At 58.9% G+C, this 99,360-nt stretch carries 82 protein-coding genes, 3 tRNA genes, 1 rRNA gene, 1 other RNA gene and 2 pseudogenes; 27 read left to right on the forward strand and 62 right to left on the reverse strand.

Features of this window, described 5'->3' with window-relative positions:
* Positions 1-479, forward strand: a 479-nt coding sequence (locus tag KGB25_RS14755) for an S-type pyocin domain-containing protein (RefSeq protein WP_223435466.1), incomplete at its 5' end; no start/stop codon positions are given.
* A 7-nt stretch (positions 480-486) separates the two neighbouring features.
* The gene (locus tag KGB25_RS14760) at positions 487-762 is read left to right on the forward strand and encodes a bacteriocin immunity protein (protein ID WP_008036245.1); all 276 of its coding nucleotides are present in this window, start codon (positions 487-489) and stop codon (positions 760-762) included.
* A 230-nt stretch (positions 763-992) separates the two neighbouring features.
* On the opposite strand, the gene KGB25_RS14765 is transcribed toward KGB25_RS14760, so the two are convergent.
* Genes KGB25_RS14765 through ptsP form a run of 3 tightly spaced genes read right to left on the reverse strand, consistent with a single transcriptional unit; the run spans position 993 to position 6,546 of the window.
* Entirely contained in the window at positions 993-2,732 is a 1,740-nt protein-coding gene (locus KGB25_RS14765) for a PTS fructose-like transporter subunit IIB (RefSeq protein WP_223435468.1), read from the reverse strand.
* A gap of 11 nt (positions 2,733-2,743) precedes the next feature.
* Positions 2,744-3,685 (reverse strand): 1-phosphofructokinase, encoded by a 942-nt coding sequence (gene pfkB / locus KGB25_RS14770; RefSeq protein WP_207285292.1) that lies wholly within the window; start codon positions 3,683-3,685, stop codon positions 2,744-2,746.
* Entirely contained in the window at positions 3,685-6,546 is a 2,862-nt protein-coding gene (gene ptsP / locus KGB25_RS14775) for a phosphoenolpyruvate--protein phosphotransferase (protein WP_223435470.1), read from the reverse strand. Before ptsP ends, pfkB begins: the two co-directional genes overlap by 1 nt.
* 282 nt (positions 6,547-6,828) lie before the next feature.
* Here ptsP and cra point away from each other — a divergent pair, with 282 nt between their 5' ends.
* Both cra and KGB25_RS14785 read left to right on the forward strand, forming a co-directional pair.
* Positions 6,829-7,824, forward strand: coding sequence for a catabolite repressor/activator (gene cra / locus KGB25_RS14780; protein ID WP_008036238.1), 996 nt, complete (start codon positions 6,829-6,831; stop codon positions 7,822-7,824).
* 3 nt (positions 7,825-7,827) lie between these two features.
* Complete coding sequence (locus KGB25_RS14785) at positions 7,828-8,604, forward strand: TatD family hydrolase (protein WP_223435473.1); 777 nt, start codon at positions 7,828-7,830, stop codon at positions 8,602-8,604.
* Here the strand turns inward: KGB25_RS14785 and KGB25_RS14790 are convergent, their stop codons facing one another.
* The 5 genes from KGB25_RS14790 to KGB25_RS14810 all read right to left on the reverse strand — a co-directional run bounded on the left by KGB25_RS14790 (position 8,605) and on the right by KGB25_RS14810 (position 15,171).
* Positions 8,605-8,994, reverse strand: coding sequence for a hypothetical protein (locus KGB25_RS14790; RefSeq protein WP_192227700.1), 390 nt, complete (start codon positions 8,992-8,994; stop codon positions 8,605-8,607). It lies immediately after the preceding gene.
* 236 nt (positions 8,995-9,230) lie between these two features.
* Entirely contained in the window at positions 9,231-11,261 is a 2,031-nt protein-coding gene (locus KGB25_RS14795) for a methyl-accepting chemotaxis protein (protein ID WP_223435475.1), read from the reverse strand.
* Between the two features lie 241 nt (positions 11,262-11,502).
* The gene (ampE, locus tag KGB25_RS14800; protein WP_008036227.1) at positions 11,503-12,339 is read right to left on the reverse strand and encodes a regulatory signaling modulator protein AmpE; all 837 of its coding nucleotides are present in this window, start codon (positions 12,337-12,339) and stop codon (positions 11,503-11,505) included.
* Positions 12,336-12,896 carry a 1,6-anhydro-N-acetylmuramyl-L-alanine amidase AmpD gene (ampD, locus tag KGB25_RS14805; protein WP_008024447.1) on the reverse strand — a complete coding sequence of 187 codons (561 nt, stop codon included), beginning with the start codon at positions 12,894-12,896 and terminating at the stop codon, positions 12,336-12,338. The genes ampE and ampD overlap by 4 nt, the downstream gene beginning before the upstream one ends.
* Before the next feature lie 64 nt (positions 12,897-12,960).
* Positions 12,961-15,171, reverse strand: a complete 2,211-nt coding sequence (locus KGB25_RS14810) for a DUF1631 domain-containing protein (RefSeq protein ID WP_223435476.1) — start codon at positions 15,169-15,171, stop codon at positions 12,961-12,963.
* A 360-nt stretch (positions 15,172-15,531) separates the two neighbouring features.
* On the opposite strand from KGB25_RS14810, the gene nadC reads away from it, so the two are divergent.
* Positions 15,532-16,380, forward strand: coding sequence for a carboxylating nicotinate-nucleotide diphosphorylase (nadC, locus tag KGB25_RS14815; RefSeq protein ID WP_008024450.1), 849 nt, complete (start codon positions 15,532-15,534; stop codon positions 16,378-16,380).
* A 105-nt stretch (positions 16,381-16,485) separates the two neighbouring features.
* Here the strand turns inward: nadC and KGB25_RS14820 are convergent, their stop codons facing one another.
* Positions 16,486-16,791: a DUF6388 family protein gene (locus KGB25_RS14820; protein WP_008024451.1), complete on the reverse strand. Its 306-nt coding sequence runs from the start codon at positions 16,789-16,791 to the stop codon at positions 16,486-16,488.
* A 316-nt stretch (positions 16,792-17,107) separates the two neighbouring features.
* Here KGB25_RS14820 and KGB25_RS14825 point away from each other — a divergent pair, with 316 nt between their 5' ends.
* Positions 17,108-18,148: a hypothetical protein gene (locus KGB25_RS14825; protein WP_207285297.1), complete on the forward strand. Its 1,041-nt coding sequence runs from the start codon at positions 17,108-17,110 to the stop codon at positions 18,146-18,148.
* 7 nt (positions 18,149-18,155) lie between these two features.
* On the opposite strand, the gene KGB25_RS14830 is transcribed toward KGB25_RS14825, so the two are convergent.
* From KGB25_RS14830 to rlmE, 16 genes are all read right to left on the reverse strand, one after another.
* Positions 18,156-18,231: transfer RNA gene (locus KGB25_RS14830), tRNA-Thr, on the reverse strand.
* Positions 18,232-18,370: 139 nt separating this feature from the next.
* Complete coding sequence (gene pnp, locus KGB25_RS14835) at positions 18,371-20,476, reverse strand: polyribonucleotide nucleotidyltransferase (RefSeq protein WP_008024453.1); 2,106 nt, start codon at positions 20,474-20,476, stop codon at positions 18,371-18,373.
* A 196-nt stretch (positions 20,477-20,672) separates the two neighbouring features.
* Complete coding sequence (rpsO, locus tag KGB25_RS14840; protein ID WP_003177875.1) at positions 20,673-20,942, reverse strand: 30S ribosomal protein S15; 270 nt, start codon at positions 20,940-20,942, stop codon at positions 20,673-20,675.
* 117 nt (positions 20,943-21,059) lie between these two features.
* On the reverse strand, positions 21,060-21,977 hold the full coding sequence (truB, locus tag KGB25_RS14845; protein ID WP_008024455.1) for a tRNA pseudouridine(55) synthase TruB: 918 nt from the start codon (positions 21,975-21,977) through the stop codon (positions 21,060-21,062).
* Positions 21,978-21,980: 3 nt separating this feature from the next.
* Positions 21,981-22,382, reverse strand: coding sequence for a 30S ribosome-binding factor RbfA (gene rbfA / locus KGB25_RS14850; RefSeq protein WP_008024456.1), 402 nt, complete (start codon positions 22,380-22,382; stop codon positions 21,981-21,983).
* 159 nt (positions 22,383-22,541) lie between these two features.
* A complete protein-coding gene (infB, locus tag KGB25_RS14855; RefSeq protein WP_008024457.1) occupies positions 22,542-25,070 on the reverse strand; it encodes a translation initiation factor IF-2 in 2,529 nt (842 codons plus the stop codon).
* A 27-nt stretch (positions 25,071-25,097) separates the two neighbouring features.
* Complete coding sequence (nusA, locus tag KGB25_RS14860; protein WP_008024459.1) at positions 25,098-26,579, reverse strand: transcription termination factor NusA; 1,482 nt, start codon at positions 26,577-26,579, stop codon at positions 25,098-25,100.
* 47 nt (positions 26,580-26,626) lie between these two features.
* Positions 26,627-27,085 carry a ribosome maturation factor RimP gene (gene rimP / locus KGB25_RS14865; protein WP_032828556.1) on the reverse strand — a complete coding sequence of 153 codons (459 nt, stop codon included), beginning with the start codon at positions 27,083-27,085 and terminating at the stop codon, positions 26,627-26,629.
* A 138-nt stretch (positions 27,086-27,223) separates the two neighbouring features.
* Positions 27,224-27,300: transfer RNA gene (locus KGB25_RS14870), tRNA-Met, on the reverse strand.
* Between the two features lie 96 nt (positions 27,301-27,396).
* Positions 27,397-27,482 (reverse strand) — tRNA-Leu (locus KGB25_RS14875).
* 22 nt (positions 27,483-27,504) lie between these two features.
* A complete protein-coding gene (gene secG / locus KGB25_RS14880; protein ID WP_017336473.1) occupies positions 27,505-27,888 on the reverse strand; it encodes a preprotein translocase subunit SecG in 384 nt (127 codons plus the stop codon).
* A 4-nt stretch (positions 27,889-27,892) separates the two neighbouring features.
* The gene (gene tpiA / locus KGB25_RS14885) at positions 27,893-28,645 is read right to left on the reverse strand and encodes a triose-phosphate isomerase (RefSeq protein WP_008024463.1); all 753 of its coding nucleotides are present in this window, start codon (positions 28,643-28,645) and stop codon (positions 27,893-27,895) included.
* A 66-nt stretch (positions 28,646-28,711) separates the two neighbouring features.
* Positions 28,712-30,049 (reverse strand): phosphoglucosamine mutase, encoded by a 1,338-nt coding sequence (glmM, locus tag KGB25_RS14890; protein ID WP_223435477.1) that lies wholly within the window; start codon positions 30,047-30,049, stop codon positions 28,712-28,714.
* Positions 30,050-30,065: 16 nt separating this feature from the next.
* Positions 30,066-30,917, reverse strand: coding sequence for a dihydropteroate synthase (gene folP, locus KGB25_RS14895; protein WP_223435478.1), 852 nt, complete (start codon positions 30,915-30,917; stop codon positions 30,066-30,068).
* Positions 30,918-30,925: 8 nt separating this feature from the next.
* A complete protein-coding gene (gene ftsH / locus KGB25_RS14900) occupies positions 30,926-32,836 on the reverse strand; it encodes an ATP-dependent zinc metalloprotease FtsH (protein WP_032828773.1) in 1,911 nt (636 codons plus the stop codon).
* Between the two features lie 202 nt (positions 32,837-33,038).
* On the reverse strand, positions 33,039-33,668 hold the full coding sequence (gene rlmE, locus KGB25_RS14905; protein ID WP_192227691.1) for a 23S rRNA (uridine(2552)-2'-O)-methyltransferase RlmE: 630 nt from the start codon (positions 33,666-33,668) through the stop codon (positions 33,039-33,041).
* Between the two features lie 101 nt (positions 33,669-33,769).
* Here rlmE and KGB25_RS14910 point away from each other — a divergent pair, with 101 nt between their 5' ends.
* Positions 33,770-34,078 (forward strand): YhbY family RNA-binding protein, encoded by a 309-nt coding sequence (locus KGB25_RS14910; protein ID WP_007942889.1) that lies wholly within the window; start codon positions 33,770-33,772, stop codon positions 34,076-34,078.
* 9 nt (positions 34,079-34,087) lie between these two features.
* Here KGB25_RS14910 and KGB25_RS14915 read toward each other — a convergent pair whose 3' ends face one another.
* From KGB25_RS14915 to grpE, 8 genes are all read right to left on the reverse strand, one after another.
* A complete protein-coding gene (locus tag KGB25_RS14915) occupies positions 34,088-34,492 on the reverse strand; it encodes an MFS transporter (RefSeq protein WP_223435479.1) in 405 nt (134 codons plus the stop codon).
* A 28-nt stretch (positions 34,493-34,520) separates the two neighbouring features.
* On the reverse strand, positions 34,521-34,997 hold the full coding sequence (greA, locus tag KGB25_RS14920; protein ID WP_008029775.1) for a transcription elongation factor GreA: 477 nt from the start codon (positions 34,995-34,997) through the stop codon (positions 34,521-34,523).
* Positions 34,994-38,215 (reverse strand): carbamoyl-phosphate synthase large subunit, encoded by a 3,222-nt coding sequence (carB, locus tag KGB25_RS14925; RefSeq protein ID WP_008029777.1) that lies wholly within the window; start codon positions 38,213-38,215, stop codon positions 34,994-34,996. The genes greA and carB overlap by 4 nt, the downstream gene beginning before the upstream one ends.
* Positions 38,216-38,333: 118 nt before the next feature.
* Complete coding sequence (gene carA, locus KGB25_RS14930; RefSeq protein WP_008029779.1) at positions 38,334-39,470, reverse strand: glutamine-hydrolyzing carbamoyl-phosphate synthase small subunit; 1,137 nt, start codon at positions 39,468-39,470, stop codon at positions 38,334-38,336.
* Positions 39,471-39,729: 259 nt separating this feature from the next.
* On the reverse strand, positions 39,730-40,536 hold the full coding sequence (gene dapB, locus KGB25_RS14935; protein ID WP_008036522.1) for a 4-hydroxy-tetrahydrodipicolinate reductase: 807 nt from the start codon (positions 40,534-40,536) through the stop codon (positions 39,730-39,732).
* A 9-nt stretch (positions 40,537-40,545) separates the two neighbouring features.
* Positions 40,546-41,670 (reverse strand): molecular chaperone DnaJ, encoded by a 1,125-nt coding sequence (gene dnaJ / locus KGB25_RS14940; RefSeq protein WP_008029785.1) that lies wholly within the window; start codon positions 41,668-41,670, stop codon positions 40,546-40,548.
* Between the two features lie 296 nt (positions 41,671-41,966).
* The gene (dnaK, locus tag KGB25_RS14945; protein WP_008029786.1) at positions 41,967-43,883 is read right to left on the reverse strand and encodes a molecular chaperone DnaK; all 1,917 of its coding nucleotides are present in this window, start codon (positions 43,881-43,883) and stop codon (positions 41,967-41,969) included.
* Positions 43,884-43,985: 102 nt separating this feature from the next.
* A complete protein-coding gene (gene grpE, locus KGB25_RS14950) occupies positions 43,986-44,552 on the reverse strand; it encodes a nucleotide exchange factor GrpE (protein WP_008029789.1) in 567 nt (188 codons plus the stop codon).
* 241 nt (positions 44,553-44,793) lie between these two features.
* Between grpE and recN the strand changes: the two genes are divergently transcribed.
* Positions 44,794-46,467, forward strand: coding sequence for a DNA repair protein RecN (gene recN, locus KGB25_RS14955; protein WP_007942901.1), 1,674 nt, complete (start codon positions 44,794-44,796; stop codon positions 46,465-46,467).
* 75 nt (positions 46,468-46,542) lie between these two features.
* Here recN and fur read toward each other — a convergent pair whose 3' ends face one another.
* Positions 46,543-46,947 carry a ferric iron uptake transcriptional regulator gene (fur, locus tag KGB25_RS14960; protein ID WP_003197684.1) on the reverse strand — a complete coding sequence of 135 codons (405 nt, stop codon included), beginning with the start codon at positions 46,945-46,947 and terminating at the stop codon, positions 46,543-46,545.
* Positions 46,948-47,044: 97 nt separating this feature from the next.
* Here fur and KGB25_RS14965 point away from each other — a divergent pair, with 97 nt between their 5' ends.
* Entirely contained in the window at positions 47,045-47,572 is a 528-nt protein-coding gene (locus KGB25_RS14965) for an outer membrane protein assembly factor BamE (RefSeq protein WP_008029791.1), read from the forward strand.
* A 61-nt stretch (positions 47,573-47,633) separates the two neighbouring features.
* On the opposite strand, the gene KGB25_RS14970 is transcribed toward KGB25_RS14965, so the two are convergent.
* Genes KGB25_RS14970 through KGB25_RS14980 form a run of 3 tightly spaced genes read right to left on the reverse strand, consistent with a single transcriptional unit; the run spans position 47,634 to position 49,786 of the window.
* On the reverse strand, positions 47,634-47,948 hold the full coding sequence (locus KGB25_RS14970) for an RnfH family protein (RefSeq protein ID WP_008036537.1): 315 nt from the start codon (positions 47,946-47,948) through the stop codon (positions 47,634-47,636).
* Positions 47,941-48,375 carry a type II toxin-antitoxin system RatA family toxin gene (locus KGB25_RS14975; RefSeq protein WP_008029796.1) on the reverse strand — a complete coding sequence of 145 codons (435 nt, stop codon included), beginning with the start codon at positions 48,373-48,375 and terminating at the stop codon, positions 47,941-47,943. The genes KGB25_RS14970 and KGB25_RS14975 overlap by 8 nt, the downstream gene beginning before the upstream one ends.
* Positions 48,376-48,382: 7 nt before the next feature.
* Entirely contained in the window at positions 48,383-49,786 is a 1,404-nt protein-coding gene (locus KGB25_RS14980) for a sodium-dependent transporter (RefSeq protein ID WP_008029797.1), read from the reverse strand.
* A gap of 118 nt (positions 49,787-49,904) precedes the next feature.
* Between KGB25_RS14980 and smpB the strand changes: the two genes are divergently transcribed.
* Positions 49,905-50,387, forward strand: coding sequence for an SsrA-binding protein SmpB (gene smpB, locus KGB25_RS14985; RefSeq protein ID WP_008029800.1), 483 nt, complete (start codon positions 49,905-49,907; stop codon positions 50,385-50,387).
* A 110-nt stretch (positions 50,388-50,497) separates the two neighbouring features.
* Here smpB and KGB25_RS14990 read toward each other — a convergent pair whose 3' ends face one another.
* Positions 50,498-51,265, reverse strand: a complete 768-nt coding sequence (locus KGB25_RS14990; protein ID WP_008029801.1) for a GntR family transcriptional regulator — start codon at positions 51,263-51,265, stop codon at positions 50,498-50,500.
* Positions 51,266-51,527: 262 nt separating this feature from the next.
* Between KGB25_RS14990 and KGB25_RS14995 the strand changes: the two genes are divergently transcribed.
* From KGB25_RS14995 to ssrA, 8 genes are all read left to right on the forward strand, one after another.
* Positions 51,528-53,222 carry a lactate permease LctP family transporter gene (locus KGB25_RS14995; RefSeq protein ID WP_223435482.1) on the forward strand — a complete coding sequence of 565 codons (1,695 nt, stop codon included), beginning with the start codon at positions 51,528-51,530 and terminating at the stop codon, positions 53,220-53,222.
* 151 nt (positions 53,223-53,373) lie between these two features.
* Complete coding sequence (locus KGB25_RS15000; RefSeq protein ID WP_223435484.1) at positions 53,374-54,198, forward strand: (Fe-S)-binding protein; 825 nt, start codon at positions 53,374-53,376, stop codon at positions 54,196-54,198.
* Positions 54,195-55,649 carry a LutB/LldF family L-lactate oxidation iron-sulfur protein gene (locus KGB25_RS15005; RefSeq protein ID WP_192227686.1) on the forward strand — a complete coding sequence of 485 codons (1,455 nt, stop codon included), beginning with the start codon at positions 54,195-54,197 and terminating at the stop codon, positions 55,647-55,649. The genes KGB25_RS15000 and KGB25_RS15005 overlap by 4 nt, the downstream gene beginning before the upstream one ends.
* A complete protein-coding gene (locus tag KGB25_RS15010) occupies positions 55,649-56,320 on the forward strand; it encodes a lactate utilization protein C (protein ID WP_008036540.1) in 672 nt (223 codons plus the stop codon). The genes KGB25_RS15005 and KGB25_RS15010 overlap by 1 nt, the downstream gene beginning before the upstream one ends.
* Positions 56,317-59,127, forward strand: a complete 2,811-nt coding sequence (locus KGB25_RS15015) for an FAD-binding and (Fe-S)-binding domain-containing protein (RefSeq protein ID WP_223435487.1) — start codon at positions 56,317-56,319, stop codon at positions 59,125-59,127. The genes KGB25_RS15010 and KGB25_RS15015 overlap by 4 nt, the downstream gene beginning before the upstream one ends.
* A gap of 130 nt (positions 59,128-59,257) precedes the next feature.
* Positions 59,258-59,530, forward strand: a complete 273-nt coding sequence (locus tag KGB25_RS15020; RefSeq protein WP_008036547.1) for a hypothetical protein — start codon at positions 59,258-59,260, stop codon at positions 59,528-59,530.
* A 331-nt stretch (positions 59,531-59,861) separates the two neighbouring features.
* Entirely contained in the window at positions 59,862-60,116 is a 255-nt protein-coding gene (locus KGB25_RS15025; RefSeq protein ID WP_008036550.1) for a hypothetical protein, read from the forward strand.
* 113 nt (positions 60,117-60,229) lie between these two features.
* Positions 60,230-60,623: a transfer-messenger RNA gene (gene ssrA / locus KGB25_RS15030) on the forward strand.
* A gap of 365 nt (positions 60,624-60,988) precedes the next feature.
* Here the strand turns inward: ssrA and KGB25_RS15035 are convergent.
* Both KGB25_RS15035 and KGB25_RS15040 read right to left on the reverse strand, forming a co-directional pair.
* On the reverse strand, positions 60,989-62,599 hold the full coding sequence (locus tag KGB25_RS15035) for a hypothetical protein (protein ID WP_223435489.1): 1,611 nt from the start codon (positions 62,597-62,599) through the stop codon (positions 60,989-60,991).
* Positions 62,600-63,038: 439 nt separating this feature from the next.
* Positions 63,039-63,146, reverse strand: a pseudogene (locus tag KGB25_RS15040) (transcriptional regulator); the annotation flags it as partial.
* Positions 63,147-63,229: 83 nt separating this feature from the next.
* On the opposite strand from KGB25_RS15040, the gene KGB25_RS15045 reads away from it, so the two are divergent.
* Positions 63,230-64,636: a DUF2252 domain-containing protein gene (locus tag KGB25_RS15045; RefSeq protein WP_223435490.1), complete on the forward strand. Its 1,407-nt coding sequence runs from the start codon at positions 63,230-63,232 to the stop codon at positions 64,634-64,636.
* Between the two features lie 634 nt (positions 64,637-65,270).
* Positions 65,271-65,531, forward strand: coding sequence for a DUF6124 family protein (locus KGB25_RS15055; protein ID WP_008029850.1), 261 nt, complete (start codon positions 65,271-65,273; stop codon positions 65,529-65,531).
* Positions 65,532-65,551: 20 nt separating this feature from the next.
* Here KGB25_RS15055 and KGB25_RS15060 read toward each other — a convergent pair whose 3' ends face one another.
* Complete coding sequence (locus tag KGB25_RS15060; RefSeq protein WP_008029852.1) at positions 65,552-66,415, reverse strand: phosphatase PAP2 family protein; 864 nt, start codon at positions 66,413-66,415, stop codon at positions 65,552-65,554.
* A gap of 8 nt (positions 66,416-66,423) precedes the next feature.
* A complete protein-coding gene (locus KGB25_RS15065) occupies positions 66,424-67,095 on the reverse strand; it encodes a histidine phosphatase family protein (RefSeq protein WP_223435491.1) in 672 nt (223 codons plus the stop codon).
* Positions 67,096-67,488: 393 nt separating this feature from the next.
* Between KGB25_RS15065 and KGB25_RS30600 the strand changes: the two are divergent.
* A pseudogene (locus KGB25_RS30600) lies at positions 67,489-68,367 on the forward strand (methyl-accepting chemotaxis protein); the annotation flags it as partial.
* A 201-nt stretch (positions 68,368-68,568) separates the two neighbouring features.
* Complete coding sequence (locus tag KGB25_RS30605; protein WP_404943245.1) at positions 68,569-69,273, forward strand: methyl-accepting chemotaxis protein; 705 nt, start codon at positions 68,569-68,571, stop codon at positions 69,271-69,273.
* Positions 69,274-69,450: 177 nt separating this feature from the next.
* On the opposite strand, the gene KGB25_RS15075 is transcribed toward KGB25_RS30605, so the two are convergent.
* The 9 genes from KGB25_RS15075 to KGB25_RS15115 all read right to left on the reverse strand — a co-directional run bounded on the left by KGB25_RS15075 (position 69,451) and on the right by KGB25_RS15115 (position 78,551).
* Positions 69,451-69,663 carry a FitA-like ribbon-helix-helix domain-containing protein gene (locus tag KGB25_RS15075; RefSeq protein WP_223415918.1) on the reverse strand — a complete coding sequence of 71 codons (213 nt, stop codon included), beginning with the start codon at positions 69,661-69,663 and terminating at the stop codon, positions 69,451-69,453.
* A gap of 68 nt (positions 69,664-69,731) precedes the next feature.
* Positions 69,732-70,100, reverse strand: a complete 369-nt coding sequence (locus KGB25_RS15080; RefSeq protein ID WP_008036566.1) for a glyoxalase superfamily protein — start codon at positions 70,098-70,100, stop codon at positions 69,732-69,734.
* Between the two features lie 156 nt (positions 70,101-70,256).
* Positions 70,257-71,732: an N-acyl-D-amino-acid deacylase family protein gene (locus KGB25_RS15085; RefSeq protein WP_223435492.1), complete on the reverse strand. Its 1,476-nt coding sequence runs from the start codon at positions 71,730-71,732 to the stop codon at positions 70,257-70,259.
* Between the two features lies 1 nt (position 71,733).
* Positions 71,734-72,594, reverse strand: coding sequence for a MurR/RpiR family transcriptional regulator (locus tag KGB25_RS15090; RefSeq protein ID WP_223435496.1), 861 nt, complete (start codon positions 72,592-72,594; stop codon positions 71,734-71,736).
* Positions 72,595-72,609: 15 nt separating this feature from the next.
* The gene (locus tag KGB25_RS15095) at positions 72,610-73,959 is read right to left on the reverse strand and encodes a gluconate:H+ symporter (protein WP_192227665.1); all 1,350 of its coding nucleotides are present in this window, start codon (positions 73,957-73,959) and stop codon (positions 72,610-72,612) included.
* A gap of 306 nt (positions 73,960-74,265) precedes the next feature.
* Positions 74,266-75,711, reverse strand: coding sequence for a SulP family inorganic anion transporter (locus tag KGB25_RS15100; RefSeq protein WP_008040823.1), 1,446 nt, complete (start codon positions 75,709-75,711; stop codon positions 74,266-74,268).
* A 220-nt stretch (positions 75,712-75,931) separates the two neighbouring features.
* Positions 75,932-76,825, reverse strand: coding sequence for an NAD-dependent epimerase/dehydratase family protein (locus KGB25_RS15105; RefSeq protein WP_223435498.1), 894 nt, complete (start codon positions 76,823-76,825; stop codon positions 75,932-75,934).
* A 103-nt stretch (positions 76,826-76,928) separates the two neighbouring features.
* Positions 76,929-77,840, reverse strand: a complete 912-nt coding sequence (locus KGB25_RS15110; RefSeq protein WP_008024659.1) for a LysR family transcriptional regulator — start codon at positions 77,838-77,840, stop codon at positions 76,929-76,931.
* A gap of 120 nt (positions 77,841-77,960) precedes the next feature.
* Complete coding sequence (locus KGB25_RS15115) at positions 77,961-78,551, reverse strand: NAD(P)H-dependent oxidoreductase (RefSeq protein WP_223435500.1); 591 nt, start codon at positions 78,549-78,551, stop codon at positions 77,961-77,963.
* A 162-nt stretch (positions 78,552-78,713) separates the two neighbouring features.
* On the opposite strand from KGB25_RS15115, the gene KGB25_RS15120 reads away from it, so the two are divergent.
* Positions 78,714-79,028 (forward strand): putative quinol monooxygenase, encoded by a 315-nt coding sequence (locus tag KGB25_RS15120; protein WP_008024657.1) that lies wholly within the window; start codon positions 78,714-78,716, stop codon positions 79,026-79,028.
* Here the strand turns inward: KGB25_RS15120 and KGB25_RS15125 are convergent.
* Positions 79,018-79,782 (reverse strand): sulfite exporter TauE/SafE family protein, encoded by a 765-nt coding sequence (locus KGB25_RS15125; protein WP_223435501.1) that lies wholly within the window; start codon positions 79,780-79,782, stop codon positions 79,018-79,020. The two genes, KGB25_RS15120 and KGB25_RS15125, sit on opposite strands and share 11 nt — an antisense overlap.
* 208 nt (positions 79,783-79,990) lie before the next feature.
* Between KGB25_RS15125 and KGB25_RS15130 the strand changes: the two genes are divergently transcribed.
* The 3 genes from KGB25_RS15130 to KGB25_RS15140 all read left to right on the forward strand — a co-directional run bounded on the left by KGB25_RS15130 (position 79,991) and on the right by KGB25_RS15140 (position 82,911).
* On the forward strand, positions 79,991-80,893 hold the full coding sequence (locus tag KGB25_RS15130; RefSeq protein WP_223435503.1) for a LysR substrate-binding domain-containing protein: 903 nt from the start codon (positions 79,991-79,993) through the stop codon (positions 80,891-80,893).
* A gap of 103 nt (positions 80,894-80,996) precedes the next feature.
* Positions 80,997-82,400 (forward strand): amino acid permease, encoded by a 1,404-nt coding sequence (locus tag KGB25_RS15135; protein WP_008024654.1) that lies wholly within the window; start codon positions 80,997-80,999, stop codon positions 82,398-82,400.
* A gap of 166 nt (positions 82,401-82,566) precedes the next feature.
* Positions 82,567-82,911, forward strand: coding sequence for a cupin domain-containing protein (locus tag KGB25_RS15140; protein ID WP_008024653.1), 345 nt, complete (start codon positions 82,567-82,569; stop codon positions 82,909-82,911).
* A 160-nt stretch (positions 82,912-83,071) separates the two neighbouring features.
* Here KGB25_RS15140 and mmsB read toward each other — a convergent pair whose 3' ends face one another.
* Positions 83,072-83,959: a 3-hydroxyisobutyrate dehydrogenase gene (gene mmsB, locus KGB25_RS15145; protein ID WP_223415912.1), complete on the reverse strand. Its 888-nt coding sequence runs from the start codon at positions 83,957-83,959 to the stop codon at positions 83,072-83,074.
* A 10-nt stretch (positions 83,960-83,969) separates the two neighbouring features.
* Complete coding sequence (locus KGB25_RS15150) at positions 83,970-85,496, reverse strand: CoA-acylating methylmalonate-semialdehyde dehydrogenase (protein WP_008024085.1); 1,527 nt, start codon at positions 85,494-85,496, stop codon at positions 83,970-83,972.
* A 149-nt stretch (positions 85,497-85,645) separates the two neighbouring features.
* Between KGB25_RS15150 and KGB25_RS15155 the strand changes: the two genes are divergently transcribed.
* The gene (locus tag KGB25_RS15155) at positions 85,646-86,593 is read left to right on the forward strand and encodes a LysR family transcriptional regulator (RefSeq protein WP_008040813.1); all 948 of its coding nucleotides are present in this window, start codon (positions 85,646-85,648) and stop codon (positions 86,591-86,593) included.
* Here KGB25_RS15155 and KGB25_RS15160 read toward each other — a convergent pair.
* From KGB25_RS15160 to rrf, 8 genes are all read right to left on the reverse strand, one after another.
* On the reverse strand, positions 86,532-87,323 hold the full coding sequence (locus KGB25_RS15160) for a CatB-related O-acetyltransferase (RefSeq protein ID WP_192227648.1): 792 nt from the start codon (positions 87,321-87,323) through the stop codon (positions 86,532-86,534). The two genes, KGB25_RS15155 and KGB25_RS15160, sit on opposite strands and share 62 nt — an antisense overlap.
* A 78-nt stretch (positions 87,324-87,401) precedes the next feature.
* Positions 87,402-87,902: an OmpA family protein gene (locus KGB25_RS15165; RefSeq protein ID WP_192227647.1), complete on the reverse strand. Its 501-nt coding sequence runs from the start codon at positions 87,900-87,902 to the stop codon at positions 87,402-87,404.
* Positions 87,902-89,170: a diguanylate cyclase domain-containing protein gene (locus KGB25_RS15170; RefSeq protein WP_223435506.1), complete on the reverse strand. Its 1,269-nt coding sequence runs from the start codon at positions 89,168-89,170 to the stop codon at positions 87,902-87,904. Before KGB25_RS15170 ends, KGB25_RS15165 begins: the two co-directional genes overlap by 1 nt.
* On the reverse strand, positions 89,167-89,742 hold the full coding sequence (locus KGB25_RS15175) for a YfiR family protein (protein WP_192417458.1): 576 nt from the start codon (positions 89,740-89,742) through the stop codon (positions 89,167-89,169). The genes KGB25_RS15170 and KGB25_RS15175 overlap by 4 nt, the downstream gene beginning before the upstream one ends.
* Positions 89,743-89,862: 120 nt before the next feature.
* Positions 89,863-91,971, reverse strand: a complete 2,109-nt coding sequence (gene recD / locus KGB25_RS15180) for an exodeoxyribonuclease V subunit alpha (protein WP_223435508.1) — start codon at positions 91,969-91,971, stop codon at positions 89,863-89,865.
* Complete coding sequence (gene recB, locus KGB25_RS15185) at positions 91,968-95,660, reverse strand: exodeoxyribonuclease V subunit beta (RefSeq protein ID WP_223435514.1); 3,693 nt, start codon at positions 95,658-95,660, stop codon at positions 91,968-91,970. Before recB ends, recD begins: the two co-directional genes overlap by 4 nt.
* Positions 95,657-99,109: an exodeoxyribonuclease V subunit gamma gene (gene recC / locus KGB25_RS15190; RefSeq protein WP_223435515.1), complete on the reverse strand. Its 3,453-nt coding sequence runs from the start codon at positions 99,107-99,109 to the stop codon at positions 95,657-95,659. Before recC ends, recB begins: the two co-directional genes overlap by 4 nt.
* 154 nt (positions 99,110-99,263) lie before the next feature.
* Positions 99,264-99,360: ribosomal RNA gene (gene rrf / locus KGB25_RS15195) — 5S ribosomal RNA — on the reverse strand; the annotation flags it as partial.

Below are 99,360 nucleotides of genomic sequence, written 5' to 3' on the forward strand. Positions count from 1 at the left end.
ACCCGCAGCATCCGCCCGAATATCAGGATGCGATTATCTGGTTTCCGGCGGATGCCGGGCTTGAGCCAATCTACCTTGTGCTCAACGCTCGGTATGAGCCGGGTGGTGTTACGGGGGTGGGTGAAGATGTTGCGGGTATTTGGCTGGCGGGGGCAAATTCCGGCGTGGGGGCGCCGATCCCCACAGAAATTGCTGATGCATTAAGAGGCCGTAACTTCAAAAGTTTCGATAAATTCAGATCAGCATTTTGGGAGTCGATTTCAAAGTCGATGGTTGCTGATCAGTTCATCAAACAGAATGTGAGTCGGATGAAAGCAGGCCGGGCTCCACGGGTTAGAAAGGCCGATAGAGTTGGCGGTAGGCTGTCTTATGAACTGCACCATCTCGATTCTGTGTCGAAAGGTGGAGAGGTGTATGACGTCGACAACTTGCGAGTTAACACTCCAAGAAACCACATTGACATTCACCGGAACGAATAGGCGAGCCATGACAGACACACTTCTGAAAGATAGTTTTTCGCAGTACACAGAAGCAGAATTCATCGGGCTGCTAAAAGAATTGGCCAAGGAAGATGCAGAAGCCGAAACAGACGATCGTGCTGATCTGCTACTGCTGCATTTCGAGAAAATAAGTGAGCACCCTGACGGCTCGGACTTAATCTACTTCCCAGAAGAGGGGGCGGACAATTCCCCGGAGGGCATTACTCGGACGGTAAAAGAGTGGCGAGCAGCTCAAGGCCTGCCCGGATTCAAGGAGAAATGAGGCATGGCCATCCTGACTCCGAAAACAATCCAGCCCCACTGTGGGAGCGAGAGCGGTTTAGCACTCAGGAACTATGTTGGCTGGGAAACTGCTATCGCGAGCAAGCTTGCTCCTACAGGTCCGTGTCGTTCACGCGTTTTGTGATCGACTCTCACCTGTAGGAGCCGGCTTGCTGGCGATGGCGATTTCAAAACCGATATCGCCAGCAAGCTGGCTCCTACAAGGGTGGATTATGCGTTGACGGGTTCTATTGCCAACTCGACAACCTCAGGCCGCTTGACCACCGCATAAACCACCGCCGTCAGCAAACTCCCGGCCACAATCGCCAGCAAATACAACAACGCATGGTTGATCGCATTCGGGATCGCCAGCACGAACAATCCACCGTGCGGCGCCATCAGTTTGCAGCCGAAATACATCGACAGCGCACCGGTCAGCGCACCACCGGCAATGCTTGCCGGGATCACCCGCAGCGGGTCCTTGGCGGCAAACGGAATCGCGCCTTCGGAGATGAAGCACAGCCCCAGCACCAACGCTGCTTTACCCGCCTCGCGTTCAGTCTGGGCAAACTTGCGCCGGGCAATGAACGTGGCAATGCCCAGGCCAATCGGCGGCACCATCCCGGCGGCCATGGTCGCGGCCATCGGCGCATAGCTCTGGGACGCCAATAGCCCCACAGAGAAGGCATAAGCTGCCTTGTTGATCGGCCCGCCCAGGTCGACGCACATCATCCCGCCCAACAACACGCCGAGCAGAATCGCGTTGGTGGTGCCCATGCTGTCGAGGAAATGCGTGAGCCCGGTGAGCATCCCGGCCACCGGTTTGCCAACCACGTAGATCATCACCAACCCGGTGAACAGACTCGCCAGCAACGGGATGATCAGGATCGGTTTCAACGCTTCAAGGCTTTGCGGCAAACGCGCGTAACGGTTGATCGCCTGCGCCGCGTAACCGGCGATGAAACCGGCAATGATCCCGCCGATGAAACCGGCACCCAACGTGCTCGCCAGCAAGCCGCCAATCATCCCCGGCGCCAGGCCCGGACGGTCGGCAATCGAGTAGGCGATGTAGCCCGCCAGCAGCGGCACCATCAGCTTGAACGCGGTCTCGCCGCCGATCTGCATCAGCGCGGCGGCGAGTGTGCCTTCTTCCTTGAACGCGGTGATGCCGAACACGAACGACAAGGCAATCATCAGACCGCCCGCCACCACCATCGGCAGCATGAACGACACGCCCGTCAGCAGGTGTTTGTAGATGCCGGTCTTCTCTTGTTTGGCCGGGCCTTTGGCCCCGGTCGCGGCACTTTCCTGCTTGCCTTCGGCCAGTGCTTTGTTCAGCGTCGCTTCGGCTTGCTTCAAGGCGATGCCCGTGCCGCAACGGTAGATTTTCTTGCCGGCAAAACGCTCGGTCGCGACTTCGATATCGCAGGCCAGCAGCACCACGTCCGCGTCGGCAATCGCTGCCGCGCTCAACGGATTGCGCGCACCGACCGAGCCCTGGGTTTCGATTTGCAGGTCATAGCCCAATCGCTTGGCCGCTTGCTGCAAGGCTTCAGCGGCCATGAAAGTATGAGCAACGCCGGTCGGACACGCGGTGATCGCGACCAGTCGCGGAGCGCTTTTGGTAACGGCTGCAGGTTCGACGGTGACTTCAGCTGCGACGTAAACCTGCGCTTCTTCGGCACCGCGTCGCAGCACCGCTTCGACATCTTGCAGGGCGTGTGCCGGAGTGCTTTGGAACACACGCTTGCCGACGAATCGCGACATATCCACCGGCGCGCTGGTGACCAGCAACACCCACTCGGCGGCCTCGATCGTGGCCGCCGACAACTGGCGTTCCGGGTGCGCCACATCCACCACTTCGACACTGGTGCTCCAGCCCTGACGCTGCGCCGCGGCATCGAGCAAGCGGGCGCACAGCACGCTGGTGACCATGCCGTTGGGGCAAGCCGTAACGATGGCTAACTTCATGACAAACCCTCTTATTGTTCTGTCAGGGGGCGCACGCGCACACCCTGTTCGAGCCGCGCCAACTGCGCCGCATCGCCGATACCGAAACCGATCTGCGTGACCGCCATCGCCGCAATCGCCGTGGCGGTGCGCAGGGTCTGTTCCGGCGTATCGGGCTTAAGCAAACCGTGAAGCATGCCGGCCAGCAACGAATCCCCTGCGCCCACGGTGCTGGCGACGCTGACCTTGGGCGGCGTGGCGTGCAGCGCCGAACCGACACTGAACCAGTTCACACCGTCGGCACCGTGGGAAATCACCACGTGCTCGATGCCTTGGGCATGCAAACGGCTCGCGGCTTCGGCTTGAGCCGCAACCGAAACAACCTCGCAGCCGAGCACTTCGGCCAGCTCTTCGGTGTTCGGTTTGATCAGCCACGGACCGGCCTTGAGCGCCGCCCGCAATGCTTCGCCACTGGTATCGAGCGCGACGTTCAAGCCGAGGTTTTTCAAGCGCAGTACCAATGCCTGCAACCATTCAGGACTGACGCCTTGGGGCAGACTGCCGGCCACGACCACCGCGTCATGCCCCGGGGCAATCTGATCCAGTCGATCGAGCAACGCCTGCTGCGCCGCTTCACTGACCTTGGGTCCGGGACCGTTGATGTCGGTGATGCGCCCGTCGCTTTCCGCCAGTTTGAGGTTGCTGCGGGTCTCACCGGGAACGCGGATAAACGCGTCGACAAAACCGCGTTTGGCGAACAGGGTTTCGAACGCCTGAAGGTTGTCCTCGCCGAGAAAGCCGCTGACGGTGAGCGAATGCCCGAGGTCCGCCAGCACCTGCGCCACGTTCACGCCTTTACCGGCGGCGTGAGTGTGCATCTCGTCGCTGCGATTGACCTGGCCGGGCTCAAGGCGCGGCAACTGCACCGTCAGGTCCAGCGCCGGGTTGAGTGTCAGGGTCAGGATCTTGGCCATTACAGGGCCTCCACTAATGCGCGCACTTCATTGGCGCTGCCCACGGCCAGCGCCTGTCGGGCAAGGGTTTGAGTCTGGGTCAGGCTGAGTTCGCGGATGCGCGCCTTGACCTCGGCAATGCTGCGGCCCGACACGCTCAACTCGTCTACACCGAGGCCGACCAGCACCGGCACCGCCAGCGGATCGGCAGCCAGTTCGCCGCACACACCGACCCATTTGCCATGGGCATGGGCCGCGCGCACGGTGATGTCGATCAGTTGCAGCACCGCCGGGTGCAAGCCGTCAGCCTGGGCCGACAAGGTCGGATGACCACGGTCGATGGCCAAGGTGTATTGCGTGAGATCGTTGGTGCCGACGCTGAAAAAATCGACCTCTTTGGCCAGCACCGGCGCCAGCAGTGCGGCCGATGGCACTTCGATCATGATCCCCAGTTGCAGGTCCGCCACGGGGATTTCCAGACGCAGGCGCTCGGTCATGTCCCGCGCCTGACGCCACTCGTCAATGCTGCCGACCATCGGGAACATGATGCGCAGCGGGCGGTTGTCAGCGGCCCGCAGCAAGGCGCGCAATTGCGCTTCCATGATGTGCGGACGCTGCAAGGTCAGGCGAATGCCGCGCACACCAAGGAACGGGTTTTCTTCTTTCGCGATCGGCCAATACGGCAACGGCTTGTCGCCGCCAACGTCGAGGGTGCGGACCACCAGTGGCCGACCGGCGAGGCCATCGAGCACGCGCCGGTATTCGACTTCCTGAGTCGCTTCGTCCGGCGCTTGCGAGTGGGCCATGAAAATCAGTTCGGTGCGCAGCAGGCCAATGCCTTCGGCACCCTGCTCCACCGCGCTGGTGACGCCCGCGCTTTCGCCGATGTTGGCGAACACTTCGACCGCATGGCCGTCGGTAGTCAGCGCCGGTTGATGACGTTGTTCGGCCGCCGCTTTCAAGCGTTGCTCGCGGGTGTCGCGCTCTTCGGTGGCGCGCTGCAAGGTCGCCGCATCGGCGTCCACGTGCAGGCGACCGCGCTGGCCATCGAGCAGCAACGGCGTGCCCGGCGCCAGCAGCAACACCGCGGCACCTGCGCCGACCAATGCCGGAATGCCCAGCGCACGGGCGACGATGGCACTGTGCGCGGTGGCGCCGCCACGGGCGGTGAGAATGCCGGCGACACGGGTCGGATCGAGACGTGCCACGTCGGAAGGACCGACTTCGTCCATCACCAGAATGTACGGTTGATCGGGTTCGCTCGGGGTTTCGACGCCGCTCAGTTGCGCCAACACGCGACGGCCGATATCGCGCAAGTCCGCCGCACGCTCGGCAAGCAATGCGTCCTGCAGCGATTCCTGTTGTTTCGCCGCCGCTTCGATCACCGCCATCCACGCCGCTTCGGCGCTTTCGCCCTGCTTGAGGCGCGTCTCGACCTCATCGGTCAGTTCCGGGTCGTCGAGCATTTCCTGGTGGGTGATGAAGATTTCGCGAATGGCTTTGGATTTGCTGCGCTCGATCAAGCCTTCGATGTCGCGACGCACGTGCGCCAGCGCTTGTTTGAGACGCTCGCGTTCAATGGCGGCGGACTCACCGCGCAGCGGGTATTCGATGGTTTGCAGCACTTGAATATGCGCCGGACCGATGGCGATGCCCGGTGCGGCGGGGATGGCCTGAACCAGGCTGCCGGACGCCGGGGCGAACAGCACTTCGGCCACCTCGGTGATCACTTCGCGCTGCGGGCTCACGGCAGGCAAAGGCTCGACCTCTTCACCCAGCCCCTCTTCGATTGCCGCCAACAACGCTGGCAGGGCATCGGCGGCGATGCTCGGCTCGGCGATGAATTCCAGCACCTGACCGCGACGGGCGCCGAGGCTGAGCAGTTTGCTCAAGCTTTTCACCGACACCGCGCTGTCTTGGCCATCGACGATGCGCACACGAATTTCGCCTTCAAAACTCTTCGCCAGTTGCGCGAGGATCTTCGCCGGGCGCGCATGCAAACCGTGGGCATTGGCCAGCGCAATGCGTGCGCTCGGCCAGTCCGCCGGCAGTTCACCGCCGAGCACTTCGAGGACTTTTCGGCTGCTGGTGGCGCGTCCCAGTTCATGGCCACGGCCTTCGATCAGCAACGCGCAAAGGCGTTCGAGCAACGCCTGGTGCGCCTCGCCCAAGCTGGCCAGACAGAACAGACCGCTGAGCGGCTGGCCGAGGTAGCGCATCGGTTTGTCCGGCGTGACAAACGCCAGGCCCGGACGCTTCACCGTTTGCTCGCTGTGCAACCACCACAAACCGTCGCCCAGCGGCAACGCGTCGACTTGCTGCAAAACCGCAGAAAAACCATTGCTCACACAATCCGCCTGACGCAGCAAACGGGCACCGCGCCAGACCAGTTCTTCGAAGTCATCAGCCGACACCCCGAGGCCGATCATCTGCGCATCCAGCGCCAGTTCCTGCGGCGCGCCTTGCAGCAGTTTCAGCAACGCTTCGGCAGAACTGGCGCGACGCAGGGCCTGGCCCAGATCGGTTTCGCCAAGGGCGCGGGTCAGCAATTGCAACAGGCGCAAATGTTCATCGGATTTGGCCGCAATGCCGATCGCCAGGTAGACGATCTGACCATCGCCCCAATCCACGCCTTCGGGAAACTGCATCAGCCGCACGCCAGTGGAAAACACCTGATCGCGGGTTTGCGGCGTACCGTGGGGGATGGCAATACCTTGACCGAGAAAGGTCGAGCCCTGGGCTTCGCGCGCCTGCAAACCGGCGAGATAACCTTCGGCGACCAGGCCGTCGTTGACCAGATGCTGCGCCAACAAATGCAGTGCTGCGGACTTGTCCACGGCCGACTGGCCCATGGAAATCTGCTCTAGAGTGAGCTCGAGCATGCTTTCTCCTTTTTGGCACCTTGAGGTGCCAGGTATTGTTTTGAATGAGTCAGCTTAGGCGCTTAATCATCACTTTTGGCGGTTTCGCGGCAGAACCGGCCAAATGCACCTGATGCGTAGAAAATACGCTTGCTGAAACGTTTAATCTAGAATGATTGGCACGTTACTCGATAATGTCCCATCCTTGAAGTCCAACTTGTCGGATATGTTGCGACAATAGTCCCCTGCCTGAATCGGGTAGGATTGGCGAAAGTATCGGCCGAAAAACAAGGAAATCCCGAGTTGAAACTCAGTGATATCGCCCAACTGGCCGGTGTGTCCGTGACCACCGCCAGTTATGTCATCAACGGCAAGGCGGAACAGCAACGCATCAGCAGTGCCACCGTCGAGCGCGTGCGCGCGGTTGTTGAAGAACATGGCTTTACGCCCAATCCGCAAGCGGCCGGGCTGCGCAGTCGGCACACCCGCACGCTGGGTTTCATTCTGCCGGACCTGGAAAACCCCAGTTACGCACGTATCGCCAAGCTGCTGGAGCAAGGTGCCCGGGCCCGCGGTTATCAGTTGCTGATCGCCAGTTCCGACGATGCGCCGGACAGCGAACGGCAACTGCTGCAATTGTTCCGCGCCCGGCGCTGCGACGCGTTGATCGTCGCCAGTTGCCTGCCGTCCGGCGACGACAGTTACCGCCAGTTGCAAGCCAAAGGCATTCCGATCATCGCCATCGACCGGGTCATGGAGCCCGAGCATTTCTGCTCGGTGATCAGTGATGATCGTGAAGCCAGCCTGCAACTGACGCGCAGCCTGCTCGATCCATTGCCCAAGCAGATCGCCCTGATCGGCGCGCGCCCCGAACTGAGCATCAGTCAGGAACGGGCCGCCGGTTTCAAGGAAGCGCTGGCCGGGTTCAAAGGCGAGATCCTGATCGAACACGGCGAATCGTTCAGCCGTGAGTACGGCAAGCAACTGATGGAAGAAATGCTTCAGCGCCTGGGGCATTTGCCGGACGCGCTGGTGACCACTTCCTACGTGCTGCTCCAGGGTGTGTTCGACGCCTTGCACGACTTCCCGTTGAAAAACCGTCCGCTGCGCCTCGGCACATTCGGCGACACGCAGTTGCTGGACTTTCTGCCGCTGCCGGTCAACGCCATGGCCCAGCAACACCAGTTGATCGCCGACAAAGCACTGGAACTGGCCCTCGCCGCCATCGAGCAGTCCGATTACCAGCCCGGTGTGCAAGCCATTGCGCGGACCTTCAAGCAGCGTATTCGCCAGGACTGAACCGTGGAGCTGATCGACAGCCACACTCATCTGGATTTTCCGGACTTCGACGAGGATCGTCAGGCGCTGCTCGCCGAGAGCCGCGCCCTCGGCGTGCGGCGGATGGTGGTGCTGGGGGTTTATCAGGCCAATTGGCAGCGGGTCTTGGATCTGGTGCAAAGCGATCCCGATCTGTACGCGGCGTTCGGTTTGCACCCGGTGTATCTGGACGAGCATCGGCCTGAGGACCTACGCGAACTCGCCGAGTGGCTGACCCGCCTGGCCGGTCACCGACAGCTGTGCGCGGTGGGCGAGATTGGCCTGGATTACTTCATCGAAACCCTCGACCGCGAACGCCAGCAGACGTTGTTCGACGCGCAACTGCAACTGGCGGCGGACTTCAATCTGCCGGCTTTGATTCACGTGCGACGCAGCCATGCGGCGGTGATTGCCACGCTCAAGCGCTTCAAGTTGAAACGCGCGGGGATTATTCACGCCTTCGCCGGCAGCAAGGAAGAGGCCCGCGAGTACATCAGGCTCGGCTTCAAACTGGGCCTGGGCGGCGCGGCGACCTGGCCGCAGGCGTTGCGCATGCACCGGGTGCTCGCCGAGTTGCCGTTGGAGTCTGTGGTGCTGGAAACCGACTCACCGGACATGGCCCCCGCCATGTTTCCCGGTCAACGCAACAGCCCGGCGCATTTGCCGGCGATCTGCTCGGCGCTGGCCGCGATCATGGCGATCAGCCCTGAACGGCTGGCGGCTGTCAGCACAGCCAATGCGTGTGAGTTGTTCAACTGGTAATCAGTCGGCGTGAGCCTTGGCAGCTTCCAGAATCAGCGTCATGTGTTGTCGGTGACGGGCGAACCGGATAACCGCGAAGTAGACCAGAATCGCGATCAACGAAAAATTCAGCTGCTCGACCACGCTGAGCATCCCCACCCATTCCATCACCAACGCCACCAGCAACGCGGTGCAGACCATCACCAACGTACTCGCACGTAGCATCGCAAGCGAGTCGAGGGATTTGATGCGCCTGATCTGTTTCGGGTCGCTCAGTTGCAAGGCTTTGTGACAGTGGGAACAGGCGAAGGCTTCATGGATGGCAATGGCGTTGAGTTGCCAGGGTTCGAGCAGGAGTGTGCATCCGCAATGAGCACAATGGCCCTGGATTCCAGTTGTAGCGAAGGACATAACCGAGCCTCCTCAGAGTAGGTCAGGGTTGTGGATCATCCCTCATTGAAGACCAAAAACCAGACTCTGGAGGGAAATCGGATACCGCCTACTTGTGGAAGAAACAAGTACTACAGACAACGCACAAAACTGTAGGAGCAAGCTTGCTCGCGATAGCGGTCTGGTAAACACCCTGTAGGGTGAATGTACCTACGCCATCGCGAGCAGGCTCACTCCTACAGGGGTTATGCGATTCTTCAGACCCGGAACGCGCTGATCAACTGCTTGAGCTCCACCACCTGCGCCGACAACGCCCGGCTGGCGTCCTCGGTCTGGTGCGCACCTTCGGCAGTACGTTCGCCAGCCCGGTTGATCTCGACGATGTTCTGGTCAATGTCGTGGGCCACGGCGGTCTGCTGCTCTACGGCGGCCGCAATCTGCTGGTTCTGATCGACGATCATGCCGACAGCGCCAAGGATGTTTTCCAGCGCCTGCTGGACCTTTTCCGACTGCCCTACCGTGCCGTTGGCCATTTGATGACTGGTGCCCATAGCCTTCACCGCGGCACCGACACCGCTGTGCAGTTTGGCGATCATCTGTTCGATTTCTTCGGTCGATTGCTGGGTGCGTTTGGCCAGGGTCCGGACCTCGTCCGCCACCACCGCAAAACCACGCCCCTGCTCGCCTGCCCTCGCTGCTTCGATAGCGGCGTTGAGCGCCAGCAGGTTGGTCTGTTCGGCGATGCTTTTGATCACTTCCAGCACACGGCTGATGGACTGGCTGTCGCTGGCCAGTTGATTGATCACCAGCACCGACTGATCGATCTCGCTGGCCAGCGCAGCGATGCTGCCCTGCTGAGACTCCACCAACCCGCGACCGCTGATGGTTTCGTCGTTGACGCTGTGGGCGCTGCTGACCGCGGCGGCAGCGCTGCGGGCCACCTCCAGTGAGGTGGCCGACATTTGGTTCATCGCCGTGGCGACTTGCTCGATCTGCGTGCGTTGCCCCGCGACAGCCTGGTTGCTCTGGGCGGACACGTTCTCGACCTGACCGGCCTGACGCTCGACTTCCCCGACCGTTTGACCGACACGCTCGATCAAGTCATGGATTTTCTTCACCGTGCCGTTGAACACCTCGCCCAACTCGCCCAGTTCATCACGGCTGTTGGCGTTGAAAGTCACGGTCATGTCGCCGGCCGCGACCTTGTCCATCATCGCGCCAAGGCGCTTGAGGGTAGTGCGGGTCGAGGCGTAGAAGCCGCCGTAGAGATAAAAAATCAACACAAACACCACCGACAGCGCCACGGCCTGCAAGACCATGTGCGTGCGGTTCTGGCTCAGTCGTTGTTGCAATTGGGTGTCGAGGAATTTCAGGGTGGCTTCGTTGAGTTGGTAAGTCTGATCCATCAGGCCGCTGACCTGATCGTAGAAGGCCAGCCACGGCGCATCGAGGGTGTCGGCCATCACCACCTGCTCTTCGAACAGTTCACTGGCCTTTTTCAGCGACGCCTTGCTGCTCTCGGCCTGCGCCGCCAGGGTTTCACGTGCCGCCTTGCTCGACCCCAGCGCATCCTGCAACTTCAGACCGTACTCGGCTTGCAGCTTTTCAATCTGCACCAGCAATTCATCGAAGCGGGTGCTCGAAGAGGAATTGAGAAACCCTTGACCCAGCGAGTAGGAGCCCATGGCGCGACCATCGCCCAACGTCTGGGTGACGGGCGGCGTGACATTGGTGATGAGTTCGGTGAGCTGACGCATGTCGCTCTGATTGTCACGGCTCAAACCCGCCTGGCTGGCGATGATCTGGCTGAAAATCTGTGCATTGCCAAGCAACTTGCCAATCAGCGCACTTTTGCTTTGCAGGGAGTTTTCCGTTTGCTGGGCCTTGAACGCGCTGATCATTTCGTCGCGTTTGCCATCGAAAACGGTGATCAGTTCTGGATCGGTGGTCATCGCTGTCAGCCCTTGCAGGCGGGCCAGAACGTTTTGCTCCAGGGATGTGATCTGGGATTCGAGATTACCGGCCTTGCCGGACTGGCCAAGGATGACGTTGATCTGCACCAGGTTGTTCAGGGTTTCCAGGTCGCGTCGAAGCGACAGGCTGCTGCCCAGCAGGTCGAGGCTCTGCAGTTCCACCCGGGTGCCCTGGAATTCGCGATAGGAATCACGCACCAGATAAAAGTTGGTCACCAGCATGGGCACCAGGAACAGAACGCTGATCAGGCTGAACTTCATGCCGAAGCTCAGGCGATTCATTAGCGCGACGGCGGGATAGAGCAAGCTCTTCACTGGAAGTCTCCCTTGGGTTTCTTATTTTTATTGGCAGGCACAGACAAGCAGCAGATAGCCACTATTGAGTGCTATCTCTGTATAGCTTAAATCGACGGGAGGTTTTGTAACTTAAGGTTAACGGCAACCTCGGATCCTGTAGGAGCGAAGCTTGCTCGCGAAAGCGGTGGGTCAGGCGTATTCAATGTGAATGACACACCGCTTTCGCGAGCAAGCTTCGCTCCTACAGAGAGGATTGTGTTTAGGGGAAGACTGTCCACAGCGCGAAACCGGCGTACCAGAGCACTGCCGCACGCAGCAGCAGCTCCCAGATCCGGTCGAGGCTGTTGATGCCATCGGGCCCGACCACCGGCGCAGGAATTTCACCGGCCACCAGCCCGACCTTCTCGATCAATTGGGCGGCACTGATGTTCCAGTTCAGCAGTTCGCTCAGCATCACCCGACTGACGGCAACAAAGTTGCCGACCAGCGCGAAACTCGCCGCCAGCAGACGCACCGGCACCCAATCGAACGCGTGACGCAGTTGTGCGGCGCGCTCGACGACGGCCGGGTTCTGCCCGTGTTCTTCGGCGAGGGCCAGCAGTCGGTAGCTCAGCGCCGCCACCGGGCCCAGCAGGAAATACCAGAAAATCACCGCAAAAAAACTCTGGTACGCCTCCCAGAGCAGATGCCCCTCAACCCGTTCCAGTAGTTGCTCGCCGTTTTCGGCACAAATGTCCAGGTCACGTTTCGCTACATGAGCGGCAGCTTGCAGGTCTTCCCGGCGCCAGGCATCGCGAAACGGTCCGAGATCGGCCAGCAGATCACCGCGCCCCAGGCTATAAATCACCACCAGCAAATGCACCGGCAGCGCCAACAGACCGTAAGCGACCGGCTCCAGCACCACCAGCAACAACCCCAACAGCGCCACCGGCAGCAGCACCAGAATCAGCAAAATCAACCACGGGCGATTGACCATACGCGGGTTGGCTTCAAGCTTGTGCAACTCGGCCACCCAACCGCCATCACGTTGAACCCGATGGCGCAGGGCAGAGAACTTCTCGATCCAGACCGCCAACAGCAACACCAGAAAACTCATTGTGGTTCCTCTTTAGCCAGGGCCGCGCGATAACGCGCCCAGTCGAACGCAGGTCCGGGATCCGTCTTGCGCCCCGGCGCGATGTCGCTATGCCCGCAGATGCGCTGCGCGGTGATGCCCGTAAAAGCGCTTTGCAGTTGCAAGGTCAGGGCCGTCAACGCGTCATATTGAGCATCGGTGAACGGCAGATCATCCGTGCCTTCAAGCTCGATGCCCACGGAAAAATCGTTACAGGTTTCCCGGCCGTCGAAACACGACACACCGGCATGCCAGGCGCGTTCAAGACAAGAGACAAACTGAGTGACGGTGCCGTCACGCTCAATCAGAAAATGCGCAGACACCCGTAGGTCAGCGATCCCTTCAAAGTAGGGATGCTCTGTGACATCCAGCCGGTTCTGGAAAAATTCCTGCACCTTGCCGGTGGCAAACTGCGCCGGCGGCAGACTGATGTTGTGGATCACCAGCAGGGAAATTTCGCCCGTGGGGCGCGCATTGAAGTTGGGTGAAGGGCATACGTTCACGCCCTGACACCAACCGCTCGCGGGGTCCAACTGCATACAGGTTCCTTCAACGACGACTGTGTTGGTGCCCAGTATGCCGCGATAGACCCTCGGCGCGCGATCACTTGCCGCGATTGAGCCGCCGCAGGTTGCCGACCACCGACTCCAGGGCCCGATCGAACAGCAAGGTGTCGTCGAGGGTGCGCACCGCGCCACGACGAAAATCCAGTGCCAGCCCGGTACGGCTGCGCTCCAGCACTTTCATGCCGGTGCGGTTGACGAAAATGTACTTGCCCGTGGCTTCGATGATCGCGGCGAGCTTGCAGCGCAGGGTGTTTTCCTCATCTTCCTGAAATTCGACCCAGCAGCCCGCGTGCAACTGATCGACCTGAAGCAGGCCCGGATCATCCGCCGGCAAGCGCACCGAGACCGATTCCACCGGCCCTTCGTCGGCGGTGAGCAGCACGATTTCTTCGCGCACTTCAACCATCAGCGGCGCATCGACTGGACGGGTGGCGGCCGGTGCCTGGTCCGCTCGTTCGAACAATTGAACGTGCAAGCCTTCCAGCTCGCTGAAAAACTCTCCGGTGGCGAACGGATCGAACGCCGAACTGCTCAACCCGTCGCGCAGGGACTTGAGCAACCCCGGCACCAGTGCCAACAGGCGCAGGCTTGCGTCAGCGTCGTCATGGCGCTGCACGCTCCAGATCAATTGCTCCATGGTTTGCACATCCGCATGCCACTCGGCGGACTGATCGCCGTGCTTGAGGCAGGTCAGCAGCAGCACCTGGCTCCAGGCGTCCTGAACAAACGCCACCACCCGTTGCGGCAGCACTTTGCCCAACAGCGCCTGATTCAACGCCAGCTCGACACGTTGCCGGGCCAGTTCGGTTTTGGCGCGGCCCTCTTCGGCGTCGCGGGTACGCTGCTCCAACAAATCGCTGCGACGACGCTCGTCGCTGGTGAACGCCAGAAAATCCGCCAGCAATTCGGAGAAGATCGCCGGATCGTCGACAAAGTCGTTCAACAAACGCTGCACCACTTGCTCGATGCGCAGGTACAGGCTGTCGCGCTCATGGTCATCGCACTCGCCCCAGCCCAGGGCCGCGGCGGCGATTTCGTTGAGCAGACGGCGGGCCGGGTGACTGCTGCGGCTGAAGAAACTCTTGTCGATCACCGCCACTTTCAGCATCGGGATCTGCAAGCGCCCGATCAGCGCCTTGAGAGAATCCGGCAGATTGCGGTCATCGAGGATGCATTCGAAGAGCATGGCGATCAGGTTGATCACATCTTCGTCAGCGACGCCGACTACACGCGACTTGCCACTTTTGACGCTGACCCGGGTCAGCAGTTGCTCAAGCTGGTTTCGCAGGTCGAATTCGTCCTGGACCGCCGGAGCCGGCACGTACTGCTGCAAGTGCGAGAGCAGCCGCAGCAGGTCGCGGGTGGATATCGGTTGCGTCTGAGCACTGGTTTCCAGCGTTGGCGCGACACTGCCACGCACGTGGAGCAGCAATTCCTGCAATGCCGCGAACACTTCCTGCACGCTGTCGTCGATTGGCGTGCTGTCCCAACGGTTGCCAGCCTCGTCGGGCTCGGCACGAACACTGGCCTGCGCACGATCAATGGCACGCCGATTCGGGGCCGGCTTCAGGTCGGGCAATATGCCGGTGGCGATCAATATCTGATTGGCTTCGGTGTAGAGCTGATCGGCATCACTGAGCACATAACGCTCGAAAAGCTTGAGGATGATCAACTTGACCTTGATCTCGACCCCCAGGTTGCGCCCGGCCTGCATGAAATACTCACAGAGCATCGCCGGGCCCAGGGGATTGCGCGTAGTCACCAGCTGCTTGCCCAGCAACGTGCTGAGCCGGGCGGTCAATTGATCAAGCGCAAAACCGTCGCGGCTCAGCACTTTATTGACCATGGCCTCGACCGCCACGCGACGTTCCAGCTCATCACCGGACTGTTGCGCCTGAATATCGAGGGTCAATGCCGGCGGCAAGACCGTCTGAATACTGCCTGCGAGACCGACAAACGCTTCGAAGAACTGTTCGAGAAACGCCCGCTCGATATTTTTGCGCTTGAGGCGCAAATCGCGCATGGCTTCAAAAAAGATGTTCTGCTCGACGTCATTGCGGGCCCGGTCAGCCATTTCGAACAGCGTGTCGTCGGCGTTATCGAACAGCTCCTGCAGAGCATGCCGGAGCTGTTGAGCGGCCTTGTCGCGAACCTGAAGCAGAATCACAGGCAGGCGGGCGAGCGGCGAGTGACTCGCCTGATCGGTAGTTGCCTTGTGCAAAGGCACTACATTCCCGTCGTTGTGCATCCTGGCCTCCTGAAACGGTGATGCTTCGGTTCGGTTGGAAAGATCGAGTGCGCCAGCCTCACAGCCGCGCGCAACAGAAGACAATGCCCGCCCGCTGTCATTCAATAATCGGCGAACCAAAGACACGTCAAAGACATGACGTCAAATGCAAGGCGCATTATCTTGCAAAAGATGTCCCGTATGCCAGCAGACTCTGTGTTTCTCTTTGAAATAGACGCCCGCAAAGGACCGCTGCTGAACCTCGCAGGCTCAAGAGATTCGACCAAATGCAGGTTTCAGAACGACCGGAAGGTCTCGCGCGCCTTGGGTTGCCCCGCGCCATGGCCCTATAATCGAGCCACTTTGTTTGTGGAGTCCGTTATGCCGAATCTACGTCTCGCCGATCTGACCGCCGAAATCGAAGCCAACGTACGCCGTGCGTTGCGCGAAGACATCGGCAGCGGCGACATCACCGCGCAGCTGATCCCGGCCGAACGCCTGGCCAAAGCCACCATCATCACGCGCGACGCCGCGGTCATCGCCGGCACCGCTTGGGTTGACGCGGTTTTCCGGCAACTGGACCCACGAGTTGCCGTGCATTGGCAGGTGGCCGATGGCGAACGGGTGAAGCCCAATCAAGTGCTGTTCCACCTTGAAGGCCCTGCCCGCTCGCTGCTCACAGGCGAGCGCAGTGCGCTGAATTTCCTGCAATTGCTCTCCGGCGTGGCCACTCGTGCGCAATACCTGGCGGATTTCGTCGCCGAGACGCAAGTGAAGCTGCTCGACACCCGCAAAACCCTGCCGGGGCTGCGCCTGGCGCAAAAGTACGCCGTGACCTGCGGCGGCTGCCACAACCACCGCATCGGCCTGTACGACGCCTTCCTGATCAAGGAAAACCACATTGCTGCCAGCGGCGGCATCCCTGAAGCGATCAACGCCGCGCACAAGATCGCCCCGGGCAAACCGGTGGAGATCGAAGTGGAAAGCCTGGCGGAGCTGAAGGAAGCGCTTGCGGCGGGTGCCGACATCATCATGCTCGATGAGTTGAGCCTGGATGACATGCGCGAGGCCGTGCGCCTGAATGGCGGCAAGGCAAAACTGGAAGCCAGCGGCGGCATCAACGAAAGCACGCTGCTGCCGATCGCCGAAACCGGGGTGGATTACATTTCGATTGGTGCGATGACCAAGGACGTGAAGGCTGTCGATCTGTCGATGCGTTTAAGCCTCTGAAATTTCCTGAACGACATGAAACTGTAGGAGCCAGCTTGCTGGCGATCCAGGCGACGCGGTTTACCCGTTACGCCGCCTTCGCCAGCAAGCCGGCTCCTACATGGGTCAGACCACCAGATTATTCATCTCGCAGTACTCTTCCCACTCGACGCCCAATACCTCGGCCGCCTCTTTGTGCAGCACCAGTCGCGCCGCTTCAAACTCTTCCGGGCTCGAGGTGTACTTGAGCGTCAGCTCCCACGGCTGCAGGCCCTGGGCTTCTGCTTCATCCTCGAACGCCCATTGAATCTGGTCTTTCTGATCGTCGGCGGGCAAGTCCTTGATCTCTTCCAGCAGTTGGGGCGCGTCCAGCACGTACTTCTTCAGCGCTTCTTCGTGCCTGGCTTCCTGGGTCAATTCTTTAACGGTCATTTCGTTCTCGCTGATCGGGGGAATGGAAGATGGATCTGGATCATCAAGGATCTCTCTGACGCAAAAAACCGTGTGAAGCCCGGTTTGTCTGGCCTTCAGAACCATTCGTGGATCATTTGAAAACTGCAGGGTGATGCTCGTGCAATATCCGAATATAGGACGTTTGGAAGACGATTTATATGGACTTTTACATCAAATCTACAAAAAAAATGCCGAGCGGTTTTTCTGAAAATATTCCCTCGCCACGCAGGAACAACCTTCAAAAAGCAAAGTCATAGCGATGTGCCATCTAGGCACTTCACAAGGAACTCAGGTGATGCGTATTTTCAAGAAGCTTCCGTCTACCCTGTTGGCAACAGGCATGGCCGCCCTTTTTCTTGGCAACATGGCAATGGCCAATACGGCCCAAGCCGGTCTGGAGTTCGCCTCAGACAACCCTTCCTCCACCGACAGCTTCCTCGTCTTTCACAGACTGTATGGTAAAGACGTCATGGTCAGGAGCAATCTCAGTGTCGAGGGTGTGGAAACACTGCAACGCACCGCTAAAACCAACACGGATGACATCAAGGAACTCAAGAATCTCCTCGAAGCGCAGGCTCGTCTCATCGAGGAACTCAAGCGCAACAACGGAACAAGCTCCAGTTCGAGTGCCAGTGAGATAACCAACCTCAAACGCACTGCCACCGAACAGGACAAGGATCTGAAAGAACTCACCAAGCAATTGGAAGAGTTCAAACGCAACAGTGGTTCGAGTTCCAGCTCCAGTTCCAGCGAAGTGGCCAACCTCAAGCGCACGCTCACTGAACAGGAAACCGGCCTGAGAAACCTCGCCAAAGCAGTGGACGAACTCAAGCGCAACAGCAGCTCGAACTCCGGTTCAAGCGCCAGTTCCAGCGAAGTGAGCGACCTCAAGCGCACGGTCAGTGAACAGGACAACGGCCTGAAAAACCTTGCTAAAGCGGTGGACGATCTCAAGCGCAGCAGCAGCAGCTCGAATTCCGGCTCAAGCGCCAGTTCCAGCGAAGTGAGCGACCTCAAGCGCACGGTCAGTGAACAGGACAACAGCCTGAAAAAGCTCGCCAGCCAAATGGACGATCTCAAGCGCAGCAGCGGCTCGAACTCCAGTTCAAGCTCCAGCTCCAGCGAAGTGAGCGACCTCAAGCGCACCGTCAGCGCACAGGACAACGACTTGAAAAGGCTCGCCAGTCAGGTGGAAGACTTGAAACGTAGCGCCGGGTCGAGTTCCAGCGCGAGTTCCAGCGACCTGTCCAGCCTCAAGCGGGACGTCAGCAATCAGGACAGCCAACTGGATCAGCTGAAACGCGCCGTGGATGATCTGAGAAGCAAGGTGAAATAACAGGGGATGGTGCCCGAGACAGGAATCGAACCTGCGACCTTCGCGTTACGAGTGCGCTGCTCTACCGGCTGAGCTACACGGGCGGTGAGCTAAACCTAGCATCGAGATTGGAAGCGGGCAAATCCACAAACCGTTTCCAGTTTTCGCAGACAAAAAAATGCCCCGCAGTTTTCACTGCGGGGCATTTTTTATAACGTTGAAGCGGTCAGGCGTGGGGAGTGATTAAACGCCCGAAGCCTTGGCTGCTGCTACGTCTTTGATGGAGAGCTTGATACGGCCGCGGTTATCCACGTCCAGTACCAGCACTTCCACTTCCTGGCCTTCTTTCAGGATGTCGGTCACTTTCTCAACGCGAGCATCGCTCAGCATCGAGATGTGAACCAGACCGTCCTTGCCCGGCAGGATGTTGACGAATGCGCCGAAATCGACGATGCGCTCAACTTTACCGACGTAGATCTTGCCGATTTCAGCTTCTGCGGTGATGCCCAGAACGCGCTGACGTGCTGCTTCAGCCGCTTCCTTGGTTTCGCCGAAGATCTTGATCGAGCCGTCGTCTTCGATATCGATCGAAGCTTTGGTCTCTTCACAGATCGCACGAATGGTCGCGCCGCCTTTACCGATGACATCACGGATTTTGTCGGTGTCGATTTTCATCGCGATCATGGTCGGAGCGTTTTCCGACAGCTCGGTACGCGACTGGCCAATGATCTGGTTCATCTGACCGAGGATGTTCAGGCGCGCTTCCAGGGCTTGGCCCAGAGCGATCTCCATGATTTCTTCGGTGATGCCTTTGATCTTGATGTCCATCTGCAGCGCGGTAACACCTTTGGCGGTACCAGCTACTTTGAAGTCCATGTCGCCGAGGTGGTCTTCGTCACCCAGGATGTCGGTCAGGACAGCGAATTTCTCGCCTTCTTTAACCAGACCCATCGCGATACCGGCAACCGGTGCCTTCATCGGAACGCCGGCGTCCATCAGGGCCAGGGAAGCGCCGCAGACCGAAGCCATGGAGCTCGAACCGTTGGATTCGGTGATTTCCGATACAACACGGATGGTGTACGGGAACACGTCGGCAGCAGGCAGCATGGCCTGAACCGAACGGCGGGCCAGACGGCCGTGACCGATTTCGCGACGACCAGCGCCACCCATGCGACCACACTCACCTACCGAGAACGGAGGGAAGTTGTAGTGCAGCATGAACGGGTCTTTTTTCTCGCCTTCCAGGGTGTCCAGCAGTTGTGCGTCACGGGCGGTGCCCAGTGTTGCAACGACCAGAGCCTGGGTTTCGCCACGGGTGAACAGAGCCGAACCGTGGGTCTTTGGCAGAACACCGACTTCGATGTTCAAAGGACGTACGGTCTTGGTGTCGCGGCCGTCGATACGTGGCTTGCCGTTTACGATGTTTTCGCGAACGGTGCGGTATTCGATTTCGCCGAAAGCAGCTTTGACTTCGCTGGAAGAAGGCTGGCCTTCTTCACCGGACAGCTTGGCAACTACCTGGTCCTTCAGTTCACCCAGGCGAGCGTAACGGTCGGCCTTGATGGTGATGGTGTAAGCCTGGGAGATCGCGTCGCCGAATTCAGCACGGATAGCGCCCAGCAGAGCAGTGGCTTCTGGCTGTGGAGCCCAGGTCCAGGTCGGCTTGGCAGCTTCGGCGGCCAGTTCCTTGACGGCGTTGATCACCACCTGGAACTCGTCGTGAGCAAACAGTACCGCGCCCAGCATCTGGTCTTCGGTCAGCTCTTTGGCTTCCGATTCAACCATCAGAACGGCTTCCGAAGTACCGGCAACGACCATGTCCAGGCTCGATGCTTTCAGTTGTTCGTAAGTCGGGTTCAGCAGGTAGCCGGTGCTTTCGTGGAACGCAACGCGGGCAGCGCCGATCGGGCCATCGAAAGGAATGCCGGAGATGGCCAGCGCAGCCGAGGTACCGATCATCGCAGCGATGTCCGGATCGGTCTTCTTGCTGGTGGAAACGACGGTGCAGACAACCTGCACTTCGTTCATGAAGCCTTCCGGGAACAGCGGACGGATCGGACGGTCGATCAGTCGGGAAGTCAGGGTTTCTTTCTCGGAAGGACGGCCTTCGCGCTTGAAGAAACCGCCAGGGATCTTACCGGCAGCGTAAGTCTTTTCCTGGTAGTGAACGGACAGAGGGAAGAAGCCCTTGCCTGGATCGGCTTGCTTGGCACCGACTACGGTCACCAATACGCTGACGTCGTCGTCAACGGTGACCAATACTGCGCCGGAGGCCTGACGGGCGATACGGCCAGTCTCAAGGGTAACGGTCGACTGACCGAACTGGAATTTTTTGATTACCGGGTTCACGGTGTCCTACCTTCTTTTGTGGCTCTTGGGGAACTTGTCTTCTTGCGAAATTCTTGGGCAATGTCGGGAATCGGCCCAACGCCTGTCCAGGGTAAAACGGTGTATCCAGATAAAACTTGAGGCTGGGAGCCTGCCATGCACCTGCGGGAAACCCACTGATGCACGGCAGACAACCAACCTCTAGCGCAATCGCTTATTAGCGACGCAGACCCAGGCGACCGATCAGAGTCTGATAACGACCCAGATCCTTGCCTTTCAGGTAGTCCAGCAGCTTACGACGCTGGTTTACCATGCGGATCAGACCACGACGGGAGTGGTGATCTTTACCGTTGGCCTTGAAGTGACCTTGCAGCTTGTTGATGTTGTGGGTCAGCAGTGCAACTTGCACTTCTGGCGAACCAGTGTCACCAACAGCTTGCTGGTAGTCAGCTACGATTTGAGCTTTTTCTTGAACGTCGAGAGCCATGAGGCAATCCTTTTATCAGGAAACTGTTTCAAAGAAACAGTTTCAACAGGCCAGGGACAAATCCCTGTATCTAAAAATGAGTAGTGACCGTGCCTGTTAACAGCCACCCTCGTCCGGTCATTCTGACCGAATCAATCGACGCGGCGCGATGCGCCCGTCTTCGCTCACTTCACCGATACCGATGAAGCGACCATTGTGATCCTGTACCCGTACCATGCCGAACTTCGGAGCATCCGGGGCGCGAACCGGCTGGCCGTTGAGCCAGTAGAACGCGCTCGCTTCCGAGAACTGCAGCAGTGGCCAATCCAGCAGGCCGCTGTCCGATGGCATCAGGAAGCGGTCGACCGCTTCGTTGCCGCCTTCGGCATGTACCGCTTCCAGCTCTTCAAGCGTGACAGTCTGCGCCAGCGTGAAAGGCCCGGCCTGGGTACGTCGCAATTCAGCAACGTAAGCGCCACAACCGAGTTGCTCACCGATATCCTCCACCAGGGTGCGGATATAGGTGCCTTTGCTGCAATCCACCGCAAGCCGCGCAGTATCACCTTCAAAGGCCAGCAATTCCAAGCGCGCAATAGTAACAGAACGCGGTTCGCGCTCCACTACTTCGCCTGCACGTGCCAGCTTGTACAGCGGCTGGCCATCACGCTTGAGCGCCGAGTACATCGGCGGTATCTGACTGATTTGCCCACGAAATTTCGGCAGTACCGCTTCGACATCGGATCGACCAACGGTCACCGGGCGCTCCTGCAAAACTTCACCTTCGGCATCAGCCGTGGTGGTGGTTTTGCCCAGTTGCGCCAGGGTTTCATAACCCTTGTCGGAATCGAGCAGGTATTGCGAGAACTTGGTCGCCTCACCGAAGCACAACGGCAACACGCCGGTGGCCAGCGGATCAAGACTGCCGGTGTGCCCGGCCTTCTCGGCGTTCAGCAACCAGCGAACCTTCTGCAACGCCGCGTTGGAGGTGAACCCCAGCGGTTTGTCGAGCAGGATAATGCCGCTGACGTTACGACGGATACGTTTGACCTGAGCCACCGATTACTCCTTGGTGTCTTCGACTTCTGCCGCAACCGGGTGCTGATTGTCTTCAGCCACCGCACGCTCGATCAGGGCCGACAGGTGCGCACCACGCACGACGCTTTCGTCGTAGTGGAAGTGCAACTGCGGAACGCTGCGCAACTTCATTTCGCGGGCCAACTGCATACGCAGGAAACCGGCGGCGGAGTTGAGCACCTTGATGCTTTGCGCGATATCTTCGGCGCTGTCCTGCCCCATCACGGTGATGAAAATCTTGGCGTGACCGACGTCACGACTGACTTCAACAGCGGTAATGGTGACCAGGCCTACGCGCGGGTCTTTGACTTCACGACGGATCAGCTGTGCCAGCTCACGCTGCATCTGATCGCCGATACGCTGGGTACGGCTATATTCTTTTGCCATGTCTTGTTACCTGTTACTGCCTCACGGTGAAACCCGTGGGGTCTGAAAGCGGCAAACGCCCGGCCTGACAAAAGCCAGACCGGGCGTTGCGTTTAGAGTCCTGACGCTGTGCCGCGCATTTGCATGCAGCGGCCCATCGTGGCCCTTGAAGTGCGCGAGTTAGAGGCTGCGAGCAACCTGAACCTTCTCGAAGACTTCGATCTTGTCACCGACTTTGACGTCGTTGTAGCTCTTCACGCCGATACCGCATTCCATGCCGGCACGTACTTCGGAAGCGTCATCCTTGAAGCGGCGCAGGGATTCCAGCTCGCCTTCGAAGATAACGATGTCTTCACGCAGTACACGGATTGGACGGTTACGGTGAACAACACCTTCGATAACCATGCAACCGGCGATCGCGCCAAACTTCGGCGAACGGAACACGTCACGCACTTCGGCCACACCCAGGATGTTCTCGCGAACATCACTGCCGAGCATACCGGTCAGGGCTTTCTTGACGTCTTCGATGATGTCGTAGATCACGTTGTAGTAACGCATATCCAGACCTTCCTGCTCGACGATCTTGCGAGCGCCGGCATCGGCACGCACGTTGAAGCCGAACAGTACAGCGTTGGAGGCCAGTGCCAGGTTAGCGTCGGACTCGGTGATACCACCGACACCGCCACCGACAACACGCACTTGCACTTCGTCGTTACCCAGGCCATTCAAGGCACCGTTCAACGCTTCCAGCGAACCACGGACGTCGGATTTGAGGACGATGTTGAGCGTCTTCTTCTCTTCCTGACCCATGTTCTCGAAGATGTTTTCAAGCTTGCCGGCGTGAGCACGGGCCAGCTTGACTTCGCGGAACTTGCCTTGACGGAACAGAGCCACTTCACGGGCTTTCTTCTCGTCGGCAACCACGCTCATCTCGTCGCCAGCATCCGGCGTACCGTCCAGGCCGAGGATCTCGACAGGGATGGAAGGACCGGCTTCTTTGATTGGCTTGCCGTTCTCGTCGAGCATGGCACGTACACGGCCATAGTTCGAACCGACCAGGACCATGTCGCCTTGGCGCAGGGTACCGTCTTGAACCAGAACGGTAGCAACCGGGCCACGACCTTTGTCGAGACGCGATTCAACCACAACGCCACGACCCGGAGCCGACGGAGTTGCTTTCAGTTCGAGAACTTCAGCTTGCAGCAGAACAGCTTCGAGCAACTCGTCCACGCCAGTACCGACTTTCGCCGAAACCGATACGAACGGGGTGTCGCCGCCCCACTCTTCCGAAGTCACACCGTGAACCGACAGTTCGCTACGGATGCGATCGAGATCGGCGCCCGGCTTGTCGATTTTGTTCACAGCTACAACCAGCGGAACACCGGCAGCCTTGGCGTGCTGAACGGCTTCAACGGTCTGCGGCATCACGCCGTCGTCCGCTGCAACCACCAGGATCACGATGTCGGTCGCCTTGGCACCACGAGCACGCATGGCGGTAAACGCGGCGTGACCTGGGGTGTCGAGGAAGGTGACCATGCCGCGTTCGGTTTCAACGTGGTACGCGCCGATGTGCTGGGTGATACCGCCGGCTTCGCCAGCAGCAACCTTGGCACGACGGATGTAGTCGAGCAGGGAGGTCTTACCGTGGTCAACGTGGCCCATTACGGTCACGACCGGAGCACGGGAGAACGCTTCACCTTCAAACTTCAGGGACTCGGCCAGGGAATCTTCCAGGGCGGTGTCGCTGACCAGGGTCACTTTGTGGCCCAGCTCTTCGGCAACCAGTTGGGCAGTTTCCTGATCCAGTACCTGGTTGATGGTCGCTGGGGTACCCAGTTTGAACATGAACTTGATGATTTCAGCAGCCTTGACCGACATCTGCTGGGCAAGATCGCCAACAGTGATGGTCTCGCCGATCTTCACTTCGCGCACTACAGGGCCGGTTGGGCTCTGGAAACCGTGAGCGTTGCGTTTCTTCAGCTTGGCCTTGCCGCGACCACCACGACGGAAGCCATCGCTTTCTTCGTCGGTAGTACGTGGCGCAACACGTGGAGCAGGCGCTTTCTCTTTAACCGAAGCACGATGCGGAGCGTTTTTGCGCTCGCCATCGCCACTGCCACGACGATTATTATCGTCGGCACGTGGTTTGTCCGGACGGCGCTGTTCGTTCTGCTTGTTGCGAACATCAGCAGACGGAGCTGGAGCAGCTGCAACCACCGGAGCGCTTTCACGCACTGGCTCGGCAACGGCAACCGGCGCTGCAACAGCGTCGTTGGTAGCGGTTTGCGCAGCAGCAGGCTGGCGACGCGCTTCTTCTTCGGCGCGACGCTTGGCTTCTTCTTCAGCCTTCTGACGAGCAGCATTTTCTACTGCGCGACGTTCATCCAGTTCGCGTTTGCGCTCGGCTTCGATTTCTTCCGGGCTGCGTTGTACGAAAACCTTCTTTTTACGGACTTCAACACTGATGCTTTTGCTGCCAGCAACACGCAGGGTGCTGGTGGTTTTACGCTGCAGTGTGATCTTGCGTGGTTCTTCCACTTTCGCCTTGTGGCTGCTTTTCAAGTGAGTCAGCAAAGATTGCTTCTCACTGTCAGTCACATGTTCTTCGGCGGCGGTGTGCGGCAGACCTGCCTCACGCATCTGCTGCAACAGGCGCTCTACCGGTGTTTTGACCTCATCGGCCAGTTGTTTCACCGTGACTTGCGTCATGCACTTCTCTCCTCAGGCCGCGCCTAATTACTCGAACCAGTGGGCTCGGGCGGCCATGATCAACTTGCCGGCACGATCATCGTCAATGCCGTCGATGTCGAGCAGGTCGTCAATAGACTGCTCGGCCAGGTCTTCGCGGGTAATTACGCCGCGCACCGCCAGTTCCATCGCCAAATCCTTGTCCATACCCTCAAGCGAGAGCAGGTCTTCGGCCGGATGGGCGTCTGCCAGCTTTTCCTCAGTAGCGATGGCTTTGGTCAACAAACGATCCTTGGCACGAGCGCGAAGCTCGTTGACGGTTTCTTCGTCAAAGCCGTCGATGTTGAGCATTTCTTCCAACGGTACGTAGGCAATCTCTTCCAGGCTGGTGAAGCCTTCATCTACCAGCACCTGTGCCAGGTCTTCGTCGACTTCCAGCTCGTCGATGAAGTTGCGCAGGATGTCGCCGGTTTCTGCTTGCTGCTTAGCCTGGATGTCCGATTCGGTCATCACGTTCAGGGTCCAGCCAGTCAACTGGCTAGCCAGACGCACGTTCTGACCACCGCGACCGATGGCCTGAGCCAGATTGTCTGCGCCAACGGCGATGTCCATTGCATGGGCATCTTCGTCAACGATAATTGCCGCAACCTCAGCCGGGGACATGGCGTTGATTACGAACTGAGCCGGGTTGTCGTCCCACAGGACGATATCAACACGCTCACCGCCCAACTCACCCGACACTGCCTGGACGCGCGAACCGCGCATACCGATGCAAGCGCCCTGCGGGTCGATGCGTTTGTCCTTGGAGCGGACCGCGATCTTGGCGCGCGAACCCGGGTCACGGGAGGCAGCCATTACTTCGATCAGGCCTTCAGCGATTTCCGGCACTTCGATGCGGAACAACTCGATCAGCATTTCCGGCGCGGTACGCGACAGGATCAGCTGCGGGCCGCGGTTCTCGGTGCGGATTTCCTTGAGCAGCGCACGCAGACGCACGCCAACCCGGAAGGTTTCGCGAGAGATGATGTCTTCACGAGCCAGCAACGCTTCAGCGTTGTTGCCCAGGTCGACGATCACATTGTCGCGGGTCACTTTCTTCACGGTGCCGGAGATGATTTCCCCCAGGCGCTCGCGATAGGCGTCAACGACTTGAGCGCGCTCGGCTTCGCGAACTTTCTGCACGATGACTTGCTTGGCAGTCTGTGCAGCAATGCGGCCGAACTCGATGGATTCGATTTTTTCTTCGACTACATCACCAACCTGGGCACCAGGATGCGTTTCGGCAACCTTGCTCGGCCAGGTTTCGATGGCCGGATCGTCCAGATCTGCTTCTTCGACAACCGTCCAGCGACGGAAGGTCTCGTAAGCACCGGTGTGGCGATTGATTTCCACACGCAGATCGACTTCGTCCTCGAAACGCTTTTTGGTAGCAGTGGCCAGAGCCAGCTCCAGCGCTTCAAAAATTACGTTTGCCGGTACGCCCTTTTCATTGGATACCGACTCAACAACCAGCAGTACTTCTTTGCTCATCGTACGCCTCGCCTTTCGCAAGCCATTGGATCCGCGGGATCCGCGTCTCAGTCAAAACTGGGAATAATGTTGGCCTTGTCGATCATATCGATCGGCAACAGGAACTCGTGGTCTTCTACCTGCACCACGACATCCTGCTCTTCTACACCGCGCAGAAGGCCCTGAAAGTTGCGTCGCCCTTCAAAAGGCGAGCGCAGCCTGATCTTCACTTGTTCACCGGCAAATTTTGCAAACTGCTCAATAGTGAACAGCGGGCGTTCCATGCCAGGCGAGGAAACTTCAAGGGTGTACTCAACGGCGATTGGATCTTCAACATCCAGGACACCGCTGATCTGACGGCTGACGATGGCGCAATCGTCCACCAGCACGCCGCCTTCTTTATCAATATAAACGCGCAACATTGAGTGGCGACCTTGAGCCGAAAACTCAATACCCCAGCATTCATAGCCTAGGGCCACGACCACCGGGGCCAACAAGGCCTGCAACTCTTCTAGCTTGCTCGACACCTGAACCCCCTCGTGCATGTATGTGCATGCTATGCAAAATAAAAAAATGGGCGAAACGCCCATCCTTGAAACGCCGTCGAACAGCGGCGTAGAAAGTGTCCAGCTAACAAAAAGCCCCTTAAAAGGGGCTCCTTAAACTGGTTGCGGGGGCCGGATTTGAACCGACGACCTTCGGGTTATGAGCCCGACGAGCTACCAGACTGCTCCACCCCGCGACAAAGCTGGGGCGGAAGTATACGACCGATCCCTGACAGGGTCAATGTAACCTTCCACCTACAAGAAAGCCCGCAACAGCGGGCTCTCCTGATAATTGGTACCGAGAAGGGGACTCGAACCCCTACACCCTATGGGCACAACCACCTCAAGGTTGCGTGTCTACCAATTCCACCACCTCGGCAATACTACGTTTGAAACCCTTCTTACTTCTGCTCTTGAGCTGGAGGTACGTCAGTCGCTGGAGTAGCCGACTTTTGCTCTTGAAGCACCGGTACATCATCAGAAGCCGGTTGTTGCTTTGGAACTTCCAACACTGCTGGATTTGGCAAACCTACTTGAGTCAGCTGGTGAGCCTTCTCTTTAGCAAAGTAACCTAACCCTAAGCTGGTTATGAAGAAACCGGCGGCAAGTATAGCAGTAAACTTACTAAGAAAGGTAGAGGAACCTTGGCTTCCGAACACAGTATTTGAAGCACCTGCTCCGAAAGACGCGCCAGCATCCGCACCCTTACCCTGCTGCAGCAATACCAGAGCAACTACGCCCAATGCACCCAGCAGATGAAAAACGACTACGACTGTTTCCAGCATTTTTTCAGTTTCCCGCGGCGCGAATAATCGCACCGAACTCATCTGCATTCAGGGAAGCTCCACCAATGAGCCCCCCATCGATATCCGGCATGCCGAACAGTTCGACCGCATTGGCCGCCTTCACGCTGCCGCCGTATAGAAGCCGCACACCTTGTGCGACCTCAGAATTCTCTGCCGCCAACTGAGCGCGAATGGCTGCGTGCACATCCTGCGCCTGTTGCGGCGAAGCAGTCAGCCCGGTGCCAATGGCCCAGACCGGCTCGTAAGCAATGACTGCATTTGCAAAAGCACCAACACCCAGCTCCTCAATGATACTGCCAAGCTGACGCCCGACAACCTCAAGAGTTTTTCCAGCTTCGCGTTGCTCCAGGGTCTCCCCTATACACAACACTGGAATCAAGCCACATGCCTGTGCCGCTGCGAACTTGCGAATCAGCATTCCGTCCTGCTCGCCCATTTGGCGGCGCTCGGAATGCCCGACAAGTACAAAGGTACAACCTGCATCCACCAACTGACTCGGTGCAACTTCGCCGGTCAAAGCACCTTGCATGGATTCCACTGCAGAGTTCTGCGCGCCGACCGAAATCGACTTGCCTTTCAAACCTTCAATCACTTGATTGATATGCAGGAAAGGCGGGAATACCGCGACATCAACACCGCTCGGCAAGGCCAAATGACTCAGGCCGTTGATCAGCTCAGCGACGCTGGCGCGGGTACCGTGCATCTTCCAGTTACCAGCTACCATAGGGCGACGCATGCTGTACCTCGTCGGTCAAAGTGGGCGCAGATGTTACCCAACACAATCATGGCTGGCAAGCCGAATTCAGGCAGAAACTTCAGTAACCAGTTTTGCCAGCTCTTCGGCGTAGCCGCGAACCTGTGTTTCGTCCTCGCCTTCGACCATGACACGCACCAACGGCTCGGTGCCGGACTTGCGCAACAGCACGCGCCCACGCCCGGCCATGGCCTTGGTAACGCGCTCGCTGGCCTCTTTGACCGACGGATGATCCAGCGGGCTCACACCACCACCGAAACGCACGTTGATCAGCACCTGAGGACACTTGCGCAGCGACTGACGGGCTTGAGCCAGCCCTTCGGAGCGAGTCTGCAATGCCATCAACACCTGCAACGCTGCAATGATCGCATCACCGGTGGTGGTGTGATTGAAGCAGACGATATGACCCGAGTTCTCACCACCGACCAGCCAGTTGCGCTCCAGCAGATCCGCGATCACATAACGGTCGCCGACGTTGGCACGCACAAACGGAATCGACAGATCTGCCAGGGCCAGCTCCAGCCCCAGGTTACTCATCAATGTTCCGACCACACCGCCTTTCAGCAGATCACGCTCATGCAAGTCGCGGGCGATGATGAACAGCAGCTCGTCACCATCGACAACAGCACCCGTGTGATCGACCATCAGGACCCGGTCGCCATCACCATCGAACGCAATACCGAGATCAGCATGTTCGGCAAGAACGGCAGCCTGCAACTGCCCCATATGGGTCGAACCGCAGTTGTCATTGATGTTCAGGCCGTTTGGCTGCGCTGAAAGCACAACAACCTCGGCGCCCAACTCGCGGAACACACTCGGTGCCACTTTGTAGGTCGCACCGTGAGCGCAATCGATCACGATCTTCAGGCCCGTAAAGCTGGTGCCGGTCGGCACGCTGCTCTTGCAGAATTCAATATAACGGCCCGAAGCATCGTTGATTCGCGACACTTTGCCGATCTTGCTCGACTCAACCACGGTCATCGGGGTGTCGAGCAACTCTTCGATCATATGCTCGACTTCATCCGGCAGCTTGGTGCCCTTGCCGGAGAAAAACTTGATGCCGTTGTCATCGTGAGGATTGTGCGAGGCACTGATCACGATGCCTGCTTCGGCATGGAACGTACGCGTCAGGTAGGCGATGGCCGGCGTCGGCATCGGGCCCAGGAGCATCACGTCGGCACCCGCCGAAGTCAGCCCGGCCTCGAGCGCCGATTCGAACATGTATCCCGAGATCCGGGTGTCCTTGCCTACCAACACTTTGCAGGCGCCCATTTTGCGGAACGCCATGCCCGCAGCCCAGCCGAGCTTCAGCATGAATTCAGGGGTAATCGGGTACACGCCGACCCGACCACGAATACCGTCGGTGCCAAAATATTTCTTAGTCATAAGTGCTCCATCATTCTTATTCGGCTGATTCCACTGCGGCGATCATCCGCACCACATCGACGGTTTCGGCCACATCATGGACGCGCAATATACGCGCCCCCTTGAATGAAGCCAGCGCCGCGAGTGCCAAACCGCCATGCAGTCGCTCACCGACCGTGCGATTCAAGGCCTGACCTATCATGCTCTTTCGCGAAACCCCGACCAACAGGGGCCGCCCCAAGGCATGCAGGACTTCCATATGTTTGAACAAGCTCAGGTTGTGCTGCAAGGTTTTGGCGAAGCCGAAACCCGGATCCAGGATGATCCGCTCAGCCGGAATTCCGACTGACGCACACTGCGCCATGCGCTCGACAAGAAACTCGCCGACCTCTCGGGTGACATCCTGATAATGCGGATTGTCCTGCATGTCGCCCGGCTCACCGAGCATATGCATCAGACAGACCGGCAGGCCAGTGGCGGCCGCCGCATCCAGAGCACCCTCTCGACGCAACGAACGAACGTCATTGATCAAACCCGCACCCAGCCGAGCCGCTTCACGCATGACCGCTGGCGTGGAGGTATCGACCGAGATAATCACATCCAGCTCGCGGTTGATGCGCTCGACAATTGGCGCTACGCGCTCCAGCTCTTCGAGCGGCGAAACCGCCCTGGCACCTGGCCGGGTCGATTCGCCACCGACATCAATCAGCGTCGCGCCGGCCAGCACCATGGCTTCAGCGTGGCGCAAGGCCGCATCGAGCTGGCTGTATTGGCCGCCATCGGAAAAGGAATCAGGGGTGACATTGAGAATGCCCATGACATGCGTCTGGGCCAAATCAAGAACCCGGTTGCCGCAAGGCAACCGGGTCGAGGACTGAACAGAAGTCATTTCAAACCTTAAACGTCAGCAGCCGGACCGCCGATCGGTGTTTCCGGGCGCTCATCCTGTACCACCGGAGGCGTTCCGGAGGTACCGGTGCCGCCCGACCAGTCGCGAGGTTCGCGAGGCGTACGACCCGCCATGATGTCGTCGATCTGATCGGCGTCGATCGTTTCGTACTTCATCAGGGCATCAGCCATGGCGTCGAGCTTGTCACGGTTATCCGTGAGGATCTGTTTGGCCGTGCCATAGCACTGGTCAATGATGCTGCGCACTTCGGAGTCGATCAGTTTGGCTGTCTCACCGGAGAAGCTTGCACTCTGACCACCGCCGCCGCGACCGAGGAACACTTCGCCCTCTTCTTCGGCGTACATCAACGGACCGAGTTTCTCCGACAGACCCCACTTGGTCACCATGTTCCGTGCAATCTGACTGGCACGCATGATGTCGTTGGATGCACCGGTGGTGACACCATCAAAGCCCAAAGTCATCTCTTCAGCGATACGGCCGCCGTACAGCGAGCAGATCTGGCTGATCAACGCACGCTTGGACAGGCTGTAGCGATCTTCTTCAGGCAGGAACATGGTCACACCCAGCGCACGACCGCGCGGGATGATCGACACTTTGTAGACCGGGTCATGCTCAGGCACGACGCGACCAACAATGGCATGGCCTGCTTCGTGATAAGCGGTGTTCTGCTTCTCTTTCTCGGACATGACCATGGATTTGCGCTCGGCGCCCATCATGATCTTGTCTTTCGCCAGTTCGAATTCTTTCATCTCGACAATGCGCTTGCCGGTACGGGCAGCGAACAGCGACGCCTCGTTCACCAGGTTGGCAAGGTCGGCACCGGAGAAACCAGGCGTACCACGAGCGATCACGGCCGGAGCGACGTCGTCACCCATTGGCACTTTGCGCATGTGGACCTTGAGAATTTGCTCGCGACCGCGGATATCCGGCAGCCCGACCACAACCTGACGGTCGAAACGGCCCGGACGCAGCAACGCCGGGTCCAGTACGTCCGGACGGTTGGTTGCAGCAATGACGATGATGCCGTCATTCATTTCGAAGCCGTCCATCTCTACCAGCAACTGGTTGAGAGTCTGCTCACGTTCATCGTGACCACCGCCCATGCCGGCGCCACGATGGCGACCGACGGCGTCGATTTCATCGATGAAGATGATGCATGGCGCGTGTTTTTTGGCTTGCTCGAACATGTCGCGAACACGGCTCGCACCGACACCGACGAACATTTCGACAAAGTCGGAACCGGAAATGGTGAAGAACGGCACCTTGGCTTCACCGGCAATTGCCTTGGCCAGCAAGGTTTTACCGGTACCTGGAGGACCGACCATCAGCACGCCGCGAGGAATGCGACCGCCCAGGCGCTGGAACTTGCCCGGATCGCGGAGGAACTCGACCAGCTCGCCGACTTCTTCCTTGGCTTCGTCGCAACCGGCAACGTCAGCCAGGGTAGTTTTCACCTGGTCTTCGGAGAGCAGGCGCGCCTTGCTCTTGCCGAAGCTCATCGGCCCGCCCTTGCCTCCGGCACCGCCCTGCATCTGCCGCATGAAGAACATGAACACGGCGATGATCACCAGGATCGGGAAGCTCGCGACCAGCAGTTGAGTCCAGATGCTTTGCTGTTCAGGCTGCTTGCCTTCGACTACCACATGGTTGTCCACGAGATCGCCGATCAGACCGTTGTCCTGGATCGCAGGACGAATGGTCTTGAAGCTGTCGCCATCGTTGCGCTTACCGGTAATCACATAGCCATCAACGGCTACGCGCTCGACCTTGCCATCCTTGACCTGCTGGATGAAGTCGGAATAGTTGAGGGTCTGCGGCTCGTTAGGGCTGGAGAAGTTGTTCATCACTGTCACCAGGACAGCCGCGATGATCAACCACAGGATCAGATTCTTTGCCATATCGTTCAATTAACTACCCTCTGAAGCAAGCGCCGCTAATGGCGCGCGCTTCGCATGATATTCACCGGCCTAACTTACTACATTACCTACAACACTGGCAGGCGCCGTCTGTAACCCTTTGTGAAACACTTCCTACACAATATTCGCTAATTCCCACAAGGCGAAATACGAAAAACCTATCGCCCCGCAAAAAAACCTCGATTTACTCACTACGACCGCGGTAGCCCCAAGCCAGCATGTATTGCTCGCGGGAACTGCCACGGGAAGAGTCCGGCTTGATCATCTGGACCTTGTCGAATTTCTGACGAGCGTCCTTCACGTAAGCATCAAACCCTTCGCCCTGAAACACCTTGATCACGAAATTACCACCCGGCTTGAGTATCCGGGCAGCCAGATCAAGAGCCAGCTCACATAGAAACATGGCTTTTGGCATGTCCACTTCAGGCGTACCACTCATATTGGGGGCCATATCGGAAATCACAAGGTCCACCTGCGAATTACCGACGGCTTCAAGGATCTGAGCGAGCACTTTGTCCTCGGTGAAGTCACCCTGGATGAAAGTCACGTCCGGAATACTGTCCATTTCCAGGATGTCCGAGGCGATCAGGCGCCCCTGACCACCGATCAGCCGACTGGTGACCTGCGACCAGCCGCCGGGCGCCGCCCCCAGGTCGACAACGCTCATACCCGGACGGATCAGCTTGTATTTCTCCTGGACCTCCAGAAGCTTGTAACTCGCACGCGAGCGGTAACCATCCTTCTGCGCCTGCTTCACATAGGGATCGTTGACATGTCTTTTCAGCCAACCAAGGCTTGTCTTGGAACGCGCCATTGGGCACCTCGATGATAAGGGTCGTGATTAGTTGGGCGGATCCACGAACCCTCGGGTAAAATGGCCGCCATTTTACAGAATCCAGACGAAAGGGTCAGATTATGCCGCTCACTCAAGAGCAGAAGAAACAGTACAAATCCATTGGCCACCATCTGAAACCAGTTTTGATTGTGGCTGACAACGGTTTGACTGAAGGTGTGTTAGCCGAACTTGAACGCGCTTTGGCGGATCACGAGCTGATCAAGATCAAGCTCAACATCCTCGATCGCGAATCGCGCCTGGCGTCCATTGCAGAACTCTGCAAGGTCGGCAAAGCGGATCTGGTTCAAGTCATCGGCAAGATGGCACTGATTTACCGCAAGAACTTCAGCGTCAACAAGCAGCTGTCGAACGTCCATCGCTTCAAGTGATGGCAAGGGTCAAGGGTGTGCTTCGCGCACCCTGCCGCTCCATCCCGGTACCGGCTGCAAGACCAGCACCAGCCCGGAAAAGCCCAGAACAAGATAGCTGAACACCTGCCAACGCACTGCATCCGGCCAGCCAACACGCACCGCGAAAAACATCGCGCACGCATACAGCGCCATCATCAGCAGTTGCCCGCGAATATCGCGCCATAGACTGGCAAGGCCCTCGGCCTGAACCAGCACCAAAGCCTGAAAAACTACACACGCCGAGGCGAAACCCACCATCAGCGCATTCAGCATGCCTGCAATTTCTTCGATCAGCAGCGGTGCCAGGCCAATTTGGCCCAGCACCGGCAGCAGACCGACGTGTAACAGCCACAAGCCGCCGACCCACAACATCTGAGTCAGCTGCCAAAGCATGGCGCCCGCACGCAGCGGGCGCCTTCTTTCAGATGTGGCGGACTTCGACAATCTCGTACTCGATAACGCCACCCGGCGTTTTCACAGCAACCACATCACCCTCTTCCTTGGCAATCAAGGCACGGGCCAATGGCGAACCTACCGAAATCTTGCCGAGTTTGAAGTCAGCCTCGTCCTCACCCACGATGTGGTAAGTGACGCGCTCATCAGTCTCGACGTTGGCGATTTCAACGGTGGTGCCGAAAATCACTTTACCGGTATGAGGAATGCTCGTGACGTCGATGATGACCTGATTCTGAATCCGGCCTTCGATGTCACGAATCCGCGCCTCGACCATACCTTGCTGCTCGCGAGCTGCGTGGTATTCGGCGTTTTCCTTCAAGTCACCCAATTCCCGGGCCGTACCGATGTCCTGGCTGAGCTTCGGACGGACGACCTTGGTCAGGTGAGCGTGTTCTTCTTCCAGGGCTTTCGCGCCCTGGACGGTCATTGGGTACTTGATCATGCCTTCAATCCTGCGTGTAGATCCTGCAAGCGGCGTACGGTCTTCTCGGGACCGAACTTCAGCGCTTCGCAGATGGCTTCGCCAGCAGCAATGGTGGTGGTGCAGTAGATTTTGTGCTGCAAGGCATTACGACGAATGGAGTACGAGTCAGCAATCGACTGGCGACCTTCGGTGGTGTTGATGATCAGGGTGACTTCGTCATTCTTGATCATGTCAACCACGTGCGGACGACCTTCAGTCACCTTGTTCACACGGCGCACTTTCAGGCCTGCGGCTTCGATCAGCTTGGCAGTACCGGCAGTGGCAACCACTTCGAAGCCCAAGTTGATCAGATCACGGGCCACGCCTGCAACCAGTGGCTTGTCGTCGTCACGCACGCTGATGAACGCGGTACCGCCGGTCGGCAGCACTTCGCTGGCGCCCATCTGAGCCTTGGCGAACGCTTCGCCGAAGGTGTCGCCCACGCCCATCACTTCACCGGTGGACTTCATCTCTGGGCCCAGGATCGGGTCCACGCCAGGGAATTTGGCGAACGGGAAGACCGCCTCTTTCACACTGTAGAAGTTCGGGATGATTTCTTTGGTGAAGCCGATTTCTTTCAGGGTTTTACCGGCCATGACGCGTGCCGCGATCATCGCCAGGGAAACACCGATGCACTTGGACACGAACGGTACGGTACGGGAAGCGCGCGGGTTGACCTCGATGACGTAGATGTCTTCGCCTTGCAGCGCCAACTGCACGTTCATCAGGCCGACAACGCCCAGTTCCAGGGCCATTTTCTTGACCTGTTCGCGCATCTCGTCCTGGATGTGCGCAGGCAGCGAGTACGGCGGCAGGGAACACGCGGAGTCACCGGAGTGAACACCGGCCTGCTCGATGTGCTGCATGATCGCGCCGATCACCACGTCGGTGCCGTCGCAAACTGCATCAACGTCCATCTCGATGGCGCAGTTCAGGAAGTGGTCAAGCAGCACCGGGCTGTCGTTGGACACTTTCACTGCGTCACGCAGGTAGCGCTTGAGTTCTTCTTCTTCGTAGACGATTTCCATCGCACGGCCGCCCAGTACGTAGGACGGACGAACCACCAGCGGGTAACCGATCTTGGCCGCGGCACGAATCGCTTCGTCTTCGCTGCGCACGGTGGCGTTTGGCGGCTGACGCAGGTTCAGACGCTCAACCATTTGCTGGAAGCGCTCTCGGTCTTCGGCACGGTCGATGGCGTCAGGGCTGGTGCCGATGATCGGCACGCCGGCTTCTTCCAGGGCGCGAGCCAGTTTCAGTGGAGTCTGGCCGCCGTACTGGACGATTACGCCTTTCGGCTTCTCGACCCGGCAGATTTCCAGCACGTCTTCCAGGGTTACTGGTTCGAAGTACAGGCGATCGGAGGTGTCGTAGTCGGTGGAAACGGTTTCCGGGTTGCAGTTGACCATGATGGTCTCGTAACCGTCTTCGCGCAGGGCCAGTGCCGCGTGTACGCAGCAGTAGTCGAACTCGATGCCCTGGCCGATACGGTTTGGACCGCCGCCGAGGATCATGATCTTGTCGCGGCCCGACGGCGCGGCTTCGCACTCTTCCTCGTAAGTCGAGTACATGTAGGCGGTGTCGGTGGCGAACTCGGCAGCGCAGGTGTCAACGCGCTTGTAGACCGGGAAGATCTCCAGCTTGTGACGGTGGCGACGCAAAGCTTTTTCGGTCACGCCCAGCAGCTTGGCCAGACGCATGTCCGAGAAGCCTTTGCGCTTGAGCTTGAACATCAAGTCGCGGTCGATGCTGGCCAGACCCAGGGTCTTGACCTTCTCTTCTTCCTTGATCAGATCTTCGATCTGTACCAGGAACCACGGGTCGATCATGTTCATGCCGAAGATGTCTTCGACTGACAGGCCGGCGCGGAAGGCGTCAGCCACGTACCAGATGCGCTCGGCGCCCGGCACGGTCAGTTCGCGCTTGAGGATGCTCATGCTTTCCGGGTTGCCCAGGTCGAGCTTCTCGTCCAGGCCGCAAACGCCCACTTCCAGGCCGCGCAGGGCTTTCTGCAGGGATTCCTGGAAGGTCCGGCCGATGGCCATGACTTCACCGACCGACTTCATTTGAGTGGTCAGGCGTGCGTCGGCTTTCGGGAATTTCTCGAAGGCGAAACGTGGCAGCTTGGTGACGACGTAGTCGATCGACGGCTCGAACGACGCCGGAGTAGCGCCACCGGTGATTTCGTTCTGCAGCTCGTCCAGGGTATAGCCGATCGCCAACTTGGCAGCGATACGCGCAATCGGGAAACCGGTGGCTTTCGAGGCCAGGGCCGAGGAACGGGATACCCGCGGGTTCATCTCGATGACGACCATGCGGCCAGTGTCCGGGCAGATGCCGAACTGAACGTTGGAGCCGCCGGTTTCCACGCCGATCTCGCGCAGTACCGCCAGGGAGGCGTTACGCATGATCTGGTATTCCTTGTCCGTCAGGGTCTGTGCCGGCGCAACAGTGATCGAGTCACCGGTGTGCACGCCCATCGGGTCAAAGTTTTCAATGGAGCAGACGATGATGCAGTTGTCCTTCTTATCGCGGACAACCTCCATCTCGTATTCTTTCCAGCCGATCAGGGATTCGTCGATCAGCAGCTCTTTGGTCGGAGACAGGTCCAGACCACGGGCGCAGATTTCTTCGAACTCTTCACGGTTGTAAGCGATACCGCCGCCGGTGCCGCCCATGGTGAAGGACGGACGGATGATGCACGGGAAGCCCAGGCGCTCAAGAACGGCGTTGGCCTCTTCCATGCTGTGGGCGATACCCGAGCGCGGGCAGTCCAGACCGATGGACTTCATTGCCTTGTCGAAACGCGAACGATCTTCAGCCTTGTCGATGGTGTCAGCGTTGGCGCCGATCATCTCTACGCCGAACTTCTCCAGAACGCCTTCGCGCTCCAGGTCCAGTGCGCAGTTCAGAGCGGTCTGGCCGCCCATGGTTGGCAGCAGCGCGTCCGGACGCTCTTTCTCGATGATCTTGGCAACGGTCTGCCATTTGATCGGTTCGATGTAGGTGGCGTCGGCCATGTCCGGGTCGGTCATGATGGTCGCTGGGTTGGAGTTCACCAGGATGACGCGGTAACCCTCTTCGCGCAGGGCTTTGCAGGCCTGGGCGCCGGAGTAGTCGAATTCGCAGGCCTGGCCGATAACGATCGGGCCAGCGCCGAGAATCAGGATGCTTTTAATGTCTGTACGTTTTGGCATGGGTTTGTCACTCAAATCCGCAGGTCAGTCGGCAAGCCGTCTTGTTCAATCTTTGAAGCCTTGAGGGGGCCGCCGATGTCGGGACCGCCCTCAAGCTTTGCTGCATCAAGGCGAGCGATCAGCGTCGCTTGGCCATTTCGTTGATGAAGCGATCGAACAATGGCGCTACGTCGTTCGGGCCAGGGCTGGCTTCCGGGTGACCCTGGAAGCTGAAGGCGCTCTTGTCGGTACGCTCGATGCCTTGCAGGGTGCCGTCGAACAGCGATTTGTGAATCGCACGAACGTTGGCTGGCAGGGTCGCTTCGTCTACGGCAAAACCGTGGTTCTGGCTGGTGATCATCACCACGCCGCTGTCCAGATCCTGGACCGGGTGGTTGGCACCGTGGTGGCCGTGGCCCATTTTCAGGGTCTTGGCGCCGGAGGCCAGGGCCAGCAGTTGGTGACCGAGGCAGATGCCGAATACCGGAATCTCGGTTTCCAGCACGTCCTTGATCGCCTGGATCGCGTAGTCGCAAGGCTCCGGGTCGCCAGGGCCGTTGGACAGGAACACGCCGTCCGGCTTCATCGCCAGCACGTCAGCGGCAGGCGTTTGCGCCGGCACCACGGTCACACGGCAACCGCGCTCGACCAGCATGCGCAGGATGTTGAGCTTGACGCCGTAGTCGTAGGCAACCACGTGGTACGGCAGCTCGGAAGCGTCGATGGTCGCGTGGCTGTCGGTTTTCAACTCCCAGACAGTCGAGCGCCACTCGTAGGTTTCCTTGGTGCTGACGACTTTCGCCAGGTCCATGCCTTTGAGGCCCGGGAAGCCTTGAGCCGCGGCGATGGCCGCTTCTTCGGAAATGTTGTCACCGGCCATGATGCAGCCGTTCTGCGCGCCTTTCTCACGCAGGATGCGCGTCAGGCGGCGGGTGTCGATACCGGCGATTGCCACAACGTTGTTGGCTTTCAGGTAGTCGGACAGGGACATCGTGTTACGCCAGTTGCTCGCAACCAGCGGCAGGTCACGGATGACCAGGCCAGCGGACCAGACGCGATCGGACTCGGCGTCTTCCGGCGTGGTGCCGGTGTTGCCGATGTGCGGGTAAGTCAGGGTAACGATCTGTTGGGCGTAGGAAGGATCGGTAAGGATTTCCTGATAGCCGGTCATTGCGGTGTTAAACACCACCTCACCAACGGTTTGACCGTCGGCTCCAATGGCTTCGCCGCGAAAAATGCTGCCATCAGCAAGGGCGAGTATGGCTGGCTTAGTCAAGAAGACCTCCCGTAAATAAAGCCTGAAAGGGCGATCGCAGGTTGTAAAAAAGCGGAGTGACGTATGGACACGTCACCCCGCTTTTTCACTGAATTATTCTGCGCGCTTTTAGTGGACACACTAAAGCTGTAGCTTACAGAAAAAGGCTTTTTTGGTCTACCGCCAATGAGCCCTAAAGGCCGGAGAATGCGACAGGACGTCGCTTGGCGTAATAAAACCGGGCCCAAACGCAATGTTGGAACCCGGTTTCGGCTGCATCTTAACGCAGGTCGAGCACGTCTTGCATGTCGTAGAGGCCAGGCTCACGACTGTCCAGCCACAACGCCGCACGCACAGCGCCTTTGGCGAAGGTCATGCGACTGGACGCCTTATGCGTGATTTCCAGGCGCTCGCCCTCACAGGCGAACAGCACGGTGTGATCACCGACCACATCACCGCCGCGCACAGTGGCAAAACCGATCGTTTCACGCTCGCGCACACCGGTGTGACCTTCACGCCCGTAGACCGCGACCTTCTGCAGGTCACGATCCAGCGCACTGGCAATTACCTCACCCATACGCAGGGCGGTGCCGGAAGGCGCATCGATCTTGTGCCGATGATGAGCTTCGATGATTTCGATGTCCGCATCATCACCCAGCACGCGCGCAGCCATGTCGAGCAGCTTCAGCGACAGGTTCACGCCAACACTGAAGTTGGCCGCGAACACGATAGGAATGTCCTTGCCCGCCTCGGCCAGCAACTGCTTCTGCGCAGCATCGAGCCCCGTCGTGCCGATGACCATGGCTTTGCCCGCCTTGCGGCAGAACGCCAGGTTTTTCAGCATGACTTCCGGCAGCGTGAAATCGATCAACACATCGAACTCATCCGCGACCGCATCCAGGTTACCGGACAACGGCACACCGATACGCCCCAGCGAAGCCAGCTCGCCAGCATCCACGCCAATCAGCGTGCTGCCAGGACGCACGATGGCGGCTGTCAGACCGGTCAGCGGTGCGCGTTGCTGCACCGCTTCGACCAGGATCTTGCCCATGCGGCCAGCGGCACCCATCACAGCTATACGTCGCATGCTCACTCCTTACAGATCGCCGAAGAAGCGCTTCACGCCTTCGAACCAACCGGTGGTTTTCGGCGAATGGCTGTTGTCGTCTGCCAGGGAGCTACGAAACTCTTCCAGCAATTCGCGCTGACGACGACCCAGATTGACCGGGGTTTCCACCGCAACACGGCACATCAGGTCACCGGCACCGCCGCCACGCACAGGCGCAACGCCTTTGCCGCGAACACGGAACTGCTTGCCGGTCTGAGTCCCCTCAGGGATCTTCAGTTTGACCCGACCATCAAGGGTCGGAATCTCCAGCTCGCCACCCAACGCTGCATCGACGAAACTGATCGGCACTTCGCAGAACAAGTGCTTGCCGTCACGCTGGAAGATCGCGTGCTCGCGCACGTTGATCACCACATACAGATCGCCCGTCGGACCACCCTGAGCGCCCGCCTCGCCTTCGCCGGACAGACGAATGCGGTCACCGGTGTCGACACCGGCCGGTACTTTCACGGAAAGGGTTTTGTACTCTTCAACGCGACCGTCACCGTTGCAGGAGTTGCACGGGTCGGAAATGATCTTGCCCTGGCCATGGCAGCGCGGGCAGGTCTGCTGCACCGAGAAGAAACCTTGCTGCATACGGACCTGACCGATACCGCCGCACGTCGGGCAAGTGACTGGCGAAGAGCCTTTCTTGGCACCCGAGCCATCGCACGGCTTGCAGTTGACCAGTGTCGGAACGCGGATATTCACGGTGGTACCGCGTACCGCTTCTTCCAGATTCAGTTCCAGGGTGTAACGCAGGTCGCTGCCGCGCTGAGCGCCGCCACGAGCACCGCCGCGACCGCCACCGAAGAAGTCACTGAAGACATCGCCAAAGATGTCGGAGAAGTTCTGACCGCCAAACCCGGCACCGCCGCCGCCCATGCTTGGGTCGACACCGGCATGACCGTATTGGTCGTACGCCGCGCGCTTGCTGGAATCGGACAGCACTTCGTAGGCCTCGTTGGCCTCCTTGAACATCTCTTCCGACGCTTTGTCATCGGGATTACGGTCCGGGTGGTGCTTCATCGCCAAGCGACGGTAGGCCTTTTTCAGGTCCGCTTCGCTTGTGCCACGCTCAACACCCAATACTTCGTAATAGTCACGCTTTGCCATAAGTCTTTGCACTCTTAAGGATGTTCGACAAACCTCTCCTGAGCCCTGCCGAACTCGTTGAGCCCCAATACAGGCCCGGACCCAACTCACGTCAATTCAACGATCCTGGTCTTTGATTCATTGCGGTACTTTCGGCTCGAAAAGCAGGAGCATTCCCGGCCATACCGCCAGCACACGAACTTGTCGCATGCTGTAAAAATTCGTGTACTCCAGACACGCCAACGCGGGAGCAGGCTCCCGCGCGGCGACATCCTACCAGTCACCGCCTAAAGGCAGTCAACCGGGCGACCAACAACTTACTTGTGGTCTTTGACTTCTTCAAACTCGGCATCGACAACGTCGTCGGCTTTTTCAGCTTTTTCGTCGTGCGGTGCTGCGCCTTCAGCAGGCTGAGCCTGTTCGGCATACATCTTCTGCGCCACTGGAGCGGAGACTTTCGACAGCTCTTCAACCTTGGCTTCGATTGCAGCTTTGTCGTCGCCTTTGACAGCGGCTTCCAGAGCAACAACAGCAGCTTCGATTGCAGTCTTCTCTTCAGCAGTCACTTTATCGCCTGCCTCAGTGACCATTTTGCGAGTCGAGTGAACCAGTGCATCGCCCTGGTTGCGGGCAGTGGCCAGCTCTTCGAACTTGCGGTCTTCCTCAGAGTTCGCTTCAGCATCGCGAATCATTTTCTCGATCTCTTCATCGGACAAACCGGAGTTTGCCTTGATCACGATCGATTGAGCCTTGCCGGTGGCCTTGTCTTTGGCGCCTACGTGCAGGATGCCGTTGGCGTCGATGTCGAAGGTCACTTCGATTTGTGGCACGCCACGTGGTGCTGGTGGAATCTCGGCCAGGTCGAACTTGCCCAGGGACTTGTTCTGGGCGGCTTGCTTACGCTCGCCTTGCAGCACGTGGATGGTCACGGCGCCCTGGTTGTCGTCGGCAGTCGAGAACACTTGCGATTTCTTGGTAGGAATCGTGGTGTTTTTCTCGATCAGCGCGGTCATCACGCCACCCATGGTTTCGATACCCAGGGTCAGCGGGCTGACGTCCAGCAGCAGAACGTCTTTCACGTCACCGGCCAATACGGCACCCTGGATAGCAGCACCCATGGCAACGGCTTCGTCCGGGTTCACGTCTTTACGTGCTTCTTTACCGAAGAACTCGGTCACCAGCTTCTGAACCAGTGGCATACGGGTCTGACCGCCTACCAGGATCACGTCGTTGATCGAACCAACTTCGATGCCGGAGTCTTTCAGAGCGATGCGGCAAGGTTCGATGGTGCGTTGAACCAGGTCTTCAACCAGCGCTTCCAGCTTGGCGCGGGAAATTTTCACGTTCAAGTGCTTAGGACCGGTGGCGTCTGCAGTGATGTACGGCAGGTTCACGTCGGTCGACATGCTCGAAGACAGTTCGATCTTGGCTTTCTCAGCGGCTTCTTTCAGGCGCTGCATGGCCAGCGGGTCACCTTTGAGGTTCATGCCGCTTTCTTTCTTGAATTCGTCGACGAGGTAGTCGATCAGACGAATGTCAAAGTCTTCACCGCCCAGGAACGTGTCACCGTTGGTGGCCAATACTTCGAACTGGTGCTCGCCATCGACTTCAGCGATTTCGATCACGGAAACGTCGAAAGTACCGCCGCCCAAGTCGTAAACGATCACGGTGTGATCGCCTTTCGCCTTGTCCATACCGTAAGCCAGAGCGGCTGCGGTTGGTTCGTTGATGATACGTTTAACGTCCAGACCCGCGATGCGGCCGGCGTCTTTGGTCGCCTGGCGCTGGCTGTCGTTGAAGTAGGCCGGAACGGTGATCACCGCTTCGGTCACTGGCTCGCCGAGGTAGTCTTCGGCGGTCTTCTTCATTTTCTTCAGAATTTCAGCCGAGATCTGTGGCGGCGACATTTTCTGGCCGTTCACTTCAACCCAAGCGTCGCCGTTGTCAGCCTTGGCGATTTTGTAAGGGACCATCTTGATGTCTTTCTGTACGACTTCTTCGTCGAACTTACGACCGATCAGACGCTTCACCGCATACAGGGTGTTGTGCGGATTGGTCACAGCCTGACGCTTGGCCGACTGACCAACGAGGATTTCGCCGTCGTTGGCGTAAGCGATGATCGACGGCGTGGTACGCGCGCCTTCAGCGTTTTCAATAACTTTGGCTACGCCGTTTTCAAGCACGGAGACGCAGGAGTTGGTAGTCCCCAGGTCGATACCGATAATTTTGCCCATGTTCACTCTCCCGAAACTTTGGATTTGGTTGCCGCAGCAGTGGTGGCTAACTGCGGTAGCACTTAAACGCTTGACTTCTAAATGGGGGCCTTGCGGCTAATTTCAAGCCTGCTCGTCAATCGAAGGCGAAACCGGTGCCGGTGCCTTGCTGACCACGACCATGGCCGGGCGCAGCAGACGACCATTGAGCTGATAGCCCTTCTGGAACACCTTGAGCACGCTGTTCGGCTCGACGTCAGCGCTTTCCTGCATGGCCATTGCCTGATGAAGAACGGCGTTGAACGGTTCGCCATGCGGGTCAATCGCTTCCAGCTGATAACGCTTCAGGGTGTCCTGGAACATTTTCAGGGTCAGCTCGATGCCTTCGCGCATTGGGCGGATGCTTTCATCGTCCGGGTTGGACAACTCCAGACCACGCTCAAGGCTGTCGATGATCGGCAGCAGATCACCGGCAAATTTTTCCAGAGCGAATTTGTGAGCCTTTTCAACATCCTGCTCGGCGCGACGGCGGACGTTCTGCAGATCGGCGGCAACACGCAAAGCCTGATCCTGCGCGCCTGCAAGTTGCTCTTCGAGCACTTGTACACGAGCCGCGAGGTCTTCACCCGAAGCCGCGGAGCCCTGGTTGGCTTCTTGATTTTGCGTATCCACTGTCTGTTCGTCAGCCATAGATTTCTCCTTTCAATATCGTCCGCGAGCTCAACTCGCGCTTCTGCCCAGCTATATGGGGCCGCAAAAATCAGCTTCAAGGGGTTTGTTGTGATTAACCCTACAAAAAACAGCTGCATTGTCATTTCCCGATGCGCTAACGATTTCGTCGGATCAATCAAATCGAGCTAAGAGAGGGCATTGTCAGCCGCAAATAAAACACTGTATAAATAACCAGACCTAAAGCCTGGGAGCGGCCTTTATGCTGGTGCACCTGTCCGTACACAATTACGCCATCGTTGAACATCTCGATCTCGAACTCGATCGCGGGATGAGTGTGATCACAGGGGAAACCGGCGCCGGCAAGTCGATCATGCTCGACGCCCTCGGCCTGACCCTGGGCGATCGCGCCGACAGTGGCGTGGTCCGCCCAGGCGCCGACAAGGCCGACATCCTGGCCACCTTCGACCTGGTCGATATTCCCGAAGCCAGTGCCTGGCTGGCCGAGCGCGACCTTGAAAGCGACGGCCCGTGCATTCTGCGCCGGGTGATCACCGCCGAAGGGCGCTCCCGCGGCTATATCAATGGCACGCCCTGCCCGCTTGGTGATCTCAAGGCCCTGGGTGAGTTGCTGATCGATATCCACAGCCAGCACGAGCACCAATCCCTGCTCAAGACCGATACTCACCGCCGCCTGCTCGACGAATACGCCGGCGCCACCGACCTTGCCCGCCAGGTGCAATTGGCCGCCCAACGCTGGCGCCAGACTCGCCAGGAACTGGAGCGCCTCTCCAACTCCGGCGATGAACAACGCGCCCGCCATCAACTGCTCAGCTATCAACTCGAAGAGCTGGAAAATCTCGGCCTCGGTGACAACGAGCTGGAGCAGTTGGAGCAGGAACACAAGAACCTGACCAACGCCGAAACCCTGCTGGGCATCTGCCGGCAAGTGGTCGAACAATGCAGCGAAAGTGATTCAGGCAATGTCCTGAACGCCCTGACCGCCAGCCTCAACCGCCTGTCGAGCGTGAACAACTCGATCGGCGCACTGGGTGAAGCCAGCAGCTTGCTGACCAGTGCGCAGATCCAGGTTGAAGAGGCCGTGGGCGAACTGAATCGCTTCCTCGATAACTTCGATGCCGACCCGGCGCGCCTGCAGTACCTGGAAGAACGCCTCGATGCGATCTACACCATGGCGCGCAAGCACCGCATCCAGCCGACCGAGGTCGCCGAGATGCAGCAGCGCTTGCTGGATGAAATTGAAACCCTCAATGCCAATGATGAATCCATCGAGCGCCTGAGCGATGAACTGGCCTCTTATGCCCGCCATTATCAAGAAAAGGCTCGCGAACTGAGCGATCTGCGCCACCAGGCCTCCAGCAGCCTGGCCAGCGCCGTAGAGCAGGAAATCCAGCGACTGGGCATGCCCGGCGGCCGCTTCACCATCGAGTTGCGCCCCAACAGCAGCGATGAGCTGCTGCCTAACGGGCTCGAACAGGTAGAACTGCTGGTCAGCGCCAACCCCGGCCAGCCCTTGAAAGCGTTGGCCAAAGTAGCCTCGGGCGGTGAACTGTCGCGGATCAGCCTAGCGATTCAGGTGATCACCGCACAGACTTCACGCGTACCCACCCTGGTATTCGACGAAGTGGACGTAGGCATCGGCGGCCCGACGGCCGAGATTGTCGGCCAGCTACTGCGTCGCCTCGGTGAGCGCGGACAGGTGCTGACAGTGACTCACTTGCCGCAAGTGGCGGCGCAAGGGCATCAGCATCTATTTGTGCACAAGGTGCGTGGCGAAGAGGCGACCCACACGGCCGTCTCCAAACTGAGCAAGAATGATCGCGTTGAAGAAGTCGCGCGGATGCTGGGCGGCATCGACCTCACCAAGGAATCCCTGGCGCACGCGAAAAAAATGGTCGTTACCGCAAAGATTTAAGAACGGCAGACAGCACGAAGGCGACCCTGGGGTCGCCTTCGTTCGTTTCGCGAATGTGAAATTCGCGCGACATGCTTACTTTTTCTTGCGCACGTACAGCACCAGATTGTGATCGACCATCTCGAAACCATACTTGTCGACGATGGCTTTCTGCAGGCGCTCGATTTCTTCGTCGAAGAATTCGATCACTTCGCTGGTTTCGACGTTGACCATATGGTCGTGATGCTTGCCGTCATCCAGCTCGAAGACCGCATGGCCTCCGTCGAAGTTGTGCCGCACCACAAGGCCAGCTGCCTCGAACTGAGTCAGTACACGGTAAACCGTGGCCAGACCGACGTCCTCACCAGCCTCCATCAGCGCCTTGTAAACATCCTCGGCACTCATGTGGCGTTGCTCGGCGGAATCGAGCATTTGCAGAATTTTGACCCGTGGAAGGGTCACTTTGAGACCGGCTTTGCGTAGTTCGCTATTTTCAACCATGGTCAGCTTTCTCGCGATGCTGCTTCGCAGCTTCTCTTAATGCGGGTATGATCGGCGTTTACGTTGTCCCAGCCAAGATAGTGGAAGTCGCCCACCGATGCAAAACACCAAGCTCTTGCTAACCAGTTTCACCTTTGTGGGACTGCTCGCACTCGCCGGTTGTTCATTCCCCGGGGTTTACAAAATCGACATCCAGCAGGGCAATGTCGTCACGCAGGACATGATAAACCAGTTACGCCCGGGAATGACCCGTAAGCAAGTACGGTTTATCATGGGCAACCCCCTGTTGACCGACACGTTCCATGCCGATCGCTGGGATTATCTGTACAGCCTGCAACCCGGTGGCGGTGAACGCCAACAGGAACGCATTAGCGTTATCTTCAACCCAAATGACCAACTTGTCAGCCTCTCTGGTGATTTCATGCCAGGCGTGAGCCGGGACGAAGCCATTCTCGGCAAGGACAGTGGCACTAATGTGACCGCGCCTGTTGAAAACGCCGAGAAGCCGAAACCGGAAAAACCAGTCAAGCCAGGTTCGTTGCTGGATCAGATCCAGAAGGACGTGGACGGCGTAGAAACCGTTCCAGTCCCGACGCCAGAACCGCTGGAAACTTCGCCGCAATAATTTGCGACGCAATAAAAAACCCGGAATGTCCGGGTTTTTTATTGTCTGGCATTTAATCAGGTCACTGATTTCGGGCTTTTGCCTCGGCGGCCTTGGCCGCGCGCAACCGGCGAACCTCTTTCGGATCGGCCAGCAAAGGCCGATAGATCTCGAGACGATCCCCCGCCCGAACCTGGTGTGTGTCCGGATCGGCGATCACCTTGCCGAAAATCCCGACAGGGCATTCGCCCAGATCCAGCTCTGGAAACGCTTCGCCTATTCCCGAATCAAGCAGCGCTGCGCGCACTGTTGTGCCTGCGGGCACCGTCACACAGCGGAGCACCTGACGATCAACGGCGGCATACACCACCTCGATTTCGATCACGGGCTTAACCATGTATCTGTTTGGCGCGCTGGCAGAACGCATCGACCAGCGTATTGGCCGCCTGATTGAACAATGGCCCCAGGGTCGCGCGAACAATCGGCCCGGCGTAATCGAACGACAGGTCCAGGCTGATCTTGCAGGCCTTGTCGGTCAACGCCTTGAACACCCAAATGCCATGCAACTGGGTGAATGGGCCTTCCTCGAGATTCATCTCGATCGATTGCCCGGGGACCAGAGTGTTACGCGTCACGAAATGCTGACTGAGGCCACCCTTGGCCACGCCAACGCTCGCGCGCATGTACTCGGGAGAGTTTTCCAGGACTTCGGCCGACGAGCACCACGGCAAAAACTCCGGGTAACGTGCCACGTCATTGACCAGGTCATACAGCGCTTGTGCCGGGTACGGCAGCAGAGCCGAACGTTGAATGTGTGTCGTCATGTCAGCGTCACTTCCACAGCTGGGCGGCAAACACTACAAGAATGCCGATGGGCGCCACATAGCGCATCAAAAACAGGGACAGATTGAACAGCATGGGGTTGCGGATCGACAACTCGTCGCGCACCGCTTCACGCCCCATCACCCATCCTGCAAACACCACGAAACACAAACCACCGAGTGGCAACATGATCCGCGAGGTAAAGAAATCGATCACGCCAAAGAAATCCAGACCGCCGGCCGCACCCCATTGATAGAGATGGAACATCCCGCCTTCGTTCACGAAAAATTTGGCTTCCTTCCAGATATTGAAGGAAAACACCGTGCCCAGACCGACGAACCAGCAGGTGAACGCCAGCCAGAAAGTCACCCACGCGCGGCTGACTTTAGTGCGTTCAACCAGGTAAGCCACCATCGGTTCGAGCAATGAAATCGCCGAACTCCAGGCTGCAATCGCGACCAGGACGAAGAACACTACCCCCATCAACTGGCCAAACGCTACGTTGCCAAAGGCAAATGGCAGGCTGACGAACATCAGGCCAGGGCCTTCGCTCGGGTTCAGGCCGGCGGCGAACACAATCGGAAACAATGCCAGACCCGCGACCAGCGAAACAAAGGTATCGAGCAGCGCGACACCGACCACGGTGCCGGAGATCGACGAGTGTTTCGGCATGTAGGCGCCATAAATCATGATCGAACCAACGCCCACGCTCAGGGAAAAGAACGCGTGCCCCATGGCCGGCAACAAGCCGTCGAGGACTTTTTCCGGATGGAAGTCGAACATGAAATGCACGCCCTCCATGAAATGGCCGGTGGTCATGCTGTAACCCAGCAGCACCAGAACCATCACGAAGAGCAGCGGCATCATGATGCGCAGGCTGCGCTCAAGGCCGGCGACTACGCCCCTGGCGATGACGACGGCGGACAACAGCATAAAAATCGTATGCCAAAGTGTCAGGCGCCATGGATCGGCGATCACCTTGCCAAAGTACGCACCGACCTGATCCGGCGTTACCCCCTGAAAGTCGCCGCGCCCCATGTCGATGATGTAATCCAGCGACCAACCACCGACGACACTATAGAAAGACAGGATCAGCAACGCCGTGATCATCCCGGCGAATGCGCCCCAGGACCACTTGCCCGAATGCCCGGCCTCCAGCGCCAGCACCTTCAAGGCATTGGCCGGACTTTGCCGGGCGCGGCGACCGATCAGGGTTTCAGCCAGCATGACCGGTACGCCGATCAGTGCGATACAGGCCAGGAACATCAATACAAAGGCACCGCCGCCGTAGACCCCGACCATGTACGGGAACTTCCAGATGCTACCCAGGCCCACGGCCGAACCGGTCGCGGCGAGTATGAAGACCCAGCGGCTAGCCCAACTGCCGTGGACAGAAACCTTGTCTGTCGACATCGTTACCACGTCCAAGCATTGAAAAAAGAGGGCGCATTGTCCGGGATTCAATCAACCTGCTCAAGCACGCAGCATCACCGTAGCCGACTCGCGTGCAACTCCCTATAATGCCGCCCCTATGGCTAAACAGAAGAAACACCCAACAGGGACCATCGCGCAGAATAAAAAGGCGCGACACGATTACTTCATCGAACATCGGTTCGAGGCTGGTCTGGTCCTGGCCGGCTGGGAAGTAAAAAGTCTGCGGGCAAGCAAGCTGCAACTGGTCGACAGTTACGTGCTGCTCAAGGATGGCGAAGCCTGGCTGCTCGGCAGCCACATTACGCCCCTGACGACCGCCAGCACGCACGTCATCGCCGATCCGACGCGCACCCGCAAATTGCTGCTCAACCGCCGCGAGCTGGAAAAGCTGGCCGCCGCCGTGCAGCAAAAGGGTTACGCCTGCGTGTGCCTGTCCTGGTACTGGAGCAAGCACATGGTCAAGTGCGAGATCGCTCTGGGCAAGGGCAAGAAGGAATACGACAAGCGTGATACCGAACGCGAACGCGACGCCGGTCGCGAGTTGCAGCGAGCGGTGCGCAACAAGGGCAAGGAAGAGTAATTTTTCGCCTTGAGGCCCTCTTCGCGGGCAAGCCTCGCTCCTACACGTCACCCTGTAGGAGCGAGGCTTGCCCGCGAATGCAATCGCACGAACGATACAAAACTAACTGACTACATCCCCTTGCGCCGCTCCGCCCGGGCCATGCGCTGCACTTCCTGACGCACCTCTTCCAGCACTTCCTGTACATACAGAATGTGTCGACTGGAAACTTCCCGCGCCTGCTCCGCCCGTCCCTCAATAATCGCCATGTACAACTCCCGATGCTGCGTGATCAGCATGTCGCGGGTTTCCGTGCGCTGTTTGTACATGCCGCCAATGTTGGTCACCACGTTGCGTTTGAGCAGATCGAACAGCCCGCGAATGGTGTGCAGCAACACCGCGTTGTGACTGGCTTCGGCGATTGCCAGGTGAAATTTCGCGTCCGCCGCCCCCTCTTCCGCCCGACTCACTTCATCGTGACGGGTGTAGCAGTCCTGCAATTCATTGAAGGCCGCGGTCAACCGCTCGCGATCGACATCTGTCGCCCGCATCGCTGCGTAATAGGCGCAGGACGCTTCCAGGGTATGGCGAAACTCCAGCAGATCGCGCTGGGCCTCGGGGTTGCTTTCAAGCAGATGAAGCAGCGGATCACTGAAGGTCGTACCCAGCGACTCCACCACATAGTTGCCGCCACCCTGGCGACTGACCAGCAAGCCCTTGGCCGCCAGCTTCTGAATCGCTTCGCGCAACGAAGGGCGTGACACGCCGAACTGCTCGGCCAATGCGCGCTCGGCCGGCAAGCGCTCACCTGCCTTCAGCGTGCCCTCGAGGATCATCCCCTCAAGCTGCTCGACAATATCGTCAGACAAACGGCGCTGACGAATTTGATCAAACCCCATAACTCAATTCTCCACGATCCCGACGGCTCGCCGGGCTCTCTATTCTGGCCTATCGGCGCTTTGCCAGCACCTACCAGACGGCATTTGTACGACCGGCCCAAACAGGCGCCACAGCGCTTGTTCGACAAAAGTTTTAGGGCGGCAAATTGACACGCCGCCTACAAGGCTTTTACCCTAGCGAACAGCGATTGTAAATTGGTATTACCAATTATCCAAGAACGCTGATCAGTGCCTGACCAACAACAATTAGGGGCCACCCCATATGCAAACCTGGCAACAGCTCTATACCCCGCTCGGCAGCCTCGGCTTTTCCGCGCTCGCAGCCGTTATCCCCATCGTGTTTTTCTTCCTGGCGTTGGCCGTGTTCCGACTCAAAGGGCACGTGGCCGGCAGCATCACGCTGGCCTTGTCCATTGCGGTGGCCATCTTCGCGTTCCAGATGCCGGTCGATATGGCATTCGCCGCCGCCGGGTATGGCTTCGCCTACGGCCTGTGGCCGATTGCGTGGATCATCGTCGCCGCCGTGTTCCTCTACAAACTGACGGTCAAGAGTGGTCAGTTCGAGGTGATTCGCAGCTCCGTCCTGTCGATCACCGACGACCAGCGTTTGCAGGTGCTGCTGATCGGTTTCTGCTTCGGTGCATTCCTTGAAGGTGCAGCCGGTTTCGGCGCACCGGTAGCGATTACCGCCGCCCTCCTTGTAGGACTCGGCTTCAACCCGCTGTACGCCGCAGGCCTGTGCCTGATCGCCAACACCGCGCCAGTGGCCTTCGGCGCCTTGGGGATTCCGATCATCGTGGCCGGGCAAGTGACCGGTATCGACGCGTTCAAGATCGGCGCCATGACCGGTCGCCAACTGCCGCTGCTGTCGCTGTTCGTGCCGTTCTGGCTGGTGTTCATGATGGACGGCCTGCGCGGCGTGCGGGAAACCTGGCCAGCAGCACTGGTGGCCGGTTTGAGCTTCGCCATCACCCAATACTTCACGTCGAACTTCATCGGCCCGGAACTGCCGGACATCACCTCGGCCCTGGCCAGCCTGATCTCCCTGACGCTGTTCCTGAAAGTCTGGCAGCCGAAACGCGCCGCAGGCCAACACATCGTCGGTGCCGTTTCGGCCTCCGTTGTGACCGCCAGCGCCGGCGGCTTCGGTCAGCCGCGCACAACCGTGGCCTCGCCTTACAGCCTCGGTGAAATTTTCAAAGCCTGGTCACCGTTCCTGATCCTCACCGTGCTGGTCACCATCTGGACCCTGAAGCCGTTCAAGGCGATGTTCGCCGCCGGCGGCTCGATGTACGGCTGGGTGTTCAACTTCGCCATTCCGCACCTGGACCAAATGGTGATCAAGGTCGCACCAATCGTGACCGCTCCGACCGCCATCCCGGCCGTGTTCAAACTCGATCCGATTTCCGCGACCGGCACGGCGATTTTCTTCTCCGCACTGATCTCGATGCTGGTGTTGAAGATCAACATCAAAACTGGTCTGACCACTTTTAGAGAGACGTTCTACGAGCTGCGCTGGCCGATCCTGTCCATCGGCATGGTGTTGGCGTTTGCCTTCGTCACCAACTACTCGGGCATGTCGTCGACCATGGCGTTGGTATTAGCAGGCACCGGCGCGGCGTTCCCGTTCTTCTCGCCGTTCCTCGGCTGGCTGGGTGTGTTCCTGACCGGTTCCGACACCTCGTCCAACGCGCTGTTCAGCTCGTTGCAAGCGACCACCGCGCACCAGATCGGCGTCAACGACACCTTGTTGGTGGCGGCAAACACCAGCGGCGGCGTGACCGGCAAGATGATCTCGCCACAATCGATCGCCGTGGCCTGCGCCGCGACCGGTCTGGTCGGCAAGGAATCGGACCTGTTCCGTTTCACCCTCAAGCACAGCCTGTTCTTCGCAACCATCGTCGGCCTGATCACCTTGGCTCAGGCCTACTGGTTCACCGGCATGCTGGTGCACTAAGTACTACACGAAAAAACGCAAAAACCGACGCCGGACCACGATTCCGGCGTCAGCTATTCACAACCCGGTCTGTAAGGCTGCTGAAAGAATCTCTCTCTATATTCAGCAGCCTCAGCGGACGGATAACCGGGACCACCCGGAGACACGCCTGATGAGCGAGCTTTTTTACAACGCCGTGCCGAACGCGACCCGCGTCGCCCCGCCACTGCCCAAGCCTCGGCAATATCCCAGCGAAAAACCGGCACGGGTCTACCTGTTCGGGACCTGCGTGGTTGATCTGTTCTACCCGGAAGCCGGGATGGATGCGATTCACCTGCTGGAACGCGAAGGCATTCGTGTCGAGTACCCGCAAGGGCAAAGCTGCTGCGGGCAACCGGCCTACACCTCCGGTTACACCGACCAGGCCCGGACCGTGGCGCGCGCGCAACTGGCGCTGTTCGCCGGAGATTATCCGGTGGTGGTGCCGTCGGGATCGTGCGCCGGCATGCTGCGCGAGCACTATGCCGACTTGTTCAAGGACGAGCCGCAAACGTTGAAACAGATTCAGGCCCTGGCGGCCCGGACGTATGAGTTGGCCGAGTTTCTGTTGTTTGTCTGCAAGGTGCAGCTCAAGGACAGCGGCGAACCGGTCAAAGTGGCATTGCACACATCGTGTTCGGCACGCCGAGAGATGAACACCCACTTGCACGGCCGCGAGTTGTTGGCGCAGTTGGGAAATGTGGAGCGAGTCGAGCACAGCCATGAAAGTGAATGCTGTGGCTTCGGTGGGACTTTCAGCGTCCGTATGCCAGACATTTCCGGCGCGATGGTGGCTGACAAGACCCGGGCGTTGAAGGAATCCGGTGCGCACAAGGTACTCAGTGCCGATTGCGGTTGCCTGATGAACATAAACGGCTCGCTGGAGAAACAGAAGGAAGCGTTGCGCGGCCAACACCTGGCCAGTTTCCTTTGGCAGCGCACCGGAGGTGTTCAATGAACGCTTCCGCGATTATTCCTACGGTTGCCGTAGAAGAAGATTTCCGCACCCGTGCTCACACGGCATTGGGTGACAAGCAACTGCGAAACAACTTTCGCACTGCGATGGACTCTCTGATGACAAAACGGGCAGCGTCCTTCAGCGATGCCCATGAAAGAGAACATTTGCGAGCGCTGGGCAACGCTGTCCGCGCCCGTGCGTTATCGAAGTTGCCCGACCTGCTCGAGCAACTTGAACAGAACCTGACCCGCAACGGTGTGACAGTGCACTGGGCGGAAACGGTGGACGAAGCCAATGGCATCGTCCTCTCGATCATCCGCGCTCACGAGGGGCGGCAAGTGATCAAGGGCAAATCGATGGTCAGCGAAGAAATGGAGATGAACCATTTCCTCGCTGAACGGGGCATTGAATGCCTGGAATCGGACATGGGCGAGTACATCGTCCAGCTCGACCACGAGAAGCCTTCACACATTATTATGCCGGCGATCCACAAGAATGCCGGTCAGGTCGCGTCCTTGTTCCATGACAAACTTGGCGTGGAATACACCAAGGACGTTGACCAACTCATTCAGATCGGTCGCAAAGTCTTGCGGCAGAAATTCTTCGAAGCGGACATCGGCGTCTCAGGCGTCAACTTCGCCGTGGCCGAAACCGGCACCTTGCTGCTGGTGGAGAACGAAGGCAACGGGCGCATGACCACCACGGTGCCGCCGGTACACATCGCGGTCACCGGCATCGAAAAAGTCGTGGAAAACCTGCGTGACGTGGTGCCGCTGGTGTCACTGTTGACCCGCTCGGCCCTCGGCCAGCCGATCACTACCTACGTCAATATGATCTCCGGCCCACGCAAGGCCGATGAACTCGATGGCCCGCAGGAAGTGCACCTTGTGCTGCTGGACAACGGTCGCAGCCAGGCCTTTGCCGACAGTGAATTGCGCCAGACCCTGAACTGCATTCGCTGCGGCGCCTGTATGAATCATTGCCCGGTCTACACTCGAATCGGCGGCCACGCTTATGGGGAGGTTTACCCTGGGCCTATCGGAAAAATCATCACGCCGCACATGGTCGGCCTGGCGAATGTCCCGGATCATCCGAGTGCGTCATCGCTGTGTGGTGCTTGCGGCGAAGTCTGTCCGGTAAAAATTCCTATCCCTTCCCTACTGCGACGCCTGCGGGAAGAGAACGTCAAAGCCCCGGATAGCCCGCATCAAGTGATGCGCGGCCAGGGCAGCAAGTATTCGCGCAAGGAGCGTTTTATCTGGAATGCCTGGGCGAAACTCAACAGCTCACCGACGCTGTATCGACTGTTCGGCTTTGTCGCCACGCGTCTGCGTGCCCTCGCACCGAGCAACGTCGGCCCCTGGACGCAAAACCACAGCGCCCCGAAACCGGCTGCCCGCTCACTGCACGACATGGCCCGCGAGCATCTGGCCAAACAGGGAGATCGCTGATGAGCGCCAAGCAAAACATCCTCGCCAAGTTACGGAAAAGTCTGACCGGCACAACGCCCGTGCCTGACGAGTTCGACGTCGAACTGGTGACAGCGCCGTACACCTACGCACCCGAACAACGCATTCCGCAGCTGCGCAAACTGATGGAAGCGGTGCACACAGAAATCCACCTGACGTCCGGCGAAGCCTGGCCTTCGTTGCTTGCTCAGTTGCTGCAGGATCGTCAGCTGCCCAGCCTGTTGATCGCGCCGACGACGCCGCACGGTCAACGTGTCACTCAGCACTGGGCGAAAAATCCTGGCTTGCCGACGCTCAAGGCCTACGACCGCCCGGTGGAAGAATGGAAAGCCGAGCTGTTCAACGACACACCGGCCAGCCTGACCACCACCCTCGGCGCAATCGCCGCCACAGGTAGTCTGATTCTCTGGCCGACGCGGGAAGAACCGCGCTTGATGAGCCTGGTGCCCCCCGTACATTTCGCCCTGCTCAAGGCCAGTGAAATCCGTGACAACTTCTATCAGGTGCAGCAGGAGTTCAACTGGGCTCACGGCATGCCGACCAACGCGCTGCTGGTGTCCGGCCCGTCGAAAACGGCCGACATCGAACAAGTCCTGGCTTACGGTGCCCACGGCCCGAAAGACCTGGTGGTTTTGATCCTGGAGGACCAATGACTCTACCGGCGACTTTCCTGCGAGATGCGCAGCAACTGATACCTCAAGAACGACGGTTCGACGACCCGCTGTCGACATTGGCGTTCGGCACCGATGCCAGTTTCTACCGGTTGATTCCGCAATTGGTGATCCGCGTCGAGTCTGAAGATGAAGTGGTGGCGCTGCTGAAACTGGCGCAACGGGATCAGGTTCCGGTGACCTTCCGCGCCGCCGGCACCAGCCTGTCCGGCCAGGCCATCAGCGATTCGGTGCTGATCGTGCTTGGGGATAACTGGAACGGACGCGAGATCCGCGGCCACGGCACGCAAATCCGTCTGCAGCCGGGCGTCATCGGCGCGCAGGCCAACGCGTGGCTGGCGCCGTTCGGACGCAAGATCGGTCCCGACCCGGCCTCGATCAACGCCTGCAAAATCGGCGGTATCGTCGCCAATAACGCCAGCGGCATGTGCTGCGGCACGGCGCAAAATACCTATCACACGCTGGCCGGTATTCGCCTGGTGCTCGCCGACGGCAGCCGCCTCGACACCGAAGATGCGGCGAGTGTAGCGGCGTTTCGTGAGAGCCACGCAGCGTTGCTTGAACGTTTAGCGACACTGGGCCGCGAGACCCGCGCCAATTCCGAACTGGCTGCAAAAATACGCCACAAATACCGTCTGAAAAATACCACTGGCCTGTCACTTAACGCCCTGGTGGATTACGACGAGCCTGTGGATATCTTGAGCCACTTGCTGGTGGGTTCCGAAGGCACGCTGGGGTTCATCAGTGCCGTGACCTACGACACGGTGATCGACCACCCGAACAAGGCCTCGGCACTGATCGTATTCCCGGATGTGGAGACCTGCTGCAACGCCGTCACCGTGCTGAAAAGCCAACCGGTGTCGGCCGTGGAACTGCTCGACCGTCGCAGTCTGCGTTCAGTGCAGAACAAACCCGGCATGCCGGATTTCGTACAGCACCTGTCGAACAATGCCTGCGCGCTGCTGATCGAATCCCGCGCCGCGTCGTCGACTTTGCTGCACGAGCAACTGGCGCAAATCATGGCGTCGCTGACTTCGTTCCCAGTGGAAAAACAGGTCGACTTCACCGAAGACCCAATCGAGAACGCCCGCCTCTGGGCCATTCGCAAGGACACCTTCCCCGCCGTCGGCGCGGTGCGCAAAACCGGCACCACGGTGATCATCGAAGACGTGACCTTCCCGGTAGAGCAACTGGCCATCGGCGTGAATCGTCTGATCGAGTTGTTCGACAAGCATCACTACGACGAAGCGATCCTTTTCGGACACGCGCTGGAAGGTAATCTGCACTTCGTCTTCACCCAAGGCTTCAACAACCCGGAAGAAGTCGCACGCTATCAGGCGTTCATGGACGACGTGGCGCAGTTGGTCGCGGTGGAATTCGGCGGTTCGCTGAAGGCCGAGCACGGCACCGGTCGCAACATGGCGCCGTTCGTGGAGCTGGAATGGGGCAGCGATGCCTACCAGTTGATGTGGCAGCTCAAACGCCTGCTCGACCCCAACGGCATTCTCAATCCGGATGTGGTGCTCAGCGACGATCCGCAGATTCACCTCAAACACCTGAAGCCGTTGCCGGCCGCCGACGAGATTGTGGATAAGTGCATCGAGTGCGGTTTTTGTGAGCCGGTCTGCCCGTCGAAAGGCCTGACCCTGAGCCCGCGCCAGCGCATTGTGATCTGGCGAGACATTCAGGCAAAAAAACGTGCCGGTGTGGACACCACGGAACTCGAAGCCGCTTACGAATACCAGGGCATCGACACCTGCGCCGCCACCGGGTTGTGCGCACAGCGTTGCCCTGTAGGAATCAACACTGGCGAACTGGTGAAAAAGCTTCGCAGCCGTAAGGCGACGCATACGAAAACTGCCAACTGGCTGGAAGGCAATTTCGCCACCGCGCTGCAAGGCGCCCGTTTCACCCTGCATGTGGCCAATGGCGCGCGGATGCTGCTGGGGGCGCCACGTCTGGCGAAGCTTTCGGCAACGCTGACGAAGTTGTCCAAAGGCCAGGTCCCACAATGGACCAACGCCATGCCGCAGCCAGAAAAAGCCATTCGCTTCAGCCCGATCGTGTCGGACGAGCGCCCTCGCGTGGTGTACCTGGCTGCTTGTGTCTCGCGGGTCATGGGGCCTGCGGCCGGTGATAAAGAGCAAATGTCGCTGTACGACAAAACCCGTGGCCTGCTGGAAAAAGCCGGTTACCAGGTAGTCTTTCCGGACAATCAGGACAGCCTCTGCTGCGGCCAGCCGTTTGCCTCCAAGGGCTACGCCGAACAGGCCGAACACAAGCGCCAGGAACTGATTGGCGCATTACTGCACGCCAGCCGTGGCGGGCTCGATCCGATCTACTGCGACACCAGCCCCTGTACCTTGCGACTGGTTCAGGACCTGGGAGATGTTCGACTGGATCTGTACGACCCGGTGCGTTTCATCCGTACGCATTTGATGGATCGTCTCGACTTCACGCCGCAGGAAGCGCCCATCGCCGTGCATGTCACGTGCAGCACTCAGCACCTCGGGGAAAGCCAGGCGCTGATTGATCTGGCGCGCAAGTGCAGCAAAAACGTGGTCATTCCCGAAGGCATTCACTGCTGTGGATTTGCCGGCGACAAGGGCTTCACCACGCCGGAGCTGAACGCCCATTCGCTGCGTACGCTCAAGGACGCGGTGCAACAGTGCAGCGAGGGGATTTCGACCAGCCGCACCTGTGAGATCGGTCTGACGCAACATGGCGGAATCGACTACCACGGGCTGGTCTATCTGGTGGATAGGGTCACACAGCCGAGGGGCATCTGAAGAAAAATAGAACCCTGACAAATCGTCGTAGTCCACTGGTTAAGCCCGGACATAGCCGGGCCTTACCCAACCTCGGCAGCCCGTTCTGATGGCCGGTAAACACCTGAGCCCTCAGTTCAAGGAGATACTCATGAAACGTTCTGTACTGTTAGGTCTGTTCGTTACTGTCTCGCTGATGGCATCCCCCTCGTTTGCCGCTGAAGACCTCTGTGCGGTCAACATTAAAACCATCGAAAATGCCAGGGCACAGACTCCTCCAGAAATGTCTGATCAGGTAATGGACAGCGTCAAGCAAGCCAAAGCCGATCAGGCAAAAGGCACCAAGGAAGGGACTGACGATTGCATCGCCGAGACAGAACAAACGATCAAGCAAATCAAGGACGCGAACAAAGGCGGGAAGTAACCCGGCACAATGCAGACCTTCGGGTGGGCTTTCCTGGCGTTCAACTCGCAGGCTTGTTGCTCATCAAGATTCACAGAGCAACAGGCCAGGGAGCGCTCAGGATGGCTCCACCCAATGCGAAACAAACCAAAACCCGCTAACTGCGGGTTTTGTTGCTTCTGGGGCTTGGGCATGCATGGACCTTTTTTCCATAGCCTTTGGGTGAAAAGCGAATTCTTGCGCAGCGTCGTAGTCTTTTAGTTAGGGCCGATCAATCGTGGCTTGTTTTTCGACCTCGGCCGAGCCCCCGTCCCTATGGCAGCACCGAGACTACCCGTACAAGGAAATATCCATGAAACGTACCGCGATCGCTGGTTTGCTCATGTCTGCTGCACTGTTGGCTTCTCCCGTATTTGCAGCGGACAACGACCTGTGTACGAGCAAGCTGCAACAGCTCAAAGCCAAAGTGAATGCACTGCCGGCGAGCCCTGACAACACCACAATGGAGATCAAAAGACTGCTGGCCAGCGCCGAAGCTTCAAAAGCTGCCGGGGACGACAAAAAATGCGTCACCGAGGCCACCCAGGCATTGTCGCTGGCAAACTGAGCAAAGATCCCAACTCATGATCACTCGCGCCAAGCACCGGGTGGCCTTCTGAGCCACGTTGGCGTACACTGCGCAGGCTTGCTGCTCACTTTGATTCACAGAGCAACAGGCACGGGGCCGTTTAGGATTCGACGCCGGTCGCGAAACTTTAGGTGCATGCCGAGTTGGTAACAGAACTCGTAAATCCACTGTTGCAACTTCTTATAGTTGCCAATGACGAAACCTACGGGGAATACGCTCTCGCTGCGTAAGCAGCCTTAGCCCTTCCCTTCTGGTACCTTCGGGTCCAGCAATCATCAGGGGATGTCTGTAAACCCAAAGTGATTGTCATATAGAACAGAATCGCCGTGCAGTACGTTGTGGACGAAGCGGCTAAAACTTACACAACTCGCCCAAAGCACCCTGCCCGTCGGGTCGCTGAGGGTTAACTTAATAGACACGGCTACGCATGTAGTACCGACAGCGGAGTACTGGCGGACGGGGGTTCAAATCCCCCCGGCTCCACCAAACAAGCTAGACAAAAAAGGCACTTGGCGATTATCGCAAGTGCCTTTTTTGTGTCCGCATGGTTGGGCTTCGCTCGTTGATCAGTCGCCAGGCAGCCTGACGAAAGGAGCAGCGTCTCTTCAGGATCGCGCATTCGTTGCAACATCTACCCCCCACATCGCCATCAGTCACAAGGGGTGGCTATAGCAACGCCTTGATCACGCGTTGTCGCTGAAAATAAAGAAAGCCGCAAATCCTCGGAAAATTGAATTTTTACGGCTTTTTTACCTGGGCGCTCTCCATTCGATTCGGCCAACCACCTAAAACGCCACACCTCCATACGCGGTGCGCCATAGCAAACGATTTGATGAGTACATGACCCACGACTACTTCAGGATTTCGCATCGGACCCTATTCAGTACATAAGGACCGAACTGTTGTGTGCTTAAATATTTTAAGACACCGCCATGATGCTCACCGCAATAAATATCAAGATACTCAAGCATCTTTTCACTGGATATCACGGGCACTCCAGTCTTATCCAGAAGTTTATCAACCATCCCTCGACCTCCTGCAGCCTCTGAAAAAGCGACTGAAAAAGGCGCAAGCGTAGAAACGCCAAGACCGTAAAACTGATACTGCATCGCCGTCGTTGCAGCGCCCATTACAGGATAAATAGCTTCAAAGGGTACGCCAACACCCCATACAACTATCGGGTAATCAGGGAAGTCGTGAAAAGATTCACTGGCTGCTACTATTCTATTTTTTGAGCCTTCAACTTCCGGATATAAATTTACCACCGTGATCAACGCAGCCACAAGCGGGATAGCGACACTCAACTTCTTGCGCCACCCCGAAGCCATCACAGTAAAAAACGGAGCAATTAACAGCAAGCCGACAAGTGGAACATATACCCGCAAGATCCCAGGGCGCCCCAACAACCCAAATGCAAACATCGCAGAAACACACAAACCCCAACTTACCGCCAATCGCCAACTTGGCCTGATTAATAGCAACGATAACGCAGCCAATACAGAAACCAAGAGCACAGGATGCCACAAGACCTGGATTCCTAACCAACCGTTACCCAGTGCAATGTCCTGAGTCGGCACGGCGCCCAACTCGTCCAGCATTGCCTGTAATACTTGCGGCTTTGCAACAACTGAATCCACAAAAAACCAGTTTTCTATCAGGCTTACATCATTAGAACTGTAACTATGGTGCGATAGAATATCCTGCCGCTGTTTAAGGTTTTCTGCAGCACCAAAATCCGTAAAAGGGGCGCGCGCTGGGTTAAGCTCACTGAATGCTCCCCATTCGTCGCCCTGATAGGCTCGGTGGTCGATGAAGGCTGCTACTGCCACCGCCAAAGCGAGAACAACAAAAGAAATTTTCGCCTGTCTTAGTAAAAGTATTTTTTTCCAGCGAAGTAGCGGCCATGCAACGAGAAGCACCAGCAAAAACTCATGACTTCTAATCATATAGCTAAAAAAGGCTAGAACACAGCCGTACACCAACATTCGAAAATCACGTTCCCTCTCATACAAATGCCAGCAGACAAAGGCGGCCACCATCAAAAAACCAGAGTTAATGGTGAATTGAGGAAAAAGTGTTGGGCGCGCAAGCAAAAGTACTAATACAGACAAACAACCCAAGTAACTCACGCCAAGCCGGAACAGCCCATTAACAACAAACGCCCCAACTACAACCAGAGTCCCCATGGTAGCAATGGAATAACCTAATACACCATTAACTTCCGGAATAAATCGTACAAAGTACCCCCACAAAACGTTTGAAAACATAAGAGTCGGTGGAGAACCACTGGATGCAATACCGTAACCATGAGCGATCATCGACATTGCAACATCATCATTTGTTTCCCATATCGGAAACAACAATGAACAAAGCAACAATACAAAACAAGTGACCAGAGCGAAAGAGCCGGCTAAAATCAGGCACTTCGAATTCATGACTGGCTTAACTTTAAAATCAATCACAAACTTCCACCATTTCTTCCACAAAGACAACCAGCATGACGACATCCTTTGCTGCAGCACGACCACTGTTATTTTTTTAACAACTATTAAATTAGACGATACTTTACAATAAAGCCCTGCGCTCCACCTATTGTTTTTCTAAAATATTTCGGTATCAGCCGGCTGTTAAAACAGTACCACGATCCGGACGTCTACTCATACTGGTCGTGTTTTTTGTTGAGCTCCCACCACTCTCGGTCGACGTAATGTCCTGGCTCAGAAAAAGGCTCCTGGTGGTTTTCCCAGTGCCTTTTTTTGTGCCAGTAGAATCGCCAACGAGACTACATCAACGTGTCGCACTCCAGGTCTTCCTGCGCCGTGGACAGTCGTTGCACACCAGCAACGACAGCGTGAACCCGTAACCAAAGAAGCCTCGGCCAAGGCGAATTACCGCTCTTCAGTAAGCAAGCATGCTCACCGAAAGAGCGCCCTTCTCCACAGCAATGACTTTGCGCCGCGTCAATCGGGCAAGTTCGGCGAGTTTCGCTTGCGTGAGGCCACGATTCATACGCTTTCTGCGTTTTTTTCTATGAACGAAGTTTCATGGCCCTCCTACACTCAATCCGCACAAGCCCACAACGCAGAGTCGCCATGACCACCCTCAAAGACCGCTTGAAGCAAGGCAAGGACGCTCGAAAAAACTGCCCTCGCAGTGCTCAGGCGGCCACCGGAAAAACCAATCGTGACCCGCTGCCACTGATCAAGCGCTCCAGCGAGGGACGGGTCAATTCTCTGGTCGAGTTGCGCTACGGCCGCATGCTGGTGTCGCCATTCACCTTTTATCGCGGCAACGCGCTGTTGCAGGCTCACGACCTGGCCGGCACGGCGAACATGGGTCTGGTGTTGACGATCTGCGGTGACAGTCACTTGATGAACTTCGGCGGTTTCGCCACGCCAGAGCGCAACCTGCTGTTCAGCGTCAATGACTTCGATGAGGCCCATCCCGGCCCCTGGGAGTGGGATGTCAAACGTCTGGTGGCGAGTTTCATGGTGGCCGCCCGTGACCTGCGCCACGGCGAAACCGTGGAAGAAAACGTCTGCCGCGAAGTGGTCGCCGCGTATCAGCAAACGATGCTCGAATGCGCGGAGCAAAGCGCGTTGGAGACTTGGTACGAGTCCATCAGTTATGACGATCTGCGGCAACAGGCGAGTAAAGCCACGCTGGAGCACGTGGAGCGCGCCATCGCCAAAGCCGAACGCCGCACCCATGCCGAATTGTTGCCGAAAATCAGTGAACGTGACGCCGCAGGCCGTCTGATCATTCGCGATGACCTGCCGGAAATTTTCCATCTGCACAAAAACACCACGCTGCTGGATGCCGACGATGACTGGCTGCGGCTCGCGGACTGGCGACCGCTCTACGAGACGTTCATGAGCGAATATCGGGCGACCCTGCAAGCCGACCGGCGCGGGCTGCTGTCGCGCTTCAATGTTCAGGACCTGGCGTTCAAAGTGGTCGGTGTCGGCAGTGTCGGCACGCGCTGCCTGGTGGCGCTGCTGACTGACGAGCAAGAGTTCCCGTTGTTCCTGCAATTCAAGGAAGCACGGCGGTCGGTGCTCGCCGATTACGTGAAGGCCAAGTCTCGCGTGCGGCACAACGGCCAGCGCGTGGTCGATGGTCAACGGCTGATGCAGTCCGCCAGTGATCTGTTCCTCGGCTGGACCACCGGCCCCAACGGTCGCCATTTTTACGTGCGCCAGTTGCGCGACATGAAAATCTCTGCCGAACTGGAAACCTTCGACGCCGAAGCCTTTGCCGCCTATGGCCGAATCTGCGGCCGCGCCCTCGCCCGTGCACATGCCAAATCGTCCGGGCATGCCGCGCAGATCAGCGGTTATATCGGCAAAAGCGATGCACTGGCCGATGCGCTGTTCAAGTATGCGAAATCCTATACCGAACAGAATGACCAAGACTTCGAACGCTTCCAGCAAGCCTGTCGCAAGGGGCGTTTGCGGGCACGGTCGGAGGCGGACTTTGCGGCCGATCATTTGCCGTAAGCCCCGACTTTGCCGCGGCGCAGATGAATTTTTCTTCACCCCATCGCGCCCCGGCAACCGGTACATTGCGCTCGCTCATTCAAGAAACTACGGTTTGCCCGCCCTCCCGCGGGCTTTTTTTTTGGTTCTTCACGGATTACCGGGAAAGACGCTCTTGGTCTTCATGAAAAAGAATTCGCTGTCCCGGTAACCGTACGCCATCCGCTTGATGACTTTGCTCACGGATTACGCGTACGACCGCAGTCGCCTGTAGGAGCGAGCCTGCTCGCGATGGCGGCTTCACTGTCGATAAAAATGTCGTCGTCATTGCAGGACATCTCCTACCAAAAACGAAGAAAACGCCCACAGATTTTTAAGGTTGTTGCTCGGAAGCGGGCTCTTTAGTCTTTGCTTGTCACTGAAAACTCAGTGATCGGGTGTGAGAACCTGGCAACTTATGGTCATACAGAGCCTGTAACCGCATAATCGCGCCAGCTTATCCGCTGTCCGCAAATGCGTTATGGCGGCTGTGTGCGGGCAGACTTTGGTCTGGCCCGGGTGTCCATAACCGGTTTTCTCACCCCGCACATAGCTGCCACCTCTTAGCCGCGTGAGAAACGGCAAGCGGCGGCTCCAACGCAAAAGGAAAATTTGTATGGACAAATTAATCCCCGATCCCCCGACTACCTCCCCATACCGCCCCAGCCCCTTCTTCACGATCCTTCCCGACATCGGCACTGAAAACCTCCTCGCCCATGCCTGCGAGTCATTGGCATCCGCCAGCGTCATGACCAGCGATTTAGCCACCTACCTCGATGGTTCACAGCGCAACACCGCGCTGGCCATTGCGCAGATCATCATGCTGGCAGAGCTGGCAGTGAACCAGGCACTGGATAACGTTGATCCGCAGGAGTAGGCAGGCATACCGCGTCATCGTTAATCGCGAGCAGGCTCGCTCCCACACTGGACCGCGTTCCCTTGCGGGAGCGAACCTGCTCGCGATGACGGACGGCCAGCCGACAGTGATGTCATCTGATCCACCGGTACATCCAGCCGCGCTCGCCCATAAAACGCCAACGCCGTCAGTAAACACGCCAGCCACACAAAGATCCCGGCCCAGAACGTGTGGGACATGTAGTGCCAGCCTTGCAGGACCCGCGTCGTGCCGTAGACAAAACCGAGCAGCAGCGAGCCGTACATCAGCGCTTTCGAATAGCGCCAGCGATAGCGGCGCGCCACGAAGTACAACGCCAGCATGGTGAACCCGCCCGAAGCATGCCCGCCCGGCCAGCAGCGCCCCTCACCCGCTTCCCTGAACAGTTGGAAGTTTTCGTACCACTCCATGTGGGCAATTTTCCCGCCATACAGGGTCGTTTCAATTGGGCAATACACGCTGGTGTGCGCCTTGAGGAAATGGATCACCCCGGTGCAAATGGCAAACGCGAACACCACAAACAGAAAATCCCGACGATGGTCATAGGCAAACTTCAGCACCGGAGCGGCTTTGCTCCGCTCCAGGAATCGGCCAAGACGCGGACGCTTTTGCGGGTTGATCAGCGGCCAGACAAACGACAGCATCGCGCCGATCAAGGCAATTTCAGCAGTCCAGTTCGGAATGATGCGCGCCCATTTATGGGTGAGTTTTTCAAAGAAGTGAACCTGATCGAGCGGGAAGGTCTGGGTCAGCGGATCAAAAAAAAGATTACTGAACGCGATGTCGATTTTGGTCATGTCGAACATCAGAAAAACGACGGCTGCGCAGGCCAATGGAATACCGAAGTTGAAATAGTAAAAACGCATGGGATTACTCATTGGCTGGTCACCGAGCGCCAGTCGGAAGCTTCGATATAACCAAGCATTCGCGGCGCCTGTAGCGATTCGGCGGAGATAAACAAAGAGGCGCCATAGCCAAGAGTGGCCGTCGGCAACTTGAGGCCTTTCTCGATCTGCGCCATGCATTCACTGTGGGTCACCAGAATCAGATTACGCCCTGGCACTTTGTGCGCCAGCGCGTCACGCAACATAGTGCCCTTGCAATTGATCAACCACTCCTCATGAGTACTCACCTTGTTGAACATGTAGGAGGCCGTCTGCGCGGTCCGCATCATCGGGCTGTTGTAAATGTCAGCCTCGCCCAGGCCGAGCCTTTCGAATTGCGCACCGACACTCACGGCGACGCTGCGCGAACGATCCGTGATGCCGTCATTGCCCGTCAGACACGCGGCCGTCGAGTGATCGCAGCGCTCGACATGGCGCACCAGCACAATCATGTCGCCCTTGGCCCAACCGGATAACAACGCCCGGGCGCCCGAGACATTGCCATGGGCCAGGTCCGGAACGGCGGCAGGCCGCAATAGCCAGACGGTCAACGGGATCACCAACAGCGCCGAGGCGAGTACCACTGCGGTGTTTCGATAGCGGGTAAAACGGCTCAGATCAATCGAGCGTTTGACCCCGAACAGACTCAGTCTCAATTCCACATCAGGCCGCCTCACCGGCATGCATCACTTACATTCGATGCCGCGAGGGTAGAGAGGCTCGCGTCGGCAGCCGGTGAAACCCATGTGAAAAAAAGCTTAAGCCCCCTGCAAAAACTTTTGTTACAGAACCGTCTGACAAAATCCTTTCAGCTCTCGCGATTGCTGCCGATACAGACCTGCTACACACCCTTGGCTACCAAAAACAACAATCTTCCAGCCAACCGACGACCAAAAGCGCAACGTTCCTGGAGGAATTTGATGAATAGCTGGTTCGGCAACATCAGCGTGAACATGAAACTGGGCCTGGGGTTTGGCCTGGTCCTGGCACTGACCTGCGTCCTCGCCCTGACCGGCTGGACGAGCCTGGGCAGCCTGATTGACCGCAGCAACTGGATGAGCGACATCACCCAGCTCAATGCCGGCCTGACCAAACTGCGTGTGGTTCGCTTGCAATACATGCTGACCAACGGCGATGAAACCACCGCGCAGAACGTCCAGACCACCCTGGATGCGTTTGCCGCTCAGCAACAAGCGCTGCTGGTGAAGTTCAAGAGCCCGGAAAACCTCAAGCTGCTCAAAGAGCAAGGTACGCAAATTGACGCGTACAAAACGTCCCTGAACAAAATGCGCAGCGCCTACCGCGCCGGCAACAGCGCGCGCGACGCCATGGGCGCCAACGCGGAAAATGCGAATTCGCTGATCAACGCCATCAGTACCCGCGTACAACAAATGCCGTTGAGCGATCAGCGCTTCGAACAATTCCAGGCCATCACCGCCGCCAAGGAAGCGTTCATGCTGGCCCGCTACGAAGTGCGCGGTTATACCGCGACCACCAACGCCGAGACCGAGCAGAAAGCCGTCGGCCAACTGGACGCGGCCATCGCCAGCCTGAAACAGCTCAATGTGCAATTCGCCGACACTATGCTGGACGAGTTGCGCCAACTGGAAACGGCATTGAGCAATTACCGCAGCGCTTTGCAGGCTTATAAAGCCGCGAGCAACGATGCTGTGCAGGCGCGCAAGGAAATGACCGATCAGGGCGCCGCCATCGTGACCCTGAGTGAGCAGCTGTATCAGATCCAGCTCGACCGTCGTGACGCCGAAAGCGCACAAGCCCGCACCCTGCAACTGATCAGCACCTTGCTGGCGTTGCTGGTCGGGATCATTGCCGCCGTCATCATCACCCGTCAGATCACCCGCCCGCTGCGCGACACGCTGGCAGTGGTCGAGCGCATCGCCGGCGGCGACCTGTCCCAGGACGTCAAAGTGACGCGCCGCGATGAACTCGGCGTGCTGCAACAAGGCATCGCGCGCATGGGCGTGACCCTGCGTGACCTGATCAGCGGTATCCGCGACGGCGTCACCCAGATCGCCAGCGCCGCCGAAGAACTGTCCGCCGTGACCGGGCAGACCAGCGCCGGCGTTAACAGCCAGAAGATCGAGACCGATCAGGTGGCCACCGCCATGCACGAGATGACCGCCACCGTGCAGGAAGTCGCGCGCAATGCCGAGGAAGCTTCACAAGCAGCGGCCGCCGCCGACGGCGAAGCCCGCGAAGGCGACAAAGTGGTCAACGAAGCCATCGCCCAGATCGAGCGCCTGGCCAGCGAAGTGGTGCGTTCCACCGAAGCCATGAGCGTGCTGCAACACGAAAGCGACAAGATCGGCAGCGTCATGGACGTGATCAAGGCCGTGGCCGAACAGACCAACCTGCTGGCGCTCAACGCTGCCATTGAAGCGGCACGTGCCGGTGAAGCCGGTCGCGGTTTTGCCGTGGTGGCCGACGAAGTGCGTGGCCTGGCCCAGCGCACGCAGAAATCCACCGAGGAAATCGAAGGCCTGGTGGCCGGTTTGCAGAACGGTACGCAACAAGTGTCCGCCGTGATGAACAACAGCCGCGCCCTCACCGACAGCAGCGTCGCCCTGACCCGCAAGGCCGGCGTATCACTTGAAAACATCACCCGCACGGTGTCCAACATCCAGTCGATGAACCAGCAGATCGCTGCCGCCGCCGAACAGCAAAGCGCCGTAGCCGAAGAGATCAGCCGCAGCATCATCAACGTACGCGACGTGTCCGAACAGACCGCCGCTGCCAGCGACGAAACCGCTAAATCCAGTGTTGAACTGGCGCGGTTGGGTAATCAGTTGCAGATGATGGTGAGTCACTTCAGGGTTTGACGTTCACTTTGCGGTGAAGCAAAGGCCCATTCGCGGGCAAGCCTCGCTCCTACAGGATTGATGTCGTTCGGAAAATCATCTGAACAACATCAATCCTGTAGGAGCGAGGCTTGCCCGCGAATGCAATCAACAGACAACGGATACCTGGGATCAGCCCTTAGCCTCGCTTTCACCGCCTTAACGCAGAGGCAGATCTAACTCGATACCACCACTCTCTCTGAATCGATTATTGATTCGACTCCCCAAACCGCAGGTACGACCATTCGGGTCGAGCGCTTTCCTCAAGATGAAGAGAGCCTCCTCTTCAACTGAACGGCAATTACTCTCTGCCGCGATTCGCAATTGCTCGTAGATCTGCTGATCAAGATTGCCAATGGTAATGCTGGCCATAAGCGCCTCCTGTGCTCGTCGAAATTGAACGGACGACACTATCACGAGGCGTGATTTTTCCTGCCGCGTTACACACTAATCGCATTGGTAAACACCAACCGATTCCCGAACGGATCGGCGATGGTCATGTCCTGGCTGCCCCACGGCATGGCCTGGATCTGTGGGTGCGAAAACGTGTAGTCCTTGGCCAGCAATTGCTGCTGAAACGCCTCCAGCTCATCGGTCTCGATGCGCAGCGCCGAGCCCGGCGTGCTGTCGCCGTGATGTTCCGACAGGTGCAACACGCATTCGCCCCGGGAGACTTGCAGGTACAGCGGGAAATTCGGCTCGAAACGGTGCTGCCAGTCGATCTTGAAACCGAGGAAGTCGACGTAGAACTCCACGGCTTTGTTTTCGTCGAAAATCCGCAGGATCGGGGTGGTTTTGCCGAAGCTCATCAAGTTGCTCCCAGACTGGTAAGGCCCAGAGTGTAGCCGGGCTAGTGTCAGCGCTTCGGCTTGGCGATGGCTTTCTTTAATTGCAATGTGCCACCACGTGAAGCAGTTCAAAAGATTTGTCGACTGGCTGATCGCTTTCGCCGGCAAGCCTGGCTCCTACAGGGGTTTGTGGAGGCTCTGAAAACCGTCACGCAAATCGCCTTCCCGCGCCAGGAACCGCCCTTCCCGCTTCCCGTTCGCCTGCCCTTCGCTGTAACTCAACACACCGTTGACCCACACCCCGTCGATGCCTTCTGCCGCCCGTTGCGGGTCGTTGAAATCCGCGACATCACGAATCGTTGCAGGATCGAACAACACCAGGTCAGCCCAATGCCCTTCACGGATTTCACCGCGCTCCTTCAAGCCGAATCGCGACGCGGACAACCCGGTCATTTTGTGTACCGCGGTGTGCAGCGGAAACAGCCCGACATCGCGACTGAAATGTCCGAGGACGCGTGGGAAAGCGCCCCACAAACGTGGATGCGGGAATGGGTCTTCCGGCAAGCCGTCGGAGCCGACCATCGACAGCGGATGCGCGAGGATGCTTCGTACGTCTGCCTCGTCCATTCCGTAGTACACCGCGCCAGCCGGTTGCAGCCGGCGAGCGGCTTCCAGCAGCGGAACGTTCCACTCGGCGGCGATATCCATCAGGTCGCGGCCACCGAGTTCCGGGTGCGGCGTGGACCAGGTGATGGTGATGCGGTGCGCATCGGTCACTTGCTTGAGGTCCAGGGTCGAAGAGCTCGCCGCGTAGGGATAACAATCGCAGCCCACCGGGTGGGTTTTCGCGGCCTCTTCAAGTGAGGCCAACAGTTGCGGACTCCGCCCCCAGTTACCGGCGCCGGCACATTTGAGGTGGGAAATGATCACCGGTGATTGCGCATGACGGCCGATCTGGAACGCCTCGTCCATGGCCTCCAGCACGGGCTCGAATTCGCTGCGCAAATGGGTGGTGTACACCGCGCCGAACGCGGTCAGTTCTTCGGTCAGTTGCATCACTTCATCGGTGGACGCCGAGAACGCGCTGGCGTACGCCAGACCAGTGGACAGACCCAACGCGCCGGCTTCAAGGCTTTCGCGCAGTTGCTCACGCATCGCGCTGATTTCATCCGGCGTGGCCGTGCGAAACAGGTCATCAAGGTGATTGCTGCGCAACGCGGTGTGGCCGACCAGAGCGGCGACGTTCAACGTGGTGTTCGCCGCTTCGACCGCCGCACGGTAGTCGCGGAACGTTGGGTAAACAAAGGCCGCCGAGGTGCCGAGCAGGTTCATCGGGTCTGGCGGATCGCCCTTCAAACTCACCGGCGAAGCGCTGATCCCGCAGTTGCCGACGATCACCGTGGTCACGCCCTGGCTGAGCTTGGGCAGCATTTGCGGCTGGCGGATCACCACCGTGTCGTCGTGGGTGTGCACGTCGATGAAACCCGGTGCCAGCACTCGGCCGGCGGCGTCGATTACTTCGCGGGCAGTGGCGTCGTGCAGGTCGCCGATGCGCTCGATGCGGCCATGCAGAATCGCCACGTCGGCGGGGTAACCGGGGGCGTTGCTGCCGTCGATGATCAGGGCGTTGCGAATCAGCGTGTCGTACATCATGTCAGTCTCCCAGCGGCAAGTGATCGTCGCCGCCGCGGTAATCGTCGAGGGCGAGTTTGATCCGCCGCAGACGTTCTTGATTGTCTTCAGGATTGGCCAGCGCCAGCTCGGTTGCGAGCACGTCGATGGCCAGCAGCATGCCGTAGCGCGCCGCCGTGGGTTTGTAGATGAACGAGGTTTCCGCACTTTGCAGCGGCAGCACGATGTCGGCCAGTTGCGCCAACGGCGAGTCGCTGCGTGTGATGGCCAGAATCCTTGCGCCGTAGTTGCGGGCCACTTCCACCGTTTCGAGCAACTCGGGGGTGATGCCGGTCAGCGAGCAGACGATGACCACGTGCTCGGCACTGAGGCTGGCGGCGGTGACCCGCATCATCACCGGGTCGTGGCACACCGAAATCGGGTAGCCGAAGCGCACCAGCCGCACTTGCAGTTCATCGCTGCACAAGGTCGAGCAACCGCCCATGCCGAAGGCATGAATCATCCGCGCCTTGCCCAACAGCTTCACCGCGTCGGCGAAGCGCGACTCGTCGAACGCCGACAGGTGCTGACGCAACGTCGACTCAATATCGCCGACGATCTGCCCGTAGAACGCCGACTGATCGGGCGTGCCCGCCGGGTCGAGAAAACGGCTGCCGACGCCGCTGGCCTGTGCCAGTTGCAGGCGCAGGTCGCGCAAGTCGCGGCAACCCACCGTGCGGGCGAAACGCGACAGCGTGGCGGTGCTGACTTCCGCTCTCAGCGCCAGCTCGTCGAGGCTGGCGGCAGAGGCAAATCCTACGTCGTCGAGCATCAGCCGCGCGATGCGTCCTTCGCCAGCGCTGAAGGAATCCTGACGGGCGCGGATCTGGTAGAGGATGTCCATGGCAGGCGGCTCCGGTTAAATCAGGTAAGAAAGACCCACGGTCAGCGCGAAGGCGACCAGCGAAATAATGGTCTCCAGCACGGTCCAGGTCTTGAACGTCTGGGTAACGCTCATGTTGAAGTATTCCTTGATCAACCAGAAGCCGCCGTCGTTGACGTGGGAAAAGATCACCGACCCGGCGCCCGTCGCCAGCACCAGCAACTCCGGATGCGGATAACCCAGACCAATGGCCACCGGCGCGACAATGCCGGAGGCGGTGGTCATGGCCACGGTGGCGGAACCGGTGGCGATGCGCATCAACGCGGCGAACAGCCAGCCCATCAGCAGCGGCGACAGGTGAAATTCGTGGGCCAGGCTGACGATCTGGTCGGTGACCCCGGCGTCCACCAGAATCCGGTTCAAGCCGCCGCCGGCGCCGACCAGCAAGGTGATGCTGGCCGTCGGCGCCAGGCATTCGTTGGTGAACTTGAGGATCGATTCGCGGTTGAAGCCTTGGGCGAGGCCGAGGGTCCAGAAGCTCAGCAGGGTCGCCAGCAACAGCGCGATCACCGAGTTGCCGATGAACAGCAAAAACTGGTTGAAACCGCTGCCCGGCGTGGAGATCAGGTTGGCCCAGCCGCCGATCAGCATCAACAGCACCGGCAACAAAATGGTCGCCATGGTGATGCCGAAACCCGGCAGGCTGTCGCGCGGTTCGCGCTCGAGGAACTGGCGTTCCAGCGGGTTTTCCGCCGGCAGTTGAATGCGCGGCACGATGAATTTGGCGTACAGCGGACCGGCAATAATCGCCGTCGGAATGCCGATCAAAATCGCATACATCAACGTCTGCCCCACCGACGCCTGATACACCTGCACCGCCAGCATCGCCGCCGGGTGCGGCGGCACCAGCGCATGCACCACCGACAGCCCGGCGACCATCGGCAAACCGACCATCAGGATCGACACACCCACGCGGCGCGCCACGGTAAACGCAATCGGCACCAGCAACACAAAACCGACTTCGAAGAACAACGGCAGCCCGACCAGAAAGGCGATGCACACCATCGCCCAATGCGCGTTCTTCTCGCCGAAACGGTCGATCAAGGTGCGCGCCACCTGCTCGGCGCCGCCGGACTCGGCCATCATCTTGCCGAGCATCGTGCCCAGCGCCACCACCAGCGCAATGTGCCCCAGGGTCTTGCCGACACCGGCCTCGTAGGCGCCGACCACCCCGGACGGCGGCATGCCGGCGAGCAATGCCAGGCCGATGGACACCAGGGTGATGACGATGAAGGGATTAAGCCGGTAACGGGCGATCAGAACGATCAGCGCGATGATGGCGATGGCGGCATACACCAGCAGCCAATAGCCGAAGGACAGGGTCATGCGGTACTCCTCGAAAGGGTCACGTCGAAAGTTTTGTGAAACTCTTAAAACATTTCGAAGCGCTAAACTCAAACGAGGTGAAAGTAATTTTCGTAGAGGGGTAAGGGTTGTCGCGCAGAGATATGCGAGGTCGGTGAATATGAAAATCAGGCACGCAAACTTTCATCCATTCCCCTGTAGGAGCGAGCCTGCTCGCGATGGGCGTCAACGATAACGCGCACTTCCTGAATCAACGCGTTGTCTGAACGTTTTTCGCGAGCAGGCTCGCTCCTACAGGGAATGGCCGCAGCCCAGAGGATTGATAGATCAGTCGTGACTGACCCGGGCACGCTTGAGCAACTTCTTGCAGCGTTCGGACAGATGCAGCACGCGCAGATGCTTGCCCGCCTTGGCGTAACGTTCGCGCAGGGTCTTCAGCGCCGCGATGGCCGAGTAGTCGACGAAGCTCAGGTGACGACAATCAATCGTCACCACCGACGGGTCGTTGGCAGGATCGAACTGGTTGAGAAACGGTGTAGTCGAGGCAAAAAACAGCGTGCCATGCAGCAGGTAAAGCTTGCTGCCGTCGGTTTCGAGGTGACTGTCGGCATACAGCTCGCGGGCCTGCTGCCAGGCAAAGTTGAGCGCTGCAATGATGATCCCGCAAAGCACGGCGGTGGCCAGGTCGGTGAACACCGTGATGACCGTCACGGCGACGATCACCAGCACATCGTTCAGCGGAACCTTGTTGACCACCCGCAGCGAAGCCCAGGCGAAGGTTTGCTGTGACACCACGAACATCACCCCGACCAGTGCGGCCAGCGGAATGCGCTCGATCAGCGGCGACAAAAACAAAATGAACAGCAGAATCAGCACGCCGGCCACCACGCCGGAAAGCCGACCTCGGCCACCGGAGCTGAGGTTGATCACGGTCTGGCCGATCATCGCGCAGCCGCCCATGCCGCCAAACACACCGGAGACCATGTTGGCCGCGCCCAGCGCCACACACTCACGATCCGGGAAGCCACGGCTCTCGGTGATTTCGTCGGTCAGGTTCAGGGTCAACAGGGTTTCCAGCAGGCCGACCAGCGCCATCAATATTGCGTAAGGGGCGATGATGCGCAGGGTGTCCAGCGTCCACGGAATGTCTGGCAAGGCCAGCGTCGGCAAGCCACCGGCGATGTGCGCCATGTCGCCCAGGGTGCGAGTCGGCAAGCCGAGCAGATACACCGCCAGACCGACACCCAGAATCGCCACCAGCGCTGGCGGCACGGCGCGGGTCAGTCGCGGCAGCAGATAGACGATCGCCATCGTCAGCGCCACCAATCCGCTCATCACATAAAGCGGTGAGCCGCTGAGCCAGTTGTCACCACTCTTGAAGTGTTCCAGTTGCGCCAGCGCGATGATGATCGCCAGGCCGTTGACGAAGCCGAGCATCACCGGATGCGGCACCATCCGCACCAGTTTGCCGAGCTTCAGCAACCCGAACGCCAGCATGATCAACCCGCCCAGCAACACCGTCGCGAGCAAGTACTGCACACCGTGCTGCACCACCAGCGCGACGATCACCACGGCCATCGAACCGGCCGCGCCCGACACCATGCCCGGCCGACCACCGAACAGCGCGGTCAGGGTGCAAATGATGAACGCGCCGTACAGGCCCATCAGCGGATTGAGGTGAGCCACCAGCGCGAAGGCGATGCATTCTGGCAATAAGGCGAAAGAGGTGGTGAGCCCGGCCAGGACATCGGCGCGCAGACGGTTTGCTTTCATGGGGAGGACTGGACACAACTGGGGAAGAGGGGGCGGATGGTACGGAATTGAGGGCGGCCCGGCCAGTTGCGGTGCTGTTGAAGACGCCTTCGCGGGCAAGCCTCGCTCCTACAAGGGTTGTGTCGTTCAACAATTTTATGAACGACGCAAAACCTGTAGGAGCGAGCGGTGCGGCGATCCGACTTGCCCGCGAAGAACGATGACGCGGTCTAAAGCGAACTCACACCATCTCGTTAAGAATCCACTCAACCACCGAAGTCCGCTTCGGCACCCAACCCAGCAACTCCCGCGCATGCTTGCCGCGCACCCGGCTGTTGGAACCCAAACCGTAGTTGGCCATTTCATAACCCCACTCGGCTTCGGCCTCTTTCAGCGGCCAGTCTTGCGGCTCAGCGAGATTCAACGCCTGGGCAATCGCCGTGGTCATGTCGACGAACGACGCTTCACCGCTCTCAACGAAATAGAACGTGCCCGGTACGTTTTTGGTCAGCGCCAGCAGATACAGGGACACCACGTCTTCGATGTGCACGTTGGACCAGATGTTCTGGCCGGTGCCGACATGCCGAACCACGCCACTTTTGCGTGCCTGTTTCAGCAGGCGCGGCAGCTGCACACTGTCGCGATTGACGCCCAGGCTGTGGCCATAGATCAGCGTGTTACAGATGACCGCCGAGTTCACCCCGTCGCTCGCCGCGTCGAGGATCAGGTTGTCGATGGCCACGCGGGCCGCCTTGTCGACAGTAGGCTCCGGCAGCGTGTCTTCATAATAAATGGCGTCGCCGAACTGACCGCCCGACGCATCGCCGACGATGCTCGAACCGCTGGTGTGCAGGAACACCTTGTTGGAACCGCGCAAGGCATTGACCAAGGCTTCCACCGCGCCGCGATGGTCGCTGCTGGCGGCGTTGATCACGGCGTCGGCAGCGCGGGCCTGCTCGGCCAATAGTGCGCTGTCGTCAAGAGTGCCGATGACCGCCGTGATGCCCAACGCGCTCAGCTCATTGGCTTGTTCGCTGCTGCGCACCAGGCCGGTGACCTTGTGGCCAGCGCGAACCAGGCCCGTAGCGATGGAGCCGCCGATGAAACCTGCAGCGCCGGTAACGAATACGTTCATGGAGAAACTCCCTGCGTGAATAAGTGATGCAACGAGTATCAAGCAGTCATCACGACTGAAAAATCCCCGTTGACCCAATTCACTCTTGCGTAGGAGTCATGAATCAACCTTCAAAATCCGCATTCGCGTACACCGCCAATTTGCCCTGGATAAAGTCTAGGAAGCATTGAATCCGCAGGGCCAGTTGCGAGTTGCGGTAATAGACCGCGTTGATCGGCTGGCGATAACCGCTGTTGAAATCCGCCAGCAGCACTTTCAGGCGCCCGGCACGGATGTCTTCGATGGTCATGAAATGCGACAGGCTGGCAATGCCCTGACCTTCCAGCGCCAGGTGCCTGATCGTCTCGCCGCTGGACGCGCTGATGGACGCCTGAATCGGCCAGCGGTCACCATGCACATAACGCAGCGGCCATTGGTTGAGGCCTTCATTGTGGGTGAAGCCCAACAGCGCATGCCCGCTCAGGTCCTCGACCACCAGCGGTGTGCCGTGTTGCTCAAGGTAAGCCGGGCTGGCGACGATGTGCAGCGGGCTGCAACCCAACGAACGGGCGTGCAGGGTCGAGTCGGCCAGCGTGCCGATGCGGATGGCGATGTCGGTGCTTTGTTCGAGCAGGTCGATGATCAGGTCGTTGCTGTTGAGTTCGAGCTGGATGTCCGGGTAGAGCCGGCGGAACTCGTCGATGTACGGCACGATAGCGTGCAGCATGAACGGCGAGGCGGCGTTGATCCGCAAACGCCCGGACGGGGTTTGCTGACGTGAGCTGAGGCGTTCTTCAAGCTCCTCCATCTGATCGAGAATCAGTTTGGCGTGCTCGAAGAAATACTTGCCCTCCTCCGTCAGGTCCATGCGCCGCGTGGTGCGGTTGATCAGCGTGGTATCGAGCTTGGCCTCCAGCCGCGACAGCGTGCGGCTGACCGCCGAAGGCGTCTGCCCGACCTGTTCGGCCGCAGCGGAAATCGATCCGCACTCAATCACGCAGACGAAAATCTGCAACTCATCGGATCTGGCTTTCACCTGTGTTCCTTATCGCTTTGTGTAGGAGCCAGCTTGCTGGCGATGGCGTCCTCAGGATTGCTATCGCCAGCAAGCCGGCTCCTACAGGTTCGGATTCCAGATGACGATAGTAGCCGAACCTTATGCTTTCAGGCCGAACACCTCGTTCAGGTGCTGCTCATAGCGCGCCACATCACCTTCGATGTTCGGGCGCTTCATCACATCAACCGCCAGGAACGTCGGCAAACCGGTCATGCCGAGGAATTCGTTGGCCTTGTGGAACGGGAAGTACACCGCGTCCACGCCCTTGCCTTCGAAGAAGTCGGTCGGGTCGTCGAAAGCTTGCTGCGGCGCGTTCCAGGTCAGCGACAACATGTATTGCTTGCCCTGCACCAAACCACCGCTGCCGTACTTTTGCGAAGCATCGGAACGGGTGCGGCCGTCACTGGCGTATAGGCTGCCGTAGCCTTCGGTGAAGACTTCGTCGATGTACTTTTTCACAGTCCACGGCGCGCCCATCCACCAGCCCGGCATTTGATAAATGATCACGTCGGCCCAGAGGAATTTGGCAACTTCTTCAGCGACGTCATAGCCCTCGTCGATGAAGGTGGTTTTCATGTCAACGCCGCCGCGATCCAGCACGCTCAATGCGGCTTCATGCAGGGTGGTGTTGTAACGGCCATCGGAGTGCGCAAACTTTTTGCCGCCATTGAGCAACAGGACTTTTTTCATGAGGAATCTCGGAAGGGTCAGAAAGAGGATGGCGGCAGGTTAGCGACCGGCCTCGCGCGGAATAAGTCCTGAATTCGCAAAACTCATTTGACCTATACGCACGAATCAATAGGCGATTGTTGCCATAAAATGGCGCCGATTCTGACTTTGAGGAGACTCCTGATGAGTGAAATACAAGGCTTCATCCTGCACGCCAAAACCCGCCCGGAAAAATCCGACGCCTTCGAAGCGTTCTTCCGCGGCTATGTCGAAGCGAGTCGTGCCGAGCCGGGCTGCATCGAGTACCACATGCTGCGCGACAAACAGGACCCGACGCTGTTTATCTTCTTCGAGATCTGGCAATCCCAGGCGCACCTCGACGTGCACTCGAACCTGCCGCACATGAAGCAGTTCCTCGAACAGCGCGACGAATTCCTGGAACAGGATTTCGATATCCGTGCCATCGAGATGCTCAGCCCGTCGTCCGCTACCCGCTGATCAGCAAGTGGCCGCCGAGCACACCGAGGCCGATGAAGAACACGCGCTTGAACAGCACGGCGCTGATCCGCTGGCGCAGCCATTGCCCGAGCAACATGCCGAGCACCGCCGGGATCAGCGCCAGCAATGACGCGCTCAATTCGCCACCGCCCAGCGCCCCGCGCCACAACAGGCCGGCAGCGAGGGCGAGGGTCGATACGGTGAACGACAGGCCCAGCGCCTGCACCAGTTCATCCTTGTTCAAACCCAATGCTTGCAGATACGGCACCGCCGGAATCACGAAGACGCCGGTGGCGGAGGTGATGACGCCGGTCAGCACGCCGCACAGTGGACCGAGCCAGCGCTCGGTCTGACGGCTGACGCGCAAGGTCGGCAGGAACAAACCGCTCAACGCATAAAGCAGCAATGCCGCGCCCAACCCCCGCACCACCCAATGACCACCCGCCATGCCAATCCAGACCGTCCCGGCACCGGTGCCGATGAAGATTGCCAGCAGCATCGGCCACAGTCGCCTGACCAACCCGTGCAAATGCCCGCCGAATGCCAATTGCCAGACGTTGGTCAGGGTCGCTGGAATGATCAGCAGCGCGGCAGCCTGCGACGGTGCCATAGCCAGACCGAGCAGCCCCATGGCGATGGTTGGCAGGCCCAGGCCGATCACGCCTTTGATCATGCCGGCCAGGAGGAAGGTGGCGATGACCAGCAGAGAAAGGGCCAGACCAAGGTTTTGGTAGAACGTGGCGAGTGTATTCATAGGCTGATCCTGCGCCTGGATTGGCCGTGTGAAAATTCGCCATATACTGAGGGTGTCTCTTGTTTTGATAGAGGCTGACGATTTCGTTGTTGCTGCTGACGCCTTCGCGGGCAAGCCTCGCTCCTACAGGGGTTGCGCAAATCGTGTAGGAGCGAGGCTTGCCCGCGAAGGCGGCTGCCCAGTCAACACACCTCCCGAGGCTGTACCCATGCACTTCGACCTCACCGACCTGCGCCTCTACCTGAACATCCTCGACACCGGCAACATCACCGCCGGCGCCGCGCGCAGCCATTTATCCCTGGCGGCGGCAAGCGCGCGAATCCGCGCGATGGAGGCTTCGCTCGGCATCGACTTTCTGGAACGCGGTCGTCGCGGCGTCACCCCCACGTCCGCCGGAAAAGCCCTGGCGCAACACGCCCGACTACTACTGCAACACGCCGACCGCATGCAGCAGGACCTGGCCGAATACGCCAAAGGCGTCAAAGGTCAGGTGCGTTTGTTATGCAACACCACGGCAATCACCGAGTACCTGCCGGAAGTGCTGGCGGACTTCCTCTGCCGCCATCCCAACCTCGACATTGATCTGCAGGAGTTGCCGAGCCTGCGCATCGTCCATGCACTGCATCAGGGTGCGGCAGACCTTGGCATCGTCTCCGACGCCGTCGACACCCACGCCCTGGAAACCCAGCCCTTTCGCGACGATCCGCTGGTGCTGATCATGCCACTCGGGCATCCATTGGCTGACGGCGCAACACCGAGCTTCAGCGAGACGCTGCATCACGATTACGTCGGCCTGAGCGCCAACAGCGCACTGGCGGTGTACCTCGAAGAACAGGCGCTGCACGCGGGCGTGCGCATGCAGATCCGCATCCGGGCGGAAGGCTTCGACGGGGTGATTCGCATGGTCGCTCGCGGCGCGGGGCTGGCGATCGTGCCGCTGGCGGCGATCGAGCGCCGGGCCGTCGATCAACCGTTCAAATACGTTGCCCTGCAGGAAGCCTGGGCGCAGCGCAAACTGCTGCTGTGCGCCCGCTCGTTTGCTGGCCTGCCCGGTTACGCCAGAGCCTTGCTCGACGCGTTGTGCGCTGCAAACCGGGCCGGGAGCCTTTGAAAACCAGTGTTTGGCCCAACAGGCACCTGTATGACGAAGGCTGCGAAGAGTAATATCTGCCCTTTCAAATCAAGCCTGGCCACAACAACCAAAAGGGAACCAGATGGCGGATGAAATCTTGCAACAGGCAACGCTCAAGCGGGGGTTGAAAAATCGGCACATTCAACTGATCGCATTGGGCGGCGCCATTGGTACGGGGCTGTTCCTGGGCTCCGCCGGAGTGCTCAAGTCCGCCGGTCCGTCGATGATCCTCGGCTATGCGATTGCCGGTTTCATCGCGTTCCTGATCATGCGCCAACTGGGCGAAATGATTGTCGAGGAACCCGTGGCCGGCTCGTTCAGCCACTTCGCGCACAACTACTGGGGCGGCTTTGCCGGTTTCCTGTCCGGCTGGAACTACTGGGTCCTGTATGTGCTGGTGGGCATGGCCGAGCTGACAGCCGTCGGCAAGTACGTGCAGTTCTGGTGGCCGGAGGTGCCGACCTGGGTCAGCGCAGCGGTGTTCTTTGTGCTGGTCAACCTGATCAATACGCTGAACGTCAAAGTGTTCGGCGAGATGGAGTTCTGGTTCGCGATCATCAAGGTCGTGGCCATCATCGGCATGATCCTCCTGGGCTGCTACATGCTGTTCAGCGGCACCGGCGGCCCGCAAGCATCGGTAAGCAACCTGTGGAGCCACGGCGGTTTCTTCCCCAATGGCACCAACGGTTTGCTGATGGCGATGGCGTTCATCATGTTCTCCTTCGGCGGCCTGGAACTGGTCGGCATCACCGCCGCTGAAGCCAGCGAACCGCGCAAGGTCATTCCCAAGGCCATCAACCAGGTGGTTTATCGGGTGCTGATCTTCTACGTCGGCGCACTCACCGTGTTGCTGTCGCTTTACCCGTGGGACCAACTGCTGCAGACACTGGGCGCCTCGGGCGATGCCTACAGCGGCAGTCCGTTCGTGCAGATTTTCGCCCTGATCGGCAGCGACACCGCCGCGCAGATCCTCAACTTCGTGGTACTCACCGCCGCCCTCTCGGTCTACAACAGCGGCGTGTATTGCAACAGTCGCATGCTCTACGGCCTGGCCGAGCAAGGCGACGCGCCCAAAGTGCTGATGAAGTTGAACAAGCAAGGCGTTCCGTTGCTGGCACTGGGCGTTTCGGCGTTGATCACGATGCTGGCGGTGCTGGTCAACTACGTCGCGCCGCACGAAGCGCTTGAGTTGTTGTTTGCCCTGGTGGTCGCGTCCTTGATGATCAACTGGGCACTGATCAGCCTCACGCATTTGAAGTTCCGCAAGGCCATGGTCCAGCGCGGCATCGTGCCAGGCTTCAAGGCTTTCTGGTCGCCGTACACCAACTACCTGTGCCTGGCGTTCATGGCCGTGATCATCTGCGTTATCTGGATGATCCCGCCGGTGCGCGCCTCGGTGTACGCCATGCCGGTGTGGGTGTTGCTCATCTACGGTTGCTATCGGTTGCGCATGGCCAGGCACCGAAAGCTGTCAGTGACTCAGTAATCGCGTAAAAAAAACGCCCCGGCATTCGATGAATACCGGGGCGTTTTTTATGGCGAGCGCAGTGAATCCAGCGTTTCTGGATACCTCGATGTCGAGTACAGACAACTGACGCCGCACCAAGCCCGATAGGGTGCGACTTCAGTTCTCCATCACGCTCGGAGTCATCATGTCCGCACCGATTACCGTTCTTCGCGACACCCACCCGCTGCCAGTGCTCGACGCCTGCAAATGGGAAAAACTCGAAGGCGATCCGCACACCGTCAACCTCAACGCCTACACCAGCGAAGACGGCAGCAAGATCATGGGCACCTGGATCTGCACGCCGGGCAAGTGGTATGTGGAATACGTGAAGTGGGAATACTGCGATTTCCGCGAGGGTTACTGCATCATCACCCCGGAAGGAAAAGAGCCGATCCATCTGCGTGCCGGTGATATTTTCGTCATCGAGCCGGGGATGAAAGGCACGTGGGAAGTGGTTGAAACCGTGCGCAAGTATTTCGTGTTTGCCTGATGCAAAAAAACCGGGAGATCACCCGACGTGATTTCCCGGTAAATGTCGATGCGCACACACCTGTAGGAGCCGGCTTGCTGGCGATGGCGATGGCGATGGATCAATCACCATCGCCATCGCCATCGCCAGCAGGCTCGCTCCTACAGGTTGAAGCAGGTCGTTATTGCGGTTTGCGATAGCTGTTGATGATCGCCGAGAAGTCTTTACCCCCCTCCCCACGCTGGCTCATCGCCTGATACAACTGCTGGGCCACCGCGCCAAGCACCACCGGTTGGTGCGCCTGACGTGCCGCTTCCGTGGCAAGTCCCAGATCCTTGAGCATCAGCTCGGCACCAAAACCACCGGTATAACCTCGCGACGCAGGTGCCGTTTCGACGATGCCCGGCCACGGGTTGTACATCTCCGAACTCCAGCAACGTCCCGTGGAACTGTTGATGATCCCGGCCAGCACGCCAGTGTCGATCCCCAGTGCATCACCCAGCGCCATGGCTTCGCTGACACCAACCATGGAGATCGCCAACAGCAGGTTGTTGCAGATCTTGGCGATTTGCCCGGTGCCGACTTCGCCGCAATGGACGATGTTGCGACCCATCTGCGCCAGCACCGGTTGCAGAGTGGCGAACAGTTCAGGCGTGGCGCCGACCATGAAGGTCAGGGTCCCGGCCGCTGCACCACCAGTGCCACCCGACACCGGCGCATCGGCCATGGCCACGCCTTGCTTGGCCGCGGCCGCCGCTACATCACGCGCTGTTTGCGGATCGATGGTGCTGCAATCCACGGCTGGTACGCCGCTGCCGATACCGGCGAGCACGCCGTCTTCACCCAGCCACACGCTGCGCACATGCACAGCGGCGGGCAGCATGGTGATCACCAGTTCTGCGCCTTGAGCCGCTTCACGAGCCGTCGCGCTGATGCTGCCGCCCAGTTGTTCCAGTTCGGCCAGAACGGTTTTGTTCAAATCAACCAGTCGCAGCGCATGGCCGGCCTTGATCAGGTTGCGCGCCATCGGCGCGCCCATGTTGCCGAGACCGATAAAAGCGATTTTCATGTCCGGCTCCTTAACGCAAGTTGATGGTGGTGTTCACACCGTCGTTGACGCTGTCGTCATCGAACCAGCGACTGGTGACGGTCTTGGTCTGAGTGTAGAACTGCACCACTTGCTTGCCATACGGGCCGAGGTCACCGAGCTTGGAACCGCGCGAACCGGTGAAGCTGAAGAACGGGACCGGAACCGGAATCGGAATGTTGATGCCGACCTGACCCACGTCGATTTCGTTCTGGAATTTGCGCGCTGCCGCACCGCTTTGGGTGAACAGGCCCGTGCCGTTGCCGAACGGGTTGGCGTTGACCAGGGCGATGGCCTCGTCGAGCGTATTCACTTCCAGCACCACCAGCACCGGGCCGAAGATTTCCTGGGTGTAGATCTGCATCTCGGGGGTCACGCCAGAGAACAGGGTCGGACCGACAAAGTTGCCCTTCTCGTAGCCGGGAACCGTGATGTCACGACCGTCCAGCTCAAGCTTGGCGCCTTCCTTGATGCCGCTTTCGATCAGATCCAGAATCCGCGCTTTGGCACGCTTGGAGATCACCGGACCAACGTCCGTGCCCGGCTCGCTGCCAGCGTTGACCTTGAGTTTCTGCGCCAGCGCTTTCAGGTCCGGCAACCATTGCTTGGCCGCGCCGACCAACACCACCACCGACGTTGCCATGCAGCGTTGACCGGCCGCACCGAAACCGGCACCGACCAGCGCATTCAGCGCTTGTTCGCGGTTGGCATCCGGCAGCACCACGGCGTGGTTTTTAGCGCCCATCATCGATTGCACGCGCTTGCCGTGCTTACCGGCCAGGTCATAAACGTGAGTACCGACGGCAGTCGAACCGACGAAGGAAACCGCCTTGATGTCTTTGTGGGTGCAGAGCGCGTCCACCACGTCCTTGCCGCCGTGAACCACGTTAAGCACGCCCGCCGGAACGCCCGCCTCGATGGCCAGTTCCACCAGCAGCATGGTCGACATCGGGTCCTGTTCGGACGGCTTGAGCACGAAGGTGTTGCCGCAGGCGATGGCCATCGGGAACATCCACAGCGGAATCATCGCCGGGAAGTTGAACGGGGTGATGCCGGCGCAAACACCGATTGGCTGGCGCAGGGTGTAGGTATCGACGCCGCCCGCGACGTTCTCGGCGAACTCGCCCATTTGCAGGCTGCCGATGGAGCACGCGTGTTCGACGACTTCCAGGCCACGGAAAATATCGCCTTCAGCGTCGGCAATGGTCTTGCCCTGTTCGTTGCTGAGCACCACGGCGATACGCTTGGAGTGTTCGCGGATCAACGCCTGGAGCTTGAGCATGATGCGCATGCGGGCGCCGATCGGCGTCAGCTTCCAGGTCTGGAAGGCGCGATGGGCGGCGCTGATCGCGGCGTCGACTTCCGAGGCTGTGGCAAACGGAACCTTGGCCAGTACTTGCTGAGTCGCCGGGTTGACGATGTCGTGCCACTCAGTGGTCTGGGACTCGACCCACTCACCGTCGATCAACAGTTTGACGTTCTGGACAGTGGTTTCGTTGGGCGTGAGCGATGCGTTCATGCTGGTCTCCTGGACTTGTTGTTATGCAGGGAGCCAAGGCGGATAAGTCGCCTTGAGATGAGGCGTGTGTCGCGAATTGGTTGTCGGACTGTTTTTGGAGTATAGATGTGCAAACTTCTAATAAGAACGCACATAAAAGCCGGTCCATCATGCAAAAAAACATCACGTCTTTAGGTTCGCTGAACTGGGATGACCTCAAGTTTTTCCTCGAAGTGGCCCGCACCCGCAAGGCCAGCACCGCGGCCAAGCGCCTGGCGGTGGACTACACCACGGTGTCGCGGCGTATCAGCTCGCTGGAAGCGGCATTGGGCACGTTGTTGTTCGAGAAGTCCCGGACCAGCGGTTTTGTCCTGACCGCTGAGGGTCAGCGTCTACTGGGTTACGCCGAGTCGATCGAGAGCACGCTGCACATGGCGTGCGAACAGGTTTCCGGTTCCGGCGTGGCGCTGTCCGGTCATGTGCGGATGGGTTGCACCGAAGGGTTCGGCAGCTTTTTCATCACCCCACAGCTGAGCCATTTCGTCGACGCCTACCCGGCGATCTCGGTGGACATTCTGCCGCTGCCGCATTTCATCAGCCTGTCCAAACGCGAAGCGGACATCGTCATCGCCCTGGAGCGCCCGGAGCATGGCCCGTACGTCTGCTGCAAACTCTGCGACTACCGGTTGCAGCTGTACGCGACCCAGGACTATCTGGACAAACACCCACCGATCCGCCGCCCGACAGACTTGGGCAAGCATTCATTTATCAGTTATGTCGACGACCTGGCCTTCAGCTCGGAGCTGTTGTACCTGGCGAACGTGCTGCCCGGCGCCAGCGCCAACTTGCGCAGCACCAGCGTAATTGCGCAGTTCGTGGCTGCGCAGCAAGGGCGTTCGCTGGCGATTCTGCCGTGCTTCCTCGCGGCTCAGGATCCGCGGTTGCTGCCGGTGCTGCCGGAGGAAATCAACATCACCCGGCAGTTCTGGATGTACTGCCGCGAAGACCTGCGCAAGCTCAAGCGGATCACCCTGTTGTGGGATTACATCAGGGAGGTCACTGAACTGAATGGCCCGTTGTTACTGGGCGAGACGCGGGATCTTCGGTTTGCAGACTGAGCGTCGGAGCAGCCAATCCGAGAGTGCTGACTAATTGGCAGCCTTTGCGGGTGACTTCCACCTGCTTGTAAACAACCTGATTGGCGCTGCGCGAATCGGCAATGATCGGCAAAGCAGAACGGGGATCGTCCAGGCGCAAGCTCAGAAGGAAATCGACATTACATTCCCACCATCGGCTATCAAGTAACTGCGCCACCAACTCTGGCGGGTGCCGATACTTGATGACCTTCGCCGGAATCCCGGCGACTACCGCATAAGGCGGCACATCGTGGGCAACCAGTGCGCGGGTGGCGATAATGGCACCCGTGCCCACCGTGACACCTTCCATGATCATGGCGCCATGTCCGATCCAGACGTCGTCGCCGATCGTTACATCAACGATCTCTGGTTCGAAGGACAGTTTTGTACGGGTAAATTGGAAGGGGTGCGAACTGACCCAATCGGACGGGTGGGTATTTTTGTCTTGTCCGATGTAGCAGTCATTTCCAATCGAACAAAACCGTCCTATCGAGGACACCGCGGACAGCACGCAACCACTTCGAATGTAAGTGTGGGCACCAATGCTCAACCGTTTGGTGCCGACCACCACATGGCCGAGCGAAACATTCTCTTCCACCAGCAACGTGGTTTTGGCGTTAAGCGATGACACCCCGCCAGCGATCTTGCATTTATGCTGGCGAAGCCATTTTTTCCAGAAGTGGTTGCGGCAGTAATTTATTATTTTTTCCATGTGGCAGTCGTCGTGTTCCGTTCATCTACGGGGGTATGAATTCCCCCAAAAAGAATAGTTAAAAAGAGGGTCGGCCGATCAGTCGGCGCTCACCACAATCGACACCCGGCGGTTTTCGGTTCGACCGGCCGCGTTATCGTTGGAGGCTACCGGCTCACTGCTGCCAAAGCCCCTTAGCTGGATATTCTGCTCTTTCATGCCAACCGCGATCAGGACCTTGCCGACGCTGTTCGAGCGGCGCAGGGACAGCTGTTCGTTGTAGGTCTCTTTGCCCGACGCATCGGTGTGACCATCAACCCGCACCCGATCGATCCCGACACCCAGCAACGCCTTGCCAATGCGCTCGACGATCTCGGTGCTCTGCGGATTCAGGCTTTCGACATCACTGCCAAACAACACTTTGCCGGACAAGCCAAACGCCCAGCCCTCGTCGGTCAACTCGAAACCTTGCTGTTGGAGTACTGCAACCTGTGCCGGACTCAAGCCTTTTTGTGGTGCCGTCTGGCAACCGGTCAGTGCCAGCAAAGCCATGAACAAGGGGATCGCAAGAAATCGCAGATTGAATGAGAACACGAACATTAGCTCCTGGTTTGAACATCGGCGACAGGGTGCTCCGACCCTGACGTGTGCTGTGCACCTCTGGAAAAGCGTTTGGCCTGGTACATGGCCGCATCGGCAGCATTTAGCAGAGCACCCGGTGTAGCACCATGATCCGGGTACACGGAGATGCCGATGCTCAGAGAAGTCAAAACCTGAGTATGCCCCGGCAACGGGATCGGCACTTCCATGCTGGCAATGATTTTATCGGCGATCCGCTCGGCGTCTTCGATCTTGTGCAGCGGTGTCAGCAGGACAGCAAACTCGTCCCCCCCAAGACGCGCCACCAGATCCTCTTCGCGCAGTTGCGCGCGAACCCGATTGGCGACTGCGACCAACACTGCATCGCCAGCGGCATGACCGAAGGTGTCGTTGATTTCCTTGAACCGGTCACTGTCGAGAAACAGCACCGCTACCCGCTCGTTGAGCTTGTTGGCGTTGCGTAGTGCACGAATCAATCGTCCTTCGAAAAACGCCCGGTTCGGCAACCCGGTGAGGCTGTCATGACTGGCCTGGTGGGCGAGGGTTTCATTCTCGCTTTGCAGGTGGGTTTGCCAGGATTCGAGTTCATCGAGCAGGGCATTGAAGTCATTGCCCAGGTTATCGAGTTCGGCGATGTCGGCAGGCGGCACACGCTGGTCGAAGGCTCGTTCGCTGCGCGCAGCGTGCGCCACGAACGCCAGACTGCGCAGCGGACCGGTGATCCCGCTCAGTTGTCGGCGAGCCAGATAAAGCGCTACCCAGGCACTGGCGGCGGTGCACAGAACGATGCCCACCAGACCGCTGAGCAAGAAGCGCATCAGGCTGCCGCCGTGGCCGATCAGCAGAGTGCTGCCGATTTCCTGACCTTGATGGATGATCGGCATGCTGATGGGCTCTTCCAGAAAGGCTTTGGCCATCTGCATTTCGAGATCAGAGAACAATCCGGTTTCCGGTCGCTGCCAACGCGCCAACAACTTGCCTTGCTCATCCAGCACTTGGGCATCCGCCACTTCCTCGGTAGAAGCGATCAGCGCCAGCGCTTCAGTGGCGGCGGCTTTGTCGTTGAACACCACGGCAGCTTCCACGGTGTAGTTGATGGAGCGCGCGATCAGGTGCAGGTTGTGGTCGGCATAGACCCGCAACGCCAGGACGCCGAGCAGCGTCAGCGAGATGCTGGCCATGGCGACGCCGACCAGCGCGACGATCAAATGACCGCGGCCAATGACCGAACGCAAGGTCGGACGACTGCCCGGCTTGAATAGACTCATGGCGCCGCCGGTTTACGGCGGGACAGTTGCAGCACACTTGGGTGAATTCGCACGCCGCTGCGGGCGACGGAATCGAGGTTGACCTCAAAGGACACTTGTTCATCGCCGACACGCAAACAGAACAGACTGCCGACGGTGCATTGATCGTCGCTTTCGCTGATGCTCAACACCGGATGCCCGCTCAGCGAAGCGAACAACCGGCTGCGCTCTTCGCTGGTCAATTTGCCGATGTACACCGCGTCGCACTCACTGACAATGGATGGGTTGTCGGCCAGCAGGCGGCGCACGGTAACGGGTCGGCCGGTGGCCTGGGTGGTGCCCTTGACCAGGTCGTCGGTGTATTCGGTAGGGCCGACGATGCACAAACGAAGTTGTGCGGGCTCAACTGGCCAGCGGGCATAGCTGAGTATCCCAAGTACAACCTGCGTGACCGATTTGGCGCGCTGGTCGGCCATGCCTGGTGGCGTTTGCGTTTGAGCGAAAACGAAGCCGCTCAGCAAACAGAGAAAGCCTGCAAGTACGGCCTGCTTGCAGCCAGCAACGCACTCTGTCATCCAGACAGCCACCTTCATGCAGGGATTCTCTTCGATCGTAACGGGAGGGTGCCGCAACGATAGCACAGCGCTGAAATACCAGCGAGGCCACGTACGACGGCACTTCGGACAGTTTCCGGCGTCCGGTGCCGCCGCCATTTATTGCCTCGGCTCGACGGCCTCTTCCAACTCCAGCATCAACCCACTCAACCGCTTGACCTTGCGTCGCACGGCCTCTTCAAACACTCCGGCACGTGGCTCGATCAATGTGAACCAGTCCTTGGCCCGGGTAATGCCGGTATAGATCAGCTCCTTGGTCAGAACCGGGTTCAGGGCGTCCGGCAAAATCAACGCCGTATGGGCAAACTCGGAGCCCTGGGATTTGTGCACGGTCATGGCGTACACGGTTTCGACATCATTGAGCCGGCTCGGCAGGACAAAACGCACGCCACCCTGGCCATCATTGCGCGGGAAGGCCACGCGCAATACCTGACGACCCGCCTCGGGGCCATCGCGCTCCGGCAGCTTGAGGGCAATGCCGATGTCGCCGTTCATCAAACCCAAGCCATAGTCGTTACGGGTCATCAGCACTGGCCGGCCTTCGTACCACTGCTGATTGCTGTCGATCAATCGAGCCTTGAGCAACGCATCGGTCACGCGCTGATTCAAACCTTCCACACCCCATGGCCCTTTACGAACGGCACACAACAACTGGAAGGCGTCGAAGGCTTGCAGCACCTGGCGCGCCCAATCGGTCCAGCGTGAATCCTCAAGCGAGCTGTCGGGCGGTGGCCGCAGGTGGCGCAGCAGGCTGAGGTAATGCCGGTAGCCTTGCGGCCCATCACCATGACCTTCGAGCAACAAGCGTTCCAGCGCCCGGTCCTGTTCACCCTTGAGGGGCAGGGAAAATACATCGCCGTGGCTTCCAGTCGCCAGCAGCTGCCGAGCCTCTTCGGGTTGTTGCCGGTTGACCCAGCGCGCCAGTTGGCCAATGCCACTTCCCTCGCCGAACCGGCGCGAGTGACGCAGCATTACCACTTGCTGGGCCAGTGGATGAGTCCCGTGAGTGTCTTCTTGCAAACCACTGGCTGCGAGGTTTTCACCACTGACCGTTTCCAGCCACTGACGCGTCTGCGGGCTATACCAACCGGCCTCGGCGTCGCGGCACAGATCACCCAACACAGCGCCGGCCTCCACCGAGGCCAGTTGGTCCTTGTCACCCAGCAGAATCAGTCGGGCATGGGCCGGCATCGCGTCGAGAAGATTGGCCATCATCTCCAGGTCGATCATTGAGGCTTCATCCACCACCAGCACATCCAGCGGCAAACGGTTACCGGCGTGGTGCCGGAAATGTCGCGTACCGGGCCGACTGCCGAGCAGACGGTGCACGGTGGTAACGTCTGACGGAATTTTATCTCGCACGGCTTCAGCGACTTCCAGCGTGCGGACTTGTTGGCTGATGGACTCCGTCAACCGTGCCGCAGCTTTCCCGGTGGGGGCGGCGAGACGGATGCGCAAGGGTTTGCCAGCCTCCACCGCCGGCGCCTGAAGCAATGCCAGCAAGCGCACGACCGTGGTGGTCTTGCCCGTCCCCGGGCCGCCGGTGACGATGCTGAAGGCACTGCGGGTCGCCAAGGCACACGCGAGTTTCTGCCAGTCGATCAGCTCGCCAGGCTTGGCCTGGCCGAACAAACCGACAAGACGTTGGGGCAGATCACTCGGCGTGGTTTCGTGTTCGGCCAGACGCACACGCAGGGCGTCATCGATACGCCGCTCGTAAGCCCAATAGCGGCGCAGATAGAGGCGTTTTCCCGAGAGTACCAACGGCCTTTGTTGAGCCGTTTCACGCCTGTCGGCTGCCAATGCGACCAGATTGCTGGCGGCCAGTACCTTGCACCAATGGGCGCCGTCCAGCGCCTCGAGCAATTGTGATGGCAGCAGCATCGCGCCACTTTGCAGATCGCCTTCCGGCGGCAATGACAGTGCGAAGTCAGGCTCTTTCAGGGTTTCGAACAGATCCAGGCAGACATGGCCGTGGCCCAATTGGTGACTGGTCAATGCCGCAGCCAGCAGCACCAGAGGGTCATCGTCGGGAGCGAGTTCGTGCAAGAACGCAACGAAGGCTTTGTCCAGTGCTCGCAACCAGCCTCGCTCTACCCAACGGGTGAGCAGCAGCAACAAGTCATCGGCGCGACTCAACGGCGCCAGACTCGCCAGACTTTCCGCTGCCAATGGCGTCGGCAGCAAATCGGCGAAGGTGCGACTCATAGCAGTACTCCCTGTTCCCAGGCGGGTTCGGCCTTGGGTTCTGGCTTGCCCTGGAACAGCCGGTCAAGACGCTCGATCAGTTCTCTTGGCGGACGGGCGAAATACACGCCCTGACTGGATGCGCGGGTGCCGCGCAGGAACAGATACAGCGCCCCACCGACGTGCCGGTCGTAATCGTAATCGGCAAGCCGCGCCTTGAGTTGGCGGTGCAGGGCCAACAGGTACAGCACGTATTGCAGGTCGTAGCGATTGTCCAGAATCGACTGCTCCATGGCTTGCTCGGTATAGGCCATGTCATCGACGCCCAGCCAGTTGGATTTGTAATCGGCGACGTAATAGCGACCATCATGTTCGAACGTCAGATCGATGAAACCTTTGAACATGCCATTGAGCAACACCGGTTCGGCTGCAACACGGGCAACGCCGTTGTGGGTGTATTGGCGGACCAGTTCGTCGAGTTTGAGCACATCGACTTTATGGCTGGCGAACCAGAACTCCATCTCGACGCGGTACTGGGTCAATTGCTCGAATATCACCGGCGCCTGCCCGGCACCGATGTGCAGCGGGGACTTGAGCAGGTGCTGTAGCCAATCGCTCAGCGTGGTGATCCAGCCTTCCCAGCCTCGACGGTTGCAGCGACGGGCAATGGCATCTTCCACGGCTTGCGGTGTGGCGGCAAAACCTTCGTTACCGGCCCATTCAAGCAAACCATGGAGAAAGGTGCCGGGGTTCGGACCCCGAGGGAAGCGATGGATATCGGCACCGCCAGCAACCACTTCTCTCGGCGCTTCCGGGTCAAGGCGCTCGTCGTCAAACAGCTTTTGCGCTTGCGGGTTTTCCGGTGCTTCGTCACTGCCCACGCTCAGGCTGTCGCCAATGCGCAGGGCGCTGTAGGAGGCAATCCACCAGTTTTCGCTGGCCTTGCGTTTGGGAATCAGCGGGGCAAGCAATGTCGCATCGTTTTGCGGCGGGTGGTAATGCTCGGCGGTTTCTTCAGGCATTTCACTGTAGTTCAGCGCCGGACAGTCCTGCTGCAAGTCTTCAAGCCAACGCGTCAACCCCGCCGATTCGGTCAATGGCGCACCACCGCCCAGCAAATAACCCAGTGCCGAAAGGTGCAGCACCGAACTGTTGTTATTGCCGCGCTTGAGGTCCGTAACACCGAGCCAACAGGCATGTTGTGCACGGGTCAAGGCCACATACAACAAGCGCAGATCCTCGGCCAGGCGCTCATGATCGGCCAGCGCGATCAGCTCGGGTGTCGGCTTCAACGTCACCTGGGCCTTACCGGTCTCGTCGTGGTAATGCAGCGGCAAGCGGCTGCCGTCGACCGGCTTCGCCGAACACACGAACGGCAGGAACACCAACGGATACTCAAGCCCCTTGGACTTGTGAATCGTCACGACCTTGACCAGTTGCTCGTCGCTCTCCAGACGCAGTATCTGCTCTTCACCAGCCTGGCCGGACAACGCCAGGTGTTCGGATAAATGCCGGATCAACGCTTGCTCGCCATCGAGTTCGGCGGCCGCCTGTTGCAGCAGTTCGGACAAGTGCAACAGGTTGGTCAGCACACGCTCGCCGTCGCTTCGCGCGATCAGTGCCTGAGGTAGCTGGAAGTCATGCAGCAAGCGACGCAGCATCGGCAGCACACCCTGTTTGCGCCAGAGTTCGCGATAACCGCGGAACTGCATGACCCGCGCTTCCCACGCCAACTCGTCCTGATTCAAGCGCTCCAGCTCAGCCAGCGACAGATTGAGCGTGATACAGGCCAACGCCGCTCGCAGCGGACGCTCTACATCCGGCTCGGCGCAAGCCTTGAGCCAGGTCAGCAGGTCGTGAGCTTCCTGTGCGGCGAACACCGAGTCCTTGTCCGACAGATACACGCTGCGCACGCCCCGGGTCGTGAGTTCGGCGCGCACGGCCTGGGCCTCTTTGCCGTCACGTACCAGGATCGCAATATCCGCTGGCAGCAAACCTTTGAAGTCCTTGCCGTCCTGGATGAAACCCGCCTGGCCTTGTTGCCCGCCATTGAGCAAAGCAGTGATTTCGCTGGCGCAAGCAGCGGCTAATTGCTGTCGGTAAACGGCACCGGACAATGGTTGTTCGGCGGGCAGATGCCAGATGTTCAGAGCGGGTACAACCTGCCCCTTAACCTGCAAAACTTCTTTGCGGCCCTGGGAGGCGACCGGCAGGAACGGCACCGGATTTTCGCCATTTTTTTCACGGAACAGAAATGCGCCCCGCCCCGCTTCCCGCGACTCGGCGCGCTCGAACACATGGTTCACCGCATCGACCATGCCATGACTGGAACGGAAGTTGGTGCCCAGGGTATGCAGCCGGCCAGTGGTGGCCTGGCGGGCACGCAGGTAGGTATAGATGTCGGCACCACGGAAGGCGTAGATCGCCTGCTTTGGGTCGCCGATCAGGAACAGGCCGCATTCAGGATTGTTGTCCTCGATGCGATAGATGCTTTCGAAGATCTGGTACTGAACCGGGTCGGTATCCTGGAATTCGTCGATCAACGCTACCGGAAATTGCTCGCGGATCAGGGTTGCCAAACGTTCGCCGCCCTCGGCTTGCAACGCGGCATCGAGGCGCAACAGCATGTCATCGAAACCCATTTCCGCGCGGCGACGTTTTTCTTCCTCGAACCGCGCGCCTACCCACTGGGCGGCATGTTGCAGGACTGCCGCATCGGGGGTCGGCAAACTGTCGAGACTGGCCTTGAGGCCAGGCATTGCGTCCAGTCCCGGGTGATTGGGCACTTCGCCCTTTTTCCACGCCTCAGCCATGCCATCAGGCGTCAGGCGAGTGAAGCCGGTGCCAATATCCAACTGCTCAAGCAATTCATCTTCGGCCCAGGCTTTTATCTTTTCGAACCAGGGTTCGAAATAGCGTGCCTGCATCTTCCGACCGTCGACGCTTTTACTCGCGACGCCCTCATGACAGATGGCAAGCAACTCGTCCGCCCATTGACGCCAAGGCATTTTGAGTTCGAGCAATGCAGCCCGTCGCTCTTGCAGACACTCAGTGATCAGCTCGACAGGCTCTTTGCCTTCAGTGCTGTGGCGCTCACTGGCGAACAAACCACGAACTCGCGGCAACAGGGCCGCGGGGCCACCCCAATTACCGCGCACCCAATTCAGCGCATCGCCTTGCATCGGGTAACAAAACAATCGCCAGTAATCGCGCAGAACCTCGCCGAGCAAATCACTGTGATCGGTTTCCAGGGTCTGGGTAAACAGGCTGCCACTGTCGAACGCGTGCTCGCGCAACATGCGCTGACACCAACTGTGGATGGTCGAGACAGCTGCTTCGTCCATCCACTGAGCGGCGATGTCCAGACGGTTTGCGCATCCGGACCACTGCTCGGGAAGGTACTGTTCACGCAGCTCTGCAATCAGGGCATCCGGCGCCGGTGTTTCATCACGGAAAAAACGTGCCGCTTCGGCAAGACGCGTTCGAATACGTTCGCGCAGCTCTTTGGTCGCGGCGTCGGTGAACGTCACAACGAGGATTTGCGGCGGTAACAGTTCACGTCCAAATCCGCTCGATTCCCCGCCGTGGCCCAAGACCAGACGCAGGTACAACGCGGAAATAGTGAAGGTCTTGCCGGTCCCGGCACTGGCCTCGATCAGTTGACTGCCGCGCAGCGGGAACGCCAGGGCCAACGGTGTCTGGCTGGTCATGAGCGCGGCTCCTCGCTGGTCAATGAGCGCCAAGGGGCTTCCAGCATTGGCTTGTACAAGGCGTTGCACCAATCGGCGAAGGTCTCGTCGGCAATCAGTGCGTCATAGTCGCTGAACTGCCGGGCAAGCGCGGGACTTTCGCGGCGCTCGCCATCAGTGGTCAAACCGTCGCCTTCATAGGCCTTGCGAGCAGCGGCGTCGGCTTTGGCAGGATCAGTCTGGGCCAGCCAGGCAAACGCGGTTTTTACTGCAATGGGTAGAGGTTGACGCATGCCTGCTTGCCAGGCCATCAGCAGGTCGCTCAAGGTTCGGAATGCAACATCCTTTTCCATTGGGCCGAGCAACAGGCTGTCGTCACTGGCCACCAGCGCAGTGGTCATGGCCATTCCACTGGCGCTGGCAACCAGATGATTGACCCATGACCGTGTCAGACGATGCCATTTGCGAGACTTGATCGAGCCGATGCTGTTGGGAATCGTGGTGACCGACAGCAAACCACCGTCAGCTCGCTGATGCAGACCGCTGAGCCAACCTTCGAGGCGCAGCCCTTGCAGCTCAAGACTCACAGGTAAAGCGCTGGTGAGCGGTGTCGGCCATAGGGCCAAAAGCTGTTGATAACGCTGCAGCAGATCCGGCAATGGCTCGATCAATTCCCGTTGCAGGCATTCGCCAAAGCCGGCCATGGGCAGCAGGCCGCTGTTTTGCAGACGTTTGGCTTGCGCCTCCAAAGCCTGATCGGACTGATCCAGATGCTCCAGCGCGGCGTCGAGCAAACTGTCGCTGAGGCTGTAGCGTTGCAGCGCGTCGAGGACAAATGGCTCCTCATCGGCAAGCGGCACTTCAGCCGCTTCAAAGAACACCTTCAGCCGCTGACTGAAGAAGTGCCGCACCGGGTTGCGCAGAAAGTCCTGCAGTTGGCCAAGGCTCAGCGGCTCTTCCTGAACATAGGGGGCGAGGATGCCGTTATCGGCTGCCGACTCAACAGCATGATGAAGCACCTGCCATTCGCTGGCGTAGCTGAACAAGTCATCGCCTTCGTGGAAATAGCGGGCACTGAACGGCTGTAACGGGTGCTCCTGAGTCATTGCCTCAAGCAAGTCTTCATCGGCATTTTGCAGTCGCCATCCGCTGGCCAGATGGTCGCGCAGTTGGCCAATCAGCACAGAAGCCGGGCGTTCGCTGTTATCGCGAATGCTGCGGCCAACCCAACTGATGTAGAGCTGGTTACGCGCTGACAATAGCGCTTCCAACAACAGATAGCGGTCGTCTTCGCGCCGGGAGCGATCACCCGGACGGTAATCGCTGCCCATCAGGTCGAAGTCCAGTGGCGGTTGCGCACGCGGATAATCGCCATCATTCATCCCGAGCAGGCAAACCAGCTTGAACGGGATCGCGCGCATGGGCATCAAGGTGCAAAAGTTAACTGCTCCGGCGAGAAAACGTTGGGACAAGCGCCCCTGATCGAGGCCGGCGAGCCAGGCTTCACGAACTACGGTCAACGGCAACTCGTCGTGCAGACCGACAGACTCACAGGTCTCAAGCCAGGTTTCACGCAACTCTTCGAGCTGGGCAAGCAAGTAGTCGTCGTGCTCATTACTGGCCTGGAAAAACAACTGCACCAACGCTTGCAGGCGCATCCCCCATTGCTGGGGTGGCGCAGGTCGGGTGAGTTCCTGGTGAGCAATTTCAAGCGCATCCAGGAGCGCCACTAATGGACCTATCAGCGCGGCGTCCAGACCACCAATCTCATCGTAGGGCTCGATACCTTGGCAGGCACTGGCGCTGCCGACTGCATACCCAAGCAACATCCGCCGCAAGCCGAATCGCCAACTGTTTTGCTCCAGTTCCTGCGGCAATCCAAGCCCAGCTCGTTGCTCTGCGCTCATGCCCCAGCGGATGCCCGCGCCTTCGATCCAGCGATGCAGGGTCGGCAGGTCACGTTCCTCTACACCAAAGCGAGCGCGCAACGCTGGAACGTCCAGCAGATCAAGGATCTCACTGACGGGGAAGCGACTGTCGGGCAGTTTGAGCAGGTGTTCGACAGCAATCAGCAACGGGTCACGACCGCGCTGGCCTTGATCTGCGAGCGTGAATGGAATGAAGCGTGGGTCATGGCGTTCAAGCTGGCCGAACACGGCACGAATATGCGGTGCATAACTGTCGATGTCCGGAACCATCACGATAATGTCGCGCGGTCTTAACCCAGGATCAGCACTGAAGCGTGCGAGCAACTGATCGTGAAGTATCTCTACTTCGCGCTGAGCACTGTGGGCAATGTGAAAACGGATCGATTGATCCGCGTCTGTATCGACTGCCGGCCAGCGTTCGCGCGTTTCATTCAGAGGACGCAATTCGAGGATGTCGTCCTGCAGCTGGTTCAGCAGGTTCTGTGGCTGGCTGTCACTGAACAGATCAATGCGCCCATCACGAAACGCCGAGCGATAGCTGTTGGGATCGTCATAGCTGTCTAGCAGATTAATGTAGTCCCGCCCTTGTTTACCCCAAGCTGCCAATAGCGGATGGGCATGCTGATGCAGGGTTTGCGAATCCAGCACGACCGGCATGCCACTCTTGCGGGCCTGACGTTTGTATTGATGCCGCAACAGGTCTTTATCGGCGACGATGTCCGCCCAATGGTGACGACATGGGTTGTGCACGCAAAGCAAAACCTGGCTGAAACGGGCCAGACCGGCGAGTGCTTCCAGAGCCTGAGCGGGAAGCGAAGAAATCCCGAAAACGATCACTCGGGATGGTAATCCGTCGGGGGCGACATCAAGGCTGTTAATGCGCTCGATAAATCGTTGATGGACGCCAGCACGACTTTGCGCCATGCCTTGCTCCCCCACATCCAGCAACAACGCACGCCACAACTCCGCCTGCCAGCAGTTGGCCGGGGTCAGGGGTTTCGCTTCACCCCGACCGTTGCGTAATTGATGACGACCTTCAGCCCAGTCCTCAAGCCAGTCGGCTCGGTACACCTGATATTGGTCGAACAGGTCTGCCAGCCGCTCAGCCAGTTGATAGCGTTTGCGCAGATCGGTGTCATTGGTCAGAAAGCGTTGCAGAGGTTCGAAGTGGGGCTGACCTATCAACTGCGGAAGCAGCCGCATGAGTCGCCAGGTCAGCGGGGCCTTATCGAGCAATGACTTGGCGGGAATTTCATCTCGACCAAGCACCATGCGATAGAGCTGCCACATGAAGCTGCCCGGTAATTGCACGTCGATGGCTGCGGCGATTCCGCAGCCGCCCATATCGTCCTCTTCCGGGTCTTCCGCCAGTGCCAGCTTTAGCCACTGGGCGATGCCGTTGCTCTGTACCAGAGCGATTTCATTTTCCAAGGGAGCCAGCGGGTATCGCCGCATCCAGCTGACCACCAGGCTGCGCAGCTCGTCCAGGCGGTTACCGTGAACCACCATAAAACCAGCACTGAGGGACGTCGCGTCCGGCATAAAGGCTTCCTTGGAGAAATACAAAAGCTAGGGCCGAACCTTAGCATTGTCGGGAGACTGTGACAGCCGGGAGCTGTCCGGTAATGCTGTACGAACTTTCCTACGGGCAAAACAAAACCCCAACTGCTTTCGCAATTGGGGTTTCGGAATTTAATCTTGACGATGACCTACTCTCACATGGGGAAACCCCACACTACCATCGGCGATGCATCGTTTCACTGCTGAGTTCGGGATGGGATCAGGTGGTTCCA

The sequence above is a fragment of the Pseudomonas sp. BF-RE-21 genome (assembly GCF_019947305.1).
In the GTDB taxonomy this organism is placed as follows: domain Bacteria; phylum Pseudomonadota; class Gammaproteobacteria; order Pseudomonadales; family Pseudomonadaceae; genus Aquipseudomonas; species Aquipseudomonas migulae.

Coding starts and splice junctions, on each gene's coding strand:
- KGB25_RS14760 (WP_008036245.1), top strand. CDS start 487: ATGACAGACACACTTCTGAAAGATAGTTTTTCGCAGTACACAGAAGCA.
- KGB25_RS14765 (WP_223435468.1), bottom strand. CDS start 2,732: ATGAAGTTAGCCATCGTTACGGCTTGCCCCAACGGCATGGTCACCAGC.
- pfkB (WP_207285292.1), bottom strand. CDS start 3,685: ATGGCCAAGATCCTGACCCTGACACTCAACCCGGCGCTGGACCTGACG.
- ptsP (WP_223435470.1), bottom strand. CDS start 6,546: ATGCTCGAGCTCACTCTAGAGCAGATTTCCATGGGCCAGTCGGCCGTG.
- KGB25_RS14790 (WP_192227700.1), bottom strand. CDS start 8,994: ATGTCCTTCGCTACAACTGGAATCCAGGGCCATTGTGCTCATTGCGGA.
- ampE (WP_008036227.1), bottom strand. CDS start 12,339: ATGAGTTTTCTGGTGTTGCTGTTGGCGGTCTGGATCGAGAAGTTCTCT.
- ampD (WP_008024447.1), bottom strand. CDS start 12,896: ATGCAGTTGGACCCCGCGAGCGGTTGGTGTCAGGGCGTGAACGTATGC.
- KGB25_RS14810 (WP_223435476.1), bottom strand. CDS start 15,171: ATGCACAACGACGGGAATGTAGTGCCTTTGCACAAGGCAACTACCGAT.
- nadC (WP_008024450.1), top strand. CDS start 15,532: ATGCCGAATCTACGTCTCGCCGATCTGACCGCCGAAATCGAAGCCAAC.
- KGB25_RS14820 (WP_008024451.1), bottom strand. CDS start 16,791: ATGACCGTTAAAGAATTGACCCAGGAAGCCAGGCACGAAGAAGCGCTG.
- KGB25_RS14825 (WP_207285297.1), top strand. CDS start 17,108: ATGCGTATTTTCAAGAAGCTTCCGTCTACCCTGTTGGCAACAGGCATG.
- rpsO (WP_003177875.1), bottom strand. CDS start 20,942: ATGGCTCTCGACGTTCAAGAAAAAGCTCAAATCGTAGCTGACTACCAG.
- rbfA (WP_008024456.1), bottom strand. CDS start 22,382: ATGGCAAAAGAATATAGCCGTACCCAGCGTATCGGCGATCAGATGCAG.
- infB (WP_008024457.1), bottom strand. CDS start 25,070: ATGACGCAAGTCACGGTGAAACAACTGGCCGATGAGGTCAAAACACCG.
- nusA (WP_008024459.1), bottom strand. CDS start 26,579: ATGAGCAAAGAAGTACTGCTGGTTGTTGAGTCGGTATCCAATGAAAAG.
- secG (WP_017336473.1), bottom strand. CDS start 27,888: ATGCTGGAAACAGTCGTAGTCGTTTTTCATCTGCTGGGTGCATTGGGC.
- tpiA (WP_008024463.1), bottom strand. CDS start 28,645: ATGCGTCGCCCTATGGTAGCTGGTAACTGGAAGATGCACGGTACCCGC.
- glmM (WP_223435477.1), bottom strand. CDS start 30,049: ATGACTAAGAAATATTTTGGCACCGACGGTATTCGTGGTCGGGTCGGC.
- folP (WP_223435478.1), bottom strand. CDS start 30,917: ATGACTTCTGTTCAGTCCTCGACCCGGTTGCCTTGCGGCAACCGGGTT.
- ftsH (WP_032828773.1), bottom strand. CDS start 32,836: ATGGCAAAGAATCTGATCCTGTGGTTGATCATCGCGGCTGTCCTGGTG.
- rlmE (WP_192227691.1), bottom strand. CDS start 33,668: ATGGCGCGTTCCAAGACAAGCCTTGGTTGGCTGAAAAGACATGTCAAC.
- KGB25_RS14910 (WP_007942889.1), top strand. CDS start 33,770: ATGCCGCTCACTCAAGAGCAGAAGAAACAGTACAAATCCATTGGCCAC.
- KGB25_RS14915 (WP_223435479.1), bottom strand. CDS start 34,492: ATGCTTTGGCAGCTGACTCAGATGTTGTGGGTCGGCGGCTTGTGGCTG.
- greA (WP_008029775.1), bottom strand. CDS start 34,997: ATGATCAAGTACCCAATGACCGTCCAGGGCGCGAAAGCCCTGGAAGAA.
- carB (WP_008029777.1), bottom strand. CDS start 38,215: ATGCCAAAACGTACAGACATTAAAAGCATCCTGATTCTCGGCGCTGGC.
- dapB (WP_008036522.1), bottom strand. CDS start 40,536: ATGCGACGTATAGCTGTGATGGGTGCCGCTGGCCGCATGGGCAAGATC.
- dnaJ (WP_008029785.1), bottom strand. CDS start 41,670: ATGGCAAAGCGTGACTATTACGAAGTATTGGGTGTTGAGCGTGGCACA.
- dnaK (WP_008029786.1), bottom strand. CDS start 43,883: ATGGGCAAAATTATCGGTATCGACCTGGGGACTACCAACTCCTGCGTC.
- grpE (WP_008029789.1), bottom strand. CDS start 44,552: ATGGCTGACGAACAGACAGTGGATACGCAAAATCAAGAAGCCAACCAG.
- recN (WP_007942901.1), top strand. CDS start 44,794: ATGCTGGTGCACCTGTCCGTACACAATTACGCCATCGTTGAACATCTC.
- fur (WP_003197684.1), bottom strand. CDS start 46,947: ATGGTTGAAAATAGCGAACTACGCAAAGCCGGTCTCAAAGTGACCCTT.
- KGB25_RS14965 (WP_008029791.1), top strand. CDS start 47,045: ATGCAAAACACCAAGCTCTTGCTAACCAGTTTCACCTTTGTGGGACTG.
- KGB25_RS14970 (WP_008036537.1), bottom strand. CDS start 47,948: ATGGTTAAGCCCGTGATCGAAATCGAGGTGGTGTATGCCGCCGTTGAT.
- KGB25_RS14975 (WP_008029796.1), bottom strand. CDS start 48,375: ATGACGACACACATTCAACGTTCGGCTCTGCTGCCGTACCCGGCACAA.
- KGB25_RS14980 (WP_008029797.1), bottom strand. CDS start 49,786: ATGTCGACAGACAAGGTTTCTGTCCACGGCAGTTGGGCTAGCCGCTGG.
- smpB (WP_008029800.1), top strand. CDS start 49,905: ATGGCTAAACAGAAGAAACACCCAACAGGGACCATCGCGCAGAATAAA.
- KGB25_RS14990 (WP_008029801.1), bottom strand. CDS start 51,265: ATGGGGTTTGATCAAATTCGTCAGCGCCGTTTGTCTGACGATATTGTC.
- KGB25_RS14995 (WP_223435482.1), top strand. CDS start 51,528: ATGCAAACCTGGCAACAGCTCTATACCCCGCTCGGCAGCCTCGGCTTT.
- KGB25_RS15000 (WP_223435484.1), top strand. CDS start 53,374: ATGAGCGAGCTTTTTTACAACGCCGTGCCGAACGCGACCCGCGTCGCC.
- KGB25_RS15005 (WP_192227686.1), top strand. CDS start 54,195: ATGAACGCTTCCGCGATTATTCCTACGGTTGCCGTAGAAGAAGATTTC.
- KGB25_RS15010 (WP_008036540.1), top strand. CDS start 55,649: ATGAGCGCCAAGCAAAACATCCTCGCCAAGTTACGGAAAAGTCTGACC.
- KGB25_RS15015 (WP_223435487.1), top strand. CDS start 56,317: ATGACTCTACCGGCGACTTTCCTGCGAGATGCGCAGCAACTGATACCT.
- KGB25_RS15020 (WP_008036547.1), top strand. CDS start 59,258: ATGAAACGTTCTGTACTGTTAGGTCTGTTCGTTACTGTCTCGCTGATG.
- KGB25_RS15025 (WP_008036550.1), top strand. CDS start 59,862: ATGAAACGTACCGCGATCGCTGGTTTGCTCATGTCTGCTGCACTGTTG.
- KGB25_RS15045 (WP_223435490.1), top strand. CDS start 63,230: ATGACCACCCTCAAAGACCGCTTGAAGCAAGGCAAGGACGCTCGAAAA.
- KGB25_RS15055 (WP_008029850.1), top strand. CDS start 65,271: ATGGACAAATTAATCCCCGATCCCCCGACTACCTCCCCATACCGCCCC.
- KGB25_RS15060 (WP_008029852.1), bottom strand. CDS start 66,415: ATGCGTTTTTACTATTTCAACTTCGGTATTCCATTGGCCTGCGCAGCC.
- KGB25_RS30605 (WP_404943245.1), top strand. CDS start 68,569: ATGACCGCCACCGTGCAGGAAGTCGCGCGCAATGCCGAGGAAGCTTCA.
- KGB25_RS15075 (WP_223415918.1), bottom strand. CDS start 69,663: ATGGCCAGCATTACCATTGGCAATCTTGATCAGCAGATCTACGAGCAA.
- KGB25_RS15080 (WP_008036566.1), bottom strand. CDS start 70,100: ATGAGCTTCGGCAAAACCACCCCGATCCTGCGGATTTTCGACGAAAAC.
- KGB25_RS15085 (WP_223435492.1), bottom strand. CDS start 71,732: ATGATGTACGACACGCTGATTCGCAACGCCCTGATCATCGACGGCAGC.
- KGB25_RS15090 (WP_223435496.1), bottom strand. CDS start 72,594: ATGGACATCCTCTACCAGATCCGCGCCCGTCAGGATTCCTTCAGCGCT.
- KGB25_RS15095 (WP_192227665.1), bottom strand. CDS start 73,959: ATGACCCTGTCCTTCGGCTATTGGCTGCTGGTGTATGCCGCCATCGCC.
- KGB25_RS15100 (WP_008040823.1), bottom strand. CDS start 75,711: ATGAAAGCAAACCGTCTGCGCGCCGATGTCCTGGCCGGGCTCACCACC.
- KGB25_RS15105 (WP_223435498.1), bottom strand. CDS start 76,825: ATGAACGTATTCGTTACCGGCGCTGCAGGTTTCATCGGCGGCTCCATC.
- KGB25_RS15115 (WP_223435500.1), bottom strand. CDS start 78,551: ATGAAAAAAGTCCTGTTGCTCAATGGCGGCAAAAAGTTTGCGCACTCC.
- KGB25_RS15120 (WP_008024657.1), top strand. CDS start 78,714: ATGAGTGAAATACAAGGCTTCATCCTGCACGCCAAAACCCGCCCGGAA.
- KGB25_RS15125 (WP_223435501.1), bottom strand. CDS start 79,782: ATGAATACACTCGCCACGTTCTACCAAAACCTTGGTCTGGCCCTTTCT.
- KGB25_RS15130 (WP_223435503.1), top strand. CDS start 79,991: ATGCACTTCGACCTCACCGACCTGCGCCTCTACCTGAACATCCTCGAC.
- KGB25_RS15135 (WP_008024654.1), top strand. CDS start 80,997: ATGGCGGATGAAATCTTGCAACAGGCAACGCTCAAGCGGGGGTTGAAA.
- KGB25_RS15140 (WP_008024653.1), top strand. CDS start 82,567: ATGTCCGCACCGATTACCGTTCTTCGCGACACCCACCCGCTGCCAGTG.
- mmsB (WP_223415912.1), bottom strand. CDS start 83,959: ATGAAAATCGCTTTTATCGGTCTCGGCAACATGGGCGCGCCGATGGCG.
- KGB25_RS15150 (WP_008024085.1), bottom strand. CDS start 85,496: ATGAACGCATCGCTCACGCCCAACGAAACCACTGTCCAGAACGTCAAA.
- KGB25_RS15155 (WP_008040813.1), top strand. CDS start 85,646: ATGCAAAAAAACATCACGTCTTTAGGTTCGCTGAACTGGGATGACCTC.
- KGB25_RS15160 (WP_192227648.1), bottom strand. CDS start 87,323: ATGGAAAAAATAATAAATTACTGCCGCAACCACTTCTGGAAAAAATGG.
- KGB25_RS15165 (WP_192227647.1), bottom strand. CDS start 87,902: ATGTTCGTGTTCTCATTCAATCTGCGATTTCTTGCGATCCCCTTGTTC.
- KGB25_RS15170 (WP_223435506.1), bottom strand. CDS start 89,170: ATGAGTCTATTCAAGCCGGGCAGTCGTCCGACCTTGCGTTCGGTCATT.
- KGB25_RS15175 (WP_192417458.1), bottom strand. CDS start 89,742: ATGAAGGTGGCTGTCTGGATGACAGAGTGCGTTGCTGGCTGCAAGCAG.
- recD (WP_223435508.1), bottom strand. CDS start 91,971: ATGAGTCGCACCTTCGCCGATTTGCTGCCGACGCCATTGGCAGCGGAA.
- recB (WP_223435514.1), bottom strand. CDS start 95,660: ATGACCAGCCAGACACCGTTGGCCCTGGCGTTCCCGCTGCGCGGCAGT.
- recC (WP_223435515.1), bottom strand. CDS start 99,109: ATGCCGGACGCGACGTCCCTCAGTGCTGGTTTTATGGTGGTTCACGGT.